113 protein-coding genes and 1 tRNA gene (2 of these 114 only partly in view) are annotated in these 113,623 nt (G+C 65.2%); 50 read left to right on the top strand and 64 right to left on the bottom strand.

Annotated features, from left to right (window positions below; all coding sequences use genetic code 11):
- The 7 genes from NED98_RS10610 to NED98_RS10580 form a co-directional block, all read left to right on the top strand.
- Positions 1-13,551 carry the 3' portion of an SPM autocatalytic domain-containing protein gene (locus NED98_RS10610; RefSeq protein ID WP_265312952.1) on the top strand. Its footprint begins 738 nt before the window's first position, so the window shows 13,551 of its 14,289 coding nt (coding positions 739-14,289); its start codon lies off the left edge, out of view; it ends in the stop codon at positions 13,549-13,551.
- 10 nt (positions 13,552-13,561) lie between these two features.
- Positions 13,562-14,062, top strand: coding sequence for a toxin-activating lysine-acyltransferase (locus tag NED98_RS10605; protein ID WP_265312951.1), 501 nt, complete (start codon positions 13,562-13,564; stop codon positions 14,060-14,062).
- A gap of 635 nt (positions 14,063-14,697) precedes the next feature.
- Entirely contained in the window at positions 14,698-15,546 is an 849-nt protein-coding gene (gene hchA, locus NED98_RS10600) for a glyoxalase III HchA (protein WP_265312950.1), read from the top strand.
- A 16-nt stretch (positions 15,547-15,562) separates the two neighbouring features.
- Entirely contained in the window at positions 15,563-16,282 is a 720-nt protein-coding gene (locus NED98_RS10595) for a PA1136 family autoinducer-binding transcriptional regulator (protein ID WP_265312949.1), read from the top strand.
- A 1,249-nt stretch (positions 16,283-17,531) separates the two neighbouring features.
- Entirely contained in the window at positions 17,532-18,014 is a 483-nt protein-coding gene (locus tag NED98_RS10590; protein WP_265312948.1) for a hypothetical protein, read from the top strand.
- 398 nt (positions 18,015-18,412) lie between these two features.
- Positions 18,413-19,444 (top strand): DUF2167 domain-containing protein, encoded by a 1,032-nt coding sequence (locus NED98_RS10585; RefSeq protein WP_265312947.1) that lies wholly within the window; start codon positions 18,413-18,415, stop codon positions 19,442-19,444.
- A gap of 3 nt (positions 19,445-19,447) precedes the next feature.
- Positions 19,448-20,167 carry a site-2 protease family protein gene (locus tag NED98_RS10580; RefSeq protein ID WP_265312946.1) on the top strand — a complete coding sequence of 240 codons (720 nt, stop codon included), beginning with the start codon at positions 19,448-19,450 and terminating at the stop codon, positions 20,165-20,167.
- Positions 20,168-20,403: 236 nt separating this feature from the next.
- On the opposite strand, the gene NED98_RS10575 is transcribed toward NED98_RS10580, so the two are convergent.
- Positions 20,404-20,817: a hypothetical protein gene (locus tag NED98_RS10575; protein WP_265312945.1), complete on the bottom strand. Its 414-nt coding sequence runs from the start codon at positions 20,815-20,817 to the stop codon at positions 20,404-20,406.
- 248 nt (positions 20,818-21,065) lie between these two features.
- A complete protein-coding gene (locus tag NED98_RS10570) occupies positions 21,066-21,404 on the bottom strand; it encodes a hypothetical protein (protein WP_265312944.1) in 339 nt (112 codons plus the stop codon).
- 266 nt (positions 21,405-21,670) lie between these two features.
- Between NED98_RS10570 and NED98_RS10565 the strand changes: the two genes are divergently transcribed.
- On the top strand, positions 21,671-22,252 hold the full coding sequence (locus NED98_RS10565; protein ID WP_265312943.1) for a hypothetical protein: 582 nt from the start codon (positions 21,671-21,673) through the stop codon (positions 22,250-22,252).
- 429 nt (positions 22,253-22,681) lie between these two features.
- Here the strand turns inward: NED98_RS10565 and NED98_RS10560 are convergent, their stop codons facing one another.
- The 15 genes from NED98_RS10560 to NED98_RS10490 all read right to left on the bottom strand — a co-directional run bounded on the left by NED98_RS10560 (position 22,682) and on the right by NED98_RS10490 (position 31,472).
- A complete protein-coding gene (locus tag NED98_RS10560; protein ID WP_265312942.1) occupies positions 22,682-23,281 on the bottom strand; it encodes a GntR family transcriptional regulator in 600 nt (199 codons plus the stop codon).
- On the bottom strand, positions 23,278-24,159 hold the full coding sequence (locus tag NED98_RS10555) for a phytanoyl-CoA dioxygenase family protein (RefSeq protein WP_265312941.1): 882 nt from the start codon (positions 24,157-24,159) through the stop codon (positions 23,278-23,280). The genes NED98_RS10560 and NED98_RS10555 overlap by 4 nt, the downstream gene beginning before the upstream one ends.
- Positions 24,156-24,734, bottom strand: coding sequence for an acyl-homoserine-lactone synthase (locus NED98_RS10550; RefSeq protein ID WP_265312940.1), 579 nt, complete (start codon positions 24,732-24,734; stop codon positions 24,156-24,158). Before NED98_RS10550 ends, NED98_RS10555 begins: the two co-directional genes overlap by 4 nt.
- 174 nt (positions 24,735-24,908) lie before the next feature.
- Positions 24,909-25,661 (bottom strand): helix-turn-helix transcriptional regulator, encoded by a 753-nt coding sequence (locus tag NED98_RS10545; RefSeq protein ID WP_265312939.1) that lies wholly within the window; start codon positions 25,659-25,661, stop codon positions 24,909-24,911.
- 136 nt (positions 25,662-25,797) lie between these two features.
- The gene (locus NED98_RS10540) at positions 25,798-26,268 is read right to left on the bottom strand and encodes a hypothetical protein (RefSeq protein WP_265312938.1); all 471 of its coding nucleotides are present in this window, start codon (positions 26,266-26,268) and stop codon (positions 25,798-25,800) included.
- Positions 26,269-26,286: 18 nt separating this feature from the next.
- A complete protein-coding gene (locus tag NED98_RS10535; RefSeq protein WP_265312937.1) occupies positions 26,287-26,622 on the bottom strand; it encodes a hypothetical protein in 336 nt (111 codons plus the stop codon).
- A gap of 29 nt (positions 26,623-26,651) precedes the next feature.
- Positions 26,652-27,101 (bottom strand): helix-turn-helix transcriptional regulator, encoded by a 450-nt coding sequence (locus NED98_RS10530; protein WP_265312936.1) that lies wholly within the window; start codon positions 27,099-27,101, stop codon positions 26,652-26,654.
- A gap of 248 nt (positions 27,102-27,349) precedes the next feature.
- Positions 27,350-28,012, bottom strand: coding sequence for an SOS response-associated peptidase (locus NED98_RS10525; RefSeq protein WP_265312935.1), 663 nt, complete (start codon positions 28,010-28,012; stop codon positions 27,350-27,352).
- 60 nt (positions 28,013-28,072) lie between these two features.
- Positions 28,073-28,531 carry an SRPBCC domain-containing protein gene (locus NED98_RS10520; protein ID WP_265312934.1) on the bottom strand — a complete coding sequence of 153 codons (459 nt, stop codon included), beginning with the start codon at positions 28,529-28,531 and terminating at the stop codon, positions 28,073-28,075.
- Positions 28,532-28,660: 129 nt separating this feature from the next.
- Positions 28,661-28,969 (bottom strand): hypothetical protein, encoded by a 309-nt coding sequence (locus tag NED98_RS10515; RefSeq protein ID WP_265312933.1) that lies wholly within the window; start codon positions 28,967-28,969, stop codon positions 28,661-28,663.
- 19 nt (positions 28,970-28,988) lie between these two features.
- The gene (locus NED98_RS10510; protein ID WP_265312932.1) at positions 28,989-29,645 is read right to left on the bottom strand and encodes an SOS response-associated peptidase family protein; all 657 of its coding nucleotides are present in this window, start codon (positions 29,643-29,645) and stop codon (positions 28,989-28,991) included.
- Positions 29,646-29,827: 182 nt separating this feature from the next.
- Positions 29,828-29,992: a hypothetical protein gene (locus tag NED98_RS10505; protein WP_265312931.1), complete on the bottom strand. Its 165-nt coding sequence runs from the start codon at positions 29,990-29,992 to the stop codon at positions 29,828-29,830.
- A 137-nt stretch (positions 29,993-30,129) separates the two neighbouring features.
- Positions 30,130-30,708, bottom strand: a complete 579-nt coding sequence (locus tag NED98_RS10500; RefSeq protein ID WP_265312930.1) for a hypothetical protein — start codon at positions 30,706-30,708, stop codon at positions 30,130-30,132.
- Between the two features lie 124 nt (positions 30,709-30,832).
- Positions 30,833-31,051 (bottom strand): hypothetical protein, encoded by a 219-nt coding sequence (locus NED98_RS10495; RefSeq protein ID WP_265312929.1) that lies wholly within the window; start codon positions 31,049-31,051, stop codon positions 30,833-30,835.
- Positions 31,052-31,223: 172 nt separating this feature from the next.
- Complete coding sequence (locus NED98_RS10490) at positions 31,224-31,472, bottom strand: hypothetical protein (RefSeq protein ID WP_265312928.1); 249 nt, start codon at positions 31,470-31,472, stop codon at positions 31,224-31,226.
- Between the two features lie 122 nt (positions 31,473-31,594).
- Between NED98_RS10490 and NED98_RS10485 the strand changes: the two genes are divergently transcribed.
- From NED98_RS10485 to NED98_RS10470, 4 genes are all read left to right on the top strand, one after another.
- Positions 31,595-31,852 (top strand): hypothetical protein, encoded by a 258-nt coding sequence (locus tag NED98_RS10485; RefSeq protein ID WP_265312927.1) that lies wholly within the window; start codon positions 31,595-31,597, stop codon positions 31,850-31,852.
- Positions 31,853-31,898: 46 nt separating this feature from the next.
- Positions 31,899-32,171, top strand: a complete 273-nt coding sequence (locus NED98_RS10480; protein ID WP_265312926.1) for a hypothetical protein — start codon at positions 31,899-31,901, stop codon at positions 32,169-32,171.
- Positions 32,172-32,202: 31 nt separating this feature from the next.
- Entirely contained in the window at positions 32,203-32,937 is a 735-nt protein-coding gene (locus tag NED98_RS10475; protein WP_265312925.1) for a 2OG-Fe dioxygenase family protein, read from the top strand.
- Between the two features lie 208 nt (positions 32,938-33,145).
- Positions 33,146-33,355 carry a helix-turn-helix domain-containing protein gene (locus NED98_RS10470; RefSeq protein ID WP_265312924.1) on the top strand — a complete coding sequence of 70 codons (210 nt, stop codon included), beginning with the start codon at positions 33,146-33,148 and terminating at the stop codon, positions 33,353-33,355.
- Between the two features lie 124 nt (positions 33,356-33,479).
- Here NED98_RS10470 and NED98_RS10465 read toward each other — a convergent pair.
- From NED98_RS10465 to NED98_RS10450, 4 genes are all read right to left on the bottom strand, one after another.
- Positions 33,480-33,555 (bottom strand) — tRNA-Glu (locus NED98_RS10465).
- Positions 33,556-33,600: 45 nt separating this feature from the next.
- The gene (locus NED98_RS10460; protein ID WP_179511260.1) at positions 33,601-34,974 is read right to left on the bottom strand and encodes a class II 3-deoxy-7-phosphoheptulonate synthase; all 1,374 of its coding nucleotides are present in this window, start codon (positions 34,972-34,974) and stop codon (positions 33,601-33,603) included.
- Positions 34,975-35,259: 285 nt separating this feature from the next.
- Positions 35,260-36,039: an SDR family oxidoreductase gene (locus tag NED98_RS10455; RefSeq protein WP_265312923.1), complete on the bottom strand. Its 780-nt coding sequence runs from the start codon at positions 36,037-36,039 to the stop codon at positions 35,260-35,262.
- A 44-nt stretch (positions 36,040-36,083) separates the two neighbouring features.
- Positions 36,084-37,523, bottom strand: coding sequence for an 8'-apo-carotenoid 13,14-cleaving dioxygenase (locus NED98_RS10450; RefSeq protein ID WP_349293252.1), 1,440 nt, complete (start codon positions 37,521-37,523; stop codon positions 36,084-36,086).
- A 48-nt stretch (positions 37,524-37,571) separates the two neighbouring features.
- Here NED98_RS10450 and NED98_RS10445 point away from each other — a divergent pair, with 48 nt between their 5' ends.
- Positions 37,572-38,180, top strand: coding sequence for a TetR/AcrR family transcriptional regulator (locus tag NED98_RS10445; protein ID WP_265312922.1), 609 nt, complete (start codon positions 37,572-37,574; stop codon positions 38,178-38,180).
- Here the strand turns inward: NED98_RS10445 and rfbA are convergent.
- From rfbA to NED98_RS10420, 5 genes are read right to left on the bottom strand one after another with little or no spacing between them, the layout of a single operon-like run.
- A complete protein-coding gene (rfbA, locus tag NED98_RS10440) occupies positions 38,177-39,061 on the bottom strand; it encodes a glucose-1-phosphate thymidylyltransferase RfbA (RefSeq protein WP_265269730.1) in 885 nt (294 codons plus the stop codon). The genes NED98_RS10445 and rfbA overlap by 4 nt on opposite strands.
- Positions 39,058-39,948 carry a dTDP-4-dehydrorhamnose reductase gene (gene rfbD / locus NED98_RS10435; protein ID WP_265312921.1) on the bottom strand — a complete coding sequence of 297 codons (891 nt, stop codon included), beginning with the start codon at positions 39,946-39,948 and terminating at the stop codon, positions 39,058-39,060. The genes rfbA and rfbD overlap by 4 nt, the downstream gene beginning before the upstream one ends.
- The gene (gene rfbB / locus NED98_RS10430) at positions 39,948-41,003 is read right to left on the bottom strand and encodes a dTDP-glucose 4,6-dehydratase (RefSeq protein ID WP_265269736.1); all 1,056 of its coding nucleotides are present in this window, start codon (positions 41,001-41,003) and stop codon (positions 39,948-39,950) included. The genes rfbD and rfbB overlap by 1 nt, the downstream gene beginning before the upstream one ends.
- Positions 41,004-41,011: 8 nt before the next feature.
- Positions 41,012-41,578 carry a dTDP-4-dehydrorhamnose 3,5-epimerase gene (rfbC, locus tag NED98_RS10425; RefSeq protein WP_265312920.1) on the bottom strand — a complete coding sequence of 189 codons (567 nt, stop codon included), beginning with the start codon at positions 41,576-41,578 and terminating at the stop codon, positions 41,012-41,014.
- Between the two features lie 55 nt (positions 41,579-41,633).
- Complete coding sequence (locus NED98_RS10420; RefSeq protein WP_265312919.1) at positions 41,634-42,575, bottom strand: D-2-hydroxyacid dehydrogenase; 942 nt, start codon at positions 42,573-42,575, stop codon at positions 41,634-41,636.
- Between the two features lie 47 nt (positions 42,576-42,622).
- Here NED98_RS10420 and NED98_RS10415 point away from each other — a divergent pair, with 47 nt between their 5' ends.
- Both NED98_RS10415 and NED98_RS10410 read left to right on the top strand, forming a co-directional pair.
- The gene (locus NED98_RS10415) at positions 42,623-43,609 is read left to right on the top strand and encodes a M48 family metalloprotease (protein WP_265312918.1); all 987 of its coding nucleotides are present in this window, start codon (positions 42,623-42,625) and stop codon (positions 43,607-43,609) included.
- A 10-nt stretch (positions 43,610-43,619) separates the two neighbouring features.
- On the top strand, positions 43,620-44,021 hold the full coding sequence (locus NED98_RS10410; RefSeq protein ID WP_265269744.1) for a GFA family protein: 402 nt from the start codon (positions 43,620-43,622) through the stop codon (positions 44,019-44,021).
- Positions 44,022-44,169: 148 nt separating this feature from the next.
- On the opposite strand, the gene NED98_RS10405 is transcribed toward NED98_RS10410, so the two are convergent.
- The 4 genes from NED98_RS10405 to NED98_RS10390 all read right to left on the bottom strand — a co-directional run bounded on the left by NED98_RS10405 (position 44,170) and on the right by NED98_RS10390 (position 49,123).
- Positions 44,170-45,228, bottom strand: coding sequence for a potassium channel family protein (locus NED98_RS10405; RefSeq protein ID WP_265312917.1), 1,059 nt, complete (start codon positions 45,226-45,228; stop codon positions 44,170-44,172).
- Positions 45,229-45,300: 72 nt separating this feature from the next.
- The gene (gene cysS, locus NED98_RS10400) at positions 45,301-46,731 is read right to left on the bottom strand and encodes a cysteine--tRNA ligase (protein WP_265312916.1); all 1,431 of its coding nucleotides are present in this window, start codon (positions 46,729-46,731) and stop codon (positions 45,301-45,303) included.
- Positions 46,732-47,106: 375 nt separating this feature from the next.
- Positions 47,107-48,405 (bottom strand): sensor histidine kinase, encoded by a 1,299-nt coding sequence (locus tag NED98_RS10395; RefSeq protein WP_265269749.1) that lies wholly within the window; start codon positions 48,403-48,405, stop codon positions 47,107-47,109.
- The gene (locus tag NED98_RS10390) at positions 48,389-49,123 is read right to left on the bottom strand and encodes a response regulator (protein ID WP_265269750.1); all 735 of its coding nucleotides are present in this window, start codon (positions 49,121-49,123) and stop codon (positions 48,389-48,391) included. The genes NED98_RS10395 and NED98_RS10390 overlap by 17 nt, the downstream gene beginning before the upstream one ends.
- Positions 49,124-49,308: 185 nt before the next feature.
- Between NED98_RS10390 and rpsU the strand changes: the two genes are divergently transcribed.
- Complete coding sequence (gene rpsU / locus NED98_RS10385; RefSeq protein WP_007404630.1) at positions 49,309-49,515, top strand: 30S ribosomal protein S21; 207 nt, start codon at positions 49,309-49,311, stop codon at positions 49,513-49,515.
- Positions 49,516-49,616: 101 nt separating this feature from the next.
- On the top strand, positions 49,617-50,198 hold the full coding sequence (locus tag NED98_RS10380) for an FKBP-type peptidyl-prolyl cis-trans isomerase (protein WP_179511271.1): 582 nt from the start codon (positions 49,617-49,619) through the stop codon (positions 50,196-50,198).
- 91 nt (positions 50,199-50,289) lie between these two features.
- Here the strand turns inward: NED98_RS10380 and NED98_RS10375 are convergent, their stop codons facing one another.
- The 3 genes from NED98_RS10375 to wecB all read right to left on the bottom strand — a co-directional run bounded on the left by NED98_RS10375 (position 50,290) and on the right by wecB (position 53,553).
- On the bottom strand, positions 50,290-51,072 hold the full coding sequence (locus tag NED98_RS10375) for a metallophosphoesterase family protein (protein ID WP_265312915.1): 783 nt from the start codon (positions 51,070-51,072) through the stop codon (positions 50,290-50,292).
- A 66-nt stretch (positions 51,073-51,138) separates the two neighbouring features.
- Positions 51,139-52,437, bottom strand: coding sequence for a UDP-N-acetyl-D-mannosamine dehydrogenase (gene wecC, locus NED98_RS10370; protein WP_265269756.1), 1,299 nt, complete (start codon positions 52,435-52,437; stop codon positions 51,139-51,141).
- 6 nt (positions 52,438-52,443) lie between these two features.
- Positions 52,444-53,553 (bottom strand): non-hydrolyzing UDP-N-acetylglucosamine 2-epimerase, encoded by a 1,110-nt coding sequence (gene wecB / locus NED98_RS10365; protein ID WP_265269758.1) that lies wholly within the window; start codon positions 53,551-53,553, stop codon positions 52,444-52,446.
- 119 nt (positions 53,554-53,672) lie between these two features.
- On the opposite strand from wecB, the gene galU reads away from it, so the two are divergent.
- Together galU and NED98_RS10355 are read left to right on the top strand one after the other, a co-directional pair.
- On the top strand, positions 53,673-54,542 hold the full coding sequence (gene galU, locus NED98_RS10360; protein ID WP_265312914.1) for a UTP--glucose-1-phosphate uridylyltransferase GalU: 870 nt from the start codon (positions 53,673-53,675) through the stop codon (positions 54,540-54,542).
- The gene (locus NED98_RS10355; RefSeq protein WP_265312913.1) at positions 54,539-55,537 is read left to right on the top strand and encodes an SDR family NAD(P)-dependent oxidoreductase; all 999 of its coding nucleotides are present in this window, start codon (positions 54,539-54,541) and stop codon (positions 55,535-55,537) included. Before galU ends, NED98_RS10355 begins: the two co-directional genes overlap by 4 nt.
- 207 nt (positions 55,538-55,744) lie before the next feature.
- On the opposite strand, the gene NED98_RS10350 is transcribed toward NED98_RS10355, so the two are convergent.
- From NED98_RS10350 to NED98_RS10315, 8 genes are all read right to left on the bottom strand, one after another.
- Positions 55,745-55,987, bottom strand: coding sequence for a hypothetical protein (locus NED98_RS10350; RefSeq protein WP_179511276.1), 243 nt, complete (start codon positions 55,985-55,987; stop codon positions 55,745-55,747).
- A gap of 99 nt (positions 55,988-56,086) precedes the next feature.
- Positions 56,087-56,854 carry a HesA/MoeB/ThiF family protein gene (locus NED98_RS10345; protein WP_432423314.1) on the bottom strand — a complete coding sequence of 256 codons (768 nt, stop codon included), beginning with the start codon at positions 56,852-56,854 and terminating at the stop codon, positions 56,087-56,089.
- Positions 56,842-57,249 carry a hypothetical protein gene (locus NED98_RS10340; RefSeq protein WP_265269763.1) on the bottom strand — a complete coding sequence of 136 codons (408 nt, stop codon included), beginning with the start codon at positions 57,247-57,249 and terminating at the stop codon, positions 56,842-56,844. Before NED98_RS10340 ends, NED98_RS10345 begins: the two co-directional genes overlap by 13 nt.
- On the bottom strand, positions 57,246-57,692 hold the full coding sequence (dut, locus tag NED98_RS10335) for a dUTP diphosphatase (RefSeq protein ID WP_265313106.1): 447 nt from the start codon (positions 57,690-57,692) through the stop codon (positions 57,246-57,248). The genes NED98_RS10340 and dut overlap by 4 nt, the downstream gene beginning before the upstream one ends.
- Positions 57,693-57,786: 94 nt before the next feature.
- The gene (gene coaBC, locus NED98_RS10330; protein ID WP_265312912.1) at positions 57,787-58,977 is read right to left on the bottom strand and encodes a bifunctional phosphopantothenoylcysteine decarboxylase/phosphopantothenate--cysteine ligase CoaBC; all 1,191 of its coding nucleotides are present in this window, start codon (positions 58,975-58,977) and stop codon (positions 57,787-57,789) included.
- 10 nt (positions 58,978-58,987) lie between these two features.
- Positions 58,988-60,094, bottom strand: coding sequence for a hypothetical protein (locus tag NED98_RS10325; RefSeq protein ID WP_265312911.1), 1,107 nt, complete (start codon positions 60,092-60,094; stop codon positions 58,988-58,990).
- Positions 60,091-61,632, bottom strand: a complete 1,542-nt coding sequence (gene ubiB / locus NED98_RS10320; protein ID WP_265312910.1) for a 2-polyprenylphenol 6-hydroxylase — start codon at positions 61,630-61,632, stop codon at positions 60,091-60,093. The genes NED98_RS10325 and ubiB overlap by 4 nt, the downstream gene beginning before the upstream one ends.
- Positions 61,629-62,360 (bottom strand): class I SAM-dependent methyltransferase, encoded by a 732-nt coding sequence (locus NED98_RS10315; RefSeq protein ID WP_265312909.1) that lies wholly within the window; start codon positions 62,358-62,360, stop codon positions 61,629-61,631. The genes ubiB and NED98_RS10315 overlap by 4 nt, the downstream gene beginning before the upstream one ends.
- A 192-nt stretch (positions 62,361-62,552) precedes the next feature.
- On the opposite strand from NED98_RS10315, the gene mutM reads away from it, so the two are divergent.
- The 3 genes from mutM (at position 62,553) to dnaA (ending at position 65,511) form a co-directional block, all read left to right on the top strand.
- A complete protein-coding gene (mutM, locus tag NED98_RS10310; protein WP_265312908.1) occupies positions 62,553-63,368 on the top strand; it encodes a bifunctional DNA-formamidopyrimidine glycosylase/DNA-(apurinic or apyrimidinic site) lyase in 816 nt (271 codons plus the stop codon).
- 91 nt (positions 63,369-63,459) lie between these two features.
- Complete coding sequence (gene rpsT / locus NED98_RS10305; RefSeq protein ID WP_179511282.1) at positions 63,460-63,723, top strand: 30S ribosomal protein S20; 264 nt, start codon at positions 63,460-63,462, stop codon at positions 63,721-63,723.
- 399 nt (positions 63,724-64,122) lie between these two features.
- The gene (dnaA, locus tag NED98_RS10300; protein WP_432423319.1) at positions 64,123-65,511 is read left to right on the top strand and encodes a chromosomal replication initiator protein DnaA; all 1,389 of its coding nucleotides are present in this window, start codon (positions 64,123-64,125) and stop codon (positions 65,509-65,511) included.
- A gap of 55 nt (positions 65,512-65,566) precedes the next feature.
- On the opposite strand, the gene NED98_RS10295 is transcribed toward dnaA, so the two are convergent.
- From NED98_RS10295 to secB, 4 genes are all read right to left on the bottom strand, one after another.
- Positions 65,567-65,860 carry a PspC domain-containing protein gene (locus NED98_RS10295; protein WP_265269777.1) on the bottom strand — a complete coding sequence of 98 codons (294 nt, stop codon included), beginning with the start codon at positions 65,858-65,860 and terminating at the stop codon, positions 65,567-65,569.
- A 258-nt stretch (positions 65,861-66,118) separates the two neighbouring features.
- On the bottom strand, positions 66,119-67,126 hold the full coding sequence (gene trpS / locus NED98_RS10290) for a tryptophan--tRNA ligase (protein ID WP_265269779.1): 1,008 nt from the start codon (positions 67,124-67,126) through the stop codon (positions 66,119-66,121).
- Positions 67,127-67,145: 19 nt separating this feature from the next.
- On the bottom strand, positions 67,146-68,705 hold the full coding sequence (murJ, locus tag NED98_RS10285) for a murein biosynthesis integral membrane protein MurJ (protein ID WP_265312906.1): 1,560 nt from the start codon (positions 68,703-68,705) through the stop codon (positions 67,146-67,148).
- Between the two features lie 27 nt (positions 68,706-68,732).
- Positions 68,733-69,245: a protein-export chaperone SecB gene (gene secB / locus NED98_RS10280; RefSeq protein WP_265269783.1), complete on the bottom strand. Its 513-nt coding sequence runs from the start codon at positions 69,243-69,245 to the stop codon at positions 68,733-68,735.
- A gap of 162 nt (positions 69,246-69,407) precedes the next feature.
- Here secB and NED98_RS10275 point away from each other — a divergent pair, with 162 nt between their 5' ends.
- The 4 genes from NED98_RS10275 to NED98_RS10260 all read left to right on the top strand — a co-directional run bounded on the left by NED98_RS10275 (position 69,408) and on the right by NED98_RS10260 (position 73,813).
- On the top strand, positions 69,408-70,046 hold the full coding sequence (locus tag NED98_RS10275; protein WP_265312905.1) for a Tim44/TimA family putative adaptor protein: 639 nt from the start codon (positions 69,408-69,410) through the stop codon (positions 70,044-70,046).
- Positions 70,047-70,208: 162 nt separating this feature from the next.
- Positions 70,209-71,510 (top strand): murein transglycosylase A, encoded by a 1,302-nt coding sequence (mltA, locus tag NED98_RS10270; RefSeq protein WP_265269786.1) that lies wholly within the window; start codon positions 70,209-70,211, stop codon positions 71,508-71,510.
- Positions 71,482-72,042: a Smr/MutS family protein gene (locus NED98_RS10265; RefSeq protein ID WP_265312904.1), complete on the top strand. Its 561-nt coding sequence runs from the start codon at positions 71,482-71,484 to the stop codon at positions 72,040-72,042. Before mltA ends, NED98_RS10265 begins: the two co-directional genes overlap by 29 nt.
- 73 nt (positions 72,043-72,115) lie before the next feature.
- Positions 72,116-73,813, top strand: coding sequence for a putative bifunctional diguanylate cyclase/phosphodiesterase (locus NED98_RS10260; protein WP_265312903.1), 1,698 nt, complete (start codon positions 72,116-72,118; stop codon positions 73,811-73,813).
- On the opposite strand, the gene dapE is transcribed toward NED98_RS10260, so the two are convergent.
- The gene (gene dapE / locus NED98_RS10255; protein WP_265269791.1) at positions 73,791-74,930 is read right to left on the bottom strand and encodes a succinyl-diaminopimelate desuccinylase; all 1,140 of its coding nucleotides are present in this window, start codon (positions 74,928-74,930) and stop codon (positions 73,791-73,793) included. The genes NED98_RS10260 and dapE overlap by 23 nt on opposite strands.
- Before the next feature lie 11 nt (positions 74,931-74,941).
- On the opposite strand from dapE, the gene NED98_RS10250 reads away from it, so the two are divergent.
- Positions 74,942-75,388 (top strand): cupin domain-containing protein, encoded by a 447-nt coding sequence (locus tag NED98_RS10250; RefSeq protein WP_265269793.1) that lies wholly within the window; start codon positions 74,942-74,944, stop codon positions 75,386-75,388.
- Between the two features lie 29 nt (positions 75,389-75,417).
- Here the strand turns inward: NED98_RS10250 and NED98_RS10245 are convergent, their stop codons facing one another.
- From NED98_RS10245 to NED98_RS10215, 7 genes are all read right to left on the bottom strand, one after another.
- The gene (locus tag NED98_RS10245; RefSeq protein ID WP_265312902.1) at positions 75,418-76,083 is read right to left on the bottom strand and encodes a glutathione S-transferase family protein; all 666 of its coding nucleotides are present in this window, start codon (positions 76,081-76,083) and stop codon (positions 75,418-75,420) included.
- Positions 76,084-76,382: 299 nt separating this feature from the next.
- The gene (gene yihA / locus NED98_RS10240; protein WP_265269796.1) at positions 76,383-77,024 is read right to left on the bottom strand and encodes a ribosome biogenesis GTP-binding protein YihA/YsxC; all 642 of its coding nucleotides are present in this window, start codon (positions 77,022-77,024) and stop codon (positions 76,383-76,385) included.
- A complete protein-coding gene (gene yidC, locus NED98_RS10235; RefSeq protein WP_265312901.1) occupies positions 77,021-78,721 on the bottom strand; it encodes a membrane protein insertase YidC in 1,701 nt (566 codons plus the stop codon). Before yidC ends, yihA begins: the two co-directional genes overlap by 4 nt.
- 27 nt (positions 78,722-78,748) lie before the next feature.
- Positions 78,749-78,961, bottom strand: coding sequence for a membrane protein insertion efficiency factor YidD (yidD, locus tag NED98_RS10230; RefSeq protein WP_265269798.1), 213 nt, complete (start codon positions 78,959-78,961; stop codon positions 78,749-78,751).
- A complete protein-coding gene (gene rnpA, locus NED98_RS10225; RefSeq protein WP_432423313.1) occupies positions 78,958-79,227 on the bottom strand; it encodes a ribonuclease P protein component in 270 nt (89 codons plus the stop codon). Before rnpA ends, yidD begins: the two co-directional genes overlap by 4 nt.
- A 193-nt stretch (positions 79,228-79,420) precedes the next feature.
- Positions 79,421-79,555 (bottom strand): 50S ribosomal protein L34, encoded by a 135-nt coding sequence (gene rpmH / locus NED98_RS10220; RefSeq protein WP_028056723.1) that lies wholly within the window; start codon positions 79,553-79,555, stop codon positions 79,421-79,423.
- Positions 79,556-79,641: 86 nt separating this feature from the next.
- Entirely contained in the window at positions 79,642-79,974 is a 333-nt protein-coding gene (locus tag NED98_RS10215; RefSeq protein ID WP_265269814.1) for a hypothetical protein, read from the bottom strand.
- Between the two features lie 134 nt (positions 79,975-80,108).
- Here NED98_RS10215 and NED98_RS10210 point away from each other — a divergent pair, with 134 nt between their 5' ends.
- Complete coding sequence (locus NED98_RS10210; protein ID WP_265312899.1) at positions 80,109-81,617, top strand: YifB family Mg chelatase-like AAA ATPase; 1,509 nt, start codon at positions 80,109-80,111, stop codon at positions 81,615-81,617.
- Between the two features lie 151 nt (positions 81,618-81,768).
- Positions 81,769-82,254 carry a GNAT family N-acetyltransferase gene (locus tag NED98_RS10205; RefSeq protein ID WP_265312898.1) on the top strand — a complete coding sequence of 162 codons (486 nt, stop codon included), beginning with the start codon at positions 81,769-81,771 and terminating at the stop codon, positions 82,252-82,254.
- Here the strand turns inward: NED98_RS10205 and NED98_RS10200 are convergent, their stop codons facing one another.
- From NED98_RS10200 to NED98_RS10185, 4 genes are read right to left on the bottom strand one after another with little or no spacing between them, the layout of a single operon-like run.
- The gene (locus tag NED98_RS10200) at positions 82,255-82,890 is read right to left on the bottom strand and encodes a L,D-transpeptidase family protein (RefSeq protein ID WP_265312897.1); all 636 of its coding nucleotides are present in this window, start codon (positions 82,888-82,890) and stop codon (positions 82,255-82,257) included.
- A gap of 35 nt (positions 82,891-82,925) precedes the next feature.
- Positions 82,926-83,873 carry an aldo/keto reductase gene (locus NED98_RS10195; protein ID WP_265269817.1) on the bottom strand — a complete coding sequence of 316 codons (948 nt, stop codon included), beginning with the start codon at positions 83,871-83,873 and terminating at the stop codon, positions 82,926-82,928.
- Entirely contained in the window at positions 83,870-84,031 is a 162-nt protein-coding gene (locus NED98_RS10190) for a hypothetical protein (RefSeq protein ID WP_179511303.1), read from the bottom strand. The genes NED98_RS10195 and NED98_RS10190 overlap by 4 nt, the downstream gene beginning before the upstream one ends.
- A 26-nt stretch (positions 84,032-84,057) precedes the next feature.
- The gene (locus NED98_RS10185; protein WP_265269820.1) at positions 84,058-84,384 is read right to left on the bottom strand and encodes a hypothetical protein; all 327 of its coding nucleotides are present in this window, start codon (positions 84,382-84,384) and stop codon (positions 84,058-84,060) included.
- A 138-nt stretch (positions 84,385-84,522) separates the two neighbouring features.
- On the opposite strand from NED98_RS10185, the gene NED98_RS10180 reads away from it, so the two are divergent.
- From NED98_RS10180 to metH, 4 genes are all read left to right on the top strand, one after another.
- Positions 84,523-85,482, top strand: coding sequence for an ArsR/SmtB family transcription factor (locus NED98_RS10180; RefSeq protein ID WP_265269821.1), 960 nt, complete (start codon positions 84,523-84,525; stop codon positions 85,480-85,482).
- The gene (metF, locus tag NED98_RS10175; protein WP_265269823.1) at positions 85,479-86,420 is read left to right on the top strand and encodes a methylenetetrahydrofolate reductase [NAD(P)H]; all 942 of its coding nucleotides are present in this window, start codon (positions 85,479-85,481) and stop codon (positions 86,418-86,420) included. The genes NED98_RS10180 and metF overlap by 4 nt, the downstream gene beginning before the upstream one ends.
- A 148-nt stretch (positions 86,421-86,568) precedes the next feature.
- The gene (locus NED98_RS10170; RefSeq protein ID WP_265312896.1) at positions 86,569-87,615 is read left to right on the top strand and encodes a homocysteine S-methyltransferase family protein; all 1,047 of its coding nucleotides are present in this window, start codon (positions 86,569-86,571) and stop codon (positions 87,613-87,615) included.
- A gap of 102 nt (positions 87,616-87,717) precedes the next feature.
- A complete protein-coding gene (metH, locus tag NED98_RS10165) occupies positions 87,718-90,375 on the top strand; it encodes a methionine synthase (protein ID WP_265312895.1) in 2,658 nt (885 codons plus the stop codon).
- A gap of 115 nt (positions 90,376-90,490) precedes the next feature.
- Here metH and radC read toward each other — a convergent pair whose 3' ends face one another.
- Positions 90,491-91,183 (bottom strand): RadC family protein, encoded by a 693-nt coding sequence (gene radC / locus NED98_RS10160; RefSeq protein ID WP_265312894.1) that lies wholly within the window; start codon positions 91,181-91,183, stop codon positions 90,491-90,493.
- A gap of 289 nt (positions 91,184-91,472) precedes the next feature.
- Here radC and NED98_RS10155 point away from each other — a divergent pair, with 289 nt between their 5' ends.
- The 8 genes from NED98_RS10155 to NED98_RS10120 all read left to right on the top strand — a co-directional run bounded on the left by NED98_RS10155 (position 91,473) and on the right by NED98_RS10120 (position 97,937).
- Positions 91,473-94,592 carry an intermembrane phospholipid transport YdbH family protein gene (locus NED98_RS10155; RefSeq protein WP_265312893.1) on the top strand — a complete coding sequence of 1,040 codons (3,120 nt, stop codon included), beginning with the start codon at positions 91,473-91,475 and terminating at the stop codon, positions 94,590-94,592.
- Between the two features lie 59 nt (positions 94,593-94,651).
- Positions 94,652-94,825, top strand: coding sequence for a YnbE family lipoprotein (locus NED98_RS10150; RefSeq protein ID WP_179511311.1), 174 nt, complete (start codon positions 94,652-94,654; stop codon positions 94,823-94,825).
- Positions 94,826-94,827: 2 nt separating this feature from the next.
- A complete protein-coding gene (locus NED98_RS10145; protein ID WP_173399166.1) occupies positions 94,828-95,220 on the top strand; it encodes a YdbL family probable chaperone protein in 393 nt (130 codons plus the stop codon).
- A 193-nt stretch (positions 95,221-95,413) separates the two neighbouring features.
- On the top strand, positions 95,414-95,728 hold the full coding sequence (locus tag NED98_RS10140; protein WP_179511312.1) for an AtpZ/AtpI family protein: 315 nt from the start codon (positions 95,414-95,416) through the stop codon (positions 95,726-95,728).
- A gap of 58 nt (positions 95,729-95,786) precedes the next feature.
- Positions 95,787-96,545 (top strand): F0F1 ATP synthase subunit A, encoded by a 759-nt coding sequence (locus tag NED98_RS10135; RefSeq protein WP_179513599.1) that lies wholly within the window; start codon positions 95,787-95,789, stop codon positions 96,543-96,545.
- 44 nt (positions 96,546-96,589) lie between these two features.
- The gene (locus tag NED98_RS10130; RefSeq protein ID WP_137785819.1) at positions 96,590-96,817 is read left to right on the top strand and encodes a F0F1 ATP synthase subunit C; all 228 of its coding nucleotides are present in this window, start codon (positions 96,590-96,592) and stop codon (positions 96,815-96,817) included.
- A gap of 69 nt (positions 96,818-96,886) precedes the next feature.
- Positions 96,887-97,381, top strand: a complete 495-nt coding sequence (locus tag NED98_RS10125; protein ID WP_179511313.1) for a F0F1 ATP synthase subunit B — start codon at positions 96,887-96,889, stop codon at positions 97,379-97,381.
- Positions 97,374-97,937, top strand: a complete 564-nt coding sequence (locus NED98_RS10120; RefSeq protein WP_179511314.1) for a F0F1 ATP synthase subunit B family protein — start codon at positions 97,374-97,376, stop codon at positions 97,935-97,937. Before NED98_RS10125 ends, NED98_RS10120 begins: the two co-directional genes overlap by 8 nt.
- Before the next feature lie 182 nt (positions 97,938-98,119).
- Here the strand turns inward: NED98_RS10120 and NED98_RS10115 are convergent, their stop codons facing one another.
- Entirely contained in the window at positions 98,120-98,554 is a 435-nt protein-coding gene (locus NED98_RS10115; RefSeq protein ID WP_179511315.1) for a hypothetical protein, read from the bottom strand.
- A gap of 307 nt (positions 98,555-98,861) precedes the next feature.
- On the opposite strand from NED98_RS10115, the gene hisI reads away from it, so the two are divergent.
- From hisI to NED98_RS10095, 4 genes are all read left to right on the top strand, one after another.
- The gene (hisI, locus tag NED98_RS10110) at positions 98,862-99,224 is read left to right on the top strand and encodes a phosphoribosyl-AMP cyclohydrolase (protein WP_179511316.1); all 363 of its coding nucleotides are present in this window, start codon (positions 98,862-98,864) and stop codon (positions 99,222-99,224) included.
- Positions 99,221-99,721 carry a hypothetical protein gene (locus tag NED98_RS10105; RefSeq protein WP_265269845.1) on the top strand — a complete coding sequence of 167 codons (501 nt, stop codon included), beginning with the start codon at positions 99,221-99,223 and terminating at the stop codon, positions 99,719-99,721. Before hisI ends, NED98_RS10105 begins: the two co-directional genes overlap by 4 nt.
- Positions 99,722-99,885: 164 nt before the next feature.
- Positions 99,886-100,305: a MerR family transcriptional regulator gene (locus tag NED98_RS10100; RefSeq protein ID WP_179511317.1), complete on the top strand. Its 420-nt coding sequence runs from the start codon at positions 99,886-99,888 to the stop codon at positions 100,303-100,305.
- 3 nt (positions 100,306-100,308) lie between these two features.
- Positions 100,309-102,108 (top strand): acyl-CoA dehydrogenase C-terminal domain-containing protein, encoded by a 1,800-nt coding sequence (locus NED98_RS10095; RefSeq protein WP_265269847.1) that lies wholly within the window; start codon positions 100,309-100,311, stop codon positions 102,106-102,108.
- 141 nt (positions 102,109-102,249) lie between these two features.
- Here NED98_RS10095 and cysK read toward each other — a convergent pair whose 3' ends face one another.
- Both cysK and NED98_RS10085 read right to left on the bottom strand, forming a co-directional pair.
- Positions 102,250-103,170, bottom strand: a complete 921-nt coding sequence (cysK, locus tag NED98_RS10090) for a cysteine synthase A (protein ID WP_265312892.1) — start codon at positions 103,168-103,170, stop codon at positions 102,250-102,252.
- Positions 103,167-104,447 (bottom strand): MFS transporter, encoded by a 1,281-nt coding sequence (locus NED98_RS10085; protein WP_265312891.1) that lies wholly within the window; start codon positions 104,445-104,447, stop codon positions 103,167-103,169. Before NED98_RS10085 ends, cysK begins: the two co-directional genes overlap by 4 nt.
- Positions 104,448-104,714: 267 nt before the next feature.
- Between NED98_RS10085 and pdhA the strand changes: the two genes are divergently transcribed.
- Together pdhA and NED98_RS10075 are read left to right on the top strand one after the other, a co-directional pair.
- Positions 104,715-105,770, top strand: a complete 1,056-nt coding sequence (pdhA, locus tag NED98_RS10080) for a pyruvate dehydrogenase (acetyl-transferring) E1 component subunit alpha (protein ID WP_179511321.1) — start codon at positions 104,715-104,717, stop codon at positions 105,768-105,770.
- Between the two features lies 1 nt (position 105,771).
- Positions 105,772-107,187: a pyruvate dehydrogenase complex E1 component subunit beta gene (locus NED98_RS10075; RefSeq protein ID WP_179511322.1), complete on the top strand. Its 1,416-nt coding sequence runs from the start codon at positions 105,772-105,774 to the stop codon at positions 107,185-107,187.
- Between the two features lie 64 nt (positions 107,188-107,251).
- Here the strand turns inward: NED98_RS10075 and NED98_RS10070 are convergent, their stop codons facing one another.
- Genes NED98_RS10070 through NED98_RS10060 form a run of 3 tightly spaced genes read right to left on the bottom strand, consistent with a single transcriptional unit; the run spans position 107,252 to position 109,716 of the window.
- Positions 107,252-108,625: a TadE/TadG family type IV pilus assembly protein gene (locus NED98_RS10070; protein WP_265312890.1), complete on the bottom strand. Its 1,374-nt coding sequence runs from the start codon at positions 108,623-108,625 to the stop codon at positions 107,252-107,254.
- 3 nt (positions 108,626-108,628) lie between these two features.
- On the bottom strand, positions 108,629-109,198 hold the full coding sequence (locus tag NED98_RS10065; RefSeq protein ID WP_265312889.1) for a TadE/TadG family type IV pilus assembly protein: 570 nt from the start codon (positions 109,196-109,198) through the stop codon (positions 108,629-108,631).
- 2 nt (positions 109,199-109,200) lie between these two features.
- On the bottom strand, positions 109,201-109,716 hold the full coding sequence (locus tag NED98_RS10060) for a TadE/TadG family type IV pilus assembly protein (protein ID WP_265312888.1): 516 nt from the start codon (positions 109,714-109,716) through the stop codon (positions 109,201-109,203).
- Between the two features lie 182 nt (positions 109,717-109,898).
- On the opposite strand from NED98_RS10060, the gene NED98_RS10055 reads away from it, so the two are divergent.
- From NED98_RS10055 to NED98_RS10045, 3 genes are all read left to right on the top strand, one after another.
- Entirely contained in the window at positions 109,899-110,564 is a 666-nt protein-coding gene (locus NED98_RS10055) for a squalene/phytoene synthase family protein (RefSeq protein ID WP_265312887.1), read from the top strand.
- A gap of 36 nt (positions 110,565-110,600) precedes the next feature.
- The gene (locus NED98_RS10050) at positions 110,601-111,056 is read left to right on the top strand and encodes an EF-hand domain-containing protein (RefSeq protein ID WP_265312886.1); all 456 of its coding nucleotides are present in this window, start codon (positions 110,601-110,603) and stop codon (positions 111,054-111,056) included.
- Between the two features lie 310 nt (positions 111,057-111,366).
- Positions 111,367-113,623: the 5' portion of a TonB-dependent receptor plug domain-containing protein gene (locus NED98_RS10045; RefSeq protein WP_265312885.1), read on the top strand. The gene runs 488 nt beyond the window's last position; the window shows 2,257 of its 2,745 coding nt (coding positions 1-2,257); the start codon lies at positions 111,367-111,369; its stop codon lies beyond the right edge, outside the window.

The raw sequence follows: 113,623 nt of genomic DNA, 5'->3' as shown, positions 1-113,623 counted from the left end.
GGGTATGGAAAAGGCGCATACGGAATATTTAATGCGATAAAATCATCAAATTTCAGGGAGGGAATAGGTGTCGCCGTCGATCAGTCATATGACTTATCAAAGAAATACGGAAGCGAATTTTCAAAGAATCACAATGGAATAGAATTTTCGACAGACCCGTTTGGACTCGGGCTAGATACCTTGAAAAGGCTTGGTACGGGGAGCCAGGCCGATATAGCCAACTTCGAATTCGATGGAGCGCTAATTCATTTTGGAGCAGAATCGCCTGTTCCAACTCCGCGCATGACAATTGAGGGGGTTCTAAACTCGTATCAATTCGTGCAGTACGAGTTTTCACGCACGATACGTGATTCTATTAAAGACAATCCGCTGATAGTAGACGAAATATTGCGAGATCTTGGATTCTCTTCGCCATTCAGCGATCCAACATTTAAGACATTTATATATTCTGATTCTCTGTATGGAAAGTTTAGGCAAGAAATTCTTGATAGCAATGTTTCATCTGAGATCTTCTCCTCTTGGAACATAAAGGGTCACGTTTCTGTCATAAACGGATATCTACATTCTATCACCGATGCGCTTTTGAGATCTGGGGCAACGCCGACCGAGGCGGATGTTGCCCTATTTTATTATCGCATGGGACTGCTTTTTGGCCCGGGCGGCGCCATGGAAGGGCAGTTTGATTCGATTGGTGCGGTTCAGGCGCGTAACTTTCTTGTCGACGGTACGGTGACAGAAGCGCTTGAGGCGCAACCTGCATTAGCTAGGCATTTTGTCCCAACCTGTTTTCCGGCTGGAACCCAGATTGCGCTGCCGGATGGCTCGACTCGATCGATTGAGAGTCTGAAAGTCGGCGACGAGGTGCTCTGCTTTCCCGTGGCGGAAGCTGCCTCTGGAACTCTCGTTGCAGGGCGAGTCAGTGGCTTTCGGCAGCTTACAGCTGGCGGAATGATTCGAACAAATTTGTTCAACGCCACCCCCGACCACGAGTTCGCTTTGGCGGATGGAACTTTCCGCGCGGCTGGAGACCTTCATGCCGGAGACTTGCTGGCGACTGCTGAGGGGGTCGCGGCTGTGGAATGGACCGATTTCATTCCCGGAGCCGTTGACGTTTACAGTATCGCGGTTGAGCCTCACCCGACTTACATTGCCGATGGAAACCGCGTTCACAACGAGGCCCTGTGCAATCCCGAGCAGACGCACGTTCAGCTCGCGCCTAACCGCACAGCTATTCTCCAGCAGAATCAGGACGGCAGCTTCACGGTGTCGATCGTCACCGAGCAGGGGCGGGAAATTGAGCGCTACGACGTCACTTCTGACGCAGCGATCAAGCGAGTATGGTCCGAATATACCGATTTTACTGGGATCGAGGAGCCAGACAGTAACGGTATTCGTCGAAGCCGTCTTCCTGGGGGAGCGCAGGCGGTCGTATTGAACGGCGAGTTGGCAAGGGCTAAGCGGATCGATACCGCTGGTGCGTTGGGGGCGTCCTTCGGGTCGACACTCGGAAATATTCTTGGGCAAAGCGCTGTCGGAAAAATTGCGCTTAGCGGTACTTTGGCAACGTTGCTCGAAAATACCTTTGAGGTGATTACAAATGGAGGAGGGTGGACGCTTCCGCTCACCAACCACGAAGTTTTGGCGAATATTGATACTGAGTTCGCGGGTAACTTGATTGGTGCGGCATCATCTTACCTGATAGCTTCACTTGTAAATGAAATTGGGCTCGACGGAATTCCGGGGCAGGTGCTCCAGACGGGGCTGAACAGCGTAATATCGACCGTGGCGCAAAATCTTCTACAAGGGGCGGCGAACCCATTTGCGGGAGTTGGCGCGGGACTCGCGAATGCGGGGGCTTCGTTCCTTGGAACCAAACTTGCGAGTGAACTCGTTCACTTCGATACGGTCGGGGGTCAAATCGGCAGCTCTCTTGGAAGTTCAGCGGGTTCTATTCTCGCAGTCGCTTCCGTTGTGGGAACGGGCGCTGAAGCAAGTCTGCTGGGCGTTAAGCTTGGAGCATGGGCGGGTCCGGTAGGTGCGCTCGCGGGAGCATTCGTAGGATTTATCGTCGGAGGGTTGATCGGTTCGGTTTTTGGCGGGACTCCGCGATCTGGTGCGGACGTTCTTTGGGATCCTGAATCGGGGTCGTTCGAAGTAGCGAATTCGTATAGTCGGAAGGGCGGATCGCGGGATGCAGCGATAAGTGTTGCCAGCTCGGTTGCCGCAACGCTCAACTCGGTGCTGTCTATGACGGGAGGGATCCTGTCCAATCCGGATAAAGTGCAATCTGGAAACTACGGAACTCGAAAATCAGATTTTGTCTACCGGCCTTACTCGACCACGGACGAGGCGGCTATTACCAAGCGATATACTGGTAAGAGCGCGGCCGAAAAACTCATCAATTTTGGCACATATACCGCGCTGACCGACTCAGATTTTCAGTTGATGGGCGGCAGTGTAATTCTAAAGAGAGCATTCTACAACGGAATCAAACTTCCAGGAGTAGATCCTGAAAATTTTGATGCTAATATTGTACTCGGGAATCTTGCCGCTGGCGCACGCTACGAGCAATTTCTAGCCGCATCCTCGTCGGTTCTCTCTCTTATCGCTTCCGATCCGACGACAAAGTTCGCTGCAGAGTGGGCGATTGTATTCGCGCGAGCAAATGAGCTTGGTTTGAATCGTCGCGCCGAGTCGGACTGGTTTGGCGGCTTCGGCTATTTTCTTGAGCAATGGGGAATCACCGCGGCCGGTATGTCGGTCGATTTCGGGGTCGAGGCATCTAGCAGCTTACCGTACAGACGCGTCCGAGGCGCTGGGCGTGAGTACCAGGATACGATCGATGTAACTGGCCAGACAAAGATTGTTGGTTCCGCGAACGGTGACTTTATTGACCTCCGGGGCAACATGGTTCTGGGGCAACAAGGGTCGCGCAATGCCGGGCTTGTCGTTAATGGCGCCGCACATAGCACCTCAGATTTGGCGATCCAAATTGCGGCACTCGTTGAGGCGGGTGACGGCGCGGACCTCGTCTACGCTTCAGATCGGGGTGATAATGTCCTCGGTGGAGCGGGCAACGACACGCTGGTTGGCGGCAGGCTTGACGACTGGCTGCTGGGCGGCGAGGGCGACGATAAGCTTTATGCGGGCAGCGTCGCCGATGGCTCTGTTTCGACCACAGCTGCGCTGAGCGTTAACGGTGGTAACGGCAACTATCTCGACGGCGGGGCTGGGAATGACAAGCTTTACGGCTCGATCGGGTCCGACTGGCTGACAGGTGGCGATGGCGTCGACGAGCTCTATGGCGGAGCCGGCGGCGACATCCTGAATGCCGGCACGGGTAATGAGACGATCATTCGTGGTGGCGCTGGCTCGGATCAATATGTCTTCAACCGCGGCGACGGGCAGGATATCTATTTCGACGCCGACGACCCCAATGCGACCCCCGGCGTCACCGGGGACAGCATCGGCCAAGCGGTGCGCGACCGGACCAGCGGCGTGCTCCAGAAGAACTGGTCGGGCGGCGGCGAGTTTCTGGTCGACGGGTCGACCAAGGGCGGCGAGGACGCGATCAGCTTTGGTGCCGGGATCACGGTGAAGGACCTGGTGCTGGTGCGCTCGGGCTATGTCGGGGCGCCGGGCAACGACATGATCATCCGCATCCTGCGACCCGACGGGACCTGGCAGATTGGCGACGATCAGATCACCGTCAAGGATTGGTTCGAAGGGACCCGGCGGATCGAATGGCTGCGCTTTGCCAACGGCGACGAGATCCACGTCGGGAACTTCATGAGTTTCCAGGCGGGAACGAGCGGCAACGACGTGCTGATCGGAACCGCGGGCAATGATTTCCTGTACGGCGCCGACGGGGATGATCAGATCTTTGGGCTCAACGGCGACGATTTCGGATCCGGCGGAGCCGGCAACGATCTGATTGCGGGTAACGACGACAATGATGGCGTCTTCGGCGGCCAGGGCAACGATCTTGTGCTCGGCGGCAATGGCAATGATTTCGTTTCCGGCGATGATGGGTTCGATACGGTTCTTGGAGGGGCAGGTAATGACATTCTTTCCGGGGGGCGCGGCTCGGATGAAGTCATCGGTGGCGCTGGTGATGATATTTTCAAATATGATCGAGGCGACGGGCAAGATACATTTATCGATGATCTATCTGGGACATGGGAAACCGTGTGGCAGGATGGTGGTTATGTAAACGGTTATGTATTTGACCAGACGACCGGACAAGTCACCAAGAACGGTACCGTTTATTACAACGGTATCATTTGGAACGGAAATTATGATTATACCGAGGCGGGTGGTGCTCGTAAGCTGGTGCGGTGGGTACCGGCGACCACCGGCAGTCTCTACAAGAATTCGGGAAATGATACGATCGAATTTGGTGTAGGTATCGATATTCAGGACCTCGTTTTCGTGCGTAACGGTAACGATCTCCAGATCGCCGTAACTCCTTCCGGGTCGAATATTGATCGATTCGGCGAAGTTGCGGACCGAATTACGATCAAGGATTGGTATGTCGGTGCGGGCCCGCCGATCGAGAATTTCTCGTTCGTCAATGTCGGGACTGTCACACTCGTTGGTCGGCGGATCGGAACCGGTTACGACAACAATGACACGATCTTGGTCAATACGGTCGTGTCCGGTAGCACGCTCGGAAATTGGGCAACCGGGGGCGCGGGCGACGATACGATTACCGGCAGCGTCAACGGTGATATCCTGGCCGGTAACAGCGGTGCGGACAAAATCGACGGTGCGGCTGGCGAGGATATTCTATACGGTGGCGATGGCGATGACACGCTGATCGGCGGGGCAGGCGCGGACAAGCTGTTTGGAGGCTCGGGGTCCGACACCGCAAACTACACGACGGCGACTGCCGGCGTGACCGTCTTCCTCAATGCGGCACAAGGGACGAATACCGGCGACGCGGCCGGCGACACCTTCGAGTCGATCGAGAATCTGACCGGCTCCAATTACAATGATGCGCTTTACGGCGACGCCGGCGACAATGTGCTCGATGGGGCAAACGGTACGGACTCGCTCTATGGCGGTGCCGGCAACGATATCTACGTGTTCGAGCCTGGCACGGGCAACAAGGTAATCGTCGATCGCGTAATGAACGGCACCAGTGTACTGGCCGGTTCCGGCGGCGATGATCTGATCGAGATTGGCGGTACGCTCAGTCTCTCCAACCTCACTTTCTCGAGGGTATCGAACGATCTCGTCATTGCAAACAGCGCGCAGACTCTCACGGTCAAGGATTTCTACCTGACCTCGGATGCGATGGTCGAGAGTATCCAGCTTGCCGATGGCCTGACCGTTTCGCTGACGTCGATGGTGATTGGAGCGGCAGGAACCACCATCGGGTCGGCCAACGACGACTTCCTTATCGGCACGACGTCGGCGGATACGCTCGATGGGGGTGCCGGCAATGACGTTCTGTCGGGGTACAATGGCAATGATATCCTGCTGGGCGGCGACGGGGACGATGTCCTCGAGGGAGGTGTTGGTGCCGATCAGTTCAACGGTGGATCGGATTCCCAGACCGCGGGCCTCGTTACGTCGACCGGCTTGCGTGGCGACACGATCCGTTATGTCGGCTCATCCGCTGCTGTATCGATCAACCTCGCGACCCGAACAGCGAGTGGCGGCGATGCAGCCGGCGACGTGATTGTCGCCGATGCCAACGGCGTCTCGACGATCGAGAATGTCACCGGGTCGAAACTGGCCGACACGCTCACGGGAGACGCGCGCGCCAACGTACTCGTTGGCCTTGATGGCGACGACACGCTTGATGGCGCAGGCGGCGATGACGTCATCCTCGGCGGCGCGGGTGTCGATGTCATCCGCGGTGGCGATGGCGACGACAATATCGACGCTGGCGTAGGCGATGACGTTGATGTGCACGGCGGCGCGGGGCGAGACTTTATCGCGGGTGGTGAAGGCAATGATACGCTCTATGGCGACGATGGCGACGATACGCTGAACGGTGGAGCTGGCGCCGACACCTTATGGGGTGGGCTGGGGGACGATGTGCTTTCCGGCGATGATTCCGACGACGTTCTTTACGGAGAAGCCGGCGCCGATAGATTGGTTGGCGGCCGCGGCAGTGACTGGCTTCTGGGCGGAGATGGGGACGATATTCTGTCGGGAGGGACAGGCGATGATACCCTCGAAGGCGGTGCTGGTGCGGATACCTATGTATTCGATGAAGACAGCGGCTGGGATAGTATTACTGACGCTGAAGGCTCAAATCGCGTCGTATTGGATGGCATAACGGCCGACCGGGTTTGGCTGAGCCGGGTTGAGGATGGTCTCGATATCGGCATTATCGGCGCTGATACCGGAATCTGGATTCCAAATTTCTTTGCGCAGAACAGCCCGAGTCTGATCCGAGAGATCGTAGCTTCTGATGGCTCCATATTCCTTAAATATGCGGGAGGTGAGAGTTATACCGGCTCACTGATCGAAGCGATGACTAATGACGTCGATTGGAAGCCCGATACGGTTGCCGACATTCCGGCTTCAATTGCGACCTGGCGCGACACTTTGTGGTGGAAAAGCGGCAAAGCCGTTCCTTCAATCGCCGATCAAACGCTCGCGGGCGTTGAGGATGTCGCGCTGTCGGGGACACTGGCTGCGATCGATCATGACGAGAATATCACCGGCTATGGCGTGACGACCCAGGCAGGACATGGCACGATCACCGTCAACGCGACGACCGGCGCATGGGTCTATACGCCTGACGCCGATTATTTTGGGACGGACAGCTTCTCGCTGTTCGTGAAGGATGCCGACAACCAGGTCGGCACCGCCAAGTTCACCGTGAACCTTGCCGGCGTGAACGACGCACCCCGGTTCGGCGTCATTCCGACGCTCAACATCGCTGAAAACGCTGCGGCGGGGTCTCCCGTCGGCGCGCTGACCGCGGTCGATCCCGAAGGCAACAGCTTCGCTTTCTCCATTCTCGATGTGAACAGTCCTTTCGCGATCAGCGCATCGGGTGTGCTGACAGTCAGGGATGGAGCGCTGCTCGACTACGAGACCGCAGACAAGGCGACCGTCAATGTGCGGGTCGACGATGGCATGGATCATCGCGACATCACGTTCACCGTCGGTGTAGTCGACGTGAACGAAGCGCCCAATGCGCCTTTGCTTGTCGGTGGCGCGGTCACCCTCGTGTCGGAGCCCGCGTCAGGTGCACCGGCGATCGGCGGGACGGTCATCGCGACCTTCAGTCTCACCGATCCCGACCGCACGTTGCCGACGCTGCGGATCAAGAGCGCGCCGGCTGGGGTGTTCGCGATCTCCGGCAACAAGCTTACCTTCGCGCCGGGTTATGCGCCCGACTTCGAGACGCTGGCACAGGCGTCGGGCGCAGTGCTAGTCGACCGCGATGGCGACGGGCTGAAGGAGATCGAGTTCACCGCCACCTTGGAAGCGTGGGATGGCGCGCTTGCTTCGGCGCCGGTCTCGGTGACGATCGGCATCGAAGATACCAATGAGGCACCGAGCGCAATCAACTTCACCAGCCCAACGATCGACGAGCGTGATCACCCGATGCTCGGCGCGCCGTTGCCGGCGATTTCGCTGGGACTCCTCTCGACAGTCGATCCCGATCTTGCGATCGCCGGCGAAAGCTTCGTCTATTCGCTCACCGACAGCCGGTTCGAAATCGTCAACGGCAACGAGCTCCGGCTGCGCGCCGGCGCCGCGCTTGATTACGAAGCCGCGAGCGTCGAGGCGGGTACCGGCAAGCGCTATGTCGATGTCGCGATCACCGTGAAGGATCGCGGCGGCCTGGCGAACAGCATCAGCCTCACGCAGAACAAGCGTATCTACATCGCCGACCGTGACGATTATATCTATGGAACCACGGCGGGCGATACGCTGACCGGCGATACGGGTCGTGACCTGATCTACGGCGGCAACGGCAACGACACGATTTACGGGCTCGATGGCGATGACATGCTCGCCGGCGAGGCCGGGAACGATACGCTCGAGGGCGGTGCCGGCCAGGACGAGCTTTATGGGGGTGCCGGCGACGATATCCTGCGCGGCGGCGCCGGCGTCGACCGGCTCTATGGCGGCGACGACAATGACCAGCTCTACGGTGGCGCCGGCGGTGATATCGTGTACGGCGGGTTTGGCGACGATCTGCTGATCGAGACCGACGATGCGTCCGACGATACGCTCTATGGCGAAGACGGCAACGACACGATCGATGCAGGCGCCGGCAACGACACGCTTGATGGCGGTGCGGGCAACGACACCCTCTATGGAAATGCCGGCAACGACATTCTTCGTGGCGGCGAGAATGATGACGAGCTTGCCGGCGGCGATGGTGCGGACACGCTCGATGGCGGTGCCGGCGTCGACCGCGCGACCTATTACTGGAGCGCGCGTGGTGTTGTCGCGACGGCCGGGGTAACGGCAGACCTTCAGAACGGTGCGCGCAATACCGGCGCGGCGGCAGGTGATACCTATATCGGTATCGAAAATCTCTATGGCACCGCCCAGGCCGATGACCTGGCGGGTGACGCCGGCGCGAACAGCATCTGGGGCGATGGCGGCAATGATGTGATCGACGGCCGCGACGGCAATGACATGTTGTGGGGCGATGGCGGGAACGACACGCTGACCGGCGGCAATGGCACCGATCAGCTGTTCGGCGGGTCCGGCAATGACACATTGTCAGGCGGCGCGGGCGATGACCGGCTCGAGGGCGGGACCGGCGACGACCTGCTGCTCGGCGGTGCTGGCAATGACGCGTTCGTCTTTGCGCGCGGCGATGGCAATGACACGATCGACCAGACCGGGTCGCTGACCAGCGATGTCGACGTGCTCGGGTTCACCGGCACGATCACCAACAGCAACCTCTGGTTTACCTGGTCCAACACCAACGATATCCTCGTGACCGTATTGGGCGGATCGGGAACCGACGGCAGCGTCCGGCTCAAGGATTTCAAGATCAACAGCGCCAGTCAGCGCGCGAATGTGTCCTATGTGGTTGCCGGCGATACCAGGACCAAGAACCTGGCGATCGGCAATCTCGCCGGGACGATGGATCGGTTCGTCAACGAGGGCGGGGTCGTCCGTCCGACGACCCAGGCGCAGTTCGATGCCCTGTACCAGAATACGACGATCAAGATCGATGGCCTGACGTTCAAGCAGCATTGGGACAACTTCTGGTCGGCCAATGAGGCGCCGAGCCTGTTGTTCAACAATGCCGCGCAGCTGGCGGCGGGTTGGGCCGAGGATGCGCGAAGCGCGCCGGGCAGCGAGTTCAACCTCGACTTCCGCCTCTCCGACGACGTCGATGCGAACGGCACACTGGAGAAATGGGTCAAGCTCGTCACCTCCGACGGGAGCACGACCGAAGACGTTAGTGCGAACCGCCTGCTCGACAGCATCAACGTAACCTGGCCGACTAACGGGACCGCGGCGGGGACGGTCAGCGTCCGTGGCCGTGCCAATGCCAGCGGTACCGCATATCTGTGGGTGCATGCGCGTGACAGCGGCGGCCTGACTTCCAACCGCTGGCTGCCGGTGACGATCACCCCGGTCGCCGATGCGCCGACGGTCACCGGCTCGTCGCCGGGCGGAAACGCCGGCACGGCGATTCCCATCTCGATCATCCCGCAGCTGACCGACAATGACGGATCGGAAGCGATCTATCGCATCGAGGTGCGCGCGGTCCCGGTCGGGTTCACGTTCTCGAACACCGCGGGGACGGTGTCCGCGGCGAACAACCGGCAAAGCGATGGCAGCTGGTTCTTCTCGCTCGCGGATCTCAGCGGGCTCAAACTGACCCCGCCAGCGGGCTGGTCGCAGGACCTCACCGGCACCAATGCGCTTCAGGTCACCGCGATCTCGCGCGAGAGCGCCAATGGTGCGACCGCCGCCAGCACGATCCTGTCGCTGCCCGTCGTGATCAATGGCGCGCCGAGCGTGCCCGTCCTTACTCCTGCAAACATCAACGAGAATGTCGCACCTGGGACGGTGGTCGGTGTGCTCACCGCGAGCGATCCCGATCAATTGGAGACCAATCCTTTCGACTATAATGCGTCATCGATCTGGATGGGCGAGTCGCGCTGGCTCTCTGGCGTGACCGGGCCGCAAGGCGGCAGCGTGACCGTGCTCCAGACCGGTCAGTTCGACACCGAAGCCGGCGGTGGCGTCCACTCCAACAGCTTCACGATCGATCCGACGAAGGCCTATAAGTTCAGCGTCTATGTGAGGCCCGATCAGGCGGCCGATACGCGCATCTACATGGGGGTGACCTCGGAGGGCCCGGCTCTGGTCGAGAACGCGACCACGGGTGCCGATGATACCAATCCCTATTTCATGTATCCGGTCGTCAATACGCTCACGACCGGGAAGTGGTATCGCTTCGAGGGTTATGTCCTGCCGCAGGGCTCGACGCTGGTGCCTGCGGGGATGCTGGGCGGCGTCTATGACGTTGCGACGGGACAGAAGGTGCAGGACGCGACCACCTTCCGGTGGAACGATACCAGGCCCGACAATCAGGCGCTGATGCGGTTCTTCAACTATTACGGAAACGCGCAGGGGTACTCAACTAGCTGGTATCAGCCGGTCGTCGAGCAACTCCCCACCTTTACGATGAACGCGGGCTCCGGCCTGTCGGTCGATGCGGCGGGCGTGGTCCGGGTGACGTCGAGCCCGGACTATGAGGCATTGGGGCCGAATTATACCTTGCCGCTGACGGTCACCGCGACGGACGCTGGCGGCTTGCAAAGTTCGGCCAGCTTGCCGGTCACGGTCAACAATGTGAACGAAACGCCCAACACGCCGACCGGCGCCACGGCTGCTGAAACGTTCACCGAGACCGGCCTCGGCGGCCGGCCGGCAAACGCGGGCATCGTGTTCGGCAGCTATGGGCTTTCCGACCCGGACAGGACGACCCCGGCGCTCGAGTTCGTCAGCAATCCGAACGGCTGGTTCTCGATCGTGGGCAACCAGGTCAAGTTCAACGCCGGACTGAACTTCGACTTCGAATGGGCAAAGGGCGCAGGCTATGCGGTGAGCACCGGTCCCAACGGCAAGCGCCGCGCATATATGGGGCAGGTTGGCGTGCGCGCGACCGATGGGGCGCTCGCCTCGTCACCGGTCTATACCGATTTCTACGTCGAGGATGTTGACGAAGCGCCCGTCAACCTTCGCGCCGACCGGGCACTGTCGTTCCCGGAGAATACTGGGACCGGCGGTATCGCATGGATCGTGGCCGACGATCCCGAAAGCGGGCCGCTGACATACAGCATCGCCGACGGGATGGATGGCGGCGGCCAGTTCTCGGTGCGGTCCGATGGTCTGCTGATCGCCAATCGCGGCTTCGACTATGAGCAGCCCCAGGGCAAGAACTACACCGTTCGGGTCAAGGCGGTCGACGCGGCGGGCAATTTCGTCGTGCGTGATTTCCCGATCGACATCACCAACGTGAATGAGGCGCCGAGCGCGCCGGTGGTTTCGACACAGGTGCGCTGGAGCGAAACCGTTGGTGGCGCCTCTCACGCCGGTCAGACGATCGCGAGCTTCGCGATGAGCGATCCGGATGGTACGTCGACCGAGCTTCTGATCACAGGCGGCAACTCTAACGGCTGGTTCACGACCGTCGGGAATGAGCTGCGCTTCGCTGGGGCCAACTTCACCGCGGACTGGATGCGCGCAACGAACGCCGCGTTCATCTATGACGTCGATAGCGATGGCGCTCTGGAAGCGAAGGTCGCATCGCTCACCTTGCAGGCGCGCGATCCCGGGGGTCTCCTTTCCGCGCCGATCAGCTATGACGTCTACATCGAGGACACGAATGAGGCGCCGACGATCACGTCGACCCAATTCTCCGTGCCCGAGAATAGTCCGGGCGCGAACCTCACGCCGATCGGAACGATCAACTGGACCGATCCGGATCCGTCACCGCGATTCCGGGTAAGCTCAATGAGCGTCAACGATACCGCGATGTTTTCTGTGAGGCCAATTCCCAACAATCCTGGTCAGTTCCAGCTTATGTTGCAGGGGTCGGTAAACTACGAAGGAGTTCGCTACTACTATCCACAGCTGACGGCTGTTGATGGCGGCGGCCTTAGTTCATTGGTGGGCGCTACCGTATCTGTAACTGACATGAATGATGCTCCAAACCTTACATATATCACAAGCTCTGTTCAATATTCGAACAACCTTACTAGTTTTGATATAGGTGTTTCAGACGAGGATGATACATCAGGGTTCGTCGTAACCAGCCTTACGTCGACAAATCAAAGCTGGCAGTTGGATTGGTCCTCGACAAAGCCGGGAAAGATCACGATCTGGGCTACTGACTTTTATGCGCCAAGCGGAGGGTCGTCTTCTTCGGTGATATCTATAAAGATAACTGATAAAAATGGATCTGGGCTTTCTAGCAACATCTCGGTCAACTCGATCGTTTTGGGATCGTATCCACCGGATCTGTTTACAATACCGGGAGGCGTTGACCCCTTTGTTCCTCCGGTCGTTCTCGACCTGGATGGAGATGGGATAGAGTTGATGTCGCTTCAGACGTCCAGTGTCTATTTCGATATGGATGCTAATGGTTCGAAGGAAAGGACCGGATGGGTCTCCGGCGATGACGGATTCCTCGTGCTTGATCGGAACGGGGACGGGGTAGTAAACAATTCCAGCGAGTTCAATTTCTCGGCAGATTACCCAGGCGCGGCGTCCAGCCTCGAAGGCCTTCGAGCGTATGATAGCAATAATAATGGATATTTCGATCTGGGGGATGGAGAATTTGCAAAATTCAAAATCTGGCAAGATAAGAACCAGGATGGGATCAGCCAATCGGATGAACTGAGCAGTCTTGCAGAAAACAAGATCAGCGCTATCCGGCTCGAATCCGATGAAACGGGGGCGACCATCGCCGGCGCTACGGATAACGTCACCTATGGCCGCTCCAATTTCGTCAGGCCGAATGGCACCGGGGGCGATATAGGCGACGTATTCCTGGCTTATGAGGACGGCGACTCTGCCATGAGCATGAGGAGCGCGGGAGACACGGCTTTCGCCCCCTCGACCGCGAGCGGATCGAGCGAGCCGGGAGCGGGGGTGCAAGGTGAGAAGAATGCGGCCGCGTTGTCCTCACCCTCCATGTCCGACGCAACCAGCCACGCTGGAAGCTCGGCTTCGGAAACCGGCCGCGCGACGGATGGGGCTAAATTGGCATCGGTGTGGCTGCCTTCCGATGAAGCGCCTTTTGCCGATCAGTCCGGGTCGTCCTTCATCGAAGATGATCAGGACCCGCTGGCCAAGGCGATCGCGATTCTTGGCGGCAGTCGCGCCATCACGCTGAACGCCGGCGATCAGGATCTTCTGGGTGACGAGATCGGGCAGGGGAATGTCGCGTTCATCCAGGCAGGCGGGCCCGATGGCCTCAACCGGTTGCTTGTTGCGATGGCGGGATTCCACGCCGGGGAAGGGGTTGGAGCGGTCACCCAAATGCCGCTACCGGTCGTCGATGAAACCGCCCAGCTAGCGCCGGCGATCTAGGAGAATGAATGTGGAAACGACTAACGGCCCTCGCTCGATTGCGGAGGCGCTGGGCCAAATCACCTGGCTCCTGACCCAGTCGCCGGTGCACAAACACCTGAAACTCGCCGATTTGGAATGGTCGATCATGCCGGCGCTGCTCCAGGAGCAGTTCCGCGTGTTTCGGTTCGGGCCGTTGCCCGGACTGGAAGCGGTCAATCCCGGGGACTTCATTCCCGGCGTGACGAAGGAGGGCCTTGAGCAGATGCCGCTCGGCGTAGCGCTCTGGGCGTGGCTGTCGGAGGCGGCCGAGCAAAAGGTCGAGCGTGGCGAGCGGCTCGATCCCGCGGAGTGGAACGCCGGTGACCGGCTTTGGCTGCTCGAATTGATCGCGCCGTTCAGCACAGCGGAAAACCGGCTTGCCGAGGCTATGATGGCCGATCTGATCAACGGGCCGTTTGCAGGCCGGACATTTAGTCTGCACCGCACCGACCCCGCAACCGGCCGCAAGGACAAGGTTACGTTTGGGTAGTCACAGGAAGCAGGCGGGGAACGACAGCAATGGTGGTTGTCCCCGCCAAAACCAAACCGACGCTTTAGTCCCCAGATCCGATCGGCGAAGTCACGACCATCGCCGGGTTCAGGCTGCTGCTCGCGAATTGAGAATAGGAGCCCGCTCTTCGCCGACATTGCGTCGGAACGGGCGAGCCTGCTGTTCCCGACGAGCGATGTAATGGCGGTGTACGACCACAATATGCCGTTCAAGCGCTTTGGTAGGAATCCTAAAAGCCGACCGGCCGTTTCCTACTACTGACCGTGCCATCGCTTAGACTCGGCCAGACCGCCTTAACCAGTTGCCGCGACGATGGCCTGGTTCTTCTCCTCATTTGATGGATTTGCCGCTTCCGACGAAAGCGGCCGAAGATAGCTCCGGGCGCTAGAGGCGGCTCCACGTCCCCAAATCTGCGATCGATCGGAGGCGAAAGAGGCGCGAGGTATCTTCCGGAATTCAGGCCCTTATCCCGGGATGACAATATTGATGTTGGCAGATCAGGGCTATGGCGCGAGGCGCTCTCGGACCGTTACGCGCGATATTGAGGGATTTCCCCCATTGTCGGTAGACTTCCGGCTGTTATCGTCGCTAGCTTCCATGCCCTGGAGGACCCCATGTCCGAAATTCAAGCAGACGACAAGAAGCCGCAGCCCGATCCGGCGGAGGAGAATGCGTACTTTCCCTCAAGCTATTCGCTGAGCCAGTTCACTTCGCCAAAATCTGACCTGAACGGCGCGGATTATCGGACTCCATATCAAGGTAGAAAAAAGGTCCTGATGATTGGTGCCGACGAGCGCTATTTGCTCACCGATAACGGTACATTCTTCTCAACCGGCAATCATCCGATTGAAACACTCCTACCGATGTATCATCTCGATAAGGCCGGTTTCGCATTTGATGTGGCGACGATCTCAGGCAATCCGGTCAAGTTCGAGTTCTGGGCGATGCCATCTCAGGATGATGAGGTGAAAGGGTTTTTCGCCACATATCATCCTCGGTTCAAACAACCGCTCAAGCTCGCCGATGTGATCGCGCAAGGGCTCGATGACTATGCGGCCGTCTTCATTCCGGGCGGCCATGGCGCACTGATCGGCCTGCCCAAGAGCGCGGACGTCAAGGCTGTGCTGGAATGGGCGGCAGCGAACGAAAAATTCGTGATCTCGCTTTGCCACGGTCCGGCGGCGTTCCTCGCGGTCGGCGACAGTGACATCTATCGTGGTTACAAAATCTGTGCCTTCCCCGATGCACTTGACGCCAAGACTCCTGACATCGGCTACATGCCGGGGCATCTGACCTGGAAGTTTGGCGAAAAGCTGAAAGCGCTGGGCTTCGAGATCATCAATGACGGCATTTCCGGCGCTGTGCATCAGGATCGGAAACTGCTGACAGGCGACAGCCCATTGGCTGGTAACGCACTCGGCAAACTTGCGGCCGAGACGTTGCTCGCAAACGTCGTCGGTTGATCGGCTGGAAAGGTCAATGAGCGCGGTCGCGGCTGAAGTGGCTGTTCGGAGCGTCCTCGCCATCGAGGATGCAGAAGATCTTGCCGCGATTGAGAGTGAGGTTCGCGCCTTCGCCGGGCCGCTGGGCTACGACCGTTTCGTGCTGTTCTCGGCATCTGCCGCGCAGGATGAAGTGCTCCAGAGTATTTATTGGGTCGAGGGCGACTGGTTCGGGGATGGCGAAAGCGTCGATGCTGAGACCTACATCCGGCGCTGTCCGGTGACGCGTCACATCCTTGAAGCCCATGAGCCATTCTTCTGGACCAAGACGGTTGGGGATAATGGCGATCTTTATAGGATTGTTCGTGCGCCGCGAGGGCGAGGGATTCATGGACTTCAGGTGCCCATCTTTGGTCCGCTTGGGCTGGAAGGAGCGATGAGTCTCGGCGGCGAGCAGATCGACGCATCGGCGCACGCCCGGCTTACTCTTGGCCTCGTTGCGGTGTCAGCTTTCCTCGCCGCGCGGAGGATATTGGAAGGCCCTGCCGGTGATGCGGCCGGCAAGCTCTCGGGACGGGAGCGGCAGGTTCTGGCTTGGACTGCCGCCGGACGGCGACAGGTCGAGATCGCCGCAACGCTTGGCCTGTCGGAGCGCACCGTCGAAAATCATCTGCGGCGAATCCGCAAACGTCTTGGCGTCGCGACGACCGCGCAAGCGATCCGGGTCGCGATCCGCAATGGCGAGATAGCGGCCTAGCCGCCGCGGGTCGGGAGATAAGAATGGGAAAGACAGTCCTCATAACCGGTGCGGCGTCCGGTTTTGGCCGAGGTGTCGCCTTCGGCCTTGCGAAGCGCGGGCATCGCGTGATCGCGGGGTGCCAAATCTGGCCGCAGGTCCGGGAATTACCAAATGCTATCGAAGCTGATGGCTTCGATATGGCCGGAGGTTCCGACTCTGAGCCAGGAATGTGTCCTATCGCGTTGTCGGGGCTCCGAAGCGGTCCGACCAAAATCCCAGGCCCTGCCGACCAAGGCGACAAAATCGGTCGCCAGCACCGGTCGGGCGGTTCGCGACCTACTTTACGCCGTTCGGGCGCCTTTTCGCGGATCCCGATAGCCGCCAGGCTGCTTCACCCTCGTTGAGCATGGCGCCCGCGATCATCGAGCGCCTTGAGCTGGGTGGAAGGCGGCCCGGCAGTTATCGGGCGATCAATGGGGAAAGCCGACAAAACACGGTCCGATCATTGCTTACCCATCGTGCTGGCCAGCGATTCGAGGTAGGATGCGCGATCCGAGATGAGTACAGCCTTGCACTCGAGAATGACTTGATTTCGATACGTCAACGCCGAATTGGCGACGTCAAGAGTTTCTGCAGAGCATTGCAAGTCCAGATATCGTTTCCACTCACGCTGCGCATGTCGTTGGCGAGATGAACGCATAGACGAGATGATTTTCCGGAGGCGATCAGATTGTCTGGCAACGGCCGCGTCTTGGCACATCATAACGTCGAACTCGCCACGGCCTTCACCTTCCCCGGCGATTTGACAATCACCTGCATGGTACGCTGCTGATCCGGTCTGTGCTAAGTCAGGCCGAGGATAAGAGTCCGCTTGCTCTCCGGAAGTTATGATAGCGAGACTGATCACGAGGGTTCGAGTCAGCATCCTTCGGCTCCGGTCATTAGGCGATATTAATACACGTGATAGGGTCGTCAACCGGGCGTCAATCTCGAAGGGGCAAACGTCCATTTCTGGGGCGACAACGGCTTGACCGGTGCTGACGGCCGATTCCATCCCCCCGAACAGCTCAACGTGGTTTTTCAACGGCCGGCTTTCAGTCTGAGATCGCCACTAAGCTGCCGGTCGTCGCAAGTTCCAAGTTCGGCACCGGTCCCCGCCGTGCCGCGAGGTAATGCGTGTTCAGGTGGACTGCGGTAAGTTGATGTAGTCGCGCCGATCGGTACAGTGAGGTTGATGCTATCCCTTGACGATCCCAGATGGAACGAATTGCAGCATGCCTTCGGTGATGCTGCTGATGTCCCCGGCCTTCTGAGAACATTGGCCTCGTCCACCGCCCCCCAGACAGGCCATCAAGCCGAACCATGGTTCACGCTCTGGTCCAGTCTGTGGCATCAAGGAGATGTGTACACTGCTTCCTACGCCGCGGTTCCCCATATCGTGCATATCGCAAATCAGGCTATAGAACCTGTCGATTCCTCATTCTTCCAACTCCCCGCCGCCATTGAGGTGGCTCGGCAAACCGGGCATGGACCGGAGATTCCCGCGATTTATGCTGACGACTATCATCGTGCGATTGCGCAATTGGTGGAGAATGTGAGCCTTCACCGGAACGAGGCCTGGGATCAGTCGATGCTCCTGTCGGCCGCAATGGCGCAAGCCGTTGCCAAGGGGCATATCGACGTCGCTGAAGCGCTGCTTTACCTGGATGCCGATTGGATCCGTAAGATCATTGACTGCGAGTACGATTAGGCTTCCTGCGCCGACGAGCCCGAGTTACCGGCCGCTCATAAGCCGTCCACACCTCGACGGACCGCGGCGCTATGGTCCTCGCTCGCAACAAGCTTCCCCCCGGCCGTCAGCCTTTGATCCCAAGACGGGCGCTCCTAAATGACCATGATTGCGGCGCCCTCGGTCAGGCGGAAGATGCAGGCGCGGCTGGACAGCCATTCAAAATCGTTTTCTTAAATCGGGGCCGGTCGTTTTGCCCGCTGGCGCCTGCTCGCTTTCGACGGCCGGCCACCATGCATTCATTCCTAATATTGTTTTCATTCCAAATTCATCTCGCTATCCAATAGCCATCAACGGTCTCCATTGGGGTCGAGAGCTCCGCGGCATTCAGGGGAATGTGCCGCGGGAACGGGGGCAAGATGGATTATTTCAAAAGATTCAGTGGGCGTATGCGCCTGGCCACGGAGACGATAGCAGCGATCGCGTTCGGCCTAAGCAGCGCGGCAAGCGCCGCTCCTGTGGATTCCCGCGAGGCGCAGATGCGTGCGGCGACAGAGGCCGCCTGGTCGGCGGCGCAGGCTGGTCCGCGCGACATTACGCTCGAACGACAAGGGACGATTCACATTCCCGCCGGAGAGGTCTTTATCCCGGCGCGGCAGGCCAACGACCTGATGGCGTCAATGGGTAACAGCCGCGAGCCCGGGCGAGTCGGACTGATTCTGCCGCGGGGCGAAAAGGCCCGCTGGCTGGTCGACGTCAGTTGGGTGCATGATGGTTATGTGCGTGATGGGGACGCCAAGGAATGGCAGCCGGATGCGATGCTCGAGAGTCTGCGGGCAGGAACGGAAAAACAGAACGACGAACGGCTAGCGCGCGGTATTCCCGCGCTCGACATCACTGGCTGGGTTGAGAAACCGAATTATGACGAGAAAACCCACCGCCTGATTTGGTCGCTCGCGGGTCAGATACGCGGGGCGCCCGCGGACCAGGCGCAAAATATCAATTACAATACCTACGCTCTCGGCCGGGAAGGGTATTTCAGCCTCGACCTCATCACCGATTCCAAAGCTATTGAAGCCGATAAGATAGTGGCTCGCGATCTCCTCGCGTCGCTCGATTTCGCGCCGGGCAAGCGATACGAGGATTTCAACAACGCCACCGACAAGGTCGCCGCATACGGCCTTGCGGGCTTGATCGGCGCGGTTGCGATCAAGAAGTTGGGCCTGTTCGCGATCATTCTTGCATTCCTCCTTAAGGCCTGGAAGATCGGATTGCTGCTGCTCTTGGGGGGATGGGCAGCCACCAAGCGCTTCTTGGGCCGCCTCCTTGGCCGCGGCGACGCCCCGGAACCGGACGACGCCAGCATCGATGCGCTGGCAGACGCTCCCACGGGAGAAGACATCGAGCATCTCCGGCAGCCTGCAGAGACCGCAAACGGCCCTTCCGTGTAAGAGATGGTGAAACTCCTCATTCTCGCGCTTAAGCTGTTCAAGCTCGGAAAGCTTGGCGGCACGGCGATCACGATGATCGCGTCGCTCGGGGTTTATGCGCTGGCCTTTGGCTGGCGCTATGCGGCCGGCTTCATCGGCCTGCTTTTCCTGCATGAGATGGGACACTATCTGGCCGCCAAGCAACGCGGTCTCGCGGTCGGTGCTCCGACGTTCATTCCATTTGTGGGAGCGTGGATCGAACTCAAGGAACAACCGGCGGACGCTGAGACCGAAGCGTATGTCGCGTTCGCCGGGCCGCTCCTTGGTACGATCGGCGCGATGGCCTGCTATTTCGCGGCGCGCGAGTTTGATAGCCGGATTATGCTGGCGATCGCTTATTCCGGATTCTTCCTGAATTTTTTCAACCTGATCCCGATATCACCGCTTGATGGCGGCCGCATAACCGGCATACTTTCTCCGCGCGTCTGGTTCCTCGGTGTGCCGATCGTCCTCGGCGTGATGGTCTACCATCCGAGTCCGCTGCTGTTTGTGATCGCGATCATGGCACTGCCATCGCTGAAGCATGCCTGGCAGTATGATCCGGCCGCCCCGGAGAACCAAGCCTATTACGGCGTGCCGCTGGAGAAGAAGATCGAATATGGGCTGTTCTATCTCGGCCTTGTGGTCTTTCTCGCCCTCATGACGAGCAATATCCATGAACTCCTAGGGCCGGCCATTCGATAGGAGGTGGTGGAAATCGACCACGGCAATTTGCTCGATGGGCGGGCTGTTCGCAATGGCAGGTATCAGGCTAGCGGATCACCTCTCCCCGAGCGTCCGGAAATGGGGCGCCTTCTGCCGGACCGGTTGCCCGCCCGATTTCCGTCCGGCAGGAATCGAGAGCCATCCACTCAGATTCCAAGCGCGGAACGCGAAGGGCTGGGCGGACTCCGGTCGGGCGACTGTCTGCTCGTTGGCAACTATATCGGACGCTGCTCGCGAGCGAACCAACCGCTTGCTTCAGGGAAGAATAGACAGGCTACAGCGACAATCTTCAGCAACTCAGCCATGGCCGCAATGAAAAACATGCGTTGGGAAGCGATATTTGTATTTTGTAAAAATGTTGCAGCGAATCCAAGGATTCCACACACTACAAGCGTGGTCAAGATCCACCGCGCAACATTGCTTCGTTTTTTAGAGATAAGAAACCAGAAAAAGATACCTACTGCTACCGGGATGATGCTAACGATAGAAATCGTAATCTCGTTATACAGAAATGCACGAGCAGACTTGCTCGCGGCAATCGCACTCCTTGAGGAAATGTTGTTCGCTAGGTCAACTAGCAGAGCTGCAAGAAGAAAACGCTCGAACCAGCGGATAGCTTTCGGTCGCACTCCTTCCTCCCAATTTTAGCTGCATATGCAAAGTCGATGGATGAGTGGCCACTTTGAGGCAAGACTGTTTAGTCGGCTTGCGCCTGCAGCGAGGGCGCTTTCCGTCGGGCCGGTGGCGCGCCTGATTTCGGCCGGGCGGGGTATCGAGAGCCCCCAGTCGGATTCTGAGCACGGAACGCGGAGGGCTGGATGGGATTTGAGACGGTCCGCTTTCCGGTTAAGCATCTAAAATTGCAGACGATCAGCCTTCACTCCACCTCGCTGTATTCCTCTACGAGTTGCAGGGTGTTGGACCGATAACAGTAGATCGGCACCCCGCCTACGCCATCCCTCAGCCTCAATTGAATGCAGTTCTTATCGGGGAAGGCAATGTATCGCGCGTATCGGTTCGACATCGCCATAGATGGTGTTTCGTGTACTTTCGCCGCCCAGCGCTTCGCGGCGTCCTGCGCTTGCCCGATAGAACCGTTCCAATCGTGCAACCGCCTCTCGCTTTCAAGCGCACGCGACTGGCCGGTCTCATAGCCAATGTCGAATGTACCTACGCCCGCAAGCCCAACGAGGAGGATTTTGGACGCCTTGTTCATGCAGGCAGCAAAGCATTTTCAGCGCCTGCTTCCAAGCCCATATCACGCCTGCTCAAATGTCCACTACTGGGGCGAATGCCGCCGGTCTGTCCCTCACGACGCCGGCTCGGACAAACTTTACCGAAAGGCAGGGCGCCAGACGGTGAGGGACGGGGACACCCTGTTCCAGTATCTTTCGAGCCGAAATTGCGTGAACGGTGACGGCCGATTAACCAGCGAGGACCTAATTCGACGCTATGGGTGATCCCGGTCCGACGTTGAGTTTTATGACGAGCCGCGCGAAGGCGTTGCCGCTCGCGATCATCATTCCCGCTTTTTTCCCACTGTTCACCGCGGGCGCTTTCCTGTTCCTCGGCGGGTTCCTTTATGGCGAGGTTCCCGATCATTGGTGGTTCGGGCTGGGGTTCGCGCTCGTGCTCCTTGGCATGCTCTGGTGGGAAGTGGGTTTGCTCCGTCTCGTCATCCAGCCGGACACGCTCACGCTTTCGAAGGAGGGAATGACCATGACGCGTTATGGTCGCCCCTCAAGCTATCGCTGGGCGGATTATCGCATGGCGACCGTGCAATTCGTCCCGACCGGCCGTTCTGGAGAAAACTGGGTGCGACTGGAGCCGAGAACGGGTGGTGTCGGCACTGTGATGATCCCGGGCGACAAATACGTCTATCCGCTGGACACGATCTTCGATGCCGTTCAGCAGGCACAAGCGGGAAAGCTGGTGGATCCCGGGCCAGAGAAGGCGCCGCGCCTCTTTGTCTATGGCGTGGTCCCGTTCTGCGCCTTTGCCACGCTAATGTTCCTCGGCGTTCAGTTAGCTGCGGGGGTCTTGGTGTGGAGGATCACGCATTGACGTTTGCCCCTGGCTGCGCCGCGCGACAAGGAATGCCAAGAAGCGGTCCCTTCATCGTCCAACGATGCCCCTCATGCGATTGTTCGCCGTTGTCGGGCTGCAAATCGAAATCCAGCCCGGCAGCTACCTGCGATTCGTTTCCCAATAGCTGCCTGAGCACTTTGTCCCCAAGCCCGGTCATGCGGTGAATGGCTCGTCCTTTAAGTTGCCCGCCCACTTACCTCGTGCGCCCGGAAAAATGGCCCCGGATTGAGTGTATTGCGGGTTGAGTCCTTATGCTCGCGTTCCCAAATTCCACGGTGCCTCCCGATTGCTTTCTGGAGGCGGGACCGGGCGGCCGGTGCGCATGTCCAGGCGAAAGCTAAAGGTGCCGGCGCGTGCATCTATCGCGCGTTGCCAGTGCTCGGTCCCATCAGCCGTTTACGCCGGTCAGCCGCTCTTAGCCAGTTCGGCAAGCCTGTCTGCACTGGCCTTGCGCCGGGCGTGATATGCGCCGATTGCCTCCAATAGGACGCTTCTCGATGCGCCGCCGGCAAGTGTCTCGATAGCGCCGAGTTCCCGCTCTACGTCGGGAAACACGTCGTTTTCGATCTGACGATAAGGCGTGAGACGCGCCGCAGCCTGGCTGACCGCGCGCATAAGCTCTGAATTATGCGCGGTTGCCGCGATCGCTCCGAACAGGAGCGCGGTGCGCTCTGCGATGCCATCACGCCCTTGTGGAATATCGGTCGCCGGAAACGGGCCGCCCCGCCACCGGATCGCCATCGTCATCAGCCGATGATGCCAGGCGAAGATCGTCCTCAAGTCGCCCGCATCAAGCCGCGGTACCCGAAATCCGTCGCCGGGCGTCGATTCGACCAGACGCTCGCCGGCCAGTCGCCATAATGCGTCCCGGACCGGCGTGGCGCTGACGCCCAATTGCTCCGCTAGGCGTGCAGCCTCGAGCCTGTGGCCGACGGGCCAGTCGCCGGCAATCAGCCGGCGCCGTAGCGCATCATAGGTTGGCTCGAGGACATGAGCGGGGCTCACGGCTCAGTCCTCCGGCCTGCGGCAAAATCCGCGAGCATTGCCGCCTGGTCGGGGCGGAGCGCGTCGATTGCGCCGATCCGCGCCGGTATGTCGTCGCCCAGCAGGATCGAGGGGCATTGCCCCTCGTAATTGCCGAGATTGGGACGATGCTGAACGTAACCGACGAGCTCGGCGAGTTCCCGCGGGAATGTCCGGGCGATCGGCGGCGGATAAGCGAGCCACTGGTTCTCGTAAGGCTTGAGCCAGCCCAGGCAGTAGCCGATGACGATCCCGCGTCGCGGCATGTCGGTGCGGTTTGCGCCGGCACCATGCGCGGTCGAGCCAAGAATGCAGATCGCCGATCCGGGTTCGCACTCGGCAGCAACTGGCTCAACCAGGTCGCTGCGCGCCATGCCGGCGGATCCGTGGCTGCCGGGATAAATAAGCGTGGCGCCGTTCTCCCGGCGGAACGGGGTCAATGGCCAGATCACGTTGACGAGATATTCATGCCCGCCTTTCTCGCCCTGCCACATATCATGGTCGCGATGCGGAAATTGCTGCGCCTCGCCCGGATGAATCTCGATCGCCTGCGCGACGTTGAGCTGGATCCGGTCGCAGGCCGCGCCAAGTACGCTCTCGACCATCGTCAGGATCGTCGGATTGAGCACCAGCGCCGCCGAGCGCGCGGAGCGACGTAACAGGCTTCCGAACCGCTTGGTGCGCTCGCCATAGAAATGCCCCCAGCAGAAGGGCGTCGCGACGAAGTCGGCTTCGAGGTCGGCCTCCAGCGCCCGGATGATGGTTGGGGGCAGGGCGTTGGGGACGATGCACCAGCCGTCCCGGAGCAGGTCTTCGGTCTTGCGCAGCGCGATCGTGTCGAATGACGAGTGGGCGTTCATTGTCCACCCTCCGGTCCGGTCGTGGCAAGCGCATGGGTCAACGCCTCATAGGTGCCGGCGCCGCGCAGCCGGTCGAGCGTATCCGGCTCGATCCTGATGTGGAGCGCAGTGAGCAATTCAGCGCCATGCTGCATTGGCTGCCCTAGCGCCTCACAAGCCCAGCCAAAGCGCCTGACCTGCTCGAACCACGCGAGCTCAGCGACCCCGGTATAACCGGTAAGGCCGGTTTCGAGCGCATATTCGACGAGGGCGGTGACCAGCTGGTTGCGCGCGCTGCGTCGCTCGTCCGCTCGCTGGTGGCGATCAAGACAGAATCGCGTGATCTCGCGGATCGTGGGCCCGGCGGGCAGGGGGCCTGCACAGAGATGAGGATAGAGATCGCCTAGCAGGTGCGGGCGATCGGTCTTGAGGAGACGCGCTGACGCGCGATGCATGCACCCGTCCGCCAGCAGGATCAGATATTCGGCGTCGGGATTGTCGAACTGGTCGAGCTCATATTCGCCGGCGAGCGCCGGCACGTCCCATTGCAGGAGGTCGATGAACACCTCCTTTCTCGCGCGGAACATCGCGCGCATCGCCGCATCGCCATCGATGGTCGGCTTGTTTTCGGTTCGAGGTAACATCACGTGTCTCCCACGCGGCGCATCCGCTCGCGCAAGAAGAACACCGATTGGGGAGGCTTTCCCATACCGCGAAATGGGGATGGGAAATGCCGCCCCGCATCCAAAATCAAGCGTCGCCGCGATAGATCAATGATCCTCGCGCCATCGGAAAATATCGGAAAAGCTGATCAGGCCGTCGTACAGCGCGGCCACGACGAGCGAGGTTTGCTTGGGCACCTCATAGCGCTCATGGGCGGCCTTCAGATGAGTGATTACCGTGGCGCGGCTGATCCTGAGCATCTCGGCAATTTTCCCGGTGCTCTTGCCGCGCGCCGACCAGAGGACGCATTCGCGTTGCCGGTCGGTGAGTTTGGGTGCGGACACCGGCGGCACCCAGCCGGAAATCCGCCGCGCGCGCTCGATCGCAAAGCCGCCGAGCAGTTCGGCTGCCATAAGCATGTCGGTTGGCAGCGACCGGTCGAGACCGGTGACGAAGCTGCACGAGGCGGTCACCTCACCCGGAAGGTGGCGTGGAACGGTGAAGCCGTCAGCGATCCCGTGGCGGCGACCGATGTCGAACATCGCCCGTTCGCCGCGGGTGATCGGGATGAGATCGGGCATCTCGGCCCAGCGAAAGCCGATCAGGCTGTGCTCGCCGGCGCGCCGCACCGGATCGCTCGCGGCGAGATTGAAGCTGGTGTAAACATCAGCCCAGGCGGCGGGATAATTATGGAGCAGGATCGACGCCCCGGACTCGCTCCCGCAACCGATCTCGAGCGACAGCGCGAAATGGTCAAATCGCATCTCGAATGCCGCACGCAGCAATGCTTCCTGCAGCCCGTCTGCTGACCGGGCTGAACGGACGAGGCCGCCAAGGGCCTCGACGAATTCAAAGTTCATACTCCTGCTTCGGCCGCTGGTCGTGGATCTATCCCATCAAGCCCAGGGCACGCCCTTCATTCTCCGGTCCCCGCCGCATCAATTGCCACGTTGAGCATTGGGGAGGATCCACCGGCGCCGAACAGGACATCAGCGCTCAGGGATCGATTGGTGGTTGCTGGCTGCGAAATCCGTTTCTCAGCGCGGGTGATGCGTCGCGCGGCATGTGCCAGGTCCCCAGGAATAGCGCTCCCAGTGCGAGATAGGCGTATATGCCAAGGCCCGAATGATAGGCCAGCAGGGGCGTCCGGGGCAGCAATGGCGCCGTCACGCTGGCGACAATGTTTGCCAGCGCGAACCCCGATGCCCAGATCGGCCAGAAACGAATCGTCTTTAGCGCAAGCCAGTAGAACGCCGCCGCGACCGCGAGATCGATCCCCAGCACGACGGTTTGGGCCGGCGCATAAAATTGTGGATCGATCAGCCGCAATACGGTGGTCGCAAGGGAGGCGACGAGATTGACCATTGCGCCAATGCGCTCGGGCAGACCGCCCCGCACGAGTGCAAATCCCGTGACGCCAAGCAGCACGGCATTGAACAGTAATGCGAGACCCCAGCGAAGGTCCATCCGCGCCTCCCTTGCCGTTCAGGCTGCCACGGCCTCTTCGAGGCCCGCCAGCATCGGCTTTGGTGCGCCTTCGCCCCAGGCGGTAACATCGAGCCCGAGGTCGCGCCCGACAGTCTCGGCGCTGACATGGGCACGGATCGCCATCTGGCATTGTCCCTCGGTCAGCGCCGCGAGTGCTCCCACCGTCGCCTTGACCGTCCGATGCGACATCGCAGGCGACAATTCGTGCGCTTCGGTCGCATCGAGCGTGGTCAGGAGGAATTGCGCGATGTCGCGCTGGGCCAGGTTGATTGACCGTTCGGCCTGGCGCAGCTCCGTTGCGATGACCCTGCTCGTTTTTACCAGTGACTTCATGCTCATTCTCCGACGGCCCGAGTTGCCGTTTATTGCGGGTTGGCGCCGATCAGCAGGGAGAGGACGAATAGAAGCAACGCGGCGGTACCGACGGTGAGCGGAGCCGCGATCGCTATGATCGCGGTCCAGACCGTCAGATGTCTCCAGTTTTGCCAGTTCATCCGTCCCTCTGCAGTCGGCAAGGGCGACGGAAGCGGCCAAAGTTCCGGCGGTGAAGGTAGGATGGTTCCCGGGTAGAATCCCTCTACCCCTGATGCATGGAGGGAAAACATCCGAGCGGCCTCGAAGCGGTCAGCCGCACCGAGGATATCCTTCGCTTGTAGAAGTATCTTGTCGACCGCACGGGGGCTGACGCCCTCGATCTTGGCGATCTCTTTCGATTTTCGATTCTGCGTGACGTGCCAAAGATATAGCCGGTGGCGGTCGTTCAACTTGGTAAATGGGTCTTCAACCGTGGCGGATGGACCTGACCGAGCCATTACGCGATCTCTATGCTGTTTCTGCCATCCGATTCGGGAGGCTTTGGGGTCAACTTCGCCAGCGCTACGATCACCGCTATCGTGTCCGTCATGTTATCTCATTTGATTGTATGACGATTGCTTCGCAGCGGCAACGCCGGCTGGTCCGTGACACGCCCATAGATCAACATTGCCGGGCGCATGGAGGCCGATGGCGAGACAAGGCGGTTCGGCTGGCGCTGAGCGTCGCTCAGTGGGCCGGCTCGCGGTCAGAAAAGGGTCGGCGACTCGGGGGGCGATGGCGCGGCGGTGGCGACTCGCGGTCGCGACCATGGATCGGCGGTGCGCGTGAGCTCGATCAGCTCGTCAGGGAAGCGCCGCGCCTGGAACGCGATGAGGTCGTCAAAGTCGCCGTGGAGCCAGAGGTCATAGTCGTCTGGCCTCAACAATACCGGCATCCGGTTATGGACTGGCGCGATCGTCCCGTTGGCCTCGGTCATTGCGCCCGAATAGACCGGACCCCACTCGCTGCTGTCTCTCCAGAGGCCGCCCCAGGCGAAGATGGGCTGGTCCCTGAGATTGAACCAGGTGCGTGTCATCGACCCCTTCGCGCCTTCGGCCTCGGCAAAGGCGGTAACCGGGATAAGACAACGCCATTGCGGCTTGCGGGCGAGGCCGATCCACATGTTCTTGCTGAGGTCGGCGATATTGTTGACCGCTTTGGGCTTGGCGGTCGGCTTCATCGTGCGAAGCCGCAGCGGAAATCCCCATGCCATCGATTGCATGACGCGCTGGCCATCCTGCTCGCGCACGACAACGCCGGGATAGCCAGGATAGACTTCGTCGCCCGCATTGGAAGCGACGGGGTTCTCCACCCCGAAATGCGCCGCGACTTCGGCTGCGCTTCTGCGAACAGCGTAGAGGTTACACACCGCCGAAGCTTACCAGCGGCAGGTCGCGCAGGAAAGGCAAGCGCCGTGCGGCTCTGGCGCCTATTCTAGGAAATCCGCGAGATTCTTGAGCGTCGATTCCATCCCCTGTCGGTGGTCGCCTTCGGAGATGCCCGACGGTACGTTTTCGGCGGTGATCGTGACCTTGGTGCCGTCGCTCACCGGCGCGAGCGTCGTTGTGACACGCATCGTCCCGGCATAGGCAGGATCGTCGCTCTGGAAGCGCACTTCCTCGACAACCCGTTCCTCGGCGATCAGCTCGGCGAATCGCCCCTCTACGATATCGCTGTTCGCGCCGGATTTGCCGGCGCCCGCTGCGGGATCGTCATAGCTCAGGACCAGCCTGAACCGGCCGCCCGGGCGCGGCTCGAGTCGCTCGACGCGCATATGCATGCCCTTTGGTGCGCGCCATCGCGGCATCGCCTCGGCGTCGATGAGCGCCCGGAAAATCGCGCGCGGCGTCGCAAGTATCGTCCGGGACGCTGAGTGGATGTTGGTCATGGCCGATGCCTTCGGTAGCAGGTGATCAACCCGCGACGAAAGAGCCAAGAGCCTCGGCATGTTTCACGACAGTCCGATCTGCGTTCGGCGCGCTCGCATGCACCAGCGCTTGTGTCGAACACCAGCGGACTAATTTGCCATGATCGGCGTCGCCGGCGCCCAACCCGACTGGCCGGTTACCATCTCGGTGGCCGCAAGCTCCCTGAGGAGGCGCTTGCGCGCATAATCGGCGATTTCCTTGCGCGCCGCCGGCGTTTTGGTCTGCCCGCAATTGGTGCACATCATCGCGAGGCCCTGCAGGATGCCATCGATCGCGCGGCCGACGTTCACCACGCCCGCGACGCCATCAAGGCTGGTCTGATCGATCACGGCCGCGACCACCGCCCAGGCGATGTCGGCTTCGTAGGTCTCTCCGAGCTTGTCGTTGAATTTGTACACCGCAGAACGCTCCTTTCGATCACAGCAAAGCCAGTTTGGGCTGGCGCGAGGGAAGGCCGTCGCTTCGCCACCGATCATCGCTCCGTTCGACGATCATGCGATCGGCGGCGATCGGCTGGCCGAATTGAAAGCCGATCACGTCCTGGATCGATCCGTGCAGCCAGCGGTCATAGTCTTGCGGCTCGAGCAGGACCGGCATGCGGTCGTTGGTCGGCGGAATGGCGGCATTCGCGTCCATCGTCATGCCGGCATAGACCGGCCCGAATTCGGGGGTGTTGCGGCAAAATCCCGCCCAGGCCAGGATCGGCCGATCCCTGACCGAGAACCAGGTGCGCGTCTTCGCGCCCGGGTCGCCATCGGGGTTGGCAAAATGCGTGAGGACGATGAGGCAGCGGTAGCGCGGATCGACCACCAGTGCGTCCCACATCGGGTTGGTGAGATCGGCCACCATGCCGACCCGGCTCGGATCCTCCCCGCGTCGCTGCGCTTCGCGGCTGAGCCGCGGAAAGCCCCAGGTCAGTGATCTCACGCGACGCTGCCCATCGCGTTCGAGGACGACAATACCCGGCAGACCCTCAGTGGTTTCGGAGGGAATGACGAGGTCGGCAGGGGCCTCGGCGCCGAAATGCGCCGCAATCTCCGCCGTGCTTGCCATGATGGTATGGAGTCGGGACATCGAAATCGCCTTTGCCGACTCGGGTCATATCATAAGAACGAAATGAGAACAAATGCGGCGCGGCGGTTCGCGTGCATGCGCGCCGGGCCGACGCAGGGAGCCGATCCCGACCTCGCAATCGAAAGGACGAGAATCGGGTTATCGCTTACGCAGGGAGGGCCCCCGCACGCGGGCGCGTCGTCTCATTCGTCGACAATATCGGCGCGTCGCTCGTGTTCGGCGGCCATCTGCAGATGCAACCTGCGGATCGAGAGCGATGAGGCGCGGGTAGCCATTCCCTGCGCCTGTTTCGCCCGGCGCTCATGGAATTCCCGGTCGCCCCCACGCTTCGTCGCCTGGCCGTCCATAACGCTACTCCTGAGTCGCGCGCTGACTCTACCACCACTGTCCCGTTTCGGGACTAACCTTGGTTAGCCGCGGCGGCGACTGGATCGCTCCTGCAAGTGCGGATCAAAGCGTTGCGAGAGGGCAGGAGTTTGCGAGGTCATTCGCGCCAGGCGCGGATGGCCCGGTCATATGCCGACCGCGCCCTGGCCACCTCGCGTTCGAGTTTTCTGCGCTCGGCATCGTGCTGCTTTTCGAGTCCGCGACGCTCACGGTCGATCTCGGCCTGCCGCCGCGCCAATGCCTCGCGTGCGCTGGCGTGCTGTGCCTCCGCCGCCTCGAGCCGCTGCTCGGCTGCGCGAAGCGCCGAGGCATCCGGTTTCAGCTTCGGGGGCTTTTCCGGCTTTGCCGGTTTGGCCGAAGTCACGTTGGCCTTCCGTTGTGCCCGCGGTCTGGGCGCTTCTTTTTGCGGTCGCCTTGCGGGTGAGGGTGGGCTCTTCGGCAGCGCTGCCAATTGTTCGGTGACGCTGCCGCGCAAGCGACGGACGATTTTTCCGGGATGTTCAAGCGGCTCGCGCATCAGGTCGGGATCCTCGACGCGCTCCGCCACGCCGCGCGCGAACAGATCGGCATCGCTGCCCCAGGCCTTCAGTGCCGCTTTCTGGCTCGGAGCGGCAACATAGGCGTCATGGAAGCCGATCGCGGTGCGATAGACCCTCAGCTTCTGCTGCTGCGGCATGGCTGGCTCCCTCTCGTCGAGCGTGACGCTCGGGAAGGTAAATCCCGACGGCGGTCGAGGTTTCGCGGGGCTTGGACCGTCGCGCCCAACAGCAGATGCGCGACGGTGCGATCACCGCCCGGGTTCAGGTCGGGGAGGATTGTCCGCCATGAGAGGTCATCCGGCGGACAGGCGCGGGCCGGGCCGTCCGCAGGATCACGCCGAGTGAGGCGAGCCTTGCGGCATAACGGTCGGCGAATTCGCGATGCACGCGGGTGACGCGCTGATCGGCGGCTGCAAGCGACATCTCGGCCGACTTGCGCAGTCGGGCCCTCAGATATTCCTGTTCGGTTAGCTGACGCATGGCCGAGCTCCCTTTGAGCGGCAGCTCTCCATCTGCGGTCGGTCGGCGCGGTGCCTGTTCTTTGTGGCGTCAATGCCGCGGTTATATGGGCGGCAACGTGCCGCAGCCAGTACGGGCGCGCGGAACGTTCCTCGCTTTGCCGTGCCGATCCCCCATTTGACGGCGTTCGAATTCATCGGGGTGGCTCGGCGGTGATGACGCGGTGGTTCCGGTTGATCCGCGCGAAGCCCGGCGGTTCGGGCGCGTCGGTCAATATTTCCAGGCGCTTCAATTTGTCCGCGAGCAGCCCCGCGGCAATGAGCCGGGCGCGCAATCTGCGCTCGGGGTCGTAATGCTGAAGGTCCTTCAGCATCGTCTTCGTCCAGTCGCGCATCCCGGCCTGCAGGATGTGAACCAGTTCATCTCGGTTGACCTGTCGCATCGCGAATCGCTCCATGATTGGAGCCGTCACAGATTGCGCGAATTCTCCAACATCGCCAGCGTTTTTGTTCTCACAATGTTCCTGTATGATGCGGTGGCGATCCCGAGTCGCGGAGACCCGAAATGACCGAACCCTTCACCCAATGGGGCGTGGCGCTGCCGGCGACGACGCCCAGGCCGGCACCGTCGCGGCCCGGCATGATCGTCCATATGATGAGAGACGTGACCAAACATGCTGGCGAGCCGGCATGGTATCGCTTCCTCGACGCAGCCTGCGATGACGAGAAGGAGGCGGCTGCGCTGGCTCAGATGCCGCTGGCGACGGTGCGCTATGTCGAGATGCCCGACGACTGGCCGCTGGACGTGATGCCGCCGTATTGATCCGATGGTCAAATGGGATGCCGATGGCGGTCGTATCGCGACGACGATGTTCGAGGCCGCCGCGTTTCGGCGCGGCGTGCGGATAAGGTGCGATTGTGGGCACATCGCGGTGCTCAACCCCTATCGCCTCTGGTGGCACTTCCATTCGAAGCATCTCGACGACGAGATCGAGGCGACGATGCGTTGCTTCCGCTGCACAAAATGCCGGCGCCGCGGCCATGTTTCGATCGACATGATCGATGGCGGTTGGACCGAGACCAAGCTGCCCCTGCCGCCGGAGAGCGAGTGGAAGCGCGCGGTCGCTCGCTTCCGATGTTAGGGTTTGTGCGTAGGTTCGAAGAGCACTTGCATTGGCAGATTCCGACATCACACTCGACGATATCGCTGCCGTACTCGACCGACGCGGCTATATTTATCTGCCTTCGCCGGCTTTGCAGGAGGTGGTCGGCTGGAACAGCGAGCAATGGTCGGGGTTTGCCGCGTCCTGGGACCGGCTTGGGGACGATCGGTTCATGGCCGATGGGGGCCGGTATCGGCGCCGGCGCCACGCGGCCTTCGAAGCCAGCGCCGAGCGCCTCCGTTGCAAAGTTCACCAGCCCCATTTCCAGAGCCGTGACTATAATCCGCTGAACGGAGACGTGCAGCGCTGGTTCGACCCGGTGGAGAACGGCATCGCTCAATGTGAGATCCTGCAATCTATCTTCCGGTCGCTGACGCCATTTTTTGCGAAGCTCGACAATCACGAACCGACAGGCTCGTGGCATAGCGAGATGCACCAGATCAGGATCGAGACCTCGCCGCGCGAGCTCGGTCGTCCCACGCCGGAAGGCCTCCATCGTGATGGCGTCGACTGGGTTCTTGTGATGCTGATCGCACGCAAGAATGTCGAGGATGGAGTGACCGAGATTGGCGACCCGGATGGACAGCGTCTTGGCCGCTTCACGTTGACCCGCCCCGGCGACGCGGTGATCCTCGATGACCGCCGGATCAGACACGGCGTCACGCCTATTCGCGCGATGTCAGATACTGAGCCCGCTTACCGCGACGCGCTGGTCCTGACCTGGAAAGCAAGCCTCGCGGCCTAGGCGGATGATCGTCGAACGCCAACTGGGCTATCATGGCATCGCGGCACTCTGCCTCCCACGCCCCGGCAAGTTTTCCTACGCCACGGCTTGCACCTCCACGGGGAGGCCTTGCTCGCGGTGAATCGCCCGCATCATAACTCGCCGGCAGTCATGGAGGATGTTGGCGATGCGTAGAAAACCAGTGCGCCTATCACGGTCAGCGCCGTCGATGATTACGATCGATCCGGAACCCATCTCGGTTCGGATTCCCGCGGCAATGAAGATGACAGGCATCAGCCGCTCGCGCCTATTCGAGCTATTGCGAGCTGGTGAAATCGATTCGGTCAAGCTCGGTACGTCGCGCCTTATCCTGGTGGAGAGCTTGCGCCTGTTTCTGGAGAAGCTTCAGTCAGAACAGCAGACGGCGCGGAGCGCTTGAGGGGCCCCTGACAGGTGAGCGCCGTCCCGATGCGTCCTGGTCAGTCCAGCGTGGTATATTACCGCAAATTACCGCAAAAGGCTTTAGGCCGAACCCGATTTTCCAGCTAAGTCATTGAAATTGCTGGTGACCCCTACGGGACTCGAACCCGTGTTTTCGCCGTGAGAGGGCGACGTCCTAGACCGCTAGACGAAGGGGCCATCTTGCAGGTGGAGGCGGGCGCTTAGGGCCCGCCGCCGTCTACGTCAAGCGGCAGCTTTGCGTCGCTCCGCCATTTCTTCGTTGAGCATCTCCGCGAGCAGGAATGCCAGCTCGAGGCTCTGGCTCGCGTTGAGCCGCGGATCGCAATGCGTGTGATAGCGATCGGCCAACGTTTGCTCGGTCACGTCGATCGCGCCGCCGGTGCATTCGGTGACATTCTGCCCGGTCATCTCGGCGTGGATGCCGCCGGCGTGGGTTCCCTCGGCGCGGTGCACCGCGAAGAAGCCGCGCACTTCGGCGAGAATGCGCTCGAACGGGCGCGTCTTATAGCCGTTGGCCGCCTTCACGACATTGCCGTGCATCGGATCGCAGCTCCACACTACCGGATGCCCCTCGCGCGTCACCGCGCGGAGCAGACGCGGGAAGGCGGCCTCGATCTTGTCGTGGCCGTAGCGCGTGATCAGCGTGATCCGCCCCGCGGCGCGCGCCGGATTGAGCGTGTCGAGCAGCCGCAGCAACTCGTCCGGGTCGAGGCTCGGGCCGCATTTCACCCCGATCGGATTGCCCACGCCGCGCAGGAACTCGACATGCGCCGATCCCTCGAACCGCGTGCGATCACCGATCCACAGCATATGCGCGCTGGTGTCATACCAGTCGCCGGTCAGCGAATCCTGCCGGGTCAGCGCCTGCTCATAGGGGAGCAGCAGCGCCTCGTGGCTGGTGTAGAATTGCGTCTGCGACAATTGCGGCACGGTTTCGGGATCGATCCCGCACGCCGCCATGAAATCGAGCGCCTCGCCGATGCGATCCGCGGTCTCGGCATATTTCGCCGCCCAGGGCGAACGGCCCATGAAATCATGCGTCCAGCGATGCACCTGATGCAGATTGGCATAGCCGCCGCCCGAGAAGGCGCGCAGCAGGTTGAGCGTCGCCGCCGACTGGTTGTAGCCCTGCACCATCCGCGCCGGATCGGGGATGCGCGATGCGGGGGTGAAGGCGATGTCGTTGACATTGTCGCCGCGATAACTGGGCAATTCGACGCCATCGATCGTCTCGGTCGGTGCCGAGCGCGGCTTGGCGAACTGGCCCGCCATCCGACCGACCTTCACCACCGGCAGCTTGGAGGCAAAGGTGAGCACCACCGCCATCTGCAGCAGCACGCGGAAGGTGTCGCGGATGTTGTTGGGATGGAATTCGGCAAAGCTCTCCGCGCAATCGCCGCCCTGGAGCAGAAAACCCTTGCCCTCCGACACGCGCGCGAGATCGGCGGTGAGGTTGCGCGCCTCGCCCGCAAACACCAGCGGCGGATAGCTGCCGAGCTGATCGGTCGTCGCCTTCAGCGCGGCGGCGTCGGGATAATCAGGGAGCTGGCGCGCCTCATGCGTGGTCCAGCTTTCGGGGGCCCAATTGGCGGCCATGACATCAATTCCATCGATACAAAGAGCAATGAAGCTGCGCGCGATAGCGCCGCAACGCAACGAAGGGAAGCTTTGGCTGTGTGAAGAAGGATGCGGGCGGGCCGTGGAGGGTGGTTCGGACGCGCTTCTGATCGCAACTTCAAGGGAATAGAGTGAATGTCGGGCTTAAAGCCCCTCCCGTTCGCGCTGAGCTTGTCGAGGGGCTGCACTTCCCCGGAAGAAAGGACAGGGCTTCGACAAGCTCAGCCCGAACGGGGAGAGGTGGTCCCGTTCTGGTCCAGTGCGCTACATGATCCCGGTGTAGCTGCCGCCGTCGATCAACAGGCTTTGCCCGGTGATATAGCCCGCCTGCGCCGAGCAAAGGAACGCGCAGGCCGCGCCGAATTCGGCGGGATCGCCGAAGCGACGCGCCGGGATGCGCTCGCGGTTGCGGCGTTCGGCTTCGTCGGGGGTGATGCCGGCGGCGTCGGCGGCGAAGCGGTTCACCCCTTCCAGTCGGCGGGTCGCGAACAGCCCGGGGAGGAGGAAGTTGATCGTCACCCCCGAGGCGGCGACCTGCCGCGCCACCCCGGCGAGGAAGCCGGTGAGCCCGACCCGCGCGCCGCTCGACAGATCGAGCCCCGCGGTCGGCGATTTCACCGAGGATGAGGTGATGCACACGATCCGCCCGAAGCCGCGCGCGGTCATGCCGTCGATCACGCGCTGCACCATCTCGATCGGGGTGACCATATTGGCGTTGAGCCCGGCGTGGATCGCGGCGGCGTCGAGCTGGCGGAAATCGCGCAGCGGCGGGCCGCCGTTATTGTTGATCAGGATGTCGCAGGTCGGGGCGGCGGCGACCAGCGCCTCTTGCACCGCGCTGTCGGCGACATCGCCGGCGACCGTCTTGACCGACACGCCGGCTTCGGCGCGGATCGCCGCGGCGGTTTCCTCCAGCGCGGCAGGGTCACGCCCGTTGAGCACCACCGCCACCCCGGCGCGGGCAAGCTCGGTTGCGCAGGCGCGGCCGAGGCCGTGGCTGGAGGCGCAGACGATCGCGGTGCGGCCGTTCAATCCGAGGTCCATGCGCTGATCTCCTTATCCGTGAGAGACCAGCGCAATGGACCGGATCAAGCCGGTTGTGAAGGCAACCAATTGCCGTGGAACCCCGGCGGGATGCGGTGCGGCACGCGGACGCTCGCGACCGGCGTGCCGGCGAAGTCGCGCACGTCGATGATCACCAGATCGGTCGTCTCATGCGGCAGATCGATTACCAGCCCGATCAGCCAGCCCTCGTCCTCTGCCGCATCGGGATGCGCGGGGACAAAGACGAACTCGCCGGGATAACGGCCGGTGCCGAAATCGTGCGTCTCCTTCGCGCCGGTTTCGAGATCATGTTTGTAGAGCCGTGTCGCGCCGATGAAAGCATCGTCGTCACTCTCGGGCAGCGCCATCGCATAGGCATAGCGATAGGGTTGGCCGAAGCGGCGCTCGTCGGGGCGGGGGAATTCCTGCGGCGCGGCGTCGATCGTCTGCCGCGTCACTTTCTTCGCCAGCGGGTCGACCGTCCAGCGTTCGAGCCCGAGGTTGCGGCCGTTCGGCCCCTCCGGCCCGCCGGCGAACATGGTTTCATAGGCGCAGACGTCCATCACCACGCGGCCGTCGGCATCGTCATAGGCATTGGCGACGTGGAAGACATAAGCGGGGTCGACGTCGCACCAGATCACGTCTTCTGCCGCGCCGTCGCGCGGCAGCAGCCCGACGCGGGCGTGATGCTCCGGGTTCCAGCGATAGGGGAAGCGGTGTCCGCCGATCAGCGCCTTCATCGAGAAGGTGACCGGCAGGTCGAGGATCACCACATAGCGCGCGGTGATCGCGCAATCGTGGATCGACGGGCCGTGCTTCACCGCGATCGGCAGCTCGCGCGTCACTTTGCCCTCGGCCGAGACGACGACGTGGCGGATCGTTTCCGGGTCGGTCGCGTCATAGGTGATCGCATGATTCTCGCCGGTCAGCGGATCGAGATGCGGATGCGCGGTGAAAGAGCCCTGCAGCGTGCCGTCGAACGGGTTGAAGGTCTGCTCGTCGAGCGTCTCGTTGAGCTCGACCGGATAGCTGCCCGCCTCGACCAGCGCCCAGGTGCGCCCCGCGATCTCGACGACATTGGTGTTGACCGTATCGAAGTCGCCGCGGCGCGGACCGGGGGCAGGGGGCTCGCCGAGCGCCGCGCCTACCGCGCGCGACCGGATCCAGCGATTGCGATACCACAAGGCGCGGCCGTCCTTGATCGCGATGCCGTGGACCATCCCGTCGCCGACGAACCAATGATAGCCTGCGGGATCGGGTGCCACCGGATTGGGGCCGATGCGCAGATAGCGCCCGTCGAGCGCGGCCGGGATCGCGCCGGTGACGGGCAGGTCGACCAGCGTCATCTCGCCGCCGAGCGGTTTGTGAATGCCGTTGAGAAAGGGATGATCGGTTTCGGGCATGCGCTTGCGGTTGAAATCGGCGACCGCGCCGATGCCCTTGGTGACGACCGAGCGGATCGCGGTTTCGATAGTTCCGGCCACGGCGATTCTCCTCATGTGAGTGGCGTAAACATAACATTGATGTGAGCGTTGTCAACATCGCTCTTGCCGGGGGCGGTGGATGCGCGCTATCGACCGGTGATGACGGCTGCGGCGAAACCCTATCACCACGGCGATCTGCGCGCGGCGCTGGTCGCGGAAGGATTGCTGCTGATCGAGGAGCAGGATGCCGACGATCTGTCGCTGCGCGAACTGGCGCGGCGGGTCGGGGTCAGCGCGACCGCGGTCTATCGCCATTTCCCCGATAAAGCGGCGCTGATGGCGGCACTGGCGGGCGAGGCGCTGACGCGGCTCGCGGCGGCGCAGCGCGCGGCGTCGGAGCGCGCCGGCGGCGGCTCGGCGGGGTTCAGCGCGACGGGGGCGGCCTATGTCCGCTTCGCGCGCGACAATCCGGGGCTGTTCCGGCTGGTCTTCGCGCATCCGGTGACCCCGGGGCACGCCGAAAAGTCGAACGACGAGGCGATGACGATGCTCAAGGCTGGCGCCGCGGCGCTGGCGCCGCCGGGGACAGACGCGCGCGTCTTCGCGTTGCGCTCATGGGCGCTCGCGCACGGGCTGGCGATGCTGATGCTCGACGGTCAGGTCCAGGTAGACGATGCGACGATCGATCGGGTGATCGACGTAACGATGAGCGGCTAGGCCGACCGCCCCTGATCCTCGCGCACGGCGTTGACGATCGCGCGGCCGTAGGCGGTCTTGCTCAGTGCCTCGCCACGCGCCAATGCCTGCTCGGCAGTAATGAAGCCCTGCTGATAGGCGATTTCCTCCAGGCAGGCGATCTGGATACCCTGGCGATGCTGGATCGTGCGGACGAATTCGCTGGCTTCGAGCAGGCTGTCGTGCGTTCCGGTGTCGAGCCAGGCATAGCCGCGCCCCATCTGTTCGACGTAAAGGTCGCCTGATTCCATATAGAGCCGGTTGAGATCGGTGATCTCCAGCTCGCCGCGCGCCGAGGGTTTGAGGTCGCGCGCCAGATCGAGCACGCGATTGTCGTAGAAATAAAGCCCGGTCACCGCGCAGTTCGACCGCGGCTGCGCCGGCTTTTCCTCAAGGCTGATCGCGCGGCCGTCGCGATCGAGTTCGACCACGCCGTAGCGCTCGGGATCCTCGACGCGATAGCTGAACACCGTCGCGCCCTCGGTGCGCGCCACCGCGCTCGCCAGGAGGTTGGTGAGCCGCGCACCGAAGAAGATATTGTCGCCCAGCACCAAAGCGACATTGTCGCCGCCGACGAAATCGCGCCCGATCGTGAACGCCTGCGCCAGCCCCTCGGGGCGCGGCTGCTCGGCATAGGAAATGGCAAGCCCCCAGTCGCTGCCGGTGCCGAACATGCGGCGGTAATTGTCGATGAATTCGGGGCTGGAGATGATCAGGATATCGCGGATGCCGGCCATCATCAGCACCGACAGCGGATAATAGATCATCGGCTTGTCATAGACTGGCAGCAGCTGCTTGTTGATCGCCAGCGTCGCCGGATGGAGCCGCGTGCCGGACCCGCCGGCGAGGATGATGCCCTTCATTTCTTGGCGGCTCCGATCAGTTCGTCGAGGATGTCGTCGAGCGCGTCCTGCCACGCGCGCGGGGTGATGCCGTAAGCGGCTTGGATCGCGGTGTGATCGAGCCGCGAATTGGCCGGGCGACGCGCCGGCGTGGGATAGTCGGCGGTGGCGATCGCCTCGACATGGGGGGAGGGGCCGCCGCGTTGCGCCGCGCGGGCGAATATCTCCCGCGCGAAGCCGCACCACGTCGTCTCGCCGGCGTTGCTGAAGTGGAAGGTGCCGGCGGGGGCTTGCGCGTCGTCGGCCATGCGCAGCGCGATCGTCGCCACCGCGGCGGCGAGATCGGCGGCGGCGGTCGGCGCGCCATGCTGGTCGTCGACGACGCGCAACGTGTCGCGCTCGGCGCCGACGCGCAGCATCGTCTTGATGAAATTGTTGCCGTGCGCCGAGACGACCCACGAGGTACGAACGATCGCATAACGCCGGCAGCTGGTGGCGACCGCGAGATCCCCGCCGAGCTTCGACGCGCCATAGACGCCGAGCGGCCCGGTCGCGTCGCCGGGCGCCCAGCGACCCTGTTTGGCGCCGTCGAATACATAATCGGTCGAAACATGGACCAGCGGGATATCCGCCGCGCGGCATGCCTTGGCGAAGGCGGCCGGGGCGAGCGCGTTGACCGCCCAAGCGGTGACGCTGTCCTCCTCGGCCTTGTCGACCGCGGTATAGGCGCCGCCCGAGATCACCGCCGCCCAGGGGCGCGAAGCGACCGTCGCCTCGATCGCGGTGGTATCGCGCAGATCAAGCTCGTCGATATCGACCGCGACGATCGCCCAGCCCGCGGGCCACGGATAGCGTTTCAGCTCGGTGCCGAGCTGCCCGTTGCCGCCGGTGACGAGGATCTCACGCATCAGGCGGCCAGCCCGCGCCGCTTGTCCGCCTGCCGCTCGTCGACGATCGCGCGCCACCACGGTTCGTTGGCGAGATACCAGCGCACCGTCTTCTCGATCCCGCTCTCGAACGTCTCGGCCGGCTCCCAGCCGAGCTCGTCGCGGATGCGCGTGGCGTCGATCGCGTAGCGCGCGTCATGCCCTGGCCGGTCGGCGACGAAGCCGATCTGCTCCTTGTACGATTTGCCGTCGGCGCGCGGGCGCTCGCGATCGAGGATCGCGCAGACCGTCTCGACCACTTCGAGGTTCTTCTTCTCGTTGTTGCCGCCGACATTATAGGTCCGCCCCGGCGCGCCGCGCTCGAACACCGCCTGCAGCGCGCGGACGTGATCCTCGACGTAGAGCCAGTCGCGCACATTGGCGCCCTTGCCGTAGACCGGCAGCGTCTCTCCCGCGAGCGCCTTGACGATCATCAGCGGGATCAATTTCTCGGGGAAGTGATATGGCCCGTAATTGTTCGAGCAATTGGTGATCAGCACCGGTAGGCCGAAGGTATGCCCCCAGGCGCTGACGAGATGGTCGCTCCCCGCCTTGGACGCCGAATAAGGCGAACGCGGATCGTATGGGGTGTCCTCGGTGAACAGCCCCTCGTCGCCGAGCGAGCCATAGACTTCGTCGGTCGAAATATGGTGGAAGCGGAAGGCGTCCTTCGCCGCGCCCTCCAGCGACTGCCAATAGCCGCGCGCCTCGGCGAGCATCGTATAGGTGCCGACGAGGTTGGTCTGGATGAAGGCGTCGGGCGCGTCGATCGAACGGTCGACATGGCTCTCGGCCGCCAGATGCGTGATCACCTCGGGGCGGAATTCCTCGATCGCCTGCCGCACCGCGGCGGCGTCGCATACATCGCCCTGGACGAAGCGATAGCGATTGCTCTGCGCCACTTCCTCGACGGTCGAGAGCGTGCCGGCATAAGTGAGCTTGTCGAAGTTGAGCACCTCGTGGCTGGTGTTGGCGATCAGGTGGCGAACCAGCGCCGAGCCGATGAACCCGGCGCCGCCGGTGACGAAAATGCGCATATCAGGCCTCAAGCAAGCGGCGCCAAGGGGCGACCGTCATAGGGAAAGGGGCTGTCGAATTCGGCCAAGGTCGGAAGCTTGGCATCCTTCGCCGACAATTCGGGCGAAGCACCCGCGGGGAGCGGCCAGTCGATCCCGACGCTGTCCCAGCGGATGCCGCCGTCGCAATCGGGGGCGTAATAATCGGAGACCTTATAGGTCACCTCGCAATTGTCCTCGAGCGTCAGGAAGGCGTGCGCGAAGCCGATCGGCACGAACAATTGCCGCCCGTTCTCCGCCGACAATTCCGCCGCGACCCAATTGCCATAGGTCGGCGACCCGCGCCGCACGTCGACCGCGACGTCGAGGATGCGGCCGCGGATGCAGCGCACCAATTTGTCCTGCCCGTGCGGCGGGGTCTGGAAATGCAGCCCGCGCAAGATGAGCGCGGGGACCGACAGCGAATGATTGTCCTGCACGAAGCGGCAGGTGATGCCGCGCTCGGCGAAACGGCGCTCGGTATAATATTCGGTGAACCAGCCGCGCGCATCGCCGTGACGCACCGGATCGATCAGTTGGACGGGATTATCGCTCATCGGCAATCGCCATAGCGGGGCATAGCTTTACGGACAATCAAGGTAACCCTCATCATCAATAGCCGGCGTCCAGATTTGCGACATTTTCCATTGGCTTGCTTTCCAGGAACGCCGTCAGATTGCGCAGGAACAAGGCGGCTGCGCGGCGAAACATCATGCCCCGGCCGCTGCGCCCCGAAAGATGCATCGTGATCATGCAATTGGGCGCCGACCACAATGGATGATCGGCAGGCAGAGGCTCCGGATTGGTCGGATCGAGGAACGCGCCGCCGATCTTCCCGCCGTGGAGCGCGGCGAGCAGGGCATCGTCGTCGATCATGTCGCCGCGCGCGATATTGATGATCCACGCGCTCGGCTTCATCGCGGCGAGCTCGGTCGCGCCGATCATCGCCTTGGTATCGGCGGTGGACGGGGCGGCGAGCACCACCCAGTCGAAATCGCCCAGCCGCGCGCGCCATTGATCGGGCGTCAGCGTGCCGCCGCGCCCCGATCGGGTCACCCCGGTGACCTCGACGCCGAGCCCGCTGAGCCGCTCGCCGATCACGCGGCCGATCGCGCCCATCCCGATCACCAGCGCACGCGACCCGGTGACCTCGATCATCCCCGGCGCTTCGAGCAGCCATTCGTGGCGATCGGCGGCGCGGACGATATTGTCGAAGCGCTTGGCGGCGGTCAGCACCCCCATCACCGCATATTCGGCGACCGGGATCGCGTTGATGCCGGCACCGTTCGTCACCGTAACCTGCTGCGCGCGCAGGAAATCCAGCGGAAAGGCATCGAGCCCGGCGTAGATCGTCGAGACCCATTTGAGCTGCGGCCCGGCGGCGCGAATCGTTTCGGCGACCTTGGCGCTGTTCTCCATATCAACCCACGCGATGTCGGCCTCGGCGATCATCTCCTTCGCCTCTTGCGCGTGTTGCCACCAGTCGACGGAGAGGCCGGCGGGGAGGTGGGGCTCGACGAGCGGACGGGCGAGCGCTGGCAGAACGGCTTTCATCGCCACGACGATAGCGTCGCGATCGTGCCGCGCCTATCGTTACGATCGTGAGGAAAGTTCATATCGTCGCAGCGACGCTGCTGCTTGCCCCAATCACCCCTGCGATCGCCGCGGCTCCCACCGGGCTATCGGTCGAAAGTCTTGAGGTTCTGCGCAGTTACGATCAGCGCCTGGCAACGATCGGCTGGCGGCTGGCGACCGCCAATGCCGCGTTATGCGACGCGCGCGCGCCGGCGACCGGGGCGGTGCTCCACGCGATCACGCAATATGAGGTGGTGACCGAGGCCGCGGCTCGGCGCGCCTTCGACTTCGCGACATCGGTAGCGATCGAGGCGGTGGTCGCCGAATCGCCCGCCGCGCGCGCGGGGCTCCGCGCCAATGACGCGGTGGCGGCGATCGATGGCCACCCGCTCACAGCGACCGCCAAGCCGCCGTCGGTGGTCGATCGCGATGCCGCGCTGGCGGCGATCGCGCGCGGCGGGGAGACGGTGCGCTTCACGATCGTCCGCGACCGCGAGCGGCGCGACGTGTCGGTCGCGGCGACGCCGGGCTGCGCCGCGACCTTCGAGGTGGTGCTCGGCCCGGAGATGACCGCGCAATCGAACGGCCGCGTGGTGCAGATCGGGGTCCGCTTCCTCGAGCGCTACCGCGACGAGGAGGTGGCGGTGGTCGCGGCGCACGAGCTGGCGCATATCGTGCTCAGGCATCGCGCGCGGCTCGAGGCGGCGGGGGTGAAGGGGGGGCTGTTCGGCGAGCTTGGCCGCAATGCGCGCCTTTCACAGCGTGCGGAGGAGGAAGCGGACCGGCTGGGCGTTCATCTGCTCTACAATGCGGGTTATGATCCGGCGGTGGCGGCGCGTTTCTGGCGGGCGCACGGCGGGGAGATCGACGGCGGCTTTTTCCGCAGCCGTACCCATCCGGCGACAAAGTTGCGCGTCGCGGCGATCGAGGCGGAGGCGGCGACTCTGGCTGCCGCGCCGCCGCGCCCGTCGATCCCGGCGCTCGTCGCCCAGCGCGATCAGCCGATGAAATAGGGGAGAGCTCATGACGAAACGAACAGCGGCGTGCAGTTGCGGACAGCTCCATCTGGCGTGCAACGGGGAGCCGGTGCGCATCTCGATCTGCCATTGCCTCGAATGCCAGAAGCGGACCGGCAGCATCTTCGGCGCGCAGGCGCGCTATCCGCGCGAACAGGTGACGATCGAGGGAGATTCGTCGCAATGGACGCGGCGCGGCGATAGCGGCGAATCGGCGACGTTTCATTTCTGCCCGACCTGCGGCGCGACGGTCTATTGGGAGCCCAACGCCATGCCGGGGTTCGTCTCGGTTGCGGTGGGCGCGTTCGCCGACCCCGATTTTCCGCCGCCCTATGTCTCGGTCTATGAGGAACGGGTCCACCCTTGGGCGCTTGCGCTGGGCGAGCTGCCGCTGGAGCGTCATTTCTAGAGCATCGAGCGCAAAATATGATCCGTTCGCCCGGAGCCTGTCGAAGGGCGTCCAACCTATCGGGCGACACGACGCCCTTCGACAAGCTCAGGGCGAACGGGGAGAGGTGATCCTGACGCTCAAGGGAAGCGAGGCATTTGCCGCCCGATTACGATTTCGCGACCCGCGGATCGCGAACGACGACCTCGACGATGATATCGTCGCGCTGCAGGAGCCTGGCCTCTTTTTCCCAGAAACCATAGGCCTTGCCCTGGCGATACAGGCTCAGCCCGCGTCCGCTGGTCGCGAGTTCGTCGATGCTGCGACCGATTTCATCGTCGACGATCGCCCGCTCGCGAAGCTGGACGCGCCCGTCGATCCCGGCGAGATCGGCGATATAATCGGCGACATGCTCGCCCTGCGCCGATCCGGCGAGCAGCAGGCCGGTGAAGCTGACCGGATTGATGACATTGGTCGCACCGGCCTGCCGCGCGAGCAGCTCATTGTCCTGCGAGCGGATGACCACGCTGATCGGGACCTGCGGCGCCAGATGGCGCACCGTCAGCACGATCAGGATCGTCGTGTCGTCGCGCCCCGCCGATACCAGCACCGACCGTGCCCGTTCCACGCGGATGTCGAGCAACGTGTCGTCGTTCGACGCATCGCCCTCCAGCACGTTACAGCCCATCTGTTCGGCGGCGTCGACGCGGTGGCGCGCGCCGTCGACGACGACGATCTGCGCCGGATCGGTGCCGCGCGCGATCAGCTCGCGCACCGCTTCGCTGCCGCTGACGCCGAAGCCCAGGACGACGATATGGTCGGTAAGCTTTGCCTGAATGCGGGCCATGCGCCATTTTTCCCATGTCTGCTTGAGCACGAAGCGATAGGCGGTGCCGATGAAGATGAAGAGGACCGCGATGCGGATCGGGGTCACGATCACCGCCTCGATCAGGCGCGCACGATCGGACACCGGCGTGATGTCGCCGAAGCCCGTCGTCGTCACCGAAATCATCGTAAAATAGACAACGTCGAGGAAGCTGATCTGGCCGTCGTGGCTGTCATGCAGCCCGGCCCGGTCGGACCAGTGGACGAGCACGACGATCCCGACCAGCAGGAACGCCACGCCAAGCCGCAGGAGGACATCGAGCCAGATCGGCCATCGGTTGGCCCGGCGCAACGGCGCGCCGCGGCGGAGGCGCTGGTGCCTTGAGGTCCGGCGACTGCTCATCGCGACGATCGCTATCCGATCTTCACCCCGCCGAAAATGCGACGTGACAGATTTTGACGGGATGACCGTGCTTTAAACCGTCACCCGCCAGTCCCATGCCAGCGCATCGCCGTCCATCACCTCGACCCCGGCGGCGATCAGCTCGTCGCGGATCGCGTCGGAACGGGCGAAGTCCTTCGCCGCGCGCGCCTCGCGGCGTTCGGCGAGGCGCGCCGCGATGCCGGCCTCGTCGAGCGTCGCGCTGGCCGGTCGTACGCGCAAATCCTCGCGGCGGAGGCGCGACAGATCGAGCCCGAGCAGGGCGTCGAAATCGGCCAGCGCGAGCAGCCGCTCCTGCGGCGCGATCTTGCGCTCGGCGAGCATCGCATCGAGCACCGGCAGCGCCTTCGGGGTGTTGAGATCGTCCGACAGCGCGGCGTCGAGCTGTTCGCGATACATCGCCGCCGATTGCGCCGACGGGGCGGGCGGGCGGGCGCGCAGCCCCTCGACCGCCTGGACCAGCCGCTTCAACCGCACCTGCGCCGCGGCGAGATTCTCCCACGAGAATTCGAGCTCGCTGCGATAATGCGCCTGCAGGCACAGCATCCGATAGGCGAGCGGGTGGAAGCCGCGATCGACCAGCGCCGCCAGCGTAAGGAACTCGCCCGAGGATTTGCTCATCTTCCCCGCGCGTTCGACGAGGAAGTTATTGTGCATCCACAAAGTTGCGCCGGTATCGGCGCAGCCGCAATGCGCCTGGTTCTGCGCGATCTCGTTGGGGTGGTGGATCTCGCGGTGGTCGATCCCGCCGGTGTGGATGTCGAATTTCTCGCCGAGATATTTCTTGCTCATCACCGAGCATTCGAGATGCCAGCCCGGCGCGCCGCGGCCCCAGGGCGAATCCCATTCCATCTGGCGGTTCTCGCCCGGCGGGGAGGTGCGCCAGATCGCGAAGTCCTGCGCGTGGCGCTTACCGGCGACGGGGTCGATCCGGCTTTCGCCCTCATCGTCGCGCGCGCGGGCGAGCCGGCCGTAATCGGGGACGGTCGAGACGTCGAAATAGAGCCCGCTGTCGAGCTGATAGCAATGCTTGGCCTCGATCGACCGCGCGAAATTGATCATCTCGGCGATATGATCGGTGGCGAGCGGGAAGCGGCTGGGATCGCCGATGTTGAGCTCTTTGAGGTTCTGCTTGAACGCCTGCGTATAATGCGCGGCGATCGCCCAGATATCCTGGCCCGATTTCTTCGCCGCCGCTTCCATCTTGTCGTCGCCGGCGTCGGCGTCCGAGGTCAGATGGCCGACATCGGTGATGTTGATGATATGGGTGAGGTCATAGCCCTTCCACCGCAAGGCGCGTGCCAGCGTGTCGGTGAACACATAAGCGCGCAGATTGCCGACATGGGCGTAATTATAGACCGTCGGCCCGCACGAATAGACGCCGACCTTGGGGGCCGCGAGCGGCGCGAAGGTTTCCAGCTCGCGGGTGAGGCTGTTGTAAAGGACGAGAGGGGCGCCGTGCATATCTGCGCTCCTACGGGTCAAACCGGGCCGGGGCAACGCCGGGATCACCCCGGAAACGAAAGCCCCCGCCAGCCGGGAGTCTGGCGGGGGCGGGCGCGGCGACGAATCGCTGCGCCATCTCGTGCGGCGGATCGCCGGCCTGCTCGCAAGGCCGGTTGCCGCCGTAAGCGTCGAGGGACCATTTCGCGGGACAACATCACGCCGATATTTCAACAGGCCGCCCAAACATTTCAGATTGTTTCAATGCGGCCACGCCGGGGATGCTCGATTCCCCCGTCATCCCCACGAAGGCGGGGGTCCGTTCGCACAGGTCAGCAATAGAGCCGCGCCGCCAGCCGGAATGGATTCCCGCCTGCGCGGGAATGACGAGAAGGATCAGCGCCCCAGCGCAAGCGGCAGGTTGACGGTGGCGATCGCGCCGCCGCTGTCGCGGTTGGCGAGGCTGACCTGGCCTTCGTGTCGCGCGACGATCGCGCGGGCGATCGCCAGGCCCAGCCCGGTGCCACCGGTCGCGCGGTTGCGCGAAGGGTCGCCGCGGACGAACGGGTCGAACAATCGCTCGGCCTGCGCCGGGTCGATCCCCGGGCCGTCGTCCTCGATGCGGATCGTCGCGGTGGTTTCCTCGGTCGTCCAATTGACCCGCGCCGCGCCGCCATAGCGGATCGCATTGCCAATCAAATTGGTGAGCATCCGCCGCAACGCGCGCGGATCGCCGCGCACCACCGCGCGCGAGCCGGGCGAAAGCGACACCGCCGCGCCGCCGACGCTCATATCCTCGACCACGCTGTCGAGCAGGCTGCCGAGCTCGACCAGCGACGCGTCGCGCTCGCCCGCCTCGTCGCGCGCGAAGCCCAAAGTGTCGCTGATCATCGCACGCATCTCATCGATGTCGGCGACCGCGCGGTTGCGGGCTTCCTCGGGCAATTGCTCGATCCAGAAGGCGAGCCGCGACAGCGGGGTGCCCATATCGTGCGCGATCGCCGCGAGCATCGCGGTGCGCTGCTCGGCGTGGCGCGCGAGGCGATCGTGCATGTCGGCGACCGCGGTAGTCAGCGCGCGCACCTCGGCCGGGCCGCGCGCGGGAAAGACCGGGCGCGCCGCCCCCGCGCGCGCCTGATCCGCCGCATCGGCGAGCCGGCGCAGCGGGCGTGAGATGGCGAGCGCGATCCACCACGCCGGAATCGCGAGCAGCGCGATCGTGATGAGCATCGCGACGAGCGTGCGGCTGTGCCAGTTGCTGAAGCGCGGGCCGGGGCGTCCCTCGACGATCCGCCACCCCGCCGGGGTGCGCCAGCCGAAGGCGAAGCCGCCGATGAACGCGCTGGGGATGCCGGGCGGGGTGCGGAAGATCAGCGCGACCACGTCCTGCGCCGGCACGTTGAGCGCGGCGGCCAGCCGGCGCGCGGCATCGGCATCGGGACGCTCCCGCCCCAACGACACCGGCGGACGATCGGCGGTATAGATGCGCAGCGGCGGGCCGGGATCGCCGGGCTGGCGCCCGGTGCGCATCGCATAAGCGATGCTGGCGATGCCGCGCGGCGGGTCCTTCGGCGGGGGGCCGTTGAAGGTGACGACGAACAGCACCACCGCGGTGAGCACCACCGCGCCCAGCACCAGCACGACGATCGGCGCCGCGATCGAGCGTGACGCGCGGGGATCAGCGACGGTCGACATCGACGACGAACATATAGCCTTCGTTGCGCACGGTACGGATCAGCTCGTCATCCCCGTCGCGCGCGAGCTTGCGGCGGAGGCGGCTGATCTGCACGTCGATCGCGCGGTCGAAATGCTCGGCATTCACCCCGCGCGACAGATCGAGCAGCTGATCGCGGGTCATCACGCGGCGCGGATGCTCGACGAAGGCGAGCAGCAGGCGGAACTCGCCGTCGGACAGGTTGATCACCACGTCTTCGGGATCGATCAGCTGCCGCCCGACCGGATCGAGCCGCCAGCCAGAGAAGCGCAGATGCGGCCGTTCGCCCGGCACGGCGCGCGCGCCGCCCTGGTTGCGGCGCAGCACCGAGCGGATTCGCGCGAGCAATTCGCGTGGGTTGGCGGGCTTGGCGACATAATCGTCGGCGCCCATTTCCAGCCCGACGATCCGATCGATCTCCTCGCCGATCACCGACAGGATGATCACCGCGGGGGAAGTGGCGCGGTCGAGCGAGCGCAGGATCGATAGCCCGTCCTCGCCCGGCATCATCACGTCGAGCACGATCAGCGCGTAATTTTCGGTGGCGAGCAGCCGGCGCATCTCGGTGCCGTCGGCCGCGGTGTCGACGATATAACCGTGGGTGGCGAGGAAGCCCGCGGTCAGCTCGCGGATGCCGGGATCGTCGTCCACGATCAGCAGGCGCGTTTCCATATCCATATCGGCGATGGGATGTAGCATGAACCGCCGATTAGGCGAGCCATGTCTCGCGCGCGTTTCACCGCTGAAACAATTGCACTTGTATGACGCCTAACTTGCCTTTGTGGCGGCACGCTGATAGGGGGCCTTCGTTCACGGCGCGGACGTTGTTCGTCGCCGGGTTAGGTGTTTGGCCGAAAGCCATCGATTCGGAGAAGTGCGGGTTTATGCAGATCATCGTTCGCGACAATAACGTCGACCAGGCGCTGCGCGCGCTCAAGAAGAAGCTGCAGCGTGAGGGCGTCTATCGCGAGATGAAGCTCCGTCGCCACTATGAGAAGCCGTCGGAAAAGCGCGCGCGTGAGCGTGCCGCTGCCGTGCGCCGCGCCCGCAAGCTGGAGCGCAAGCGCGCCGAGCGCGACGGCGCCCGGTAAGCAAGACCTATCGTGCCGCCCCCGCTCCGGCGGGCGGCGCGTGGAATCCGAATCGCGACGGGGCGTGCGTGGCGCGACCCGGCTCATCCTTGAGGGTTAGTATGTCGACCGTCACCGCCGTCCCGATTCCGCCCGTCAAGCGCAGCTATATCGTGTGGCTGGTGGTCGGCATCGTCGCCGCGCTGGTCGCGGCGACCGCGCTCGCGTTTCAGGGCGACGATTTCCTCACCCGCAACGCGCGCCAAAAGGGCGTCGTGACCACCGCCTCGGGCCTGCAATATAAGGTGCTGACCCCCGGCAACGGTGCGAAGCCGACCGATACCGACGTGGTGCTGGTGAATTACGAGGGCAAGCTGCTCAACGGCACGACCTTCGACAAGTCGCAGCAGCCGACCCCGTTCCCGGTGACCGGGGTGGTGCCGGGTTTCAGCGAAGGGCTGAAGCTGATGCCCAAGGGCTCGAAGTATCGCTTCTGGATCAAGCCGTCGCTCGGTTATGGCGCCGAGACGAAGGGGCCGATCCCGGGCAATTCGACCCTGGTGTTCGACGTCGAGATGATCGACTTCCTGCCTGAGGCGGTGATCCGCCAGATGCAGATGCAGCAGCAAATGGGCGGCGCGGGCGCGGCCGGTGCTGCTGGTGCTGGCGCAGAAGGCGTCCCGGGCGCGCCGCCGCACCCGTAAGCAGGGCGGACTCCCATCGTTTTCGTCATTCCCGCCTTCGCGGGAATGACGATGTTTTGAGATTGCCTGACGATCAGGCCTCGTTCGATTTTCAGTAGTTGCCCGGCGCCTTGCGCGATTCGATGATCCGCTGGCTTTCGCCCTCGAGCACCAGCGCGGTCAGGCGGCCGCTGGCGAAGGCGCCGGTATCGATCCCGATCCGGTTGTGGCGGATTTCCGGGGCATCGCTGATCGTATGCCCGTGGACGACCACACCGTCGAAACTGCCCTCATAGGTCAGGAAATCGCGGCGGATCCACCGCAGGTCGGAGTCGCGCTGTTCGTCGAACGGCAGCCCGGGGCGCATGCCGGCATGGACGAAGCGATAATCGCCGAGCGCGACGCCGTTGCCGAACGAATCGAGGAAGGCGAGATGCTCGGCGGGCACCGCGTCGCGGATCAGCCCGGCGAGTTGCTCGAAATCGCATGCGTCATAGACGTCGGGGTCGACGCCGTAGCTGAGCAGCGTCTCGCGCCCGCCTGCGCGGTGGAAGACCGATAGCGCGCTGCGATCGCCCTCGGCGGCGTGGAGCAGCAATTCCTCGTGATTGCCCTTGATGAAATGGCAGATGCGGTCCGACGCGGCGAGCGCCATCGCGCGCTCCACCACGCCGCGCGACTCGGGGCCGCGATCGATCAGGTCGCCGAGCAGGATCAGCTGCACTTCGCCCGTCGCGGTCGCGCTGTCGCGGTCGATCAGCGCGAGCAAATCGTCGAAGCAGTCGCGCCGCCCGTGGATGTCGCCGATCGCATAGACGCGCAGCCCCGCGGGCAATCGCGGCGGCTCGACGACGGGGGCAGGGGCCGATTTACGGAAGAGACGCGAAATCACCATATGGACGCGCGACGATATAGCCGCGCCGCCGGCAGGCTCAAGGGAATCCCGCGTTCGGGCCCGTCGTTAGGCGGCGTGCCGGCGGATCGCGGGCAGCGATTTGCCGGGGATCGCGTCGCCCCAGATGCCGCGGGTGTCGAGGACATATTTGTCGGCGCGTTCCTCCGCCGGCACCGAGCGGAAGATATCGTGATCGACCAGCACGATCATGATCGGGCAATCGGCCAGCGCGCTATCGATGTCGATCAGCCGCGCGCCGGCCGCGGCCAGTGAAGCGGGGAGCGCGCGCGCATAGGGCTCGACCACCGCGATCCGCTCGCCGAAGCGCTCGGTCAACGCCTCGACCGCCTTGAGCGCGGGGCTTTCGCGGAAATCGTCGATATTGGGTTTGAAGGCGAGCCCGAGGCAGGCGACCGGCGCGCCCGGCAGCGCCTCGAGCAATTCGGTTGCGCGCTCGATCACCCAGTCGGTCTTGCCGTCGTTGACTTCGCGCGCGGTGCGGATCAGCGGGGTTCCGGCGGGATCGGCGTGGACGAGGAACCACGGATCGACCGCGATGCAATGCCCGCCGACGCCGGGGCCGGGCTGGAGGATGTTGACCCGCGGGTGGCGGTTGGCGAGGCGAATCACCTCCCATACATCGACCCCCATCTTGTCCGCGACGATGCTCAGCTCGTTGGCGAAGGCGATGTTGACGTCGCGGAAGGCGTTTTCGGTCAGCTTGGTCATCTCCGCCGCGCGCGCATTGGTGGTGACGCAGGCGCCGCGCACGAAGCGGCGGTAGAAGGAGAGGGCCTTGCGCGCGCAGCGCGGGGTGATCCCGCCGATGACGCGATCGTTATCGATCAGCTCGACGAGGATGCGCCCCGGCAGCACGCGTTCGGGGCAATAAGCGATCGCGACGTCCGCCGCCTCGCCCGACGCGCCCGGCACCTTGAGGTCGGGGCGCAATTTGGCGAGCAGATCGCGCACCTCCTCGGTCGTGCCGACGGGGGAGGTGGATTCGAGCACCACGGTGTCGCCCGGCTTCAATACCGTCGCGATCGTCGTCGCGGCGCGCAGCACATAGCCGATATTAGGCGCGTGATCCTCGCCGAAGGGCGTGGGGACCGCGATGACGAAGACGTCCGCTGGCTCGATCGCGAGCGAGGCGCGCAGATTGCCGCGCGCCACCACGCCCGAAACCAGCCCGTCGAGATCGACTTCCTCGATATGCACGCGGCCCGAATTGACCGTCTCGACCACCGCCGGATCGACGTCGATGCCGACCACCTTTGCCCCGGTGCGCGCGATCACCGCGGCGGTGGGCAGGCCGATATAGCCCAGCCCGAGCACCGCGACCTTCAGCTCAACCTCGCCCATCATCGGCAATCAACCCCCTGCAATCACCCGTGCGATCCGCGAGGCGGCCTGGCCGTCCCCGAACGGATTATGGGCGCGCGCCATCGCGGCATAGGCTGCCTTGTCGTTGATAAGCGTGAAAACTTCGGAAACGATGCGATCGGCGTCGGCGCCGACTAGCCGCGCCGTGCCGGCAGCGATCCCCTCGGGCCGCTCGGTCGTATCGCGCATCACCAGCACCGGCTTGCCCAGCGCGGGCGCTTCCTCCTGCACCCCGCCCGAATCGCTCAGCGCGAGGTGGCACAGCCCCAGCGCGCGGATGAAATGCGGGTAATCGAGCGGATCGATCCGCGCGACGTTCGGCCGGTCGCCGAGGATCGCGTCCATCACCGCGCCGACATTGGGATTGGGATGCATCGGGAACAGCACCGCGACATCGTCATGCGCGGCGATGCGCGCGATGGCATTGGCGATATTGGCCATCCCGTCGCCGAAATTCTCGCGGCGATGCGTGGTGACGAGAACGATCTTCTTCCCCGCGAAGCGCGCCGCGATCGGGTCGAGCCCCGTGGCGAGCGCGGGATCGGCGGCGATCCGCGCGCTGGTCCATTGCAGCGCGTCGATCACGGTATTGCCGGTAACGTGAACCCCGGCGGTGATATTCTCGCGCGCCAGCGCCTCGGCGGCGGTGGCGGTGGGGGCGAAGTGCAGGTCGGCGATCGGCGCGACGATGCGGCGGTTCACCTCCTCCGGCCAGGGGTGATAGATATTGCCCGAACGCAGCCCGGCCTCGACATGCGCCACCGGGATGCGGCGATAATAAGCCGCCAGCGCTCCTGTCATCGCGGTGGCGGTATCGCCCTGGACGATCACCCGATCCGGCTTGAGGCGGTCCATCGCCTCGCCGAGCCCGGTGAGCAGCCGCGCGGTGAGCCGATCGAGCGTCTGCCCCGGCTCCATCAGGTCGAGGTCGACATCGGGGGTCAGCCCGGCGATCGCCAGCACCTGATCGAGCAGCCCGCGATGCTGCGCGGTGACGCAGATCAACGGGTCCACGCCGGGCGTCTCCGCCAGCGCACGGGCGACCGGAAACAATTTGATGGCTTCGGGCCGGGTGCCGAATATGAGCAGGATCTTCATCGCCGCCTGCTCTATTCGTCGTTGTTTAAGGACGGGCTAACCTTGCCCGCATAGTTAAGGGAATTGTCGCCGCCGACGGCGACGGATAATGCCGGCCGCGTTGCATCGGGGATGAATGAATGTCGATCAAGCCATTGCGTAAGGCCGTTTTTCCCGTCGCGGGCCTCGGCACCCGCTTCCTTCCGGCGACCAAGGCGATGCCGAAGGAGATGCTGACCGTCGTCGATAAGCCGCTGATCCAATATGCGGTGGAGGAAGCGCTCGAGGCGGGGATCGAGCAGATCATCTTCGTCACCGGGCGCGGTAAATCGGCGCTCGAGGATCATTTCGACATTTCCTACGAGCTGGAGGCGACGCTCAAGGACCGCGGCAAGAGCCTCGCGGCGATCGAGGGCATCCGGCAGAAGCCCGGCTCGCCGGTTTATGTCCGCCAGCAGGAGCCGCTCGGGCTGGGCCACGCGGTGTGGTGCGCGCGCGAGATCGTCGGCGACGAGCCGTTCGCGGTGCTGCTGCCGGACGAGCTGATGGTCGGCCAGCCCGGGCTGCTCGCGCAGATGGTCGAGGTCTATCAGCGCACCGGCGGCAATGTGATCGGGGCGCTGGAGATTCCGGCGGAGCAGACCGACAAATATGGCATCATCTCCCCCGGCGCGCGCGACGGCCGCGTCGTGGAGGTGGCGGCGCTGGTCGAAAAGCCCGTTTTGGGCACCGCGCCGTCCAATCTGATGATTCCGGGCCGTTACATCCTGCAGCCCGAGGTGATGAAGATCCTCGACAATCCCGTCCGCGGCGCGGGCGGCGAAATCCAGCTCACCGATGCGATGGCGCAGCTGATCGGGCAGCAGCCGTTCAGCGGCGTGATGTTCGACGGTCAGCGGTATGATTGCGGCGACAAGGCCGGCTATATCCAGGCCAATCTCGCGCTCGCGCTGGCGCGGGACGATATCGGGCCGGTGGTGCGCGATTTCGCGCGGCAGTTGCTCGCTTGACGGTCCTCGTCACCGGGATCGCGGGTTTTATCGGCCACGCCGTTGCCGCCGCGCTCGCCGCGCGCGGCGAGCAGGTGGTCGGGATCGACAATCTCAACGATTATTACGATCCCGCGCTCAAACACGCGCGGCTGGCCGATCTGCGCGTGCGTTTCGGTGACGCGGTCGCGTTCGTGAAGGGCGATATCGCCGACGACGAAGCGCTCGATGCGGCGGTCGCCGGGCGTCAGGTGGACCGGATCGTCCATCTCGCGGCGCAGGCGGGGGTGCGTTACTCGCTGGAAAACCCCCGTGCCTATGTCCGCTCGAACCTTGCCGGCCACGTCAACATGCTCGAACTTGCGCGCGGGCTGGCGGTGCGCCATCTCGTCTATGCCTCATCTTCCTCGGTCTATGGCGGCAACCGCCAATTGCCGTTCCGGGTGGAGGATCGCGCCGATCATCCCGTCTCGCTTTACGCGGCGACCAAGAAGTCGGACGAGTTGCTTAGCGAAAGCTATGCACATCTGTTCCGCATCCCGCAGACCGGGTTGCGTTTCTTCACGGTGTACGGGCCGTGGGGGCGGCCGGAGATGGCGGTGTGGCTGTTTACCGCGGCGATTCTGGCAGGTCAGCCGATCAAGGTGTTCAACGGCGGCGCGATGCGGCGCGACTTCACCTATATCGACGATATCGTCGCCGGCGTCCTCGCCGCGCTCGATCGGCCGCCGGCTGACGACGGGGCAGCGAAGCCCGGCGGCAGCATTTCCCCGCATGCCATCTACAATCTCGGCAACAATAATGCCGAGGAACTGACGCGGCTGATCGAGGTGATCGAGGAAGCCTGCGGCCGGCCGGCGGTGCGCGAACTGCATCCGATGCAGCCGGGCGACGTTTCGGCGACCTATGCGGATATCGCCGCGGCCGCGCGCGATCTGGGCTTCACGCCCTCGACGTCGATCGAGCGCGGGGTGCGCGCATTCGTCGACTGGTATCGCGCGCATTACGCGATCTGACCGCATAATATCATCCGCCCCGGCGGAGGCCAGGGTCCAGCATCGGGCCGATAGTAACTGGACTCCGGCCCGCGCCGGGTGGAAAGCAATGTTGCCGGCCAACGCTCTACGCTCATTCGGACGGATGCGTCGTCGCCCTGCCGCCGGATCGCAGGCAAAAAAAATAGCGGCCCGAAGACCGCTATTTCTTCCGATTTCTCGGGGAAATCAGTTGCTGCTCGACTTGCTATCCGAGTCGGCGATCACAACGATGCCCGCGATCACAGCAGCCGCAGCGAGAACGGCGACGATCACGCCACCGCCGGCCAGCTTGTCCTTCTTCGCGCTCGGCGACGCCGCACGGGCCTGGCCGATCGAAAGGCTGGACGCCGGATTGGCCGAAGCGGCCATAGCCGGGGCAACCGCCAGCGAAGCAGCGGCAGCAGCGGCAATGTACTTGGCAAGACGCATTGAAAAACTCCCTTTCCGGTCCGTCGGCCTAATTGCATCAACCTCCGGGCTTTGCAAGCCTCTAAAGCCCGACCGTTAACAAAGTTCCGCGGTGCTGCGTCATCCAGTTGTAATTCTGCAACGGCAGCCGGGGTCCTTCGGCAATCGGATGGTGCGAAATGTAAAATAGAGTAAATCCGCGAGTAACAATTTCCCCGCCGGGTCTTCGCCGAACGGCACGATCGCACGAATCGCTTCGAGTGCGGCAAGGCTGCCGATCATGCCGACCATTGGGCCGAGCACGCCGTCTTCTGCGCAGGACACGCCTTCGCGCGCGGGATCGTCGCCGACGAGGCAGCGGTAGCACGGCTTGTCCGCTTCCCAGCCACGATAGACTGCGACTTGTCCTTCGAACTGGCCGACCGCCGCCGAAACGAGCGGGATGCGCGCGCCGAGCGCAGCATCGGCAACCGCGAGACGGGTGTCGAAACTGTCGCTACCGTCGATCACGACGTCCGCGCCGTCGAGCAGCGCGGGTGCATTGTCGCGATCGAGCCGCACCGGTCGTTGTTCGATTGCGACATGCGGGTTGATCGCGGTTGCCGCCCGCGCGGCGGCGGCGATCTTCGGCGTCCCCACGTCGGCGGTGCGGAAGATCGTCTGTCGCTGGAGATTGGAGGCGTCGACGCGATCGTCGTCGATCAGGATCAGCCGCCCGACCCCCGCGCCGGCGAGATATTGGATCGCGGGTGAGCCGATGCCCCCGGCGCCGACCAGCGCGACGGTCGCGCGCTTCAATCGCAGCTGCCCGGCACCGCCGATTTCCTTGAGGACGATATGGCGTGCGTAACGCGCCAGTTCGTCGCGCTCGAGCGTCAATCCTTCCATGAGAAGGTGAGCGCGGTGCGATACCAGGTATCCGATTGCGGGGTCGGCACATTGTCTCGCGTGACGCGCGAGACGATGCCGGCCGAATATTGTTCGACCGTCGGGCAGCCGATCGCGCGGGGCACGATCCGCCGCACCGTTCCGGCATTGTCGATCAGCACCGCCAGATCGACCCGCAGCACATAGCCGTCGCTGCCGCGCTGCGCCGCCGCGCACCGCCCCGCCGCGACTTCGGCCTGCACAAACGGCGACAGGCTCGCGCCGCTCGGCCAGTGGCGGGCCAGCGGCAGATCGGGCAGCTGCGTCCAGTCGGCGGGCGGCGGTGCGATGACCGGGGCGGGCGCCGGCGCCGGCGGCGCTTGAAGTTGCAGAAGAAGGGCGGCGAGCAGGATCACAAGCCGGTCGACCCGAACCCGCCGGCGCCGCGCGTCGTATCGTCCAGCGTCGCGACCTCCGCCAGCGTGGCGCGTTGCACGAGGGCAGGGACGAGCTGCGCGATTCGCTGGCCGCGCGTTACCGCGAATGCCGCGTCGCCGAGATTGGCGAGGATCACCTTCACCTCGCCGCGATAGTCGCTGTCGATCGTGCCGGGGGTGTTGAGGCAGGTGACGCCGTGATTGAGCGCAAGGCCCGAGCGCGGGCGCACCTGCACCTCATAGCCCGCCGGAATCGCAAGCGCGAAGCCGGTCGCGACGGCGTGGCGCGCGCCGGGGGGGAGCGTCACGTCTTCCGCCGCCACCACGTCCATTCCCGCCGCGCCGGCGGTCGCGTAGACGGGGAGCGGCAGACCTTCGCCATGCGGCAGGCGCTTCAACTTTATCGAGATCGGTTCGAGCATCGTCGCATCATATAGCGCGGCCATTGCAACGCGCTAGCGGGGCCGACGTAAGCCGTCGACAATCAGCGGGGCGATCCCGGGAGACGGGGCGGTCTTAGTCCAAGGCGTCCGCGATCCGCGTCGCCAGCCGATCGGCGACCGCGTCCTTGGGCAATTTCTCCCAGCTTTCGACCCCGTCGGCGGTGACGATATGGATCGTATTGGCGTCGCCGCCCATCACGTCGCCCGATACGTCGTTGGCGACGATCCAGTCCGCGCCCTTGCGCGCGCGCTTGGCGGTGGCGTGATCGATCACCTGCTCGGTTTCGGCGGCGAAGCCGATGACGAGGCGGGGGCGGTGGTCGCCCTTCGCCAGCGTCGCCAATATGTCGGGGTTCTCCGCCAGCCGCAGCGTCGGGGTGCCACCGCTGCCGTCCTTCTTGATCTTCTGCGGCGCGGCGCCCTTCGCGCGCCAGTCCGCCACCGCGGCGACCATCACCGCGGCGTCCGCCGGGAGCGCCGCATCGACCGCCACCGCCATCTCGCGCGCCGTCTCGACATCGACGCGGGTCACCCCGAGGGGGGTCGGCAGCGCGACCGGGCCGGCGACCAGCGTCACCCGCGCGCCGAGCCGGGCGAGCGCGCCGGCGATCGCGAACCCCTGTTTCCCGGAGCTGCGATTGGCGATGTAGCGCACCGGATCGATCGGCTCGTGGGTCGGCCCGGCGGTGATCAGGACATGCTTGCCGGCGAGCGGCGCGGGCGCATCGCGCGCGGCAAGCGCGGCCTCGATTGCGGCGAAGATCGCCGGCGGCTCGGGCAGCCGGCCGGGGCCATATTCGCCGCACGCCATCGCGCCTTCATCGGGTTCGAGCACGGTAACCCCGTCGGCGCGCAATTGGGCGACGTTGCGGCGGGTCGCCGCGTGCTGCCACATGCGCACGTTCATCGCCGGCGCCGCCAGCACCGGCTTGTCGGTGGCGAGCAGCAAGGTGGTGGCGAGATCGTCGGCGATTCCTGCCGCCATCCGCGCGAGCAGATCGGCGGTGGCGGGCGCGACGACCACCAGATCGGCCTCGCGGCTGAGCTGGATATGCCCCATCTCCGCCTCGTCCTTGAGGTCCCACAAGGTCGTATAGACCTTGTCCTCCGACAAAGCCGCGAGCGTCATCGGGGTCACGAAATGCGCGCCGCTTTCGGTCAGCACGCAGCGGACGCGGTGGCCGGCCTTGCGCAACAGCCGCACCAGCTCGCACGCTTTATAGGCGGCGATCCCGCCGCCGACGATCAACAGGATGCGCTTCATCTTCCCATTCCTATCGGACCACCCGGGTCACCGTGATGCGGCGCGTGTTACGCGCGGCGGCGATCAGGTCGCGCAGGCCGTCGGGAACGAACGCCAACCCGACGAGCAGCACCGGCGCGGCGAGCAGCCCCCAGTAGAAATTGTTGAGCCGCGCGAAACAGCCGATCAGCACGCCATAAGCGATCAGCATCGCCGCGACGCGCGACGCCAGCGGATGATCGGGCACCGTCCAGCCGAACAGCGCCAGCGCGATCACCGGCGCGGCGACGGCGAACGGGAAAACCTCCAGGATCGTCGCGTGCTTCAGCGTCATCGCGTAGAACCACGCGCCGTTGAGGCCGCTCCAGCCGTCCGACGCAAGGTCGAGCGGCCCGGTGACTCGCGACACTGCGAGCGCATGGAATGCGACCACCGCCGCGAGCACGAGCAGCGACAGGCACCAGCCCAGGGTTTCGCGGCGGTGTCCGCCGAACAATGCAAAGCCGGCCATCACCAGCACATATAGTGCGGCGGTCTCGCGAATCAGCATCGCGCTCGTCGCCAGCGCGACCGCGGTGATCCAGCGCCCCGCGCGCCGCTCGGCGAGCGACCAGGCGATCAGCAGCGCCGCCCAGATTTCGTGAAAGGCGACGAGCGCGGGCTGGAGCGCTGCGATCAACCCGCCGGCGAGCAGCAGCCCCGCCATGATGTGCGGCGCGCGTGCGGGGAGGAACTCGCCGAGCCGCGACAGCCACGCCGCCGCGGTCGCGGCGACCAGCCCCCATAGCAGCAGGACCGCGCCCCATTCGGGCATCGCCGCCCTGACCCGCGCCAGCGTCGGCAAGCGGACGGTGACGAACGGGCGCAGCGGGTAGCTCCGCGCGCGCATCTCGCGGGCTGCCGCCTGATAATAATCGTCGCCGTGCCGCATATCGCCGACGATCACGTCATAGAGCGCGACGTCGAGCGAGCTGCTGTCGTGGCGCGCATTGTCCGGCGCCGCCGCGCCGCGCCACGGCTGGATCGTGAAGGCGGCGATCAGCAACAGCAAGACGATCAGCGCGCCGCGTGCTCGTGCGGCGGGCCAGCCGGCATAGCGCGACGGAGCGGCGAGCCAGATCGGCGCGAAGCGACTCACCACCAATGCAGCGCGAGCAGTGCCGCGCCCGCTCCGGCGACCGCCGCGACCAGCGCCACCGCGGCATAGCGCCAGCCGCCGCCGATCCGCACCACCTCGATATCGCGCAGCGGCGGGGCAGGGGGGGCGCCGCCGGGCGCGGGAAAACGCTCCTCGATGCGGCGGACCAGCTCGGGGAGGCGCGCCAGCGTGCGGAAATCGCCGATCAGCCGGTCGGCGATCGCGGCTTCCGGCCCCAGCTCGGTGCGGATCCATTCCTCCACCACCGGTCCGGCGGTGTCCCACATATTGATATCGGGATCGAGGCTGGTCGCCACGCCCTCGACCATCACCATCGTCTTCTGGAGCAACAAAAGATGCGGCTGGGTCGCCATGTCGAAATCGCGGGTGATCGAGAACAGCCCGTCGAGCATCATCCCGATCGACATTTCCTTCACCGGCAGGCCGCGCATCGGCTCGCCCACCGCGCGCAACGCGGTGGCGAACTCGGCGACATTGTGGTGCGGCGGGACATAGCCGGCCTCGAAGTGGATCTCGGCGACGCGGCGGTAATTGCCGGTGATCAGCCCGTAGAGAATCTCCGCCAGCCAGATCCGTGCGCGTCGGTCGATCCGGCCCATGATGCCGAAATCGATCGCCGCGATGCGATTGCCGGGGACGGCGAACAGATTCCCCTGATGCATGTCGGCATGGAAGAAGCCCTCGGCGATCGCCTGCCGCAGAAAGGCGTGAACCAGGGTGCGCGCCAGCACCGGCGGATCGAAGCCCGCTTCGAGCAGCGCGGCGCGATCGGTGAGCTTGATGCCGTCGATCCATTCGATCGTCAGCACCTTGCCGGTGGTGCGCTGCCAGTCGACCGTCGGGACGATATAGCCCGGCTCGGCGGTCATCCCCTCGGCAAGTTCGGAGGCCGAGGCCGCCTCGCGCCGCAGATCGAGCTCGCGCGCCGTCCAGCGCTTGAAGGTCTCGATCACCAATCTCGGCTGGAGCCGCGCGATTTCGCCGCCCATCGGCTCGACCTGCGCCGCGGCCCATTCATAGGTCTCGATCGCACGGGCGAATTCGTCCTCGACCCCCGGCCGCAGCACCTTGACCGCGACCTGCCGTCCGTCGGTCGTCACCGCGCGGTGGACCTGCGCGATCGAGGCGGCGCCGACCGGCTCCTCCTCGATGCTCTGGAACAATTCCTCGAGCGGGCGGCCGAGGCTCGCGCGCAAGATCGGGCGAATTTCCGCGAACGGCACCGGCGGCACCGCATCCTGCAGCCGCAGCAGATCGTGCGCCGCGGCCTCACCGATCAGATCGGGGCGCGTCGCGAGCGTCTGGCCGAGCTTGATCGCGGCGGGGCCGATCGCCTGGAATGCATCGGCATAGCGCGGCACCGCCGGGGTGCGCGCGCCGAACCGCGCGACGCGCAGCAGGTGGCGCAGCCGCGGCGGGGTATTCGCGTCGCGTTCGATCCCGCGCAGCGCCCCGTGGCGCGCGAGAATCCGGCCCCATTTGAGGAGCCGCCAGCTATGGACGAGCGCGGAGGTCAAATCTTCCAGCCGCTATGGATCGCCACCAGCCCGCCGAGCAGCGGCTCGACCTTGGTCTGGACGAAGCCGGCGTCGCGGATCATCGCCTCGAAGGCGGGCATGTCCGGGAAGCGGCGGATCGATTCGATCAGGTAGCGATAGCTGTCGCGATCATGCGCCAGCGCGGCGCCGATGCGCGGCACCAGATGGTGCGAATAAGCGTCATAGACCTCGCGGAACCCCGGCCATTGCGTGGTCGAGAATTCGAGGCAGAAGAAGCGCCCGCCGCGCCGCAGCACGCGATGCGCCTCGCGCAGTGCCTTCGGGATATCGGTGACGTTGCGGATGCCGAAGGCGATCGTATAGCCGTCGAAGAAACGATCGGGGAAGGTCAGCGTCTCGGCATTGGCCTCGGTCCAGACGAGATCGTCGATCCCGCGCTGCTGCGCGCGCTCGATCCCGACTTCGAGCATCGCCGGGTTGATGTCCGCCACCGTGACGCTCGCCCCGGCGCGCTGGAGGCGGAAGGCGATGTCGCCGGTGCCGCCCGCCATGTCGAGGATCTGCTCGCCCGCGCGCGGTTTCACGCGGCGGACGAAGCGATCCTTCCACAGCCGGTGCATCCCTGCGGACATCGCGTCGTTCATCAGATCGTAGCGGCTGGCGACGCTGGCAAAGACCCCGCCGACGCGGGCGGTCTTTTCCGCCGGCGATACTTCTTCATAGCCAAAGGAGACGGTTTCGCTCATGCGACGCAGCCCTAGCGGGGGCGGGGCGCGCGGGCTAGGGTCGATCGACATTCCCGGCGGGCGGCGGCATCCCCGCTATCCCATTCATCGTCATGCCAGACTTGATCCGGCATCCAGCGCAACGAGCGATGGCCTGTGTGGCTCTGGATGCCGGGTCGAGCCCGGCATGATGCCAAGAGGCAAGCGAGAACCATGCCCGAGCTTCCCGAAGTCGAAACCACCGTCCGCGGGCTCGCGCCGGTGCTGGAGGGCGCGACGATCGCCGCGATCGAAACGCGCCGCGCCGACCTGCGCCGCCCGTTCCCGATCGATCTGCGCCAGCGGATGACGGGCGCGCGGGTCGTCGCGCTCGGGCGCCGCGCCAAATATGGCCTGATCGACACCGATCGCGGCGATACCTTGATCTTCCATCTCGGCATGTCGGGGCGGTGGCGGATCGACCCGGGCGAATTGCTGCCGCACGATCATCTGCTGATCGATACCGGCGCGGGGCGGCGTGTCGCGCTCAACGATCCGCGTCGATTCGGCTCGGTCGATCTGTGGCCGAGCGACGCATTGGCCGAATTCCCTGCCTTCGCGGCGCTGGGGCCGGAACCGCTCGGCCCGGGCCTGACCGGCGCGGGGCTGCACAAGGCGCTCGCGGGGCGGCGCGCGTCGATCAAGCTGATGCTGCTCGACCAGCGGATCGTCGCGGGGCTCGGCAATATATATGTCTGCGAGGCGCTGCATCTCGCGCGCATCGCGCCGCAACGCCCCGCGGGCGATCTGTCGCGTGCCAAGCTCGACCGGCTGGTCGAGGCGATTCGCGCGGTGCTGCTCTCCGCGATCGAGGCGGGGGGATCGACGTTGCGCGATTACGCCCGCCCCGATGGCGAGCTCGGCTATTTCTCCAAGCAGTTCGCGGTCTACGGCCGCGAGGGCGAGGCATGCGCTTGCGGGGGAATCGTGGCGCGTTATGCCGAGGGCGGGCGATCGACCTTCTGGTGCCCGAAGTGCCAGCGTGGTTGACCGCGCCGGCATCCCGCGCTAAGGGCGCCGCTTCCAGGGCGAAGGGATTTCCCGGCGCCCTTTTTTCATCGACCAGATTTCGAGGACGTCAATGGCGAACACGCCGCAAGCGAAGAAGCGTATCCGTCGCAACCAGCGCCGGGCCGAAGTCAACGGTGCCCGCGTGGGCCGTATCCGCACCTTCGTGAAGCGGGTCGAAGCCGCGCTTGCCGCCGGCGACAAGACCGCGGCGACCGCCGCGCTGGCCGAAGCGCAGCCGGAACTGGCGCGCGGCGTCGCGCGGGGCGTGCTCCACGGCAATACCGCCAGCCGCAAGTTCTCGCGGTTGACGAAGCGCGTCGCGGCGCTCGCCTAACAGCTTCAGCACTTATTAAGCATAAGGCCCGTCGGATGCGTTCCGGCGGGCCTTATGCTGCGTCTGCGTATTGTCATCAAAGAGTCATGGATTCCCCGCGATTCGCGTGCAGCCATATTTGTGCGTTTTGGAATTCTGGCCTGATTTCAGCTGCTTGTTAAATTTTCGACGGATTTTGGCCGCTCCACGCGAGTCAACTTGTTTATTTCGAGAATGTGTCAGGCATCGGTCTTGATCGACTCACCGGCTTGTTCCTAAACCTCCCCTTGTCGCGCTGGCAGCCGTCGCGCGCCCAGACATTCAGCGTCGTATCCGACCGTGGCAGGGAACCACATCGGGGGACTTTTTTTGGTGGATTTCATGAGCCGTTGCGACACCCGTGTCGCGGCCGGGGGAGGGTTGTGCGTGGCGTTCAATGGTCGATATGCGGTGCAGGAGAGCGAAGCGGCACGGGCCTGGACCCGCGTGCGCGCCAGCCTGCGCGAATCGGCCGGCGCGCGTCTGTTCGAGCAATGGCTGAAGCCGATCGAACTGGTCGAGACGGGTGACGCCGATGCGATTCGGCTGACGCTGCCGTCGGCGTTCATGACCAACTGGGTCCGCAATCATTATGCGGACCGGTTGCTCCACGAATTCCGCGCGATTCTGCCGACGGTGCGCACCGTCGCGATCGAGACCGCGGCGGCGGCCGAAGCGCCGCTGACACTGGTGCCCGCGGTCGCCGCGCCGGCCGCCTCGGCCCCGGCACAGCCGGCCGGCGAGCGCCCGGTACTCGATCCGCGCTTCACCTTCGATCGCTTCGTCGCCGATGCGTCGAACAAGGTCGCGTTCAACGCCGCGCGTGCGCTCGCCGCGCCGGGGCCGGTGCGGTTCAGCCCGTTGTTCCTCCATTCGGGGACCGGGCAGGGCAAGACCCACCTGATGCACGCGATCGCGCATGAATTTCTCGCCGCGCAGCCCGATGCGCGGGTGATGTTCATGTCGGCCGAGCGCTTCATGTTCGATTTCGTCGCCGCGCTGCGCGCCCGCGATACCTTCGCGTTCAAGGCGCGGCTGCGCGGCTGCGATCTGCTGCTGATCGACGATCTGCAGTTCATCGCTGGCAAGGATTCGACGCAGGAAGAATTCTTCCACACCGTCAACGAGATCATGGCGGCGGGCAAAAGGCTGGTGATTTCCGCCGACCGCTGCCCGCAGGCGCTCGACGGGATCGAATCGCGTATCCTGGGGCGGATGGCGATCGGGCTGGTCGCCGATATCAAGACCCCGCCGCTCGAGCTGCGCCGCGCGATCCTCGATCGCAAGCTCGCCGACATGCCCGAAGGGGTGAAGGTGCCCGCCGAGGTGCTCGATCTGCTGGCGGGGCGGATTCGCACCAGCGTCCGCGAGCTCGAAGGCGCGCTCAACCGCGTCATCGCTTATGCCCAGCTCACCGGGGATGCGATCGACCTCGATTTCGCGATCAGCGTGCTCGGCGACGTGCTGCGCGGCGGCCAGCGCCGGATCACGATCGACGAGATCCAGAAAGCGGTCTCGGCGCATTTCGAACTGAAGCCGATCGACCTGGTTTCCGCGCGCCGTGCGCGGGCGGTGGCGCGGCCGCGGCAGATCGCCATGTATCTGGCGAAGCGCCTCACCACGCGCTCGCTGCCGGAGATCGGGCGCAAGTTCGGCGGACGCGATCATTCGACGGTGATCCACGCGGTGCGCCGGATCGAGGAGTTGCGCGACAGCGATAACGATATCGACGGCGCGGTGCGGTTGCTGATGCGGCAGCTCGAAAGCTGAAAATTCACGCCACCCTCACCCCCGGCTTCGTGCGGGGGTGGGGGACCGTGGCGATTTACGCGGCCTGCTGGAATTCCGGGGTGCGGACGGCCTCGCGCGTCACGACCGGGGCGGGGGTGTCCTGGCGAACCGCGGCGCGCTTCGCTTCCGGCGCGAGCAGCCGGCTGACCAGCACGATCAGCCCCATTGCGGCATAGGCCGCCACGACGCCCTCGATGCTGAACACCAGCCCGACCGCCAGCGCGATGCGCAGGATGTTCGGATGAAAGCCGAAATCGTCGCCGAGGCGGCGGCAGACGCCGAAGATCTCGGGCTTGTCACTGGCGTTCTTGGCGTTGGCAGCGGACATCTTACAGGCTCCAATCGGGTGGCGAAGCGGCGCTTCGCGCTGATGCCCGTTACTCCGCAGGAGCCGTGCCAGATTATTATCTGATTGAAATTCAATGATTTAATTTCAGGGCTTGGCTGAGGCGTACGCCCGGCTTGAGGTGTTGCGCCAATAGTTGGCGAATTCCACCAGTATCCCCGCGAAAGCGGGGCCCCAGGGCCAAATCAACCGGCGCTATATTGTTTGGCTCTGCGTCCCCGCCTGCGCGGGATACAAGGGCTACGCGACCAGCCCCATCGCTTCCTGCGTGCTGCGCAGCACCGGCGCGGCGAGCGCGCGGGCCTTTTCCGCGCCGCGCGCGAGGATCGCGTCGATTTCGCCGCGATCGCCCAGCAGGCGGAGCATCTCGTCGCGAATCGGGCCGAGCTTGGCCACCGCGAGATCGGCTAGCGCCGGCTTGAACTGGCCGAAGCCCTTGCCGGCGAATTCCGCCACCACATCCTCCGGGGTGCGATCGGCCAAAGCGGCGAAGATCGTGACGAGGTTGCGCGCCTCGGCCCGACCCTCCAGCGCGTCCCACGAATCGGGCAACGGCTCGGGGTCGGTCTTGGCCTTGCGGAACTTGTCGGCGATCGTCTCGTCCGAATCGATCAGCTTGATCAGCGATTGCTCGGACGGGTTGGACTTGGACATCTTGGCCGAGGCGTCGCGCAGGCTCATGATGCGCGGCGCCTTCTTGCTCACCAGCGGCTCGGGCAGGGTGAACAAGTCGCGGCCGTAATCGAGGTTGAACTTGGTCGCGATATCGCGCGCCAGCTCCAGATGCTGCTTCTGATCCTCGCCCACCGGCACATGGGTGGCGTTGTAGATCAGCACGTCCGCCGCCATCAGCACCGGATAATCGTACAGCCCGACCGAGGCACCCTCGCGGTTCTTCCCCGCTTTGTCCTTGAACTGCGTCATGCGGTTGAGCCAGCCGACCCGCGCGACATTGTTGAGCAGCCATGCCAGCTCGCTATGCGCCGGCACGCGCGTCTGGTTGAACAGGATCGAACGCGCGGGATCGATCCCCGCGGCGACCAGGGTCGCGGTCATCTCGATCGTATTGGCGTAGAGATTGGCGGGCTCGATCCACTCGGTCAGCCCGTGGAGGTCGGCGATGAAATACATCGTCTCGCCCCCGGCGGCCTGCACCTCGTCCTGCATCGCCACCCACTGCTTCACCGCGCCAAGATAATTGCCGAGGTGGAGATTGCCGGTGGGCTTGATGCCGGAAACGACGCGCATGTTCTTCCCTTGCTGAGAATTATCGACGGATCAGCCTTCGTGCGTCGGCGAGCCGGAACGCGCCAAACAGGAAGGTCGCCGCCACGTAGACCAGCCCGCCGAGCGCGACCAGCACGAACATCGCCCCCCAGCGTTCGAGGCTCGGCCCGGTGGTATAGGGGCGGAACAGATCGTTGGCGAAATACATCACCCCGCCCATCAGCAGCGCCGCCGCCGCCAGCCGCCACGCGCGGCGGCGGAGTTGCGCATCGGGGGTGAAATGCCCGCGCCGGCGCAATTCGTGCCACAGCATCCAGACGTTGACGGTCGAGGCGAGCGCGGTGGCGAGCGGCGGCCCCATATGTTTGAGCGGGAGGATGAAGGCGAGGTTGAGGATCAGGTTCACCCCGATCGAGATCGTCGCGAAACGCACCGGGGTCTTGGTGTCCTGCCGGGCGTAATAGCCGGGGGTCAGCACCTTGACGAGAATGTAGCTCGGCAGCCCGATCGAGAAAGCGGCGAGCGCCTGCGCGGTCGCGACGGTATCGCCGGGGTTGAACTTGCCGTGCTGGAACAAGGCCGCGACGATCGGCCCACCACACACGATCAGCGCGACCGTCGCGGGGAGGGTGAAGAACAGCGCGAGTTCCATGCCCCGGTTCTGCGTTTCCATCGCCGCGGCTTCCTCGCCGCGCCCGAGCTGCGAGGAAATGGTGGGGAGCAGGACGGTGCCGAGCCCGATCCCGATCAGCCCGAGCGGGAGCTGGTTGAGCCGGTCGGCGAAATAGATGTAGCTCACCGACCCCGCCGACAGCAGGCTCGCGGCCAGCGCGGTGGAAATGACGAGGTTGATCTGCACCGCCCCCGCGCCTGCCGCCGCCGGCCAGATCAGCGATAGCAGTTTCTTGACGTCGGGGTTGAGCCGCGGCCAGCGGAAGCGCAGGTGGACTCCGGCGCGGCGGCACGCCCAGGCCAGCCACAACAACTGCAGCGCCCCCGATATCGTCACCGCGATCGCCTGGTTGCGCGCGGTGAACAAGGGCTCGTGGCTGTGGAAGAACAGCAGCGCCGCGATCAGCGTCAGGTTGAGCAGGATCGGCGCCGCCGCCGCGACCCAGAAACGGTGCAGCGAATTGAGGATCCCGCCGAGCAGCGAGACGAGGCTGATCAGCAGCAGATAGGGAAAGGTGATCCGTGACAGCTCGACCGCGAAGGCGAATTGCGCGGGCGTCGCCTCGTTGAACCCGCCCGAGAGCAGCCAGGTCACCGGCCAGGCGGCGATTTCCATGATGATCGTCATCACGATCAGCACGGGGAGCAGCACCGACAGCGCGTCCTCCGCGAAGGTCACCCCGTCGCTTAGGCCGCGTCCCTCCGGGTCGGCGACCTTGCGGTTGAACATCGGGATGAACGCCGCGGAAAACGCGCCTTCGGCGAAAAGCGCGCGAAACATGTTGGGCAGGCGGAATGCGATCAGGAACGCATCCGACGCAAACCCCGCGCCGACGAACCGCGCGAACAGCGAATCGCGCACCAGCCCGAGCACACGGCTCGCCAGCGTCAGCCCGCCGACCGAGCCGAGCGCGCGGGTCAGGTTCATGCGATCACCAGTCCGCTCAATGCGGCGTCAGGCGTTGCCGACGGTGCCCGTGTCGCCCTGCTGCTCGCGCGCGGCGGCCTGCTGGAGATAGAGGCCGTTGAAATCGACCGGCTCGAGCAGCAGCGGCGGGAAGCCGCCGTCGCGGATCGCATCGGCCACCACCCGGCGCGCGAACGGGAACAGCAGGCGCGGGCCTTCGCCGAGCAGGAACGGCTGGACTGCATCGAGCGGCACGTTGCGCAGCCCGAACAGCCCGGCATAGGAAAGCTCGACGAGGAAGGCGACGGTACCCGCGCTCTCGGCGCGGATCTCGACCTTGAGCGTCACTTCGTGGACGTCCTCGGCCACCTGCTGCGCGCCGATGTCGAACTGCACGTTGATCTCCGGCGCCTGCTGGCTCTGGTAGATCGCCGGGGCGTTCGGGTTCTCGAACGACAGATCCTTCACATATTGCGAGATCAGCCCGACCTGCGGCAGCGTGTCGGCGCCGTTGGGCAGCGGCTCGTTGCCGGTCGTCACGCCATTATCCTGTTCGGCCATCTCGTCCTGTTCCTCAAAAAATGATGCGATGGGGAGCGCTTCCTGCGCCCAAAAAAACGGTGTCCGCGCGCCTAGCAGCAGCATTGCACTGTTTCAACGCCGTGAAAAATTGAATCGCGGGCACATCGCGCCTATGTTGGGCGTTCAGTTAGCGGAGGCCGAGTGTTTTATATTGTCCTTCTCGCGATGGTCGCCGGGTTTCTGGCGTTGCGTCTCTACTCGGTGCTCGGCAAGCGCACCGGGCATGAGCAGCCGTTGCCCAAGCCTGCCGATGTGCCGGCCGGCGCGGTCGCGCGTACCATCGACGTGACCCCGGAAGTGCGCGAAACCGCCGTCCGCCCGATCGAAAGCGGCGCGGAAGCCGGGCTTCGCGCGATCGTCTCCGGCGAACCCGGCTTCGATGTGCCGCGCTTCCTCGAAGGCGCGCAGGCGGCCTATCGCATGATCCTCGAAGCCTTTTGGCGCGGCGACGACAAGGCGCTGGCCGGGCTGGTCGAGCCCGATGTCGCGCATGCCTTCGCCGAATCGATCGCCGCGCGTACCGCGGCGGGCGAGGTGCTGGAGAATCGCCTCGTCTCGATCGAACGCGCGACGATCGTCGGCGCCTCGCTGTCGGGTCGCGACGCGCGGATCACCGTGCGCTTCGACGCCGATATCGCCGCGGTGACCCGCAATGCCGAGGGTCAGGTGATCGCCGGATCGACCAGCGACGCGGTGGAAACCCACGACGTCTGGACCTTCGCCCGGACGCTCAAGAGCGGCGATCCGAACTGGAAGCTCGCGGACACCGACGAAGCTTAAGCGCAGGGTTTGAACCCTAGCCTTAGAAACCCGTCACCCCGGCCTTGAGCCGGGGTCCATCGCGCGGCAAAGGCAGGACAAGAGGTTCCTGCCGCTGTACGTGCGGCATGTGGACCCCGGATCGAGGCCGGGGTGATGTGGGATAAGGGGCAGAGTTGCGTAATGTCGATTGGTCCTGAGGGTAGGGGCGGGATGATCCGTCGCTGGGGGTTCACGCTGGCCGGGGCGCTTGCTTTGTCGGCCTGCGTCGGGGGCGTGGAGCCGCCGCCGCGCCCGGGTAACGTCCGCCCGCCACGCCCGTCGGGCGAATTGCCGGTGCGTCAGCCGACCCCCGCCACCCCGCTGCCGCCGGTGCCGCAGATCGCGACCCCGGGGGCGACGACCGCCGCCACCACCGGCATCGCGCGCGGCCCCGATATCACCTCGCTGCCAATGACGCGGGACGGCGCGGCACAGGCGCTCGCCGCCTTCCGCACGAGTTGCCCCTCGCTGGTGCGACGCGCCGACGTTTCAGGGCTGACGACGGGGGCGGACTGGCAGCCGGCCTGCGCCGCCGCGGCGACGACCGCGCCGGGCGATGCCGCTGCCTTCTTTTCGCGCTGGTTCGAGACCGCGCAGGTCGGTGACGGGCGCGCCTATGCCACGGGCTATTACATCCCCGAGATCGCGGGTTCGCCGACCTATCGCGAGGGCTATGCCCCGATCTATGCCCGCCCCGACGATCTGATCGACGTCGACCTCGGCCTGTTTTCCGACGCGCTCAAGGGCAAGAGCGTCCGCGGCCGCGTCGACGGGACCAAGCTGGTGCCTTATTACGATCGCACCGCGATCGAGCAGGGCGTGCTGCAGGGCCGCGCACGGATCCTCGGTTATGCGGTCGATCCGGTCGAATTCTTCTTCCTCCAGGTGCAGGGATCGGGGCTGGTGCGGATGCCCGACGGGCGCGAGCTGCGCATCGGCTATGATTCGCAGAACGGCCGTGATTACACCGGCATCGGCGCGCTGATGCGGAAACGCGGACTGCTCGGCCCCAACCAGCTGTCGATGCAGGGCATCGTCCAGTGGCTCCACGACAATCCCGAGCAGGGCCGCGCGATCATGCGCGAGAACAAGAGCTTCGTCTTCTTCCGCGTGCTCGACGGGGCACCGGTCGGCGCGCTCGGGCTGCCGGTGGTCGGCGGGGCGACCGTGGCGGCCGATCCGCGCTTCATCCCGCTCGGCGCGCCGGTGTTCCTGTCGATGGATCGCACCGACGCGACCGGTTTATGGGTGGCGCAGGACACCGGGGGCGCGATCAAGGGCGCCAACCGGTTCGACACCTTCTGGGGCATCGGCAACGAGGCGCGGGCGATCGCGGGCGGGATGAGCGCACGCGGCACCGCCTTCCTGCTGCTGCCGGTGGGAACGATCGACCGGGTGCAGCGCGGGGTTGGCAATGCCGGGCCGTCGCCGTCTCGACGCTGAGGAGGCGGCATTATGGGCGCGGGTGAAGGCCAGCGTCCGCCCGCTCCATCCGACAGCAAAGGCCAAAGCCGCGCCGGAGCCCGATCCGGCGCCGGCTTCGGGCAAGCGCCGGGTCGCGACACCGCCCCCGGCGCGCATCATCCCCGCACCGCGCGCGCCGAAGACGCCGCCGGCAAGCGCGGCGACGCTCGACGGCAGCTGGGATCGCCAGATCACGCGCGGCGCGATCCAGCCCGATGCGACACTCGACCTTCACGGCCACACGCTCCGCTCGGCGCATGCGATGCTCGATGCCGGGCTGGAGCGCTCGATCGCGCGCGGCGACCGAGTCCTTCTGCTCGTCACCGGCAAGCCGCCGCGCCCCGAAAGCGAGCGCCCGCATGCGCGCGGCGCGATCCGTGCCGCGGTCGCGGATTGGATCGGCGCGTCGCGTCATGCCGCTGATATTGCTGCCTTGCGCAACGCGCATCCGCGCCACGGTGGGAGCGGCGCGCTTTACGTGATCTTCCGCCGACGGCGACCGAAACATTAACCTTTCTGTGCGAGGAATAACCTCTCGCGGCGCAATCCATCGCGTCATCGTTTGAAAGGTTCGGATCGGCGCAATGCAAAGCGTCACGCTGAAGAGTCGCGCGGTCAGATTCGCGTTCTACGCCGGCGGCGTGGCATTCTTCCTGTCGCTGCTCGCCACCGCCAACGGCAATCTTTCGGCGGATTCGTTCGCGCGCGCGCTGATTCCGGCGATCGTCTGCGCGACGATGTGCTGGGCCTCGACCCAGCAGGCGCTCGCCACGACCGCTGAGGCGGTCGACAAGGCGGTCGACCAGCTCGCCGAAGCCGCCGACGGCGCGCTCGACCGGCGCGTGCCCAACGAGATCCGCAGCGCGGTGCCGCAGCTTGCCACCGCGATGGACCGGCTGTTCGGCCAGCTTTCGGACAATATGGAGAATATCCAGCGGCTCGCGCTGTTCGATCCAGTGACCGCGCTGGCCAATCGCACCAATTTCCGCGCCAGCGCCGAACGCGTGCTGGCCGAAGCCGCCGAGCAGCCCGGTGCGCTTTTCTTCATCGATCTCGATCGCTTCAAGAAGGTCAACGACACCCACGGCCACGCCTGTGGCGACATGCTGCTGGCGATGGTCGCGGATCGGCTGCGCGCAGTGGCCGACCGCGCGGTCGCGGTGGTCGATATCGATCGCTACCCGCCGCTGATCGGGCGGCTGGCGGGCGACGAATTCACGATGCTGTTTCCGGTGCTGACCGACCAGCGCGATGCGGGGTGGATCGCCACGCAAGTGCTCGACGCGCTCGCCTCGCCGTTCGCGCTGCCGAGCGGGGAGGTGTCGATCGGCGCGTCGATCGGGATCGCGCTGCGCCCCGATCACGGCTTCACGCTCCACGATCTGATGCGTTCGGCCGATGCCGCGATGTATCACGCCAAATCCGACGGACGCGGGCGGTTCGAATTCTACAGCGAGACGCTGGCGGCGGAACTGGCCGAACGGCTGCGGCTCGATGCCGAGCTGCGCGCGGCGCTCGACAATGACGAATTCATCCTGGTGTTCCAGCCGCAGGTCGCGCTCGCGGCGGGCAAAGTGGTCGCTGCCGAGGCGCTGCTGCGCTGGCAGCATCCGACCGACGGGCTGCGACTGCCGGCGACCTTCATCGGCCGTGCCGAAGAGAGCGGGCTGATGATCGAGATCGGCGACTGGGCGATCGGGCGTGTCGCGCGGACGATCGCGCAATGGGCGGCGCTGGGGGTGGAAACGCGGCTGGCGGTCAACATCAGCGCGCGGCAGATCGATCGGGTCGATTTCCTCCTGCGGCTCCATGCCGCGATGCGCGAGGCGGGGGCGCCGGGGCGGCTGCTCGAACTAGAAATGAACGAAACCGTCGCGGCGCACGCCCGCACCGATGCGATCGCCGCGATCTCGATGTTGCGTGAGGACGGCGCGAAGATCGCGATCGACGGCTTCGGCACCGGGCTGTCGAGCGTCGCGCGGCTGCGGCAATTGCCGATCGACCGGATCAAGCTCGATCGCAGCCTGATCGCGACGATCACCACCGATTCCTCGACCCGGCTGATCGCCGGTGCCTTGGTCGGGCTGATCCACGGGCTCGGGTGCGAGGCGGTGGCCGAGGGGGTGGAAACCCCGGCGCAAGTCGATCTGCTGCGCGTCATCGGGTGCGACGCGGTGCAGGGCTTCGGGATCGCGCGGCCGATGGCTGAGGTGGATTTCCTCGCCTGGTCGGCGGCGCTGGGCGGCCGCGCGCCGGAGATCAGGCGCGCGTCGCTCGCGTGATGATATCGGCGTAGATATCGGTCAGCGCGGCGAGATCGTCGATCGCCACCGCCTCGTCGAGCTTGTGCATCGTCGCATTGATTAGCCCGAATTCGACCACCGGGCAGATCGCCGAAATGAACCGCGCGTCGGACGTGCCGCCGGTCGTCGACAGCGCCGGGGTGATGCCGGTGCGTGCGAGCACCGCCGCCGAAACCATCGCCGACAGCGCGCCCGGCTCGGTGAGGAATGCCTCGCCCGAGATGCGCGCCTCGACCTTCGCCGCCGGGGCGTGGGCGTGGACGGTGCGTTCGATCAGCCGCACCAGATCGGGGCCGTGCTGCTCGTCGTTGAAGCGGATCGACAGCCGCGCCGTGGCGCGCGCCGGGATCACATTGGTCGCGGGGTTGCCGACGGTGATGTCGGTCACCTCGATGTTCGAGGGCTGGAACCAGTCATTGCCGTGATCGAGCGTGATCGCATCGATCGCCGCCAGCGCCGCGACCAGCTTGGGGATCGGATTGTCGGCAAGCTGCGGATAGGCGACATGCCCCTGCCGGCCGGGCACCTCGATCCAGATGTTGACCGACCCGCGCCGCCCGATCTTGAGCGTATCGCCGAGCCGGTCGGCCGAGGTCGGTTCGCCGACGAGGCACAGATCGGGCTTGAGCCCGCGTTCGGCCAGCCGATCGAGGATCGCGCGGGTGCCGTAGATCGCCGGGCCTTCCTCGTCGCCGGTGAGCAACAGGCTGACGATCCCGTCGCTCGGGGTGCGTGCGGCGGCGGCGATGAAGGCGGCGATCGCGCCCTTCATGTCGACCGCGCCGCGCCCGTGGAGCAGATCGCCGCGGATCTCGGGGGAGAAGGCGCCCGAGGTCCAGCCCTCGCCCGGCGGCACCACGTCGAGATGGCCGGCGAAGGCGAAGTGCGTGCCGCCGGTGCCGCGCACCGCGATCATATTCTCGACCGGCCCGTCGGGCGCCTCGCCGACCGTGAAGCGATCGACCGCGAAGCCGAGCGGGGCGAGCAGCGCTTCCACCGTGTCGAACACATGGCCGGTGGCGGGCGTCACGCTCTCGCAGGCGATCAAAGCTTCGGCGAGGGCGACCGGATCGGTTAGGGTAGCGGGCATCTTCATGGGAGGCCTCCTTGCCCAAGCTCGATCTCGATACAATCCCGCAGACCAATGCGACCGGCTATCCGCCCGAATATGCTGCGGCGGTGCAGGGGCGCTGGTATCGCCGGCTGGCCCCCGCCGCCGGGCTGGCGGACTTCGGCGTCAGCCATGTCGTGCTCAAGCCCGGGGCGTGGTCGTCGCAGCGCCATTGGCATGAGGGCGAGGACGAAATCGTCGTGATGCTGGCGGGCGAGGCGGTGCTGGTGGACGATTCGGGGGAAACGATCATGCGCCCGGGCGATATCGCCGCCTTTCCCAAGGGGGACGGCAACGGGCATGTGCTGCAGAACCGCGGCGCGGCGGATTGCGTGTTCGTCGCGGTCGGGCGGCCGTCGGAAACCGACTGCCATTATCCCGATATCGACATGCATCTGTTCGAAGGGGAGGGATTCCGGCGGAAGGACGGGCGCGAGTTCTAGCGAACGGGGAGAGGGAAACCTGTGTTGCCTCAACCCGTCGCAGGCTGTTCGAACTTCTCGATCACCCATTCCTCCTCCTGCGCGGCGGCGATCCAGTCCTGCATGAAGGGGTGGTTGAGCACCGCCTCGACATAGCCGGTGGCGAAACGCGCGACGGGCAGCGAATAGGTCACGATCCGGGTGCAGACCGGGGCGAACATGATGTCCGCCGCGCCGAAGGTGCCGAACAGGAAATCCCCGTCGCCGCCGAATCGCGCCCGCGCCTGCGCCCACAATTCCATGATCCGCGTGAGATCGGCGATCACCTCGTCCGACGGTCGCTTGGGCGGATAGACCTGGCGGATGTTCATCCCATGCTCGCGGCGCAGCGGGGCGAAGCTCGAATGCATCTCGGCCGCCATCGACCGCGCCATTGCGCGCGCGGCATTGTCCTCGGGCCAGAATTTGTCGCGCCCGACCTTGTCGGCAAGATATTCGATGATCGCCAGGCTGTCCCACACCACGGCGTCATCGTCCCACAGGATCGGCACCTTGCCCGATGAGGGCGCGAATTCGTCGCCCTCGCGGCGCTGATCCCACTCCTGATCGTAGAGCGGGACGACCATTTCCTCGAAAAGCAGCCCCGATTGGCGGCAGGCGAGCCAGCCACGCAGCGACCACGACGAATAGGCCTTGTTGCCGATGATGAGCTTCATGCGCCGCTGCCCGTTTCTGGCTCGAGGTTACGGACCAAGCGATAGGGAAGGGCGGGGGGGTGGGGCAAGCCCCTCGCCCGGCAGGCGGGCAAAGTTCACGAAGTTCACACGAGTGGCGGTCGCGGCCGTTCTCGTGAAGTCTATAATTTGTGTAGTTAAAACAAAGGCTTAATTTCAACGCCGTCGTTCCCGCGAAGGCGGGAATCCATTGTCGCTGTCGGTGCGATTCTATCGCAGGGCCTGCCTGAATGGATGCCCGCCTTCGCGGGGATGGCGACGGGTACGAGAACGCGAAAAGCTTAGCCGATCGCTTCGATCACCGCCGCGCGCAATTCGGGAATGCCCATCCCGCCCTCCGACGAGGTGGCGATGATCTCCGGATGCGCCGCGGGGTGTTTGCGGGCCTCGGTCGCGGTCTGGTCGAGCACCGCGGCGAGGTCGGTCGCCTTTACCTTGTCGGCCTTGGTCAGCACGAGGCGATAGCTCACCGCCGCCTTGTCGAGCATCTCGAGGATCTCGCGGTCGACTTCCTTGATGCCGTGGCGGCTGTCGATCAGCACCAGCGCGCGCTTCAGCGCCTGGCGACCGCGCAGGAAGTCGTTCACCAGGAAGCGCCACTTCTTGACCATGTCCTTCGGCGCCTTGGCGAAGCCGTATCCCGGCATGTCGACCAGCCGGAACACCGGCGGGGTGCCGATATCGAAGAAGTTGAGCTCCTGCGTCCGCCCCGGCGTCACTGAGGTGCGCGCCAGCGCCTTGCGCCCGGTGAGCGCGTTGATCAGCGAGGATTTGCCGACGTTCGATCGCCCCGCGAACGCCACTTCCGGCGCGACCGGATCGGGCAGGAATTGCAGCGCGGGGGCCGATTTGAGGAACTCGATCGGGCCGGCGAAGATCTTCCGCGCAGCCTCGATCGCGTCGGCGTCGAAGGTATCCGTCACTTGGCGGGCGCCTCCAGCAACGCCGGATGACGCGCATAGAGCAAGCGCTGCTGGATGATCGTGATGATGTTGGAGGTGATCCAATACACCTGCAGCCCCACCGCGAACGGCGCCATCACGAACATCAGCACCCAGGGCATCAGCGCGAAGACCTGCTTCTGCGTCTCGTCCATCGGGGTCGGGTTCAGCTTGAACTGGAAGTACATGCTGATGCCCAGGATGATCGGGATCACGCCGATCGCCAGGAAGTGCGGCGGGGTGAAGTTGAGCAGCCCGAACAGATTGAGCGGGGTCAGCGGATCGGGCGCCGACAGATCCTTGATCCACGCGACGAACGGCTGGTGACGCATTTCGATCGTCAGCATCAGCACCTTGTACAGCGCGTAGAAGATCGGGATCTGCAACAGGGTGGGGAGGCAGCCCGCGAGCGGGTTGACCTTCTCCGACTTGTACAGCGCCATGATCTCCTGCTGCTGGCGCGGCTTGTCGTCCTTGTAGCGCTCCTGGATCGCCTTCATCTTCGGCTGGATCGCGCGCATGTGCGCCATCGAGGCATATTGCCGTTGCGCGATCGGGAAGACGAGCGCGCGGATCGTGAAGGTCAACAGGATGATCGCAACGCCGAAGTTGCCGATCATGCGGAACAGCCAGTCGAGATAATAGAAGATCGGCTTTTCGACGAGGCGGAACCAGCCCCAGTCGATCGCGTAATCGAGCTTGGTCGCGCCTTCCTTGTCGGTGTAGCGATCGAGCAGCTTCACTTCCTTCGCCCCGGCGAAGAAGCGCGCGGTCTGGGTGATCTGGCGCCCCGGCGGGAGAAGCTGCGGCGCGGCGGTGTAATCGGCCTGATAGGTCTTGGCGTTGCCCGCGCGGAACTGGCCGTCGAAGCTGCGCGCCTGATCGGGGAGCAGCGCGGTCAGCCAATATTTGTCGGTGAAGCCGAGCCAGCCGCCGGTCGTCGTGAACTTCTGCGGCGCGGCGTCCACATCTTTGAAATTAGGCGAATAATTCGCGCTGCCATTGGCGACCGACATCGGCCCGGTGTGGATCGTCCAGCTATCGGGATCCTTCGACACGCCGGCACGGTTGACGAGGCCATATGTTGCCACCGGCACCGGCGCCTGCCCGCCGTTGGCCACCGTCTGCTTGACGGTGAACATATAATCCTTGTCGACCGAAAGCTCGATCTGGAAGCGCTGGCCCTTGGCGTTGGCGGCGGTGAGCGTCACCGGCTTGCCCGGCGCGAGCACCGGCGACGAGGCGGTCCAGACGGTTTCGGCGGCGGGCGGCGCGAGGCCGTCGTCGCGCCACCCGAACGCTGCGAAATAAGCGTCGGTGGTGCCGGCCGGCGACAGGAGGCGGACGGGCGCCGAATCCTTGGCGATCGTGTCCTTGTAATTCTTGAGCACCAGATCGTCGATCCGCGCGCCCTTCAGGTTGATCGAGCCCTGCAACGTCGGCGTGTCGATCTTCACCCGCGGGCTTTCGCCGATCACGAGGTTGCGGTCGCGGATCGCGCCCGGCGCGTCGGCGGTCGCCGCGGCCTTGCCCTGCACGACCTCGGTCTTGCCGCCCTCGATCTTCGTCACCGGCGGGTTGGCCGTCGGGAAGAAACGGTTCTGGATCAGCGGCCAGCCGAACAGGATCAGCGCCGCAACCACCGCGAACAGCACGAAATTCTTGTTGTCTTCGGTCACGTCAGATCCTGTTTACGGCTGTCCAGTTTACGGGACGGGGTCATAGCCATGCCCGCCCCACGGATGGCAGCGCGCGATGCGTTTCGCCGCGAGCCAGCTTCCGCGCGCCGCTCCATAGCGGCGAAGCGCCTCAATTGCATAGGCCGAACACGAAGGTTGATAGCGGCAGGTGGGCGGCATCACCGCCGACGGCCCGATCTGCCAGGCGCGCGCGACGAGGATGAGCGCGCGAGCAATCATCGCCGCTGCGCCTTGGCCAGCGCCTTGGCCAGCTCGTCGCGCAGGGTGGCATAAGGGCGTTCGACGCCGCCCTGCCGCCCGATCAGCACATGATCCGCGCCGCCGATGCCGCCTGCCGGCAGCAGCTCGCGGGCGAGCGCGCGCAGGCGGCGCTTCATGCGGTTGCGCACCACCGCATTGCCGATCTTCTTGGTCACGGTGAAACCGACGCGGACCGTCTCATCGCCGTCGCCACGCGGGCGGACAAGCAAGACAAAGCCGGGCATCGGCACGCGACGCCCGGCGTTGACGGCAAGAAATTCGGATCGCTTGGTGAGCCGCGCGAGAGTCTGTTTGGCAAATGCGGTTTCACCGCCTTTGCGTGCGGCACCGGCCCGCTCCCCCTCTCGGCCACCCATCGGTATCATGACTGGGTGGCCGGGAGGGGGAGCGGGCCGGTGCCGCCCCCAATCAAATGACTCAGGCCGACAGCTTCTTGCGGCCGCGCGCGCGGCGCGCCCGGATCACCGCACGACCGCCCACCGTCGCCATCCGCGCACGGAAGCCGTGACGGCGTGCGCGCACCAGGTTGCTCGGCTGAAAGGTCCGCTTCATCGTTCATTCCCGAATCTGAAAAACTAAAGGCCGTCACGTAAGGACGGCCCGAACGGGTCGCCGCATAGGCCAATGACGGGGCCAAGTCAACGCGAGTGCGCCCGTCGTTCCGCGCGGCGCTGGTCTTTGCCATTATCGTTCGCCTGGCTCTTGGCACGTGCATGGCGGCGCAACGCGCTCCGCCGCCGCATCGTGCGGTCGACGAGATGCCCGACGCGCGGCCAGCGGCGCTTGAGTCGCGCCCAGCGCACCTGTGCCCAGCGCGAGTTGCGCAGAATCAGCACCATCCCGCCTGCGAACAGAAAGACTCCACCCGGCCCGGGCAACGGCCCCATCACCGCCGCCCCGATCAGCAGCAGCACGCCGAGCGTGAGCTGGATGATACGCGAAACCGGGTGACGCTGAGACATAGGGAGCATTTGGGACAGCTCGTTGAGGATCGCAAGGCGAGGAAAGGATGGTTTCGGTTGGTGAACGAGCCAGTATGAATGATCGCTGAGGGGCGTGGTGGGGCCGAGCCGACCCGTCACCCCGGCCTTGTTGGGGGAGTGGCATGGCAGCAATCGTCGCGACGGTGGCGTATCTCGGGCTCGAGGCGCGCGGGGTGGAGGTGCAGGTGCAGCTCATCCCCGGGCTCCCCGCGTTCAACCTCGTCGGGCTGGCGGACAAGGCGGTCGCGGAAAGCCGCGAGCGGGTGCGCGGGGCGATCGCGGCGATGGGGCTGGCGTTGCCGCCCAAAAGGATCGCGGTGAACCTGTCGCCGGCCGACCTCCCCAAGGAAGGGTCGCATTTCGATCTGCCGATCGCGCTGGGGCTGCTCGCCGCAATGGGGGTGGTCGATGCCGAGGCGCTCGCCGATTATGTCGTGGTCGGCGAACTGGCGCTCGACGGGCGGCTCGCGCCGTCGCCGGGCGTGCTGCTTGCCGCGCTGCACGCCGCGGAGACGGGACGGGGGCTGATCTGCCCGGCGGCGCAGGGGGCGGAGGCGGCGTGGAGCGGATCGATCGAGGTGGTCGCCGCGCCCGACCTGATCGCGCTGATCAACCACTTGAAAGGCCGGCAATTGCTCGCCGCGCCGCCGCCCGGCGCGGTGGAGGAGGCGCACACCGGCCCCGATCTGGCGCAGGTGAAGGGGCAGGAGGTCGCGCGGCGCGCGCTGGAGATCGCGGCGGCCGGTGGGCATAATCTGCTGTTCGTCGGGCCGCCGGGGGCGGGGAAATCGCTGATGGCGGCGTGCCTGCCGGGGATCCTCCCGCCGCTCGACGCGAGCGAGGCGCTGGAGGTGAGCATGGTGCAATCGGTCGCCGGCACCTTGTCCGGCGGCCGGCTGACCCGCGTGCGGCCGTTTCGCGCGCCGCACCACAGCGCGTCGATGGCGGCGCTGACCGGGGGCGGATTGCGGGTGAAGCCGGGGGAAGTGAGCCTCGCGCATCTCGGGGTGCTGTTCCTCGACGAATTGCCCGAATTCCAGCGGGCGGTGCTCGATTCGCTGCGCCAGCCGCTCGAATCGGGAACGGTGAGCGTCGCGCGCGCCAATGCGCATGTCACCTTTCCGGCGCGGGTGCAGCTCGTCGCCGCGATGAACCCGTGCCGCTGTGGGCATTTGGGGGACGCCAGCCTCGCGTGTGCGCGCGCGCCGCGATGCGCGGCGGACTATCAGGCCAAGGTCTCGGGGCCGTTGCTCGATCGGATCGATCTGCATGTCGAAGTGACAGCGCTGACCGCGATCGACCTCGTTTCGCCGAGGGCGGCGGAGAGCTCCGCCGAGGTGGCGGCGCGCGTCGCGGCGGCGCGCGCGGTGCAGGCCGCGCGCTATCGCGGCGAGGCCGCGCGGACCAATGCCGAGGCGGACGGCGCGGTGCTGGAGCAAAGCGCGACGCCCGACGAGGCGGGGCGCGCCTTGCTGGCGCAAGCGGCCGAGGCGATGCGGCTTTCGGCGCGAGGCTATACGCGGGTGTTGCGCGTGGCGCGGACGATCGCCGATCTTGCTGGCGCAGCGCAGGTGGGGCGGGGGCATATTGCCGAGGCGCTGAGCTACCGTCGGCAACCGCCGCGCAATTGAGCCCCTTCGTCATTCCCGCGAAGGCGGGAATCCATTGGCGCTGAGGGCGCGATTCTATCGTCAGACCTGTGTGAATGGATTCCCGCCTTCGCGGGAATGACGGGAAAAGGAATCGAGCGCATTGCCAGAGAAACGTCGAGGAACCCGATCCATGCAGATTCGCCCCGCCACCGCCGCCGACGCCCCCGCGATCTGGTCGATCATCCGCCCGACGATCCGCGCCGGCGAGACCTATACGCTCGATCGCGCGATGCCGGAGGCCGAGGCGCTGGCCTATTGGCTCGCGGCGGACAAGGACACGTTCGTCGTCGAGGATGAGACGGGCGCGCTGCTCGGCACCTATTATGTCCGCGCCAATCAGGCCGGGGGCGGGGCGCATGTCGCCAATTGCGGCTATATGACCGCCGCCGCAGCGACCGGCCGCGGCGTCGCGCGGGCGATGTGCGCGCATTCGATCGATCACGCCAAGGCGCGCGGCTATCGCGCGATCCAGTTCAATTTCGTCGTCAGCACCAACGAACGCGCGGTGCGATTGTGGGAATCGTTCGGCTTTGCGGTCGTCGGGCGGCTGCCGGGGGCGTTCGCGCACCCGACGCACGGCTTCGTCGACGCGCTGGTGATGTTCCGCACCCTCTGATCAGGCGGCGGTCACCGGCTTCCCGACATCGAGCTTCTCGCCGCGCGTCACGATCACCGTGTCGCCGAGCTTGACCGCCTCGAAGAGCTTCTTCGCAAAGGCGGTGGGCACGCCGATGCAGCCGTGGGTCATATAGCCGTCGCGCACCTCGCTGGCGTGGATCGAGATGCCGTCGTTGGTCAGCCGGAGCATATAGGGCATCGGCGCGTCGTAGATATTGGAGACGTGCGTCGCGTCCTTCTGGGTGATCGGATAGACCCCGGTCGGGGTCGGCTTGGCATCGGCGCCGTAGAGCACCGCCGCGGTGCCGATCTCATAGCCGTCGCGGAAGATGCTGATCACCTGCGCGGCGAGATCGACGGTGACGATCACCCGGCCCGTGCTGGGGGCGCCGGCTTCGTCCCAGTGGAACTCGCCCATATGCATCGCGCCCTTGATCGGCAGGACGCGCTTGATCGTATAGGCGGCGGACGCGGCTTCGTCTTGGTGCGGCAATTTCGTCACCGGCGGCACCACCCGCGAGACGAGGACATGCGCCGGTACGGACCGCGTCGCGGCGATCGTCACCGAGGTCGCCGCGCACATCGCGGCCACGCCGAGCGCAAGATAGGAGGGGTGGAGCATCCCGCCGCTCATAGCGCCCGAGACGTTGCCATTCCGCTACCGGCGCGTCACGCCCCGGCGTCGGTGAGCCGGGTGAGCTGGTCGCGCGTGAGCGTCAGCGTCGTCGCCGGCATCAGCTCGGCGAGCTGCGCCGCGCTGGTCGCGCTGGCGATCGGCGCGGTGACGCCGGGTTGCGCGATCAGCCAGGCGAGTGCGATCTGCGCCAGCGTCGCGCCGCTTTCCGCCGCGACCGCGTCCATCGCGTCGAGCACCTTGCGCCCCTTGCCCTCGAGCAATTCGCCCATCCGCCCGCCGCGCACGCTTTTGCCGAGATCGGCGGTGGTGCGATATTTGCCGGTGAGGAAGCCCGAGGCGAGCGCGTAATAAGGCACCACCCCGATATTGTGGGCGATGCAATAATCCTCCAGCTCGCCTTCGAACTTGTGGCGGCTGACGAGATTATATTCGGGCTGGAGCACCTGATAATGCGGCAGCCCGGCGGCCTTGGCCGCCTCGTTCGCCGACTGGAGCCGCGCGGCATGGAAGTTGGAGGCGCCGAGCACGCGCACCTTGCCCGCCGCGACCAATTTGCCGAACGCTTCGAGCGCGGCTTCCTGCGGCACCGCCTCATCGTCCTGGTGCGCGAAGTAAAGATCGATGCGATCGGTGCCAAGCCGGCGGAGCGAGGCCTCGCATGCCGCGGCGATCCGCGCCGGGGCGAGCTTCTCGCCGCCTTCGCCAGGAAGCATCCCGACCTTGGTGGCGATCAGCACCTTGTCGCGCTTGCCGCTGTTGCGCAGCCAATCGCCGATCATCGTCTCGGATTCGCCGCCCTGATGCCCCGGCACCCAGGCCGAATAGACATCGGCGGTGTCGATCATCGTCCCGCCCGCATCGACGAAGGCGTCGAGCACCGCGAAGCTCGCCGCGCGGTCCGCGGTCCAGCCGAAGACATTGCCGCCCAGCACGAGCGGGGTGATCTCAAGCTCGCTGGCGCCAAGACGACGTGTGCTCATTGTCCGTCCTCGTCCCCATCTTCGTCGTTGTGCAGTACGGCCGCCGCGCTGACGCTATTGGCGTCGAGCATCGCGGCCGCCTCGCTCAATTGCTGGTCGTGATCGACGCTAGCATCCGGCAGCGTCGGTTGCGCGGAGCAGGCGGCGAGCAGCGCCAATAACGCGCCCGCCGCCGCCCGCCCGATCAATGGTTCTGGATCGCGTTGCCGGCATCCTTCAGCGCGCCGCCGGCGGCGTCGCGTGCCTTTTCGGCGCCGTGCTTGATCGTGTCGCCCGCCTTGTCGGCCTTGTTCTTTACCGCGTCGCCGGCATTGTCCATCGCCGCGCTGGCACCGTTGAGCGCCTGATCGGTGGCGGCCTGAACGTCGCCGACCGCGTTGCTGGCGGTCGCGCTGACATCGGCGCCGACCGCATTGGCGGCTTCGAGGCTCTGGTCCTGCGCATTCTTGCTGCACGCGCCGAGGCTGATGAGAGCGGCGGCCGCGACGGCGGTAATGGCGATACGCTTCATATCGAATCTCCCTTTTTGCCTGATGCCGGGCAGGCGGCATCGGGCGGCAAATTGGCGCAGCCGCGCCGGCTCCGCAACGATTTCATCGTTTTGGGGTGCGTTGACCTCATATAAAGATATCTTTATATCTTCATCTCGATGATCGATGCGCTCGAAATCTTCCGTGCTCTGGCCGATTCGTCACGACTGCGCATCGTGCGTCTGCTGCGCACGATGGAGCTGTCGGTCGGCGAACTGGCGCAGGTGCTGGGGCAAAGCCAGCCGCGCGTGTCGCGGCATGTGAAAATCCTGTGCGACGCCGGGCTGGCCGAGCGGCGCAAAGAGGGAAGCTGGGTATTCGTCGCGCTTGGGCCGGCCGATGCGGTGGCGCCGGTCGCGGCGGCGCTCGACGGCTGGGATGCGGCCAGCCCCGATCGCCAGGCGGCGGCGGACGTCGCGCGGCTCGCCGCGGTGCGCGCCGATCGCGCGGCCTCCGCGGCGGCGTGGTTCGAGGCGAATGCCGGGCAGTGGGACGCGATCCGCTCGCTCCACATCGCCGAGGAGCAGGTCGAGGAAGCGATGCTCGCCGCGCTGGGCGACGCGCCGGTCGGACGGCTGATCGATATCGGCACCGGCACCGGGCGGATGATCGAATTGTTCGCGCCGCGCGCGGAGACCGCTTTGGGGATCGACCGCAGCTCCGAGATGCTGCGGCTGGCGCGCGCCAAATTGGGCGAGCAGGGGCTCGCTAATGTCGAATTGCGCCAGGCCGATCTCTATGCGCTGCCGATGGGCGACGGCGAGGCCGACGTGGCGATCATCCACCACGTGCTGCATTTCGCGCAGCAGCCGGGGGCGGCGATCGCCGAGGCGGCGCGGGTGCTCGCGCCGGGCGGCCGGCTGCTGATCGCCGATTTCGCGCCGCACGATCGCGAGGAATTGCGCGCGCAGGATGCGCATACCCGGCTCGGCTTCTCCGACGCGCAGATCGAGCGGTGGTTCGCCGCGGCCGGGCTGACGCTGGCGCAGGTGGAGACGCTCGCCGGAGGCGAGCTGACGGTGAAATTGTGGCTCGGCGTCCGTCACGGCGCGGCCCTGAAAGAGGTAAAAGCGGCATGACCCTATCGCTCAACCAGCTGGAGGAGGCGCGCCGCGCGCTCGATGCGCCGCTCTATGCCGATGTCGCGGGCGACATCGACGTCAGCTTCGAATTCTTCCCGCCCAAGACGGAGAAGATGGAAGAGACCTTGTGGCAGTCGATCGGCACGCTCGCGCCGCTCGCGCCGCGCTTCGTCTCGGTGACCTATGGCGCCGGCGGCTCGACCCGCGAACGGACCCACGCCACCGTCGCGCGGATCGCGCGCGAGACCGCGATCCCCGCGGCGGCGCACCTCACCTGCGTCGAGGCGACGCGCGAGGAGATCGACGCGGTGGCGCGCGAATATTGGGCGGCCGGGGTGCGGCATATCGTCGCGCTGCGCGGCGACCCGCCGGTGGCAGGCGAGCGTTATAGCGCGTGGCCGGGCGGTTATGAGAATGCCGCGGCGCTGGTCGCCGGGTTGCGCCGGCTGCATCCGTTCGAGCTGTCGGTCGCCGCCTATCCCGAGAGCCACCCGGATTCGCCCGATGCGGCGGCCGATCTCGACAATCTCAAGCGCAAGATCGACGCCGGGGCGACCCGCGCGATCACGCAATTCTTCTTCGAGCCCGAAACCTTCTTCCGCTATCGCGATCGCGTTGCCGCGGCGGGGATCGCGGCGGAGATCGTGCCGGGGATCATGCCGGTCTCCAATTTCGCCGCGGTCCAGCGGATGAGCGCGATGTGCGGCACCGCGGTGCCGGCGTGGATGGGGCGGGTGTTCGCCGGGCTCGACGATCTGCCCGATGCGCGCCAGCTCGTCGCCGCGACGCTCGCCGCCGAATTGTGCCGCAAGCTCTACGCCGGCGGGGTGAAGCAATTCCATTTCTACACGTTGAACCGCGCTGAACTGTCCTTCGCGATCTGCCACCTGCTCGGTGTGCGTGCCAAGATCGGCGCGCAAGCGGCTGCGGCGTAATGCTTAATTTTTTCCCTCGTCATTCCCGCGAAGGCGGGAATCCATTCACGCCGGGGGTGCGGCTCGAGTCGATGGACCAGCCAGAATGGATCCCCGCCTTCGCCGGGACGACGAAGTGGGCAGTTCGTAGCGGGTCTGAGGATTTATCATGAGTGTACGTGACGCGTTCAATGCCGAGGCGGCCAAGCGCATCCTGATCACCGACGGCGCGTTCGGCACCGAGATCCAGGGCTGGAAGCTCGCCGAGGCGGACTATGCCGGCGATCTCGGGCTGGCGCGCGATCAGAAGGGCAATAACGACATCCTGGCGCTGACCAAGCCCGAGGTGCCCGAATCGATCCACCGCGCCTATTTCGAGGCGGGGGCGGATATCGCCGAGACCAATACCTTCTCCGCCAACCGCATCAGCCAGGCCGATTATGCCGCCGAGCATCTGGTGCGCGAGATCAATGTCGAGAGCGCCAAGCTCGCGCGGCGCGTGGCGGACGAATTTGCCGCGAAGGACGGCCGCCCGCGCTTCGTCGCGGGGGCGATCGGGCCGACCAACAAGACGCTGTCGCTCAGCCCCGACGTCAACGATCCCGGCTATCGCGAGATCGATTTCGATTATCTCAAGGATGTTTACCGCGAGCAGATCGACGCGCTGGTCGAGGGCGGGGTCGATTTCGTGCTGATCGAGACGGTGTTCGATACATTGAACGCCAAGGCCGGGGTGATGGCCGCGATCGAGGCGGGCGAGGCGCTGGGGCGCGATCTGCCGATCATGCTGTCGATGACGCTGACCGACCTTTCGGGGCGCAACCTCTCCGGCCATACGGTCGAGGCGTTCTGGCATGCCGTGCGCCACGCGCGGCCGCTGACGATCGGGCTCAACTGCTCGTTCGGCGCGGAGCAATTGCGGCCGCACGTCAAGGTGTTAAGCGAGATAGCTGACACGCTGATCATGGTTTATCCCAATGCCGGGCTGCCCAACGAACTGGGCGCCTATGACGAGGCGCCCGCGACCACCGCGGGGCTGGTCGGCGAATGGGCGGTGGCGGGACAGGTCAATGTGCTCGGCGGCTGCTGCGGCTCGACCCCGGCGCATATCAAGGCGATCGCCGACGGGGTGAAGGGGCTCGCGCCGCGTGCGCTGCCGACCCCGCCGGTGCGCACCCGGCTCGCCGGGCTGGAGCCGTTCACGATGGCGGGTTGATACCGACCATCGTTCGCCCTGAGCTTGTCGAAGGGCTGTACTTCTTGGCCAGAAGGGCAGGGCTTCGACAAGCTCAGCCCGAACGGAAATGAATCGATCGCTATGACTGCTACCCCCTCTTCCACCTCCTTCGTCAACGTCGGCGAGCGCACCAATGTCACCGGATCGGCGGCGTTCAAGAAGCTGATCATGGCGGGCGATTATACCCGCGCGGTCGAGGTCGCGCGGCAGCAGGTCGAGAATGGCGCGCAGGTGATCGACGTCAACATGGACGAAGGCCTGCTCGACGCGGTCGAGGCGATGACCACCTTCCTCAAACTGATCGCCGCCGAGCCCGATATCGCGCGCGTCCCGATCATGATCGACAGCTCGAAATGGGAGGTGATCGAGGCCGGGCTGAAATGCGTCTCGGGCAAGCCGATCGTCAATTCGATCAGCATGAAGGAGGGCGTCGAGCCGTTCCTGGCCTATGCGCGCAAATGCATGGCCTATGGCGCGGCGGTGGTCGTCATGGCGTTCGACGAGACCGGGCAGGCTGATACCCAGGCGCGGAAGGTCGAGATTTGCGAGCGCGCGTACAAGCTGCTCACCGGGATCGGCTTTCCGCCCGAGGATATCATCTTCGATCCCAATGTCTTCGCGGTCGCGACCGGGATCGAGGAGCATAATAATTACGGCGTCGACTTCATCGAGGCGACGCGCGAGATCAAGGCGCGCTGCCCGCATGTCCATATCTCGGGTGGGCTGTCGAACCTCAGCTTCTCATTCCGCGGCAACGAGCCGGTGCGCCGCGCGATGCATTCGGTGTTCCTCTATCATGCGATCCCCGCGGGGATGGACATGGCGATCGTCAACGCGGGGCAACTCGACGTTTACGATACGATAGACCCCGAACTTCGCACCGCATGTGAAGATGTCGTGCTCAACCGCGACCCCGAGGCGGGCGAGCGGCTGGTCGCGCTGGCGGAGAAGTTCCGCGGCAATGATGCGGCGGCGGAGAAAGCGGCCGAGGAATGGCGCGGCTGGCCGGTCGGCAAGCGGCTGGAACATGCGCTGGTCAAGGGGATCGACGCGCATATCGTCGCCGATACCGAGGAGGCGCGGCTGTCGCTGCCGCGCCCGATCGAGGTGATCGAAGGCCCGCTGATGGACGGGATGAACGTCGTCGGCGACCTGTTTGGCGCGGGCAAGATGTTCCTGCCGCAAGTCGTGAAGTCGGCGCGCGTGATGAAGAAGGCGGTCGCGCACCTCCTGCCGTTCATCGAGGCGGAAAAAGAGGCCGGCGCCAAGGCCAAGGGCCGGATCGTGATGGCGACGGTGAAGGGCGACGTCCACGATATCGGCAAGAACATCGTCGGGGTCGTGTTGCAGTGCAACGGCTTCGAGGTGGTCGATCTCGGCGTGATGGTGCCCTGGTCGACGATCCTCGCGGCGGCGAACGAGAATGACGCCGATATGATCGGGCTTTCCGGCCTGATCACCCCGAGCCTCGACGAGATGGTGACGGTCGGCGAGGAGATGGAACGCGCGGGCATGAAGATGCCGCTGCTGATCGGCGGCGCGACCACCTCCAAGGTCCATACCGCGCTGCGCATCGCGCCGGCCTATTCGGGACCGGTGGTGCATGTGCTCGACGCCAGCCGCGCGGTCGGCGTCGCCACGACGCTGGTCAGCGATACCCAGCGCGACGATTATGTCGTCAAGGTCGCGGAGGAATATGCCGCGGTGCGGCGTGCGCGCGAGGGCAAGGGGCAGAACGAGCTGCTCCCGCTCGCCAAGGCGCGCGCCAACGGCTTCGTCGCGGATATGGCGCTCAAGCCGCCCGCCCCGCTGCAGCCGGGCATTCACGCGTTTCGCGACTGGGATCTCGCCTCGCTGCGCGATTATATCGACTGGACGCCGTTCTTCCGCGCGTGGGAGCTGGCCGGGGTGTTCCCGGCGATCCTCGATGATGCGGTGGTCGGCGAAAGCGCGCGCTCGCTGTACGACGATGCGCAGAAGATGCTCGATCGCATCGTCGCCGAGAAATGGCTCACCGCGCGCGCCGTCGTCGGGCTGTGGCCGTGCGCGCGGCACGAGGACGATGTGATCGTCGACCTTAAGGGCGATTTCAACGCCGAGGAATTGAAGGGGCTCGACCTGCTCGATCTGGTCCAGGGGACCGACGTGGTGCGGCTCCCCTTCCTGCGCCAGCAGATCGTCAAGCGCGAGGGGCGGGCGAATATGTGCCTCGCCGATTTCGTCGATCCCAAGGGCGACTGGATAGGCGGGTTCGCGGTGTCGATCCACGGCATCGAGCCGCATCTCGCGCGGTTCAAGGCGGCGATCGACGATTATTCGGATATCCTGTTGAAGGCGCTGGCGGATCGTCTCGCCGAAGCGATGGCGGAGGCGCTCCACCAGCATGTCCGCACGACCCTGTGGGGCTATGCCCCCGACGAGCAGCTCGATAACGAGGCGCTGATCCGCGAGAAATATCGCGGCATCCGCCCCGCGCCGGGCTATCCGGCCTGCCCCGAGCATAGCCTCAAATCGACCTTGTTCGAGATGCTCGACGCGCATCACGCCACGGGGATCAGCCTGACCGAGAGCTTCGCGATGCTGCCGACCGCTGCGGTTTCGGGTTTCTACTTCGGCCATCCGCAGGCGGAATATTTCGGTGTCGCGCGGATCGGCGAGGATCAGGTGAGCGATTATGCCGCGCGGCGCGGGGTCGATCTGGAGCGCGCGAAGCGGTTGCTGCGGCCGAATCTGGATTGAGGATTTCGCGCATTACCTCTCCCCGTTCGCCCCTGAGCTTGTCGAAGCCGTGTAACTTTTCTTCCGGCGAAGAAAGTACAGCCCTTCGACAAGCTCAGGGCGAACGGAGAGGAGGCTAAATCAACCCCTTGGCGCGCAGGCTGACATGCCCTTGCGCCCCGATCACGATATGGTCGTGGACCGCGATCCCCAGCGGGCGCGCGGCGTCGGCGATCGCGCGGGTGATGTCGATATCCGCGCGGCTCGGCGCCGGGTCCCCCGAGGGGTGGTTGTGGACCAGAATGATCGCCGCCGCGCCGAGATCGATCGCGCGGCGGATCACCTCGCGGACATGCACCGAGGCCTGGTCGATCGAGCCCTGGCTCATCACCTCGTCGCGGATCAGCATGTTGCGGGTGTTGAGATGGAGCACGCGGAAACGCTCGATCGCGTGATGCGCCATATCGGCGTGGAGATAGTCGAGCAGCGCCTGCCAATTGCCGAGCACCGGCCGCGCCGCGACCGCGCCGTGCAGCAGCCGCAACGCGGCGGCGTGGGCGATCTTGATCGCGGCGGTGGCGGTTTCGCCCATGCCGGGGATGCGGGTCAGCGCCTCGGCGTCGGCGGTCAGCAACCCGCCGATGCCGCCGAATTCCCGGAGCAGCGCCTTGGCGAGCGGCTTGGTATCGCGGCGCGGGATGGCGAGCGCGAGGAGATATTCGATCAGCTCGTGATCGAGCAACGCATCCCCGCCGCCGCGCGCCAGCAACCGTTCCCGCAGCCGCGCGCGGTGGCCCGCGGTATCGGGAGAGGCATCGCCGTCGGCCATCGAAGCGGAGGGTAAGGGGCAAACCCCCGCGGGGCAACGGCGGGGGGTGTTTTCGCCGCGATCGCATATCATCCGCCACCCCGCCGTGACCCGGGGGCCACCGGGAGGCATCGGATGAGCAAGAGCGTTTTGCCGTAAGGCGGGCGGCGCGGTGGGGCGCCGGCACAAGGCCGGCGTGACGGGTAACGTCCGGCTGACGAACGGGCCGATGGCTCCATGCAATTGCATGCGCGTTGTATCGGCGGTTATGGATCGATCCTCGGGCGATTTGGAAGGACGGCGGACGGCGGTGGAGGAAAGCGAAGTACCGCGCCGCCGTTTCCTCAGGAGCAGACGCCGCCGCATCGGCGCCGCCGCCGGTGCGATCGCGGTCGCGGCGCTCGGCGTGCTGTGGGTGCAGCGCGTGCCGATCGCGACCGACTTCATCGATCGCGAATTGGCGCGCGACGGGGTCACCGCGCGCTATCGCATCGCCGACCTCGGGCCGGGGCGGCAGCGGCTGACCGATGTGGTGATCGGCGACCCGGCCGATCCCGATCTCGTGGCCGATTGGGTCGAGACCTATACCGCGATCGGGTTGACCGGACCCTATGTCGCCGGGGTGAGCGCGGGGCATGTCCGGCTCCGCGCACAACTGGCCGACGGCAAGCTCTCGCTCGGCACGATCGATCGGCTGCTGCCCGCGCGCGGCGGCAAGGGCGGCCTGACGCTGCCGGCGATCGATCTTGCGGTGGAGGATGCGCGCGTCCGGCTCACGACGCCTTATGGTGTCGTCGGCCTGAAGATTGCCGGAAACGGGCGCCTCGACAATGGCTTCCGCGGTACAGTTGCGGCGCTGGGCAAGGAGCTGACCGCCGGCGGATGCACCTTCGTCGAGCCCAATGCCGTCCTGAAAGTCGCGATCGGCCGGGAAGGGCCGCGCTTTTCGGGGCCGGTCGGCCTTCCCGAAACGCATTGTGGCGGGGTGACGCTGGAGGGCGCGCGGATCGGGGTCGACGCGGCGCTCGGCGCGGCGTTCGACCATTGGTCCGGCAGCATCGGGCTGCGCGCCGAGCGGTTGGCCGGCGCCGGCGCACGCGCGGCGAGCGTCGGCGGGACGATCGCTTTCGCGGGCAATGCGCGACGCACCGAAGGAACCGCCGATCTCGGCAGCGGGCCGTTCGCCTTGCCCGCGGCGCTGGGCGAGCGGCTCGGGTTCACCGGCAAATGGCGGCTGATCGACGGCCGCCCGACGCTGACCGGCGAGGCCCGGGCGCGCGGGGCTGCGCTCGACGACAGGACGCGCGGCACGATCGCGCGCGCCGGAGAAAGCGGCGCGGGGACGCCGATCGCCCCGCTGGCCCGCAATCTGGCGGCAGCGGTGGAGCGCGCCGCGCGGCGGTTCGATGTCGTCGGCACGATCGCGCTGGCGCAGGATAATGTGCTCACGCTGTCGGGTCTGTCGGCGACCGCGGCGAGCGGCGCGCGGCTCGCGCTCGACAGCGGCGGCATGATCTTGGGCAAGGCGGCGGGCTGGCAGCTCGACGGCGCCGCGTCGCTGTCCGGCGACGGCTTCCCGACGACGCGAATCGCGCTGCACCAGCCGCGCGCGGGCGCGCCGCTCACCGGCACCGCGACGGTCGCGCCTTATGCGGCGGGCGGGGCGAAGCTGGCGCTCGCGCCGGTCTCCTTCGCCAGCGACCCGCACGGCCGGGTGACGATCCGCACCGCCGCCGCGCTTTCCGGCCCGCTCGCCGACGGCGCGGTCGAGAATCTGCGTCTCCCGTTGATCGCGACGGTGGCGCGGGGTGGGGTGACGCTCAACCCGATGTGCACCCCGCTCGCCTTCGATCGGCTCGCGGCGGGCGGGCTGGTGCTGCGCCCGGCGCGGTTGACCTTGTGCCCGACCGGCCGCGCGCTGTTCGATACGCGCACCGGCTATGGCGCGCGAATCGCCGCGACGCGGCTCGAAGGGACGATCGGGTCCAGCCCGGTGACGCTCGCCGCTACCGGCGGGGAAGCGCATGCCGGCGGCTTCGCGCTCGCCGGCGTCGAGGCGCGGATCGGGCCCGCGGATCGGCGGACCGCGCTCGATTTCGCGCAGATCGACGGCGCATTCGGCGCGAAGGGTCTCGGCGGCACCTTCTCCGGCGGTGCGGGGCAAATCGCCCATGTGCCGCTGCTGCTCAGCGCGGCGGACGGGCGCTGGACCTTTGCCGGCGGCGTGCTCGATCTGACCGGGGCGCTTGCCGTCGCCGACGCCGCGGCAAGCCCGCGGTTCGTGCCGCTCGCCGCTCGCAACGTCGCGCTGCGGCTGGCCGACGGGGTGATCACCACCACCGGCGAATTGCGCCAGCCGACCAAGGATGTGAAGGTCGCCGACGTCACGATCCGTCACACGCTGGCGAGCGGGGCGGGGACGGTGCGGCTTGCGGTGCCCGGCGTCACCTTCGGCAAGGATTTCCAGCCCGATGATCTGACCAAGCTCACCTTTGGCGTGATCGCCGATGTGCAGGGCAGGGTGACGGGCGAGGGCGATATCGCGTGGAATGCGGCCGGGGTCACCTCGACCGGTGCCTTCCGCACCGGCGGGCTCGATCTTGCCGCCGCCTTCGGCCCGGTCACCGGGTTGAAGGGGGAGATCCGTTTCGCCGATCTGCTCGCGCTTGAAAGCGCCCCGGGGCAGGTCGCGACGGTCGTGTCGATCAACCCCGGCGTGCCGGTGACCGACGGGCGCATCGTCTATCAGACGCTCGCCAATACGCGGGTGAAGGTCGAAAGTGCGCGCTGGCCGTTCGCGGGGGGCGAACTGACGCTCGATCCGGCGCTGCTCGATTTCTCGGTGCCCGAGGTTCATCGGCTAATCTTCCGCGTCAACGGCGCCGAAGCCGCACAATTCCTTCAACAATTCGATTTCAAGAACCTCGACGCGACCGGGGTGTTCGACGGTTCGCTGCCGATCGCGTTCGACGAGAGCGGCGGGCGGGTGGAGAGCGGCCATCTCATCGTCCGCCCCGGCGGCGGCGGGATCGCTTATGTCGGCGAGCTGACCGCGAAGGATCTTGGCACCTGGGGCAATATCGCGTTCCAGGCGCTCAAATCCTTGCGCTACAAGAGCCTCGACATCGTGATGGACGGGCCGCTGGCGGGCGAGATGGTGACCGAAGTCCGCTTCGCCGGCGTCTCGCAGGGCGAGGGCGCCAAATCGAACTTCCTGATTCGCCGGCTGCAGAAACTGCCGTTCGTGTTCAACGTCCGGATCAAGGCGCCCTTCCGCGGGCTGCTCGATTCGGTCGCGTCATTTTACGATCCCAAGAGGCTGATCGAGCGTAATCTGCCCGCCCTGCTGGAGGAGCAGGAAAAGCAGCAACAAAAGGCGAAACCGCCCGCCGCGCCCGTTCAGCCCACCGCAAGCGAGAAAATGCCATGAAGCAAGCCGGATTGACGAAGCAAGAGAGGCGCACGACCTTCGAGACGATGAGAGGAACGATGGCGATCCTGTTGGGTGGCGTGTTGGCCGGCGGCACCGCGGCGTGCGTCAACGTCTCCGCGCCCGACAAGCCGATCGTGATCAACCTCAACATCAACGTGACGCAGGAAGTGGTATATCGGCTCGACAATGAGGCGAAATCGCTGATCAAGCAGAATCCGGGGATTTTCTGACGATGACCTACGCTAAGAACTTCAGGACTGTGCTGATGGTCGCCGGCGCGCTGGCGGTGACCGGCGTTTCGGCCGTCGCGTTCGCGCAGCGCGACCCGGCCTATGCCGCGGCGCGCGCCGAAGGGAAGGTGGGCGAACAGCCCGACGGCTATCTCGGCGTGGTCGGCGCGGGCACGCCCGAGCTGCGCGCCTTGGTCAATTCGATCAACATCCAGCGCAAGGCGGCCTATACCCAGAAGGCGCAGGCGTCGGGCGCGACGGTGGAGCAGATGGCGTTCACCTCGGGCTGCAACCTGATCCAGCAGACCAGCGCAGGCGAGAAATACAAGACGCCATCGGGCGCCTGGGCGACCCGCGGCGCCGGTGCGCCGGAGCGCGATTCGCGCTGTATCTGATCCAGGTTATCGATCCTCATCCCGGCCTTGGGCCGGGGTGGGCGGCGCGACTGCGTAATCCGACGCGATGTCGGAACCTTGCCATCGGGTGACGAAGTGTTGACACCCCCGGACCCCCCGGCTAACCGGACCCGGCCTTGGCGGGCTCGCCCTTCGGCTTGACAGCGCCTGCCCGTCGCACGGGGGAGCGCGGATGGCCGAACAAGAGCCCGGACCGGAGAATCTCGACGAGGACGCGCGCCTCAAGTCGCTCGACGAGCGGCTGAAAGCGGCGCGGAACGACGAGGCTAAACGGCAAGGCGCGAGCAAGGCGAACGACGATGCGGGTTACCGCCTCGGCAATCGCGTGCTTGCTGAGCTTGTAGGGGGAATGGCGGGCGGCGCCTTGATCGGTTGGGTGATCGATCGGTTCGCCGGCACTTCTCCCTGGGGCCTGTTGGTGATGCTCGCCCTCGGGACGATCGTCGCTTTCAGGAACATCATTCGGATTTCACAGCGCCCGAAGTGATTTCGGGCGCTTTGTTCAAGGATTGAGCGAAGTGGCAGGCGGCGGCAAGATCGATCCGATGCACCAGTTCCTGGTGGAACCGCTGTTCGGGACGCAGAATTGGTCGATCGCGGGCTATAATGTGGCCTTCACCAATTCGGCGGCGTGGATGTGCGTGGCGACCGTGGCGCTGATCGCGTTCATGACGATGGGGACGCGCGGCGCGCTGATCCCGGGTCGCGGGCAGATGATGGTGGAGGGCTTCGTGCGCTTCATCGACAATATGCTCGCCGCGAACATCGGGCCGGAAGGGAAGCGCTACGTTCCCTATATCTTCTCGCTGTTCATGTTCATCCTGTTCGCCAACGTGCTGGGGCTTCTGCCGCTCGGCATCTTCGGCATCCACCCGTTCACCTTCACTAGCCATTTCACGATCACCGGGGTGCTGGCGATCATCAGCTTCTCGATCGTGCTGATCGTCGGCTTCTGGCGCCACGGCTTCCATTTCTTCAGCCTGTTCGTGCCGCACGGCACGCCGATCTGGCTGCTCCCGCTGATCCCGCTGATCGAGTTCGTCTCGTTCATGGTCCGCCCGTTCAGCCTCGGCCTGCGACTGTTCGTCGCGATGACCGCGGGGCACGTGCTCTTGAAGGTGCTGGCGGGCTTCATCATCAATTCGGGCGCTGCCGGGATCGGCACCGGGCTGTTCGTCGGCGTGCCCTCGTTCGTCCTGATGGTCGGCATCTCCGCGCTTGAGCTGCTGGTGGCCGGCATCCAGGCCTATGTCTTTGCGCTGTTGACCTCGCTGTACATCAACGACGCGGTCAATCTGCACTGAGTTTTCGTCTGAGTTTCAAACCCCTTATAAACTGGAGTTAAATCATGGATCCTGCAGCTGCTAAGCTCATCGGTGCCGGTCTCGCGGCGATCGGCGCCGGCATGGCCGCCATCGGCGTCGGCAACGTCTTCGGCTCGTTCCTCGAAGGCGCGCTGCGCAACCCGGGTGCCGCCGACGGCCAGCAGGGCCGTCTGTTCATCGGTTTCGCCGCGGCCGAACTTCTCGGTCTGCTGTCGTTCGTCGTTGCGATGATCCTGATCTTCGTCGCGTAACGAACGATAGTTTCCCCAGGCGGGGCGGCGCGTTTATGATGCGCGCCGCGCCGCCGAGGCAGGACGAACATGCCACAGATATCCCAGCTCGCCGCCGTCTATGCGTCGCAGATCTTCTGGCTGCTGCTGACGTTCGGCATCGTGTTCTTCGTCGTGGGCCGCGGCATGCTGCCCAAGGTGCAGAAGACGATCGATTCGCGCGACAAGTCGATCGCCGACGATCTCGCCGCCGCGTCCCGCGCGCGCGACGAGGCCGACAAGGCCGAGGAAGCATGGCGCCAGCGCGATCATGCCAACCGCGAAAAGGCGCAGGCGCTGGTCGCCGAAGCCCGTTCGCGCGCCGCCAAGGCGACCGAGGCGACGCTCCGCGCGGCGCATGAGGAGCAGGCGGCGAAGGTCGCGGCCGGCGAGGCGGAGGTCCGTGCGGCCACCGATCGTGCGCTGGCCGAGATCGAGGCGGTCGCCGCCGAGGCCGCGCAGGAGATCGTCTCGCGCGTATCCGGTGCGTCGGTGTCGCTGGACGAGGCGAAAGGGGCCGTGAAGGCGGCGATGACGCATGGCTGATCTTCTTCTTCTTTCGCAGGCCGCCGAGGCTGCTGCCGAGGGCGCGGAACATGCCGCCGATCCGGCGCTGTTCGGGGTGCTGAACAGCACCGTCTGGGTGTCGATCGCGATGGCGGTGCTGATCGCGATCGTGATCTGGAAGGGCGGCATCCGTGCGATCGGCGCGATGCTCGATCGCCAGATCGCCGATATCCGCAAGCAGCTCGACGAAGCCAAGCAGCTGCGTTCCGAGGCCGAGGCGCTGCGCGACGAATATGCGCGCAAGATCGCCGATGCCGAAAAGAACGCCGCCGAAATGGCGACCCAGGCGGAGCATGAGGCCGAGGCCGTGATCGCCCAGGCCAAGGCCGATGCCGCCGAGCTGGTGCAGCGCCGCGCCAAGATGGCCGAGGACAAGATCGCCGCCGCCGAGCGCGCCGCGATCGCCGAGGTCCGCGCCAAGACCGCCGATGCGGCGGCCAAGGCGGCCGGCACGCTGATCGCCGAGCGCCACGGCGCGAGCGCGGACAAGGCGTTGGTCGACCGCACGATTGCCGGGCTGAGCCGTCCGCACTGAGCGGTTTCGTCTTAGTGAAGATACGAACGGGGCGGCCTTGGGGTCGCCCCGTTTCGTTTTGGGCGTCCGTCGTCAGGGGCGCCACCTTTCCTCCGTTCGGGTTGAGCCTGTCGAAGCCCTGCACTTTCTTCCGACGAAGTAGGGCAGCCTTTCGACAAGCTCAGGGCGAACGGAGGGGTTTTTCAGAATGGCAGCGGGGCGATGTCCGGTTCGCGCCAGTCGTGCCGCGCATCGCGACAGAACAGCCGGTCGCGCCGCCAGTAGCCGAGCAGCCAGTCGGGCTTGCCGAGCGGCGAGGCGAGCAGCGCGGCGAGGATCGCGGACAGCCCGATCTCCCCCGGATAACCCGCCAGATGCGCCGCCGCCGCCCGTAGCGACGCAATCGTGATCGTATGGTGATAGCCGCCTTCGTCGGTGTTGGGCGTATCGGTCGCCTCGTTGTAGCGACGGATCGTCTCGCGCATTGCTGCGGGTGTCGCGACGTGGGGCCGGTGGCGGAGCAGCCAGAGCGCCGCCGCGAAATGCGCGGCGTGGCTCCATTCGCTTTTGGGCAGCGTGCAATCGAGCACGCCGAGCGCGATCCGCTCGATCGCTGCGTCATCGAGATCATGGGTCATGTCGGTCATCCGTCAAAAAAGGCCCGACCGACACGAAAAACCCCGCCGATCGGGCGGGGTGGTGGAGTGTCGCGAGGCGGGTCGGCTGCCTTCAGCAGCGCCCTCGATCGAGCACGCGCGCCAACGCCGCGAGAAAGATGCGGGTTTGTTGGGTGTGCTTGCTCATGCTGTCGGGATTATCAGGCGCGGGCGGCAGGCTCAAGCGCCTCCCGAGCGCCGTTGTGCTCCCGCGAAGGCGGGAGCCCAGGCTGTTCGCGGGGACACAAGGCGGATTACGCGGATGCTCCTGCCACGCTAATGCACCGGCATGAGCGACGCGCGCGAATCGGGCTTGGCCCTCGATCCCAAATATGATGCCAACGGGCTCGTTACGGCGGTGGTCACCGATCGGGCGAGCGGCGCGGTGCTGATGGTCGCGCATATGAACGCCGAGGCGCTCGCCGCGACCCGGGCGAGCGGCGAGGCGACCTTCTGGTCGCGCAGTCGCGGGCGGCTGTGGAAGAAAGGCGAGACCTCGGGCAACGTGCTGCGCGTCGCGGAGATCAGGATCGATTGCGATCAGGACGCCTTGTGGCTGATCGCCGACCCCGCCGGCCCCGCCTGTCACACCGGCGCGTTGAGCTGCTTCTACCGCCGCCTCGCCGACGACGGGCTGGAGCGCGTCGATTGAGCCGAGCCGCGCTGGCGTTGCTCGTTCTGCTCGCCGGGTGCGGCACATCGCCCGCGCCGGCGCCCGAGCAGAGTGGTGCCGGGGCGCAACTCGAACGCGCGGCGATCGCGGCCGGGATGGTCGGTGACCCTACGCATGTCGACCCGGTCGGGGTGTTCGCATCGGAGAGCGACCATGTCTGCATCCTCCGCGCCGGCGGCGGCTATCGCATCGGCGCGAGCGTCGATTACGGCGACGGGCATCATTGCATTGCGCGCGGCACCGCCAAGGGGGTGGGGACGCTTGCGGTGACGCTGGGCGCCGGGTGCCGCTTCGAGGCGCGGCTCGACGGCGCCAAATTGGCCTTCCCGCCGGTACTGCCCCAATCCTGCGAGCAACTATGCACCGGCCGCGCATCGCTGAGCGCGCTCACCGCCGAGCGACTGAGTGCGGCCGAATCCGAAGCCGCCTCGCTGCCCGCACCCGACGGCAAGCCGCTCTGCGGGGGCGCGGGTTAAACCCGTCTGCGTCATTTCCGCGAAGGCGGGAATCCATTCGGGCTCGTCTCACGACTCCTTCCGTGACCTGCGCGAATAGCTTCTCGCCTTCGCGGGAATGACGGAGGGCGGTCACCGGTTCGGAGTAAGTTGACGTTCACGTAAAGGGAAGTTAGCTTCCTCTTATGTCGAGCGTTGCCGCCTACGCCCAGATTCCCCCGCTGCCCGATCGCGACGATTTCTCGATCACCGATCTGGCGGCCGAATTCGGGGTCACCGCGCGGGCGCTGCGCTTCTACGAGGACGAAGGCCTGATCGCGCCCGAGCGGCGCGGCACCGCGCGAATCTATTCGCACCGCGATCGCGCGCGGCTGGCGTGGATCCTGCGCGGCAAGCGCGTCGGATTCAGCCTCGCGGAGATCCGCGAGATGATCGACCTCTACGACCTCGGCGACGGCCGCCACACGCAACGCGCGGTCACGATCGAGCGTTGCCGTGCACGCATCGCCACGCTCGACGCGCAAAAGAAAGACATCGACGCCGCGATCGCGGAGCTGGGCGATTTCGTCGCCTTGCTCGAGGCCGGCGCAACCAAGGAAGCCTGATCCATGCCGCAATATACGCCGCCCGTCCGCGACACGCGTTTCGTGCTCGATCACGTCGTCAAGCTCAACAATTACACCAATCTGCCGAGCTTCGCGGCGGCGACCCCCGATACGGTGGACGCGGTGCTCGAAGAGGGCGGGCGGTTCGTCGCCGAGGTGCTGTTCCCGCTCAACCAATCGGGCGATCAGGAGGGGTGCACCCGTCACCCCGACGGGACGGTGACGACGCCCAAGGGCTTCAAGGACGCCTATGCCAAGTTCGTCGAATCCGGCTGGGGCACGCTTTCCGCGCCCGAGGCATTCGGCGGGCAGGATATGCCGCACGTCGTCGCGACGGCGTTTCAGGAATTCATGGTTTCGTCGAACATGGCGTTCGCCATGTATCCGGGGCTGGCGCACGGCGCGATTTCCGCGCTGCGCGTGAAGGGGTCGCCCGAGCAGCAGCAGACCTATCTGCCGAAGCTCGTGTCGGGCGAATGGCTCGGCACGATGAACCTGACCGAGCCGCAATGCGGCACCGACCTCGGCCTGATCAAGACCAAGGCCGAGCCGCAGGCGGACGGATCGTACAGCATCACCGGCACCAAGATCTTCATCTCGGCCGGCGAGCATGACCTGACCGAGAACATCATCCACCTCGTGCTGGCCAAGACGCCGGGCGCGCCGGACAGCTCGAAGGGGATTTCGCTGTTCGTGGTGCCCAAGATCCTCATCAACGCCGATGGCTCGCTGGGCGAGCGCAACGCGGTGTCGTGCGGGTCGATCGAGCATAAGATGGGCATTCACGGCAACGCCACCTGCGTGATGAATTACGACGGCGCCAAGGGCTGGCTGGTCGGCGAGGAGATGAAGGGCCTCGCCGCGATGTTCATCATGATGAACGCGGCACGGCTCGGGGTCGGGCTGCAGGGGCTGGCGGTGGGCGAGACCGCCTATCAGAATGCCGTCCAATATGCCGGCGACCGGCGCCAGGGCCGCGCGCTGACCGGCCCCGCCGAACCGGCCGAAAAGGCCGACGTGCTGTTCGTCCACCCCGATGTGCGCCGGATGCTGATGCATGCCAAGGCGTGGACCGAGGGACTGCGCGCCTTGTGCCTGTGGGGCGGGCTGCAGGTCGATCTCGAGGATCATGCCGAGACCGAGGAGGAGCGGCAGGCGGCGAGCGACCTGATCGGGCTGCTCACCCCGGTGATCAAGGGCGTCGGCACCGACAAGGGCTATGAGATCGCCACCAACGCGCAGCAGGTCTATGGCGGACACGGCTACATCCAGGAATGGGGGATGGAGCAATATGTCCGCGATGCGCGGATCGCGATGATCTACGAGGGCACCAACGGGGTGCAGGCGATGGACCTCGTCGGGCGCAAGCTGGCGATGAACGGCGGCCGTGCGGTGCAGGCGTTCTTCGCGATGGTTGCCGGCGAATGCGCGGCGGCGAAGGGCGACGCGGCGACCGCCGATTTCGCAGGCCGGCTCGAAAAAGCGCTGGGCGAGATGCAGGCCGCGACGATGTGGTTCATGGGCAATATCGCCAACCCCAACAATATCGGCGCGGGGGCGGTGCCCTATATGCACCTCACCGGGCTGGTCGCGGTCGGGCTGATGTGGCTGCGGATGGCCAAGGCGGCGGCCGAGCTCAAGGCGGCGGGCGAGGGCGATGCCGCCTTCCTCGACGCCAAGCTCGTCACCGCGCGCTTCTTCGCCGAGCGGATGCTGCCCGAAGCGGGCTCGCTGCGGCGGCAGATCGAGGGCGGCGCGGATGCGGTGATGGCGCTGCCGCCGGAGATGTTCCGGGCGGCGTGAGGACGCCGGGCGGACCGTCGAACGACGTGCCGCCCCCGCGAGTCACCGCCCGTCATCCCAGCGAAAGCTGGGATCGCAGGCCGCAAGCGGAGCCCCTGCCGCGCGAGACCCCAGCTTTCACTGGGGCGACGGCTTATGCCGTCAGGCTTCGGGCAGGAAATCCGGCACCGACAGATACCGCTCGCCGGTGTCATAATTAAACCCGAGCACCCGCGATCCGGCCGGCAGCTCGGGCAGTTTCTGCGCGATCGCGGCGAGCGTCGCGCCGGAGGAGATGCCGACCAGCAGCCCTTCCTCGCGCGCGGCGCGGCGTGCCATTTCCTTGGCGGCTTCGGCCTCCACGGTGATCGCGCCGTCGATCGCCTGGGTGTGCAAATTGGTCGGGATGAACCCCGCGCCGATCCCCTGGATCGGGTGCGGCCCCGGCTGGCCGCCGCTGATCACCGGCGAGGCGATCGGCTCGACCGCATAGACCTTGAGGTCGGGCCACGTCTTCTTGAGCGTCTCCGCCACCCCGGTGATATGCCCGCCGGTGCCGACCCCGGTGATGATCACGTCGATCGGCGTATCGGCGAAGTCGGTCAGGATTTCCTGCGCGGTGGTGCGCGCATGGACCGCGATATTGGCGGGGTTGTCGAACTGCTGCGGCATCCATGCGCCGTCGGTTTCGCGCACCAGCTCGAGCGCGCGCTCGATCGCGCCCTTCATGCCCTTTTCGCGCGGGGTGAGATCGAAGGTCGCGCCATAGGCCAGCATCAGCCGGCGGCGCTCGATGCTCATGCTGTCGGGCATGACGAGGATCAGCTTGTAGCCCTTCACCGCCGCGACCATCGCCAGCCCGATCCCGGTGTTGCCGCTGGTCGGCTCGATGATCGTCCCGCCGGGCTTGAGCAGCCCGTCGCGCTCGGCCGCCTCGATCATGCTCAGCGCGATACGGTCCTTGATCGACCCGCCGGGGTTCGAGCGCTCCGATTTGACCCACACCTCGGCATCGGGGAACAGCCGCTGGATGCGGACGTGCGGGGTGTTGCCGATCGTTTCGAGGATCGTATTGGCCTTCATGGCTGCGCTACTCCGTATTGCGGGGTCGTTGCGGGGATTTCGGGCGGATCGAACGTCTTTGCAAGCTTCAGCTCGGGATAGAGCCGCGCCCATAACAGGGTGATGACAATCGCGGCGACGCCGCCGACCGTCACCGCGCCGACAGGGCCGAGCATCGATGCCATCAGCCCGCTTTCGGCCTCGCCGAGCTCGTTCGACGCGGAAATGGTGAGCTGGCTGACCGCGCCGACCCGCCCGCGCATCGCATCGGGGGTGTGGAGCTGGATCAGCGAACTGCGGATATAGACCGATACCATATCCGCCCCGCCCGCGACGATCAGCGCGGCGAGGCTGAGCGGAAAGCTGGTCGACAGCCCGAAAACGAGGATCGCAAACGCGAAGACGATCACCGCGGCGAGCATCTTCACCCCGACATTGTGGCGCATCGGGCGGATCGAGAACCACAAGGCGGTCGCCGCGGCGCCGATCCCCATCCCGGCGGCGAGCACGCCGAGCCCGCTCGCGCCGACGTGGAGGATGTCACGCGCGTAGACCGGCAGCAATGCGGTCGCGCCTGCCAGCAACACGACGAACAGATCGAGCGTGATCGTCGCCTGCACCAGCCGGTTGCGCTTCACATAAGCGAAGCCGTCGAGAATGCGCGCGATCGGGTGGCGGTCGCTCTCGGCCAGCGGCTGCGGCACGCGCCCGATCAGGAAGATGCCGATCAGCGCGACGAGGTGCAACCCGGCGACCGCGGCATAAGCGGTCTCGGGGTGGATCGCATAGAGCAGCCCGCCGAGGCTCGGCCCGGCGATCGTCCCCACCTGCCACGCGATCGACGACAGCGCGATCGCGGTCGGCAGGCTGTCGCGCGGCACGAGATTGGGGGCGAGCGCCGAATAAGCGGGGCCGGAAAAGGCGCGCGCCGTCCCCACCAGCACCGCCGCGCCGAACAGCGCCGGCAGCCCGAGCATCCCGGCCCAGGTCAGCACGCCGAGCATCGCGGCGATCAGGACCAGCAGCGAGGTGGTGATGCGGACGATCCAGCGCCGATCGAACGAATCCGCCGCCAGCCCGACGAACGGGGTGAGGAGAAACAGCGGCAGGAACTGCGCGAGGCCGATCATCCCGAGCAGAAAGGCGGCCTGTTTGATGTCCATCGTCTGGCGGGCGATGCTGTACACCTGCCAGCCGATGATGATGCCTTGCGCGGTCGTCCCGATCGTTCCCGCCAGCCGCGAGCCCCAATAGGCGCGGAAATTGGCGATGCGTAAGGGGTGGATCGGCTGGTCCATCTTTCCGCCGGTTAGGGGAGGATGAAGCGCGCTGCAACGCCGCTTGTCGTCCGGTCGACGATAGCTGGCCTATCGCCGCTCTGGTCGGCCGCTGGCGCCGCTTGCGCTCCCGCGAAGGCGGGAGCCAGACTGGGTCCCCGCCTTCGCGGGGACACAAATGTTACTGAGCACTGATCCTCGTCAGTTTGCCACTCCGCGGATTGCGCGCCGCGCCGCTGGGAGACTATAGGCGGGGTTCTCCCTACGGAATACGAGGTCTTTCCAGACGTGGCAAAAGCCCCAGCGCGGAACGCACGAACCAAAACCGCACCCCCGCCGACGCCCAATCGCGAGCGACCGGCCGAGCCGCAGCTCTACACGGCGTCGAAGGAGGAGCTGCTCAAATTCTATCACGACATGCTGCTGATCCGCCGCTTCGAGGAGAAGGCCGGGCAGCTTTACGGCCTCGGGCTCATCGGTGGCTTCTGCCACCTCTATATCGGGCAGGAAGCGGTCGCGGTCGGGTTGCAATCCGCGCTGACCGAGAAAGACAGCGTGATCACCGGCTATCGCGATCACGGGCACATGCTGTTGTGCGGCATCCCGCCAAAGGACGTGATGGCCGAGCTGACCGGGCGCGCCGCCGGCATCTCCAAGGGCAAGGGCGGCTCGATGCACATGTTCAGCGTCGAGCATAAATTCTACGGCGGCCACGGCATCGTCGGCGCGCAGGTGTCGCTGGGCGCGGGGCTCGGCTTTGCGCACAAATATTCCGGCGACGGCGGGGTGTGCCTCGCCTATTTCGGTGACGGCGCGGCCAATCAGGGCCAGGTCTACGAAGCGTTCAACATGGCCGAGCTGTGGAAGCTGCCGGTGATCTTCGTGATCGAGAACAACCAGTACGCGATGGGCACCTCGGTCAACCGGGCGTCGTCCGAAGACCAGCTTTATCGCCGCGGCGAGAGCTTCCGCATTCCCGGGCTGCAGGTCGACGGGATGGACGTGCTGGCGGCGCGCGGCGCGGCGGAGGAAGCGCTTGCGTGGGTGCGTGCGGGCAAGGGGCCGATCATCCTCGAGATGAAGACCTATCGCTATCGCGGCCATTCGATGTCCGACCCGGCGAAATATCGCAGCCGCGAGGAAGTCCAGTCGGTGCGCGACAAGTCCGACCCGATCGAGCACGTCAAGAAATTGCTCGAGGCCGAGGGCGTCAAGGAAGACGAACTGAAGGCGGTCGAGGCGGAAATCCGCCGCCAGGTCAACGAATCGGCCGATTTCGCGGAGAACACCCCCGAACCCGAACCGCAGGAGCTGTATACCGACGTGCTGGTGGAGACTTATTGAGATGGCGATCGACATCAAAATGCCGGCGCTGTCCCCCACGATGGAGGAAGGCACGCTCGCCAAATGGCTCGTCAAGGAAGGCGACACGGTGAAATCGGGCGACATCCTCGCCGAGATCGAAACCGACAAGGCGACGATGGAATTCGAGGCGGTCGATGAAGGCACCGTCGCCGCGATCCTGATCCCCGAGGGGACCGACGCGGTGAAGGTGGGCGAAGTGATCATGCGCATCGCCGAGGAGGGGGAGGACGCTTCCGCCGCTTCGCCGAAGCCCGAGCCCGTCACCCGCGCCGAAAAGCCCGAGGTGCAGGAGCAGGCCGCGGAAAGCGGCACGCCGGTGCCGCACAAGGTCGAGACCGGCGCGCGCCAGATGTTCGAGGCGGCGAAGCATGACGCCGAGGTGCGCGATCCCGAAATCCCGGCGGGCACCGAGATGGTCAAGTTGACGCTGCGCGAGGCGCTGCGCGACGCGATGGCCGAGGAAATGCGCGCCGACGACCGCGTGTTCGTGATGGGCGAGGAAGTCGCGCAATATCAGGGCGCGTACAAGGTCACCCAGGGGCTGCTCGACGAATTCGGCGACCGCCGCGTGATCGACACGCCGATCACCGAATATGGCTTCGCCGGGGTCGGCACCGGCGCGGCGATGGGCGGGCTGAAGCCGATCGTCGAGTTCATGACGTTCAACTTCGCGATGCAGGCGATCGATCACATCGTCAATTCGGCAGCCAAGACCAATTACATGTCGGGCGGCCAGATGCGTTGCCCGATCGTCTTCCGCGGCCCCAACGGCGCGGCGAGCCGCGTCGCGGCGCAGCACAGCCAGAATTACGGGCCGTGGTACGCCAGCGTCCCCGGGCTGATCGTCATCGCGCCTTATGACGCGTCGGACGCCAAGGGGCTGCTCAAGGCGGCGATCCGATCGCAGGACCCGGTGGTGTTCCTCGAGAACGAGCTGCTCTACGGCCGCACCTTCGAGGTGCCCAAGCTCGACGATTGGGTGCTCCCGATCGGCAAGGCGCGGATCATGCGCGAGGGCAAGGACGTCACGATCGTCAGCTATTCGATCGGCGTCGGGCTCGCGCTCGAAGCCGCCGACCGGCTGGCCGAGGAAGGCGTGGACGCCGAGGTGATCGACCTGCGCACCCTGCGTCCGCTCGACAAGCAGACGGTGCTGGCGTCGCTCGCCAAGACCAACCGGCTGGTGGTGGCGGAGGAAGGCTGGCCGACCTGCTCGATCGCCAGCGAGATCATCGCGATCTGCATGGAGGAGGGGTTCGACGACCTCGACGCCCCGGTGGTCCGCGTGTGCAACGAGGATGTCCCGCTGCCTTATGCGGCGAACCTCGAAAAGCTTGCGCTGATCTCCGCCGACAAGATCATCGCGGCGGTGAAGAAGGTGACATACCGCCAGTAAGGCGGAGTGGCCTGCACGGCGTCAGAGGCCGGCGGCGTCATCGCGACGCCGCCGGCTTTTTTCGTCAGTTGGTCAGGCGGGCGGTGGCGACGGCGGTCTGGAACAATTGTGCGAGCGCACCGGAGATGTCGCCGTCAGTCGTCACTTTGGAGTAGAGGCCGGGGGAGGCGCACTGCTGCAGCGGGGGGCTGATCTTGTCGACCGGCGACAGATACGGCGCCTTCACATTGGTCTTTGACCAGTCGTCGCTCGCGGAATCGGGCAGATATTCGGTGTAGAGAACCGCGATGCGGATACCGCGATTCTTGATTGCGGTGCACGAAGCGGTCGAAATCGGGCCCTCCGGGGGGCCGCCGGGTCGCTTTTCGTCCCACATGCCGTCGGTAATCAGGAACATTACCGCCTGGGGCGTGTCATTGTTGTAATTGGTTCCGTTGCCGGCCTTGAGCGGCATCGCCCCGAGAATTCCGCTGAACGCGGCGGTGAAATTGGTGGCGGTGTCGTTGTCGTTAGTGCTGCACTGGTAATAATTGTTCTGACAATAGACCAGAATCTTTGCATCGGTCACATGCGTCTTGACGGTGGACAAGCTGGCATCGACGTTGGGCAGTGATACGGTGGTCGGCCATAATTGCTTGAAGGTCTTGTCGAAGGAAAACAGCCCCATCCGATATTGCGCTTTGTTGGTCGATGACGTGCTCGTCGCGAGATCGGTCAGGTTGGAAACGGCGGTGTGGAGCAGATCGGTTCGCAAGACGATGCCGTTGTTCACGGCAACGGTATAGAAATCCTTGCAATTTTTGTTCCTGCTATCGCACACTAGCTCGGTGTTGTTGCTGCCGTAGGTCAGGTTGGTCTGGTGGCAGGCGAAAGCGCAGCCGTTGGTCGCGGCAACCATCGAGCTTAGCCCGGCGGAAGTCGCCGGCAACAGCATCGACGGCGACGTATCGAGCAGCATGTAGAAATCGATGTTCGGCGCGGTCATGTTGTTCGCGCTGGACGATCCGCCGATCGCGATCGTCGCCATGCCGAGAATACCGCCGAACACATTCTGCGACTGCGCGGAATAAGTCACCGTTATCGTGCGCGAGCCGGGGCCGTTGGGTTGCGAGGGGACGACGGACAATGTCGCGGGATTATAGATCACGCCGCTGAGCAGCGCCGCTTGCGAATTGAACATGTCGGTCGCGGTCTGTACCGCGGTCGTCTGGTCCTTGTTCATCATCGTTGCGGTGACGCCGGCGAGCGCGGCGGCGTCGGCCAGCGCGTTCATCTTGGTGCGAAGCCTGGCCGCCCGCGCATAGTCCACACCCATGCCGGTGGCGAAGGCCATCGGGATCGCCGCCAGCGCGAACAGCATCATCACATTGCCGGACCGCTGGCGGCGGAGCCGGGAGAGGAAATGTCGCAGGCCGGTGAGGAGCGATGGGATCGGCATGGATCAGCAGCCCGTGCAGGGGATGTCGACGGAGCGGCGGGGGTTCATGAAGATCTGGTCACGAAAGGTGATCGGGCCGATCAACTGGCCGCCCGCCGGCGGGACGTAGGAATAGCTCACCTCGGCAAAGATGAGGTTCGTGCTGGCGATCCTGAGCTTCACCGGGACCACGTTGTTCGGCGTCGTCGGATTGGCGAGCAGATCGGATGTCTTGAGCAAGGTGCCGCTGCTCGCGCGGCTCCACACGACGCTCGGCATCCCCGTCGCGCTGATCGCGATCTCGGAGACGCGGGTGGTGGTGTTGCTTGCCGAATAGGGCGTCATCACCGCGCCGGCGGCGCCGAGGATGCTGTCGACGTCGCTCGCTTGCACCGCGGTGAATTGCGTCGTCACGTCGGCCAGCGTGCGCGCGGTGGTGGTCACCTTGCGATAGGCGGAGGTGGCGTCCATCAGCTGATAGCCGCCGAGGTAGAGCAGCAGCAGGAACGGCGCGACGATCGCGAATTCCACCGCACCCAGCCCGCGCCGATCGTCGCGCAGGCGATGCCAGAAATGGAGGAGGGCGGGGATCACGCTCAGCTGCCGTAAGGTTCGGTCTTGAACACCGAGGTGGCGATCAGCAGCCGCTGCCCGTTGGTCATGTTCGACAGGTTGAAGCCGAGCGGCGCGGGGACCACCGGCAGGCGATACATCATGCGCATGACGACGATGCTGCCCGGGCCGCCGGGCGAGAAGGCCCAGGCGTTGGTGACGTTGCCGTTGGCGTCGAAGGTCAGTTTCGGCGCGGCGGTGCTGACCGCCGAGAAGGAGCTGACGTTCTGCACGTCGATCATCAAATTCGCGCATTTCATGAACGACGGCAGGTTGGCGCATGCGGTGTTGCCGAAATTGGTCGCGGTCATCGACGTGCGTTGCGCGCTGCCGGTGACGAGCTGGCGCGCGGTGCGCTCGGCGGTGCTTTCGAGATTCTGCTGGGCGAAGAATACCAGGGCGGTCTGCACGATCGCGACGATCAGTGCGATGACCGGGGCGAGCACGATCGCGAATTCGATCACCGACGCGCCGCTTCGCTCGCGGGCAAGCGCACGCATGTCACGCCGCCTTGCCGCGCGGCGCTGCACGTGCGGCCGCCGGGTTGCCATTCGCTGTTCCTGTCCCATTCTCTGGTCGCGACCCCTGATCAGGCCCCATCGGCGGATATGCGGATAACATTAAGAAAATCTCACGACGGCACGGTTGACGGCGATCGAGCGGCGGGTCACGCGGCGAAGCGATGGAACCGTCCGATCCAGCCCCCGGCCAGCCCGATATGGAGGCGCGCGCGATCGAGCGCCGTATCGTCCTGTCCTATGTCCCCGCGGCGACGCGGCCGGCGCTTGCGGCGCTGCTCACGCTCGACGATCGGCTGGGGGAGATCGTCCGCGCGGCGCGCGATCCGCTGATCGGGCAGATGCGGCTGACCTGGTGGCATGAGGCGCTGGTCGCGCTCGACGCGGCGCCGGCGCCGGCCGAGCCGATCCTGCGCGCGATCGCCGCCGGCTTGCTGCCGCACGGGGTGGCCGGCGCCGCGCTCGGCCGGATCGTCGACGGGTGGGAGGCGGTGCTCGCGATCGACTCCGATCCGGCGGCGGCACTCGCGGTGCATGCCGCCGAGCGCGGCGAGATGCTGTTCGCGCTCGCCGCGCGGTTGCTCGGCGGCGGCGATGCGCGCCTCGCCGATGCCGGCGCCGGCTGGGCGCTCGCCACATTGTGCGATCCGCGTGCGCAAGCGTCGGCGGCGGCGCGGCTCGCCGGGTTGACCGATCGCCGCTGGCCGCGCGCGTTGCGGCCGCTGTCGGCGATGGCTTTGCTCGCGCGCGACGACCTCGATTCGGCCGCTCGCCCGGGAAGTATCGGGCGCGCCGCGCGATTATTTCGTCACTGGCTTGGCGGCCGATAGTCTGATCTTATCGCCTCCAGCGGGAGGGGCGAGACGATGTGGCGCTATGCTTTGGGCGGCGTGGCCGCGCTGTTGATGATCGCGGCGGGGTGGCTGTTGTTCAACGGCAAGGCGGCGCGCGAGCCGTTGCTCCCGCCGGCGCCCGACCTGCCGCAGATCGCCGACGCCGGCCGGCCCGGCGTGCCCGAAGCGAGTGAGCGCACCCGCGAGCAGAAGCGGTTCGATCGCTACGACAAGGATCGCGACGGCCGGGTCATGCGCGAGGAATATCTCGCGTCACGGCGCAAGGCCTTCGCGAAACTCGACGGCGACGGCGACGGCCGGTTGTCGTTCGACGAATGGGCGGCCAAGACGATGACGCGCTTCGCCACTGCCGACGGCGATCGCTCGGGCGCGCTCGACCGCACCGAATTCGCCACCACCGCGCCCAAGCGCCGGCCGAAACCGGCCTGCGTTTGCCCGGCGCCGTCACAGCCCGACGGCGAGGAATAGCCACCGCGCACCGCCGGTGGGCCGTGAGCGGCGCGCTAAAGCACTAAAAAACAAGAATAATACAATAATTTGATCCGATTTGATCTGGATCAAATCCATTCTGACGCGCGTCATTATCTATGACGAACAATATCATCCACATGAGAAGATAAATTTTCCAGATTTGATCTCCAAAACGCCATTGTGGAGATAATTTCATCTCCTAGAATGCGATAAGTAATAAATCATATTATCTTTTCAATAATATTGAATTTCGGGAAAGTATTTTCCTCGTCGTAATTATCTATCAAGATTTTTAGGGAGGATTTCGATGCGAATTTCGCATGCGACGATGCTTGCGCTCTCCGTTTCTTTTCTAGCGTTTCCGGCGGCCGCGCAGGAGTCGAAAGCGCCCGCGGTGGAGCCGCTGCCCGGAGAGGAAGTGATCGTCACCGGGACGCGTGCCGCGAACCGCACCGTCGCAGACTCGCCCGTGCCGGTTGATGTGATCAGCTCCCAAGCGCTGACCACCGGCGGCTCGGGCGAGACCAACACCGTGCTGAATGCGCTGGTCCCGTCGTTCAACTTCCCGAGGCCGTCGATTGCAGACGCATCGGATGTGATCCGGCCGGCGACGTTGCGCGGGCTGTCGCCCGACCAGACATTGGTGCTGGTCAACGGCAAGCGCCGCCACACTTCCGCGCTGCTCAACATCAACGGCACCGTCGGGCGCGGCTCGGCGGCGGTCGATCTCAATACCATCTCGAACCTGGCGATCGACCGGATCGAGGTGCTGCGTGACGGCGCGGCCTCGCAATATGGCTCGGATGCGATCGCGGGGGTGATCAACATCCGGCTGAAGACCGCCGATCATGGCGGCAAGGCCTCGGTCACCTACGGCAAATATGTCACCCGGATGGACGGCGTGCGCGAGGTGCTCGGGCTGCAGACCGATGCTGCCGGCCAGCCGTTCTTCGATCCGGCCAACCCCGAATTTCTGGCCGCCAACCTTGGCGGCAGGCCGTCGCGCAGTGACGGCGATACCTGGACGCTGGGGATGAACCTCGGCGTGCCGATCGGCCAGGGCTTCATCAACGTTACCGGCGAGTATCGCGACCGCGACACCGTCAACCGCGCGGGATACGATCTGCGCCAGAATTACAACCTCGTGGACGGGGCGTTCGACGCGCGCGAACTCACCTTCAACCGGCTGAATTTCCAATATGGCGATCCGAAGACCGAGGACTGGAACGTCGCGGTCAACGCCGGGATGCCGCTCGGCGCGAACTGGGAAGCCTATGCCTTCGGCACCTTCTCGCAACGCAACGGTCGCTCCGCGGCGAACTGGCGCCTGCAAGGGTCGAGGAGAAACCGGGATTATTCGGTACTCAGGCCTTCGGAAGCGCCGAGCGAGGGCAATTTCGCCCCGATCTACGCCAATGGCTTCCTGCCGTTCATTGCATCCGATTATACGGATTATTCGATGGCGATCGGCGTCAGGGGCGAAGTCGGCCAATGGTCGGTCGATCTGTCGGGGGTCTATGGGCGTAACCGGATCGACTATCGCACCGAGAACAGCATCAACGTCTCGTTCGGCCCCACCGCGCCACGCAATACCGATTCGGGCGGGCTCCGCTTCGGCCAGTTCACGGCCAACCTCGATGTGACGCGCGAATTCGCGGTCGGCTTCGCCAAACCGCTGACGTTGGCGTTCGGCGGCGAATATCGCCGCGAGAATTTCCAGGAGCGACCGGGGCAGCTCGAATCCTACGCCGCCGGGCCCTATACCTTGCCGGCGCGTGCGACGACCGCGGCGGAATGCGCGGCGGCGGACGGCGTCTATGCTGCGGCGACTGGCCTCTGTTCCTTCCCGGGCCGTTCGGCGCCGGTCGGCCAACAGGGCTTCGAGGGCATTCCCGCCTTCGCGAAGGTCAGCGCCAGCCGCAACAGCTTCGCCGGCTATCTCGAGCTCGATACCGATCCCTTCCGAGGCTTCACGGTCACCGCCGCCGGCCGGTTCGAGCGTTATTCGGATTTCGGCAGCACGGCGAACGGCAAGCTCGCCTTGCGCTACGAATTCATTCCGCAGCTCGCGCTGCGCGGTGCGATTTCCAACGGCTTCCGGGCGCCTTCGCTCCACCAGCAATATTTCGGCGCCACCTCGACCTTCCTGTCCAGTGCGGCCGGGCTGGTGAACGTCGTCACGACCCGGGTGGACAGCCCGGTCGCGCGCGCGCTCGGCGCGCAGCCGCTGAAGCCCGAGAAATCGCGCAACATCTCGGCCGGTCTTGCGCTCAATCCGTTCCGCGGGTTCAGCCTGACCGCGGACTTTTTTCACATCAGGATCAGGGACCGCATCGTCCTGACCGAAAACCTCGGTTTCGAAGGCACCGGAACCGCCGAGCAGAAGGAAGCCATTAAGGCGATACTCGATGCCAATGGCTTCAACTCGGTCGGTGCCGCGCGGTTCTTCATCAACGGGCTCGACACCACGACCAAGGGGGTCGACGTGGTCGGCAGCTATCAATTCGACGCCGGGGGAGCTGGCCGCTGGTCGCTGTCGGCAGCGTATAATTATACCAGCAACA

This window comes from Sphingomonas lycopersici (genome assembly GCF_026130605.1).
GTDB lineage: Bacteria > Pseudomonadota > Alphaproteobacteria > Sphingomonadales > Sphingomonadaceae > Sphingomonas > Sphingomonas lycopersici.
Note: the sequence above shows the minus strand (reverse complement) of the source record. Positions and strands in the feature narration are given on the sequence as shown.

Coding starts and splice junctions, on each gene's coding strand:
- NED98_RS10395 (WP_265269749.1), bottom strand. CDS start 48,405: ATGTCGACCGTCGCTGATCCCCGCGCGTCACGCTCGATCGCGGCGCCG.
- NED98_RS10390 (WP_265269750.1), bottom strand. CDS start 49,123: ATGCTACATCCCATCGCCGATATGGATATGGAAACGCGCCTGCTGATC.
- NED98_RS10580 (WP_265312946.1), top strand. CDS start 19,448: ATGGTGAAACTCCTCATTCTCGCGCTTAAGCTGTTCAAGCTCGGAAAG.
- metF (WP_265269823.1), top strand. CDS start 85,479: ATGACCCTATCGCTCAACCAGCTGGAGGAGGCGCGCCGCGCGCTCGAT.
- NED98_RS10125 (WP_179511313.1), top strand. CDS start 96,887: ATGCCACAGATATCCCAGCTCGCCGCCGTCTATGCGTCGCAGATCTTC.
- NED98_RS10585 (WP_265312947.1), top strand. CDS start 18,413: ATGGATTATTTCAAAAGATTCAGTGGGCGTATGCGCCTGGCCACGGAG.
- NED98_RS10570 (WP_265312944.1), bottom strand. CDS start 21,404: ATGAACAAGGCGTCCAAAATCCTCCTCGTTGGGCTTGCGGGCGTAGGT.
- NED98_RS10540 (WP_265312938.1), bottom strand. CDS start 26,268: ATGGACCTTCGCTGGGGTCTCGCATTACTGTTCAATGCCGTGCTGCTT.
- NED98_RS10170 (WP_265312896.1), top strand. CDS start 86,569: ATGAGTGTACGTGACGCGTTCAATGCCGAGGCGGCCAAGCGCATCCTG.
- rfbD (WP_265312921.1), bottom strand. CDS start 39,948: ATGCGTGAGATCCTCGTCACCGGCGGCAACGGGCAGCTCGGCACCGAG.
- NED98_RS10565 (WP_265312943.1), top strand. CDS start 21,671: ATGACGAGCCGCGCGAAGGCGTTGCCGCTCGCGATCATCATTCCCGCT.
- NED98_RS10140 (WP_179511312.1), top strand. CDS start 95,414: ATGGCCGAACAAGAGCCCGGACCGGAGAATCTCGACGAGGACGCGCGC.
- NED98_RS10145 (WP_173399166.1), top strand. CDS start 94,828: ATGACCTACGCTAAGAACTTCAGGACTGTGCTGATGGTCGCCGGCGCG.
- NED98_RS10295 (WP_265269777.1), bottom strand. CDS start 65,860: ATGTCCGCTGCCAACGCCAAGAACGCCAGTGACAAGCCCGAGATCTTC.
- NED98_RS10510 (WP_265312932.1), bottom strand. CDS start 29,645: ATGTCCCGACTCCATACCATCATGGCAAGCACGGCGGAGATTGCGGCG.
- NED98_RS10550 (WP_265312940.1), bottom strand. CDS start 24,734: ATGCGCGCGATGTTCCGCGCGAGAAAGGAGGTGTTCATCGACCTCCTG.
- hisI (WP_179511316.1), top strand. CDS start 98,862: ATGAGCGACGCGCGCGAATCGGGCTTGGCCCTCGATCCCAAATATGAT.
- NED98_RS10150 (WP_179511311.1), top strand. CDS start 94,652: ATGGCGATCCTGTTGGGTGGCGTGTTGGCCGGCGGCACCGCGGCGTGC.
- NED98_RS10115 (WP_179511315.1), bottom strand. CDS start 98,554: ATGACCCATGATCTCGATGACGCAGCGATCGAGCGGATCGCGCTCGGC.
- NED98_RS10545 (WP_265312939.1), bottom strand. CDS start 25,661: ATGAACTTTGAATTCGTCGAGGCCCTTGGCGGCCTCGTCCGTTCAGCC.
- rpsT (WP_179511282.1), top strand. CDS start 63,460: ATGGCGAACACGCCGCAAGCGAAGAAGCGTATCCGTCGCAACCAGCGC.
- NED98_RS10050 (WP_265312886.1), top strand. CDS start 110,601: ATGTGGCGCTATGCTTTGGGCGGCGTGGCCGCGCTGTTGATGATCGCG.
- NED98_RS10500 (WP_265312930.1), bottom strand. CDS start 30,708: ATGCCGCAGCAGCAGAAGCTGAGGGTCTATCGCACCGCGATCGGCTTC.
- NED98_RS10375 (WP_265312915.1), bottom strand. CDS start 51,072: ATGGTGATTTCGCGTCTCTTCCGTAAATCGGCCCCTGCCCCCGTCGTC.
- NED98_RS10055 (WP_265312887.1), top strand. CDS start 109,899: ATGGAACCGTCCGATCCAGCCCCCGGCCAGCCCGATATGGAGGCGCGC.
- NED98_RS10195 (WP_265269817.1), bottom strand. CDS start 83,873: ATGAGCACACGTCGTCTTGGCGCCAGCGAGCTTGAGATCACCCCGCTC.
- dut (WP_265313106.1), bottom strand. CDS start 57,692: ATGCTCGAACCGATCTCGATAAAGTTGAAGCGCCTGCCGCATGGCGAA.
- NED98_RS10535 (WP_265312937.1), bottom strand. CDS start 26,622: ATGAAGTCACTGGTAAAAACGAGCAGGGTCATCGCAACGGAGCTGCGC.
- NED98_RS10185 (WP_265269820.1), bottom strand. CDS start 84,384: ATGAAGCGTATCGCCATTACCGCCGTCGCGGCCGCCGCTCTCATCAGC.
- NED98_RS10060 (WP_265312888.1), bottom strand. CDS start 109,716: ATGCGTGCGCTTGCCCGCGAGCGAAGCGGCGCGTCGGTGATCGAATTC.
- rfbB (WP_265269736.1), bottom strand. CDS start 41,003: ATGCGCATTTTCGTCACCGGCGGCGCCGGGTTCATCGGCTCGGCGCTG.
- dapE (WP_265269791.1), bottom strand. CDS start 74,930: ATGAAGATGCCCGCTACCCTAACCGATCCGGTCGCCCTCGCCGAAGCT.
- rpmH (WP_028056723.1), bottom strand. CDS start 79,555: ATGAAGCGGACCTTTCAGCCGAGCAACCTGGTGCGCGCACGCCGTCAC.
- rpsU (WP_007404630.1), top strand. CDS start 49,309: ATGCAGATCATCGTTCGCGACAATAACGTCGACCAGGCGCTGCGCGCG.
- NED98_RS10180 (WP_265269821.1), top strand. CDS start 84,523: ATGATCGATGCGCTCGAAATCTTCCGTGCTCTGGCCGATTCGTCACGA.
- NED98_RS10345 (WP_432423314.1), bottom strand. CDS start 56,854: ATGGAAGGATTGACGCTCGAGCGCGACGAACTGGCGCGTTACGCACGC.
- rfbA (WP_265269730.1), bottom strand. CDS start 39,061: ATGAAGGGCATCATCCTCGCCGGCGGGTCCGGCACGCGGCTCCATCCG.
- cysS (WP_265312916.1), bottom strand. CDS start 46,731: ATGCACGGCGCCCCTCTCGTCCTTTACAACAGCCTCACCCGCGAGCTG.
- rnpA (WP_432423313.1), bottom strand. CDS start 79,227: ATGCCCGGCTTTGTCTTGCTTGTCCGCCCGCGTGGCGACGGCGATGAG.
- hchA (WP_265312950.1), top strand. CDS start 14,698: ATGTCCGAAATTCAAGCAGACGACAAGAAGCCGCAGCCCGATCCGGCG.
- secB (WP_265269783.1), bottom strand. CDS start 69,245: ATGGCCGAACAGGATAATGGCGTGACGACCGGCAACGAGCCGCTGCCC.
- NED98_RS10470 (WP_265312924.1), top strand. CDS start 33,146: ATGATTACGATCGATCCGGAACCCATCTCGGTTCGGATTCCCGCGGCA.
- coaBC (WP_265312912.1), bottom strand. CDS start 58,977: ATGAAGCGCATCCTGTTGATCGTCGGCGGCGGGATCGCCGCCTATAAA.
- NED98_RS10460 (WP_179511260.1), bottom strand. CDS start 34,974: ATGGCCGCCAATTGGGCCCCCGAAAGCTGGACCACGCATGAGGCGCGC.
- mutM (WP_265312908.1), top strand. CDS start 62,553: ATGCCCGAGCTTCCCGAAGTCGAAACCACCGTCCGCGGGCTCGCGCCG.
- NED98_RS10245 (WP_265312902.1), bottom strand. CDS start 76,083: ATGAAGCTCATCATCGGCAACAAGGCCTATTCGTCGTGGTCGCTGCGT.
- NED98_RS10495 (WP_265312929.1), bottom strand. CDS start 31,051: ATGCGTCAGCTAACCGAACAGGAATATCTGAGGGCCCGACTGCGCAAG.
- NED98_RS10215 (WP_265269814.1), bottom strand. CDS start 79,974: ATGCTCCCTATGTCTCAGCGTCACCCGGTTTCGCGTATCATCCAGCTC.
- NED98_RS10555 (WP_265312941.1), bottom strand. CDS start 24,159: ATGAACGCCCACTCGTCATTCGACACGATCGCGCTGCGCAAGACCGAA.
- galU (WP_265312914.1), top strand. CDS start 53,673: ATGTCGATCAAGCCATTGCGTAAGGCCGTTTTTCCCGTCGCGGGCCTC.
- NED98_RS10410 (WP_265269744.1), top strand. CDS start 43,620: ATGACGAAACGAACAGCGGCGTGCAGTTGCGGACAGCTCCATCTGGCG.
- NED98_RS10095 (WP_265269847.1), top strand. CDS start 100,309: ATGCCGCAATATACGCCGCCCGTCCGCGACACGCGTTTCGTGCTCGAT.
- NED98_RS10420 (WP_265312919.1), bottom strand. CDS start 42,575: ATGAAAGCCGTTCTGCCAGCGCTCGCCCGTCCGCTCGTCGAGCCCCAC.
- NED98_RS10200 (WP_265312897.1), bottom strand. CDS start 82,890: ATGAGCGGCGGGATGCTCCACCCCTCCTATCTTGCGCTCGGCGTGGCC.
- NED98_RS10455 (WP_265312923.1), bottom strand. CDS start 36,039: ATGGACCTCGGATTGAACGGCCGCACCGCGATCGTCTGCGCCTCCAGC.
- NED98_RS10490 (WP_265312928.1), bottom strand. CDS start 31,472: ATGCGACAGGTCAACCGAGATGAACTGGTTCACATCCTGCAGGCCGGG.
- NED98_RS10380 (WP_179511271.1), top strand. CDS start 49,617: ATGTCGACCGTCACCGCCGTCCCGATTCCGCCCGTCAAGCGCAGCTAT.
- NED98_RS10520 (WP_265312934.1), bottom strand. CDS start 28,531: ATGACCAACATCCACTCAGCGTCCCGGACGATACTTGCGACGCCGCGC.
- NED98_RS10505 (WP_265312931.1), bottom strand. CDS start 29,992: ATGGACGGCCAGGCGACGAAGCGTGGGGGCGACCGGGAATTCCATGAG.
- NED98_RS10205 (WP_265312898.1), top strand. CDS start 81,769: ATGCAGATTCGCCCCGCCACCGCCGCCGACGCCCCCGCGATCTGGTCG.
- NED98_RS10530 (WP_265312936.1), bottom strand. CDS start 27,101: ATGGCTCGGTCAGGTCCATCCGCCACGGTTGAAGACCCATTTACCAAG.
- NED98_RS10315 (WP_265312909.1), bottom strand. CDS start 62,360: ATGAGCGAAACCGTCTCCTTTGGCTATGAAGAAGTATCGCCGGCGGAA.
- murJ (WP_265312906.1), bottom strand. CDS start 68,705: ATGAACCTGACCCGCGCGCTCGGCTCGGTCGGCGGGCTGACGCTGGCG.
- NED98_RS10265 (WP_265312904.1), top strand. CDS start 71,482: ATGCCGGGCCGTCGCCGTCTCGACGCTGAGGAGGCGGCATTATGGGCG.
- NED98_RS10120 (WP_179511314.1), top strand. CDS start 97,374: ATGGCTGATCTTCTTCTTCTTTCGCAGGCCGCCGAGGCTGCTGCCGAG.
- NED98_RS10075 (WP_179511322.1), top strand. CDS start 105,772: ATGGCGATCGACATCAAAATGCCGGCGCTGTCCCCCACGATGGAGGAA.
- NED98_RS10480 (WP_265312926.1), top strand. CDS start 31,899: ATGTTCGAGGCCGCCGCGTTTCGGCGCGGCGTGCGGATAAGGTGCGAT.
- rfbC (WP_265312920.1), bottom strand. CDS start 41,578: ATGAGCGATAATCCCGTCCAACTGATCGATCCGGTGCGTCACGGCGAT.
- mltA (WP_265269786.1), top strand. CDS start 70,209: ATGTCGATTGGTCCTGAGGGTAGGGGCGGGATGATCCGTCGCTGGGGG.
- metH (WP_265312895.1), top strand. CDS start 87,718: ATGACTGCTACCCCCTCTTCCACCTCCTTCGTCAACGTCGGCGAGCGC.
- NED98_RS10350 (WP_179511276.1), bottom strand. CDS start 55,987: ATGCGTCTTGCCAAGTACATTGCCGCTGCTGCCGCTGCTTCGCTGGCG.
- NED98_RS10130 (WP_137785819.1), top strand. CDS start 96,590: ATGGATCCTGCAGCTGCTAAGCTCATCGGTGCCGGTCTCGCGGCGATC.
- NED98_RS10260 (WP_265312903.1), top strand. CDS start 72,116: ATGCAAAGCGTCACGCTGAAGAGTCGCGCGGTCAGATTCGCGTTCTAC.
- NED98_RS10135 (WP_179513599.1), top strand. CDS start 95,787: ATGCACCAGTTCCTGGTGGAACCGCTGTTCGGGACGCAGAATTGGTCG.
- cysK (WP_265312892.1), bottom strand. CDS start 103,170: ATGAAGGCCAATACGATCCTCGAAACGATCGGCAACACCCCGCACGTC.
- NED98_RS10595 (WP_265312949.1), top strand. CDS start 15,563: ATGAGCGCGGTCGCGGCTGAAGTGGCTGTTCGGAGCGTCCTCGCCATC.
- NED98_RS10210 (WP_265312899.1), top strand. CDS start 80,109: ATGGCAGCAATCGTCGCGACGGTGGCGTATCTCGGGCTCGAGGCGCGC.
- wecC (WP_265269756.1), bottom strand. CDS start 52,437: ATGATGGGCGAGGTTGAGCTGAAGGTCGCGGTGCTCGGGCTGGGCTAT.
- NED98_RS10485 (WP_265312927.1), top strand. CDS start 31,595: ATGACCGAACCCTTCACCCAATGGGGCGTGGCGCTGCCGGCGACGACG.
- NED98_RS10070 (WP_265312890.1), bottom strand. CDS start 108,625: ATGCCGATCCCATCGCTCCTCACCGGCCTGCGACATTTCCTCTCCCGG.
- NED98_RS10100 (WP_179511317.1), top strand. CDS start 99,886: ATGTCGAGCGTTGCCGCCTACGCCCAGATTCCCCCGCTGCCCGATCGC.
- NED98_RS10405 (WP_265312917.1), bottom strand. CDS start 45,228: ATGAGCAGTCGCCGGACCTCAAGGCACCAGCGCCTCCGCCGCGGCGCG.
- NED98_RS10085 (WP_265312891.1), bottom strand. CDS start 104,447: ATGGACCAGCCGATCCACCCCTTACGCATCGCCAATTTCCGCGCCTAT.
- wecB (WP_265269758.1), bottom strand. CDS start 53,553: ATGAAGATCCTGCTCATATTCGGCACCCGGCCCGAAGCCATCAAATTG.
- yidD (WP_265269798.1), bottom strand. CDS start 78,961: ATGATTGCTCGCGCGCTCATCCTCGTCGCGCGCGCCTGGCAGATCGGG.
- trpS (WP_265269779.1), bottom strand. CDS start 67,126: ATGCGCGTCGTTTCCGGCATCAAGCCCACCGGCAATCTCCACCTCGGC.
- radC (WP_265312894.1), bottom strand. CDS start 91,183: ATGGCCGACGGCGATGCCTCTCCCGATACCGCGGGCCACCGCGCGCGG.